Source organism: Vreelandella sp. H-I2 (assembly GCF_052959335.1).
On the sequence record NZ_JBRAMC010000001.1, the window covers coordinates 570,540 to 685,882 of the forward strand.

At 54.3% G+C, this 115,343-nt stretch carries 100 protein-coding genes, 3 tRNA genes and 2 pseudogenes (2 of these 105 cut by a window edge); 33 read left to right on the forward strand and 72 right to left on the reverse strand.

What is annotated here, in order from left to right:
• Both ACUVOF_RS02770 and ACUVOF_RS02775 read left to right on the forward strand, forming a co-directional pair.
• Positions 1-312, forward strand: partial view of an aldo/keto reductase gene (locus ACUVOF_RS02770; RefSeq protein ID WP_447042914.1) — the final stretch only. Its footprint begins 537 nt before the window's first position; the window shows 312 of its 849 coding nt (coding positions 538-849); its start codon lies off the left edge, out of view; the stop codon is at positions 310-312.
• 52 nt (positions 313-364) lie between these two features.
• The gene (locus ACUVOF_RS02775) at positions 365-1,291 is read left to right on the forward strand and encodes a LysR family transcriptional regulator (RefSeq protein WP_447042915.1); all 927 of its coding nucleotides are present in this window, start codon (positions 365-367) and stop codon (positions 1,289-1,291) included.
• Between the two features lie 256 nt (positions 1,292-1,547).
• Here ACUVOF_RS02775 and ACUVOF_RS02780 read toward each other — a convergent pair whose 3' ends face one another.
• The 3 genes from ACUVOF_RS02780 to ACUVOF_RS02790 all read right to left on the reverse strand — a co-directional run bounded on the left by ACUVOF_RS02780 (position 1,548) and on the right by ACUVOF_RS02790 (position 4,155).
• On the reverse strand, positions 1,548-2,231 hold the full coding sequence (locus ACUVOF_RS02780) for an AbiEi antitoxin N-terminal domain-containing protein (protein ID WP_447042916.1): 684 nt from the start codon (positions 2,229-2,231) through the stop codon (positions 1,548-1,550).
• A gap of 365 nt (positions 2,232-2,596) precedes the next feature.
• Positions 2,597-3,547 carry an Rpn family recombination-promoting nuclease/putative transposase gene (locus ACUVOF_RS02785; RefSeq protein WP_447042917.1) on the reverse strand — a complete coding sequence of 317 codons (951 nt, stop codon included), beginning with the start codon at positions 3,545-3,547 and terminating at the stop codon, positions 2,597-2,599.
• 290 nt (positions 3,548-3,837) lie between these two features.
• A complete protein-coding gene (locus tag ACUVOF_RS02790) occupies positions 3,838-4,155 on the reverse strand; it encodes a hypothetical protein (RefSeq protein ID WP_447042918.1) in 318 nt (105 codons plus the stop codon).
• A 180-nt stretch (positions 4,156-4,335) separates the two neighbouring features.
• Between ACUVOF_RS02790 and ACUVOF_RS02795 the strand changes: the two genes are divergently transcribed.
• Positions 4,336-5,256 carry a LysR substrate-binding domain-containing protein gene (locus tag ACUVOF_RS02795; RefSeq protein WP_447042919.1) on the forward strand — a complete coding sequence of 307 codons (921 nt, stop codon included), beginning with the start codon at positions 4,336-4,338 and terminating at the stop codon, positions 5,254-5,256.
• 7 nt (positions 5,257-5,263) lie between these two features.
• Here the strand turns inward: ACUVOF_RS02795 and ACUVOF_RS02800 are convergent, their stop codons facing one another.
• The 3 genes from ACUVOF_RS02800 to ACUVOF_RS02810 form a co-directional block, all read right to left on the reverse strand.
• A complete protein-coding gene (locus ACUVOF_RS02800; protein WP_447042920.1) occupies positions 5,264-6,679 on the reverse strand; it encodes a YfcC family protein in 1,416 nt (471 codons plus the stop codon).
• 54 nt (positions 6,680-6,733) lie between these two features.
• On the reverse strand, positions 6,734-7,915 hold the full coding sequence (locus tag ACUVOF_RS02805; RefSeq protein ID WP_447042921.1) for a M24 family metallopeptidase: 1,182 nt from the start codon (positions 7,913-7,915) through the stop codon (positions 6,734-6,736).
• Between the two features lie 326 nt (positions 7,916-8,241).
• The gene (locus ACUVOF_RS02810; RefSeq protein ID WP_447042922.1) at positions 8,242-9,150 is read right to left on the reverse strand and encodes a LysR substrate-binding domain-containing protein; all 909 of its coding nucleotides are present in this window, start codon (positions 9,148-9,150) and stop codon (positions 8,242-8,244) included.
• Between the two features lie 93 nt (positions 9,151-9,243).
• Between ACUVOF_RS02810 and ACUVOF_RS02815 the strand changes: the two genes are divergently transcribed.
• From ACUVOF_RS02815 to ACUVOF_RS02825, 3 genes and pseudogenes are all read left to right on the forward strand, one after another.
• Positions 9,244-10,164 carry a DMT family transporter gene (locus ACUVOF_RS02815; RefSeq protein ID WP_447042923.1) on the forward strand — a complete coding sequence of 307 codons (921 nt, stop codon included), beginning with the start codon at positions 9,244-9,246 and terminating at the stop codon, positions 10,162-10,164.
• A gap of 284 nt (positions 10,165-10,448) precedes the next feature.
• Positions 10,449-11,569, forward strand: a protein-coding gene (locus ACUVOF_RS02820; RefSeq protein ID WP_447042924.1) for an IS3 family transposase whose coding sequence is annotated in 2 segments (ribosomal slippage) — positions 10,449-10,707 and positions 10,707-11,569 — 1,122 coding nt in all. Because the reading frame shifts where the segments join, the coding sequence is not laid out codon by codon here.
• 17 nt (positions 11,570-11,586) lie between these two features.
• Positions 11,587-11,856: pseudogene (locus tag ACUVOF_RS02825) on the forward strand (integrase core domain-containing protein); the annotation flags it as partial.
• Between the two features lie 120 nt (positions 11,857-11,976).
• On the opposite strand, the gene ACUVOF_RS02830 reads toward ACUVOF_RS02825, so the two are convergent.
• The 5 genes from ACUVOF_RS02830 to guaB form a co-directional block, all read right to left on the reverse strand.
• Positions 11,977-13,104 carry a PcfJ domain-containing protein gene (locus ACUVOF_RS02830; protein ID WP_447042925.1) on the reverse strand — a complete coding sequence of 376 codons (1,128 nt, stop codon included), beginning with the start codon at positions 13,102-13,104 and terminating at the stop codon, positions 11,977-11,979.
• A gap of 4 nt (positions 13,105-13,108) precedes the next feature.
• Complete coding sequence (locus ACUVOF_RS02835; RefSeq protein WP_447042926.1) at positions 13,109-13,444, reverse strand: hypothetical protein; 336 nt, start codon at positions 13,442-13,444, stop codon at positions 13,109-13,111.
• A protein-coding gene (locus ACUVOF_RS02840; RefSeq protein WP_447042927.1) for an IS3 family transposase occupies positions 13,437-14,581 on the reverse strand; the annotation gives its coding sequence in 2 pieces (ribosomal slippage) (positions 13,437-14,344 and positions 14,344-14,581; 1,146 coding nt in all). The genes ACUVOF_RS02835 and ACUVOF_RS02840 overlap by 8 nt, the downstream gene beginning before the upstream one ends.
• A 512-nt stretch (positions 14,582-15,093) precedes the next feature.
• Complete coding sequence (gene guaA, locus ACUVOF_RS02845; protein WP_447042928.1) at positions 15,094-16,671, reverse strand: glutamine-hydrolyzing GMP synthase; 1,578 nt, start codon at positions 16,669-16,671, stop codon at positions 15,094-15,096.
• A gap of 96 nt (positions 16,672-16,767) precedes the next feature.
• Entirely contained in the window at positions 16,768-18,237 is a 1,470-nt protein-coding gene (gene guaB / locus ACUVOF_RS02850; protein ID WP_447042929.1) for an IMP dehydrogenase, read from the reverse strand.
• Positions 18,238-18,407: 170 nt separating this feature from the next.
• Between guaB and ACUVOF_RS02855 the strand changes: the two genes are divergently transcribed.
• The 3 genes and pseudogenes from ACUVOF_RS02855 to ACUVOF_RS02865 form a co-directional block, all read left to right on the forward strand.
• Positions 18,408-18,998 (forward strand): DsbA family oxidoreductase, encoded by a 591-nt coding sequence (locus tag ACUVOF_RS02855; protein ID WP_447042930.1) that lies wholly within the window; start codon positions 18,408-18,410, stop codon positions 18,996-18,998.
• Between the two features lie 4 nt (positions 18,999-19,002).
• Positions 19,003-19,170: a hypothetical protein gene (locus ACUVOF_RS02860; RefSeq protein WP_447043238.1), complete on the forward strand. Its 168-nt coding sequence runs from the start codon at positions 19,003-19,005 to the stop codon at positions 19,168-19,170.
• Positions 19,157-19,413 (forward strand): annotated as a pseudogene (locus ACUVOF_RS02865) (transposase); the annotation flags it as partial. The gene ACUVOF_RS02860 and the pseudogene ACUVOF_RS02865, both read left to right, overlap by 14 nt.
• Positions 19,414-19,415: 2 nt before the next feature.
• Here the strand turns inward: ACUVOF_RS02865 and ACUVOF_RS02870 are convergent.
• The gene (locus ACUVOF_RS02870) at positions 19,416-20,231 is read right to left on the reverse strand and encodes an HNH endonuclease (RefSeq protein WP_447042931.1); all 816 of its coding nucleotides are present in this window, start codon (positions 20,229-20,231) and stop codon (positions 19,416-19,418) included.
• Positions 20,232-20,279: 48 nt separating this feature from the next.
• Positions 20,280-20,804, reverse strand: coding sequence for an opioid growth factor receptor-related protein (locus tag ACUVOF_RS02875; protein ID WP_447042932.1), 525 nt, complete (start codon positions 20,802-20,804; stop codon positions 20,280-20,282).
• 109 nt (positions 20,805-20,913) lie between these two features.
• On the opposite strand from ACUVOF_RS02875, the gene xseA reads away from it, so the two are divergent.
• Complete coding sequence (gene xseA, locus ACUVOF_RS02880; protein WP_447042933.1) at positions 20,914-22,254, forward strand: exodeoxyribonuclease VII large subunit; 1,341 nt, start codon at positions 20,914-20,916, stop codon at positions 22,252-22,254.
• Between the two features lie 20 nt (positions 22,255-22,274).
• On the opposite strand, the gene ACUVOF_RS02885 is transcribed toward xseA, so the two are convergent.
• Entirely contained in the window at positions 22,275-22,847 is a 573-nt protein-coding gene (locus ACUVOF_RS02885) for a carboxymuconolactone decarboxylase family protein (RefSeq protein ID WP_447042934.1), read from the reverse strand.
• Between the two features lie 20 nt (positions 22,848-22,867).
• A complete protein-coding gene (locus ACUVOF_RS02890) occupies positions 22,868-24,193 on the reverse strand; it encodes an aspartate aminotransferase family protein (RefSeq protein WP_447042935.1) in 1,326 nt (441 codons plus the stop codon).
• A 182-nt stretch (positions 24,194-24,375) separates the two neighbouring features.
• On the opposite strand from ACUVOF_RS02890, the gene ACUVOF_RS02895 reads away from it, so the two are divergent.
• Entirely contained in the window at positions 24,376-25,293 is a 918-nt protein-coding gene (locus ACUVOF_RS02895; protein WP_447042936.1) for a MurR/RpiR family transcriptional regulator, read from the forward strand.
• Positions 25,294-25,392: 99 nt separating this feature from the next.
• Positions 25,393-26,391, forward strand: a complete 999-nt coding sequence (locus ACUVOF_RS02900; RefSeq protein WP_447042937.1) for a hypothetical protein — start codon at positions 25,393-25,395, stop codon at positions 26,389-26,391.
• 53 nt (positions 26,392-26,444) lie between these two features.
• On the opposite strand, the gene ACUVOF_RS02905 is transcribed toward ACUVOF_RS02900, so the two are convergent.
• From ACUVOF_RS02905 to ACUVOF_RS02920, 4 genes are all read right to left on the reverse strand, one after another.
• Positions 26,445-26,606, reverse strand: coding sequence for a hypothetical protein (locus ACUVOF_RS02905; RefSeq protein ID WP_447042938.1), 162 nt, complete (start codon positions 26,604-26,606; stop codon positions 26,445-26,447).
• Positions 26,607-26,753: 147 nt separating this feature from the next.
• Positions 26,754-27,941, reverse strand: a complete 1,188-nt coding sequence (locus ACUVOF_RS02910) for a DUF3618 domain-containing protein (protein ID WP_447042939.1) — start codon at positions 27,939-27,941, stop codon at positions 26,754-26,756.
• Positions 27,938-28,378 (reverse strand): phage holin family protein, encoded by a 441-nt coding sequence (locus ACUVOF_RS02915; protein WP_447042940.1) that lies wholly within the window; start codon positions 28,376-28,378, stop codon positions 27,938-27,940. Before ACUVOF_RS02915 ends, ACUVOF_RS02910 begins: the two co-directional genes overlap by 4 nt.
• Before the next feature lie 65 nt (positions 28,379-28,443).
• Positions 28,444-29,043 carry a hypothetical protein gene (locus tag ACUVOF_RS02920; protein WP_447042941.1) on the reverse strand — a complete coding sequence of 200 codons (600 nt, stop codon included), beginning with the start codon at positions 29,041-29,043 and terminating at the stop codon, positions 28,444-28,446.
• A 623-nt stretch (positions 29,044-29,666) separates the two neighbouring features.
• Between ACUVOF_RS02920 and ACUVOF_RS02925 the strand changes: the two genes are divergently transcribed.
• A complete protein-coding gene (locus ACUVOF_RS02925; protein WP_447042942.1) occupies positions 29,667-30,521 on the forward strand; it encodes an SDR family oxidoreductase in 855 nt (284 codons plus the stop codon).
• 217 nt (positions 30,522-30,738) lie between these two features.
• Here ACUVOF_RS02925 and argA read toward each other — a convergent pair whose 3' ends face one another.
• The 3 genes from argA to ACUVOF_RS02940 all read right to left on the reverse strand — a co-directional run bounded on the left by argA (position 30,739) and on the right by ACUVOF_RS02940 (position 34,214).
• On the reverse strand, positions 30,739-32,055 hold the full coding sequence (gene argA, locus ACUVOF_RS02930; protein ID WP_447043224.1) for an amino-acid N-acetyltransferase: 1,317 nt from the start codon (positions 32,053-32,055) through the stop codon (positions 30,739-30,741).
• Positions 32,056-32,256: 201 nt separating this feature from the next.
• Positions 32,257-33,522, reverse strand: a complete 1,266-nt coding sequence (locus tag ACUVOF_RS02935) for an inorganic phosphate transporter (RefSeq protein WP_447042943.1) — start codon at positions 33,520-33,522, stop codon at positions 32,257-32,259.
• 11 nt (positions 33,523-33,533) lie between these two features.
• Positions 33,534-34,214, reverse strand: a complete 681-nt coding sequence (locus tag ACUVOF_RS02940; RefSeq protein ID WP_447042944.1) for a TIGR00153 family protein — start codon at positions 34,212-34,214, stop codon at positions 33,534-33,536.
• A 137-nt stretch (positions 34,215-34,351) separates the two neighbouring features.
• On the opposite strand from ACUVOF_RS02940, the gene ACUVOF_RS02945 reads away from it, so the two are divergent.
• The gene (locus tag ACUVOF_RS02945; protein WP_447042945.1) at positions 34,352-35,266 is read left to right on the forward strand and encodes a CYTH domain-containing protein; all 915 of its coding nucleotides are present in this window, start codon (positions 34,352-34,354) and stop codon (positions 35,264-35,266) included.
• Positions 35,267-35,338: 72 nt separating this feature from the next.
• On the forward strand, positions 35,339-36,217 hold the full coding sequence (locus ACUVOF_RS02950; protein WP_447042946.1) for an ion transporter: 879 nt from the start codon (positions 35,339-35,341) through the stop codon (positions 36,215-36,217).
• A 1-nt stretch (position 36,218) separates the two neighbouring features.
• Here the strand turns inward: ACUVOF_RS02950 and ACUVOF_RS02955 are convergent, their stop codons facing one another.
• Complete coding sequence (locus ACUVOF_RS02955) at positions 36,219-36,842, reverse strand: L-threonylcarbamoyladenylate synthase (protein WP_447042947.1); 624 nt, start codon at positions 36,840-36,842, stop codon at positions 36,219-36,221.
• Between the two features lie 103 nt (positions 36,843-36,945).
• Entirely contained in the window at positions 36,946-37,860 is a 915-nt protein-coding gene (locus ACUVOF_RS02960; protein WP_447042948.1) for a PHP domain-containing protein, read from the reverse strand.
• 151 nt (positions 37,861-38,011) lie between these two features.
• Here ACUVOF_RS02960 and ACUVOF_RS02965 point away from each other — a divergent pair, with 151 nt between their 5' ends.
• Complete coding sequence (locus tag ACUVOF_RS02965; RefSeq protein WP_113268703.1) at positions 38,012-38,311, forward strand: YciI family protein; 300 nt, start codon at positions 38,012-38,014, stop codon at positions 38,309-38,311.
• Positions 38,312-38,468: 157 nt separating this feature from the next.
• Positions 38,469-40,490 (forward strand): bifunctional tRNA (5-methylaminomethyl-2-thiouridine)(34)-methyltransferase MnmD/FAD-dependent 5-carboxymethylaminomethyl-2-thiouridine(34) oxidoreductase MnmC, encoded by a 2,022-nt coding sequence (gene mnmC / locus ACUVOF_RS02970; RefSeq protein WP_447042949.1) that lies wholly within the window; start codon positions 38,469-38,471, stop codon positions 40,488-40,490.
• On the opposite strand, the gene ACUVOF_RS02975 is transcribed toward mnmC, so the two are convergent.
• The 4 genes from ACUVOF_RS02975 to ACUVOF_RS02990 form a co-directional block, all read right to left on the reverse strand.
• Positions 40,484-40,759, reverse strand: a complete 276-nt coding sequence (locus ACUVOF_RS02975; RefSeq protein WP_447042950.1) for a YheU family protein — start codon at positions 40,757-40,759, stop codon at positions 40,484-40,486. The two genes, mnmC and ACUVOF_RS02975, sit on opposite strands and share 7 nt — an antisense overlap.
• The gene (gene ligA, locus ACUVOF_RS02980; RefSeq protein ID WP_447042951.1) at positions 40,756-42,792 is read right to left on the reverse strand and encodes an NAD-dependent DNA ligase LigA; all 2,037 of its coding nucleotides are present in this window, start codon (positions 42,790-42,792) and stop codon (positions 40,756-40,758) included. Before ligA ends, ACUVOF_RS02975 begins: the two co-directional genes overlap by 4 nt.
• A gap of 152 nt (positions 42,793-42,944) precedes the next feature.
• A complete protein-coding gene (gene zipA / locus ACUVOF_RS02985; protein ID WP_447042952.1) occupies positions 42,945-44,744 on the reverse strand; it encodes a cell division protein ZipA in 1,800 nt (599 codons plus the stop codon).
• Between the two features lie 416 nt (positions 44,745-45,160).
• Positions 45,161-46,051, reverse strand: a complete 891-nt coding sequence (locus ACUVOF_RS02990; RefSeq protein WP_447042953.1) for a LysR family transcriptional regulator — start codon at positions 46,049-46,051, stop codon at positions 45,161-45,163.
• A gap of 98 nt (positions 46,052-46,149) precedes the next feature.
• On the opposite strand from ACUVOF_RS02990, the gene ACUVOF_RS02995 reads away from it, so the two are divergent.
• Positions 46,150-47,319 carry a mandelate racemase/muconate lactonizing enzyme family protein gene (locus tag ACUVOF_RS02995; RefSeq protein ID WP_447042954.1) on the forward strand — a complete coding sequence of 390 codons (1,170 nt, stop codon included), beginning with the start codon at positions 46,150-46,152 and terminating at the stop codon, positions 47,317-47,319.
• Positions 47,320-47,370: 51 nt separating this feature from the next.
• Here the strand turns inward: ACUVOF_RS02995 and smc are convergent, their stop codons facing one another.
• The 10 genes from smc to ccmA form a co-directional block, all read right to left on the reverse strand.
• Entirely contained in the window at positions 47,371-50,865 is a 3,495-nt protein-coding gene (gene smc, locus ACUVOF_RS03000; RefSeq protein ID WP_447042955.1) for a chromosome segregation protein SMC, read from the reverse strand.
• A 48-nt stretch (positions 50,866-50,913) separates the two neighbouring features.
• Positions 50,914-52,152 carry a c-type cytochrome biogenesis protein CcmI gene (gene ccmI, locus ACUVOF_RS03005; protein ID WP_447042956.1) on the reverse strand — a complete coding sequence of 413 codons (1,239 nt, stop codon included), beginning with the start codon at positions 52,150-52,152 and terminating at the stop codon, positions 50,914-50,916.
• Positions 52,149-52,619, reverse strand: coding sequence for a cytochrome c-type biogenesis protein (locus ACUVOF_RS03010; RefSeq protein ID WP_113268694.1), 471 nt, complete (start codon positions 52,617-52,619; stop codon positions 52,149-52,151). The genes ccmI and ACUVOF_RS03010 overlap by 4 nt, the downstream gene beginning before the upstream one ends.
• Entirely contained in the window at positions 52,610-53,137 is a 528-nt protein-coding gene (locus ACUVOF_RS03015; protein WP_447042957.1) for a DsbE family thiol:disulfide interchange protein, read from the reverse strand. The genes ACUVOF_RS03010 and ACUVOF_RS03015 overlap by 10 nt, the downstream gene beginning before the upstream one ends.
• Positions 53,134-55,143, reverse strand: a complete 2,010-nt coding sequence (locus ACUVOF_RS03020; protein WP_447042958.1) for a heme lyase CcmF/NrfE family subunit — start codon at positions 55,141-55,143, stop codon at positions 53,134-53,136. The genes ACUVOF_RS03015 and ACUVOF_RS03020 overlap by 4 nt, the downstream gene beginning before the upstream one ends.
• 46 nt (positions 55,144-55,189) lie before the next feature.
• The gene (ccmE, locus tag ACUVOF_RS03025) at positions 55,190-55,699 is read right to left on the reverse strand and encodes a cytochrome c maturation protein CcmE (protein WP_447042959.1); all 510 of its coding nucleotides are present in this window, start codon (positions 55,697-55,699) and stop codon (positions 55,190-55,192) included.
• Positions 55,696-55,887 (reverse strand): heme exporter protein CcmD, encoded by a 192-nt coding sequence (gene ccmD / locus ACUVOF_RS03030; protein WP_447042960.1) that lies wholly within the window; start codon positions 55,885-55,887, stop codon positions 55,696-55,698. The genes ccmE and ccmD overlap by 4 nt, the downstream gene beginning before the upstream one ends.
• Positions 55,887-56,639, reverse strand: a complete 753-nt coding sequence (locus tag ACUVOF_RS03035; RefSeq protein ID WP_447042961.1) for a heme ABC transporter permease — start codon at positions 56,637-56,639, stop codon at positions 55,887-55,889. The genes ccmD and ACUVOF_RS03035 overlap by 1 nt, the downstream gene beginning before the upstream one ends.
• Positions 56,640-56,653: 14 nt before the next feature.
• Positions 56,654-57,352 (reverse strand): heme exporter protein CcmB, encoded by a 699-nt coding sequence (gene ccmB, locus ACUVOF_RS03040; protein ID WP_447043225.1) that lies wholly within the window; start codon positions 57,350-57,352, stop codon positions 56,654-56,656.
• Between the two features lie 108 nt (positions 57,353-57,460).
• Entirely contained in the window at positions 57,461-58,081 is a 621-nt protein-coding gene (gene ccmA, locus ACUVOF_RS03045) for a cytochrome c biogenesis heme-transporting ATPase CcmA (protein ID WP_447042962.1), read from the reverse strand.
• A gap of 211 nt (positions 58,082-58,292) precedes the next feature.
• Between ccmA and ACUVOF_RS03050 the strand changes: the two genes are divergently transcribed.
• Both ACUVOF_RS03050 and ACUVOF_RS03055 read left to right on the forward strand, forming a co-directional pair.
• On the forward strand, positions 58,293-58,697 hold the full coding sequence (locus ACUVOF_RS03050; RefSeq protein ID WP_447042963.1) for a LexA family protein: 405 nt from the start codon (positions 58,293-58,295) through the stop codon (positions 58,695-58,697).
• Entirely contained in the window at positions 58,697-59,314 is a 618-nt protein-coding gene (locus tag ACUVOF_RS03055) for an IMPACT family protein (RefSeq protein ID WP_447042964.1), read from the forward strand. Before ACUVOF_RS03050 ends, ACUVOF_RS03055 begins: the two co-directional genes overlap by 1 nt.
• Before the next feature lie 111 nt (positions 59,315-59,425).
• Here ACUVOF_RS03055 and ACUVOF_RS03060 read toward each other — a convergent pair whose 3' ends face one another.
• The 3 genes from ACUVOF_RS03060 to ACUVOF_RS03070 form a co-directional block, all read right to left on the reverse strand.
• Positions 59,426-60,748: a sodium ion-translocating decarboxylase subunit beta gene (locus tag ACUVOF_RS03060; RefSeq protein WP_447042965.1), complete on the reverse strand. Its 1,323-nt coding sequence runs from the start codon at positions 60,746-60,748 to the stop codon at positions 59,426-59,428.
• Positions 60,749-60,760: 12 nt separating this feature from the next.
• Positions 60,761-62,593: a sodium-extruding oxaloacetate decarboxylase subunit alpha gene (gene oadA / locus ACUVOF_RS03065; RefSeq protein ID WP_447042966.1), complete on the reverse strand. Its 1,833-nt coding sequence runs from the start codon at positions 62,591-62,593 to the stop codon at positions 60,761-60,763.
• Positions 62,594-62,684: 91 nt separating this feature from the next.
• On the reverse strand, positions 62,685-62,942 hold the full coding sequence (locus ACUVOF_RS03070) for an OadG family protein (protein WP_447042967.1): 258 nt from the start codon (positions 62,940-62,942) through the stop codon (positions 62,685-62,687).
• A 187-nt stretch (positions 62,943-63,129) separates the two neighbouring features.
• Between ACUVOF_RS03070 and ACUVOF_RS03075 the strand changes: the two genes are divergently transcribed.
• Positions 63,130-64,125 carry a tRNA dihydrouridine synthase gene (locus ACUVOF_RS03075; RefSeq protein ID WP_447043226.1) on the forward strand — a complete coding sequence of 332 codons (996 nt, stop codon included), beginning with the start codon at positions 63,130-63,132 and terminating at the stop codon, positions 64,123-64,125.
• A gap of 214 nt (positions 64,126-64,339) precedes the next feature.
• On the opposite strand, the gene ACUVOF_RS03080 is transcribed toward ACUVOF_RS03075, so the two are convergent.
• From ACUVOF_RS03080 to ACUVOF_RS03120, 9 genes are all read right to left on the reverse strand, one after another.
• Positions 64,340-64,416, reverse strand: a tRNA-Arg gene (locus tag ACUVOF_RS03080).
• A 99-nt stretch (positions 64,417-64,515) separates the two neighbouring features.
• Positions 64,516-64,592: transfer RNA gene (locus ACUVOF_RS03085), tRNA-Arg, on the reverse strand.
• An 81-nt stretch (positions 64,593-64,673) separates the two neighbouring features.
• Positions 64,674-64,766, reverse strand: a tRNA-Ser gene (locus ACUVOF_RS03090).
• Positions 64,767-64,900: 134 nt separating this feature from the next.
• A complete protein-coding gene (csrA, locus tag ACUVOF_RS03095; RefSeq protein WP_007111501.1) occupies positions 64,901-65,089 on the reverse strand; it encodes a carbon storage regulator CsrA in 189 nt (62 codons plus the stop codon).
• 193 nt (positions 65,090-65,282) lie between these two features.
• Entirely contained in the window at positions 65,283-66,533 is a 1,251-nt protein-coding gene (locus ACUVOF_RS03100; protein WP_447042968.1) for an aspartate kinase, read from the reverse strand.
• A gap of 85 nt (positions 66,534-66,618) precedes the next feature.
• Positions 66,619-69,228 (reverse strand): alanine--tRNA ligase, encoded by a 2,610-nt coding sequence (gene alaS / locus ACUVOF_RS03105; RefSeq protein ID WP_447042969.1) that lies wholly within the window; start codon positions 69,226-69,228, stop codon positions 66,619-66,621.
• Positions 69,229-69,431: 203 nt separating this feature from the next.
• A complete protein-coding gene (locus tag ACUVOF_RS03110; protein WP_447042970.1) occupies positions 69,432-69,896 on the reverse strand; it encodes a regulatory protein RecX in 465 nt (154 codons plus the stop codon).
• A 24-nt stretch (positions 69,897-69,920) separates the two neighbouring features.
• Complete coding sequence (gene recA, locus ACUVOF_RS03115; RefSeq protein WP_447042971.1) at positions 69,921-70,988, reverse strand: recombinase RecA; 1,068 nt, start codon at positions 70,986-70,988, stop codon at positions 69,921-69,923.
• Positions 70,989-71,092: 104 nt separating this feature from the next.
• Complete coding sequence (locus ACUVOF_RS03120; RefSeq protein WP_447043227.1) at positions 71,093-71,623, reverse strand: CinA family protein; 531 nt, start codon at positions 71,621-71,623, stop codon at positions 71,093-71,095.
• 82 nt (positions 71,624-71,705) lie between these two features.
• Here ACUVOF_RS03120 and mutS point away from each other — a divergent pair, with 82 nt between their 5' ends.
• Both mutS and fdxA read left to right on the forward strand, forming a co-directional pair.
• Positions 71,706-74,267 (forward strand): DNA mismatch repair protein MutS, encoded by a 2,562-nt coding sequence (gene mutS / locus ACUVOF_RS03125; RefSeq protein WP_447042972.1) that lies wholly within the window; start codon positions 71,706-71,708, stop codon positions 74,265-74,267.
• A 290-nt stretch (positions 74,268-74,557) separates the two neighbouring features.
• Entirely contained in the window at positions 74,558-74,881 is a 324-nt protein-coding gene (gene fdxA, locus ACUVOF_RS03130) for a ferredoxin FdxA (RefSeq protein ID WP_113268677.1), read from the forward strand.
• A 523-nt stretch (positions 74,882-75,404) separates the two neighbouring features.
• Here fdxA and eno read toward each other — a convergent pair.
• The 12 genes from eno to pilM form a co-directional block, all read right to left on the reverse strand.
• Positions 75,405-76,694: a phosphopyruvate hydratase gene (gene eno, locus ACUVOF_RS03135; RefSeq protein ID WP_447042973.1), complete on the reverse strand. Its 1,290-nt coding sequence runs from the start codon at positions 76,692-76,694 to the stop codon at positions 75,405-75,407.
• Positions 76,695-76,745: 51 nt separating this feature from the next.
• Positions 76,746-77,621: a 3-deoxy-8-phosphooctulonate synthase gene (gene kdsA / locus ACUVOF_RS03140; protein WP_447042974.1), complete on the reverse strand. Its 876-nt coding sequence runs from the start codon at positions 77,619-77,621 to the stop codon at positions 76,746-76,748.
• A gap of 12 nt (positions 77,622-77,633) precedes the next feature.
• On the reverse strand, positions 77,634-79,289 hold the full coding sequence (locus ACUVOF_RS03145) for a CTP synthase (RefSeq protein ID WP_447042975.1): 1,656 nt from the start codon (positions 79,287-79,289) through the stop codon (positions 77,634-77,636).
• Positions 79,290-79,551: 262 nt separating this feature from the next.
• Positions 79,552-80,970: an FAD-dependent oxidoreductase gene (locus ACUVOF_RS03150; RefSeq protein ID WP_447042976.1), complete on the reverse strand. Its 1,419-nt coding sequence runs from the start codon at positions 80,968-80,970 to the stop codon at positions 79,552-79,554.
• Between the two features lie 38 nt (positions 80,971-81,008).
• Positions 81,009-85,451: a glutamate synthase large subunit gene (gene gltB / locus ACUVOF_RS03155; protein ID WP_447042977.1), complete on the reverse strand. Its 4,443-nt coding sequence runs from the start codon at positions 85,449-85,451 to the stop codon at positions 81,009-81,011.
• Positions 85,452-85,943: 492 nt separating this feature from the next.
• Positions 85,944-87,050 carry a 3-dehydroquinate synthase gene (aroB, locus tag ACUVOF_RS03160; RefSeq protein WP_447042978.1) on the reverse strand — a complete coding sequence of 369 codons (1,107 nt, stop codon included), beginning with the start codon at positions 87,048-87,050 and terminating at the stop codon, positions 85,944-85,946.
• Positions 87,047-87,631 (reverse strand): shikimate kinase AroK, encoded by a 585-nt coding sequence (aroK, locus tag ACUVOF_RS03165; protein WP_447042979.1) that lies wholly within the window; start codon positions 87,629-87,631, stop codon positions 87,047-87,049. Before aroK ends, aroB begins: the two co-directional genes overlap by 4 nt.
• Positions 87,631-89,715, reverse strand: coding sequence for a type IV pilus secretin PilQ (gene pilQ, locus ACUVOF_RS03170; RefSeq protein ID WP_447042980.1), 2,085 nt, complete (start codon positions 89,713-89,715; stop codon positions 87,631-87,633). The genes aroK and pilQ overlap by 1 nt, the downstream gene beginning before the upstream one ends.
• A gap of 40 nt (positions 89,716-89,755) precedes the next feature.
• Complete coding sequence (locus ACUVOF_RS03175) at positions 89,756-90,322, reverse strand: pilus assembly protein PilP (RefSeq protein ID WP_447042981.1); 567 nt, start codon at positions 90,320-90,322, stop codon at positions 89,756-89,758.
• Positions 90,319-90,978 carry a type 4a pilus biogenesis protein PilO gene (locus ACUVOF_RS03180; protein WP_447042982.1) on the reverse strand — a complete coding sequence of 220 codons (660 nt, stop codon included), beginning with the start codon at positions 90,976-90,978 and terminating at the stop codon, positions 90,319-90,321. The genes ACUVOF_RS03175 and ACUVOF_RS03180 overlap by 4 nt, the downstream gene beginning before the upstream one ends.
• A complete protein-coding gene (locus ACUVOF_RS03185; RefSeq protein WP_447042983.1) occupies positions 90,975-91,559 on the reverse strand; it encodes a PilN domain-containing protein in 585 nt (194 codons plus the stop codon). The genes ACUVOF_RS03180 and ACUVOF_RS03185 overlap by 4 nt, the downstream gene beginning before the upstream one ends.
• A 52-nt stretch (positions 91,560-91,611) precedes the next feature.
• The gene (gene pilM / locus ACUVOF_RS03190) at positions 91,612-92,673 is read right to left on the reverse strand and encodes a type IV pilus assembly protein PilM (RefSeq protein ID WP_447042984.1); all 1,062 of its coding nucleotides are present in this window, start codon (positions 92,671-92,673) and stop codon (positions 91,612-91,614) included.
• Between the two features lie 202 nt (positions 92,674-92,875).
• Here pilM and ACUVOF_RS03195 point away from each other — a divergent pair, with 202 nt between their 5' ends.
• On the forward strand, positions 92,876-95,404 hold the full coding sequence (locus ACUVOF_RS03195; protein WP_447042985.1) for a penicillin-binding protein 1A: 2,529 nt from the start codon (positions 92,876-92,878) through the stop codon (positions 95,402-95,404).
• 135 nt (positions 95,405-95,539) lie between these two features.
• On the opposite strand, the gene ACUVOF_RS03200 is transcribed toward ACUVOF_RS03195, so the two are convergent.
• From ACUVOF_RS03200 to ACUVOF_RS03210, 3 genes are read right to left on the reverse strand one after another with little or no spacing between them, the layout of a single operon-like run.
• Complete coding sequence (locus ACUVOF_RS03200) at positions 95,540-97,558, reverse strand: TRAP transporter permease (protein WP_447042986.1); 2,019 nt, start codon at positions 97,556-97,558, stop codon at positions 95,540-95,542.
• A 32-nt stretch (positions 97,559-97,590) separates the two neighbouring features.
• Complete coding sequence (locus tag ACUVOF_RS03205; RefSeq protein WP_447042987.1) at positions 97,591-98,103, reverse strand: DUF1850 domain-containing protein; 513 nt, start codon at positions 98,101-98,103, stop codon at positions 97,591-97,593.
• Positions 98,104-98,135: 32 nt separating this feature from the next.
• Positions 98,136-99,107: a TAXI family TRAP transporter solute-binding subunit gene (locus ACUVOF_RS03210; RefSeq protein WP_447042988.1), complete on the reverse strand. Its 972-nt coding sequence runs from the start codon at positions 99,105-99,107 to the stop codon at positions 98,136-98,138.
• Between the two features lie 336 nt (positions 99,108-99,443).
• Between ACUVOF_RS03210 and csiR the strand changes: the two genes are divergently transcribed.
• From csiR to gabT, 5 genes are all read left to right on the forward strand, one after another.
• Positions 99,444-100,148, forward strand: a complete 705-nt coding sequence (csiR, locus tag ACUVOF_RS03215; RefSeq protein WP_447042989.1) for a DNA-binding transcriptional regulator CsiR — start codon at positions 99,444-99,446, stop codon at positions 100,146-100,148.
• 245 nt (positions 100,149-100,393) lie between these two features.
• Entirely contained in the window at positions 100,394-101,572 is a 1,179-nt protein-coding gene (locus ACUVOF_RS03220) for an acyl-CoA dehydrogenase (RefSeq protein WP_035576748.1), read from the forward strand.
• Positions 101,573-101,614: 42 nt separating this feature from the next.
• Positions 101,615-102,829 (forward strand): CaiB/BaiF CoA transferase family protein, encoded by a 1,215-nt coding sequence (locus tag ACUVOF_RS03225; RefSeq protein WP_447043228.1) that lies wholly within the window; start codon positions 101,615-101,617, stop codon positions 102,827-102,829.
• Between the two features lie 190 nt (positions 102,830-103,019).
• Entirely contained in the window at positions 103,020-103,805 is a 786-nt protein-coding gene (locus tag ACUVOF_RS03230) for an EAL domain-containing protein (protein WP_447042990.1), read from the forward strand.
• Between the two features lie 106 nt (positions 103,806-103,911).
• On the forward strand, positions 103,912-105,189 hold the full coding sequence (gene gabT / locus ACUVOF_RS03235) for a 4-aminobutyrate--2-oxoglutarate transaminase (RefSeq protein WP_447042991.1): 1,278 nt from the start codon (positions 103,912-103,914) through the stop codon (positions 105,187-105,189).
• Between the two features lie 176 nt (positions 105,190-105,365).
• Here the strand turns inward: gabT and ACUVOF_RS03240 are convergent, their stop codons facing one another.
• The 4 genes from ACUVOF_RS03240 to ACUVOF_RS03255 form a co-directional block, all read right to left on the reverse strand.
• Positions 105,366-105,614 carry a YkoF family thiamine/hydroxymethylpyrimidine-binding protein gene (locus ACUVOF_RS03240; protein ID WP_447042992.1) on the reverse strand — a complete coding sequence of 83 codons (249 nt, stop codon included), beginning with the start codon at positions 105,612-105,614 and terminating at the stop codon, positions 105,366-105,368.
• 9 nt (positions 105,615-105,623) lie between these two features.
• Positions 105,624-106,451, reverse strand: coding sequence for an alpha/beta fold hydrolase (locus ACUVOF_RS03245; protein WP_447042993.1), 828 nt, complete (start codon positions 106,449-106,451; stop codon positions 105,624-105,626).
• A gap of 126 nt (positions 106,452-106,577) precedes the next feature.
• On the reverse strand, positions 106,578-107,624 hold the full coding sequence (gene dinB, locus ACUVOF_RS03250) for a DNA polymerase IV (protein ID WP_447042994.1): 1,047 nt from the start codon (positions 107,622-107,624) through the stop codon (positions 106,578-106,580).
• A 42-nt stretch (positions 107,625-107,666) separates the two neighbouring features.
• Complete coding sequence (locus ACUVOF_RS03255) at positions 107,667-109,130, reverse strand: protein adenylyltransferase SelO (protein WP_447042995.1); 1,464 nt, start codon at positions 109,128-109,130, stop codon at positions 107,667-107,669.
• A gap of 70 nt (positions 109,131-109,200) precedes the next feature.
• Between ACUVOF_RS03255 and ACUVOF_RS03260 the strand changes: the two genes are divergently transcribed.
• Complete coding sequence (locus ACUVOF_RS03260; RefSeq protein WP_447042996.1) at positions 109,201-109,836, forward strand: DNA-3-methyladenine glycosylase; 636 nt, start codon at positions 109,201-109,203, stop codon at positions 109,834-109,836.
• A 118-nt stretch (positions 109,837-109,954) separates the two neighbouring features.
• Here ACUVOF_RS03260 and ACUVOF_RS03265 read toward each other — a convergent pair whose 3' ends face one another.
• Positions 109,955-110,710, reverse strand: a complete 756-nt coding sequence (locus tag ACUVOF_RS03265; protein WP_447042997.1) for an SDR family NAD(P)-dependent oxidoreductase — start codon at positions 110,708-110,710, stop codon at positions 109,955-109,957.
• Between the two features lie 143 nt (positions 110,711-110,853).
• On the opposite strand from ACUVOF_RS03265, the gene ACUVOF_RS03270 reads away from it, so the two are divergent.
• Positions 110,854-111,747 carry an AraC family transcriptional regulator N-terminal domain-containing protein gene (locus ACUVOF_RS03270; protein WP_447042998.1) on the forward strand — a complete coding sequence of 298 codons (894 nt, stop codon included), beginning with the start codon at positions 110,854-110,856 and terminating at the stop codon, positions 111,745-111,747.
• 68 nt (positions 111,748-111,815) lie between these two features.
• On the opposite strand, the gene ACUVOF_RS03275 is transcribed toward ACUVOF_RS03270, so the two are convergent.
• Positions 111,816-112,673 carry an NAD-dependent protein deacetylase gene (locus ACUVOF_RS03275; protein ID WP_447042999.1) on the reverse strand — a complete coding sequence of 286 codons (858 nt, stop codon included), beginning with the start codon at positions 112,671-112,673 and terminating at the stop codon, positions 111,816-111,818.
• 106 nt (positions 112,674-112,779) lie between these two features.
• Between ACUVOF_RS03275 and ACUVOF_RS03280 the strand changes: the two genes are divergently transcribed.
• Entirely contained in the window at positions 112,780-113,952 is a 1,173-nt protein-coding gene (locus ACUVOF_RS03280) for a UbiH/UbiF/VisC/COQ6 family ubiquinone biosynthesis hydroxylase (RefSeq protein ID WP_447043000.1), read from the forward strand.
• 73 nt (positions 113,953-114,025) lie between these two features.
• Here ACUVOF_RS03280 and ACUVOF_RS03285 read toward each other — a convergent pair whose 3' ends face one another.
• Positions 114,026-114,973 (reverse strand): alpha/beta fold hydrolase, encoded by a 948-nt coding sequence (locus ACUVOF_RS03285; protein WP_447043001.1) that lies wholly within the window; start codon positions 114,971-114,973, stop codon positions 114,026-114,028.
• 92 nt (positions 114,974-115,065) lie between these two features.
• On the opposite strand from ACUVOF_RS03285, the gene ACUVOF_RS03290 reads away from it, so the two are divergent.
• Positions 115,066-115,343, forward strand: partial view of a CGNR zinc finger domain-containing protein gene (locus ACUVOF_RS03290; RefSeq protein WP_447043002.1) — the start only. The gene runs 295 nt beyond the window's last position; the window shows 278 of its 573 coding nt (coding positions 1-278); the start codon lies at positions 115,066-115,068; its stop codon lies off the right edge, out of view.

The following is a 115,343-nucleotide window of genomic DNA, read 5'->3' on the forward strand; positions in this document are numbered from 1 at the left end:
GGCATCATGACCCAGTCCTGGAGCCCATTGGGCTTGTGGCCGCAGAAACCGTATCGTCGCCCATCGCCGCTACAAGCTCCGCAGATACTCGAACTTGCAGAACGGTATGGAAAGACGCCTGCTCAGATCATACTGCGTTGGCATCTCGATAGTGGCCTGGCAGCTATCTCGAAATCCGTGCAGCCTGAGCGTATTGTGGAAAACTTTCAGCTATTCGACTTTGCCCTGACGCCGGAAGAGATGGGGTTGTTAGCCGCGTTGGATCGTCCTGATGGCCGCCTAGGGCCAGACCCAGAGACGGCCAATTTTTGAACAAACGCAGCGTTCGTTATGCCGCCTACTCGGACATTAGAAAGGACACAACATGGATCGACTGCAAGCCATGCAGATATTTGCCCGAGTGGTTGAGATGCACGGCTTCAGTAAAGCCGCAGAGTACCTGTCCATCCCTCCCTCTACGGTTACTCGCGCCATCAAGGAACTGGAGAATTTCCTTGGTGTGAAACTGCTCCAGCGTACCACGCGGCACTTGAACCTGACCCCAGATGGCAGCCTTTACTACGAGCAATGTCGTCGTTTGCTAGCAGAACTGGAAGCTGTCGAAGCCAGTTTCCCTGGTAGGGCCGGACGAGCCAAAGGCAAGCTACGCGTCGGCATGACAGCCTCAATGGCCCGCTTATTCGTATTGCCTGCCATCAAGACGTTTCAGGCTCGTTATCCCGATATAGAATTGACGCTGACGGTGAATGACCGAACGGTGGAGCTGGTTCCGGAGGGTATCGATTGCGTCATTCGCGCCGGAGTACCTCAAGATTCTCCCACCTTGGTAGCGCGTCGTATTGCGAGCTTTGAATGGGTAATATGCGCCTCACCTGAGTACGTGAAAGAGCATGGCGAGCCGCACTCATTGGAAGATTTGAAGCACCACCATGCTGTCGGCTTTCTACCCGAGCATCAAGGGCGATCAATGGATTGGTGCTTCGTGGTCAATGACGAAGAGCGCGTCGTACGGATGGCCGAGAGCCTGATCGTCAACGACACTGACAGCTATATCGCCTGTGGTCTGGAAGGCTTAGGCTTGATACGTGCGGCAAGTTATATGGTGCTCCCGCACCTAAAAAGTGGGCAATTACAACGAGTACTGGGCCACAGCCAAGCACCCGCCGTGCCCATATCGATTATGTATCCACAGAACCGCCATTTATCGCCCACCGTGCGAACATTCGTGGATTGGGTCATTGAACGCATACAACTTGCCGAGCCACAGTGGCAAGTGAGCACCATCAATTAAAGGTTGGCTGTGCTGGTCATAATACATGTGCTCAACCCCTACCCGCTGCAAATAGCGTTTAAGCCAGCGGGTAATACTTTTGCAATACCAGATGCGGATCTCTAAGTGAGGTGGATCAGCGACTGAGAGCGCAGTGCTAATACTATTAAAATTAAGACCCTCAATGTAATTACTTAGGCCAAAGCCGTGTCAACGCTTGTTCTAATTGAAGCCTCTCTGCCCGGCGCTTATTCTCGAAACGCTTGCAGTGTAGCGTTTATCCCAAGTGCTCATCCAAGTCCCTCGGTAACGTGATCTGATAAGTCAGGTGTAGACGACCACCGGGCACCAGAACGCGTTTACCGCTGCCGAGATCCACCCCATCTAACGAGATTCGTTTTAGCCATGCATGCTGGTATCGATCCGCCAAGGCGAGAAACAGTCGCTTAGCCTTGATGCTGCTGCAATGGCGCATCAACGCCGTCACGCACCTTGGGCTCAATGTTGCCAAACTTTGCATAAGCGTATCCGCAGTGAAATCCGGCAACGGGCAGTCAAAGGGAGGCTTGCCGCAGAACTCAAATCGATCAGGCATAGCCAACTGGCTAAGCCAACCAGGCGGCCGAGTAGACCAGTAAAGCGTTACCGTGGCAGCTTCGCCGAGCCGCAAGTAGTGTTCATACCCTTGCATTGCCAACGCGAAGCGCCCGCCAACGTATAACGCCAAGCCCTCCCGCTCCTGCAAGCTCCGTAGTACGCCCTGCCACTTCAGCCGCCCTCCCTTTCTCAGATAGACGCCACGTGCCGGAGACACCAGCCAACCGCTGGAGACATAGCGCGCCACAAGGCTTCTCGAATAGCCATGCGCCTGCAGCCAGCGGCTGGAGACTAAATCAGAGTCTCCCAGGCTGGCTAGCAAGTGGTTTAATTTTGATGGTTTTTGTTCATTCATAGTGAACATAAGACGGTTTTCAAAAACTCTGTCTAGTGAATGCGAAGTTTACCGAAAAGGTTTTTTGATCACTATGAGTGAGCCTATTGGCTATATCCTGAACACGCCTCAAAAGTAGCTTACCCACGAGATTCAGCGAGTGCCGTTTAGGCCCAAAGACAATCAGGTTGTAGTCACACCAGCTTGTTTGCTAAGCGCGCACTACTGATTCACGTCAAACAGCTATTCATTACTAAATATGAACCATTGCATCAGGTTCTTTTATGGCATGGGAAATGTCTGCCATCCTCAGCGCCCAAATACAGAAAGGGCAGTCAATTAGACTGCCCTTTCATGCTATGCGTGAAGCGGGAATACGGAAATGAAAGCAAGGATCAGCGCTTACCCTCAATGCGCAGCTTAGCCACTTCATCTAACGCCAAGCCGGTCGCTTCAGCAATTTGCTCGTCACTAAGTACACCCAGCTTGAGCAGATTACGAGCTGTTTTCTCAATACCTAGCTTCTCACCTTTCTCAATACCCAGCTTTTCGCCTTCCTGGCGTTCTTGCTGTGCCCAATTTTCTAAATTTTCTGCCAACATGTCTTTGTCCTCTACCAAACTGTTGAGCTGATTGAGGTCAACCTCAGCCCCGAGCCGCTGCAGGTGGCGTTTAAGCCAGCGGGTAATAATCTTGTCGATACGCTCTTTGTGAGGATCAGCCTGAATAATTGCCACAATCCGATCCACTGCTTGCTGCAGCCCCTGGCGATTTGTGGAAGCCTTCTCGATACTGAACACCCCGCTTAACGGCGACTGTACCAAGCCTAACTGTTCATCAGTATAGCGCCCTTCATCGACCAAGTAATAACGCATCCGTGGTTGATAGACCTGTAGGAGACCCGGCGGTTCCGGCATGATCATGTCATAGAGATCTAACGATGCCGTCCAGCGATCCGAGCCGTTATAAAGCACCACCGGAAACACCGGCGGCAAGCCCTGGCCGGGCGTGATGACCTTCTTCTTGAGCAACTCACTGTAGAAGCAAGCGGCGTAGTGCATCAGCCGAACCGGCATGGTGCGATCTACCGAGGACTGAAACTCCAACAAGATGTACAGGTACACCTCTTGGGTTGCCCCCTGCCAGTTAACGTTGACTGACCACACCACATCCTCAATTTTTTCTTCGAACAACGGCGTAATATAATGGCCGCCATGGCTTTTCAGAGTAGAAAAGTCCATTAACTGAGCAATCTCAGCGGGGGCAAAGCCTTCGATAAGTTGCTGAACAAACTCAGGGTAACTGAACAGCTCTTTGTAGCCGGTATCGTGGTGATTATTGACCATGGAGACCTCTGACAATCGATCCAAGCCAGAATAGCATGCTCAGCTAGCCGTAAAACATTCACACGATGTGAAGCAGAAGCATGATGAACGCCCTGCCCGCTATCTGGTTAACCGCGGGCGGAGATAAACCGAAAAAAGCGCGGAGGAGTAGTGGCACCAAAACGGGCCTGCTATTTGGATTAGGCGCGGGCTTAGGGGTTGCCTTGCAGCTTCACTTCCTTGGCCAAGTGCCCAACCACGCTGTTTTTTACGGCATAGCACTCTGCATGATCAGCGGCGCCGTATGTTGTTTACCATTTTATCAACACACCCCCAGCACGAAAGCGCTTTCCACTCTTCGCAATAATAGCAGGCGGTATCAGCGCTCTAGGGCTAACGCTGTATGCACTTTCGCAGGAAGGACAGCTTGGCATCGTGATTGTGTTCATGTACTCACTGATACTGGTCGTATTTGGTCCGCTGGTGCGCAGGCAAAGCATCAGCGACACATCTGCCGTGGGAATAGCGCTATCACTTCCGGCACCGATGTTGATTTTGGCGGGGAGTGGTGGCAAAAGGTCCTCACTGACGATATGTATAGCAACATTCAGCATAGGCAATAACGCCATGTTATTGGCTCACATTATGAGTTCTGCAATAAGCCAAAGCTGCATGATTACCTACCCATAGTCATTATCTTTTTACTTCACTATGAGGAGAAAGCATTTCTTAGACTATAATAAAACCTGTACTCAAAGCAGTAAAGTAGCACTTAGTCCTGCATGAAAACTTAAAAATGAAGAGACAGCATGGAATTAAGACATTTAAGATATTACATCGTGGTTGCTGAGCAACTTCACTTTGGCCGGGCCGCTAAATTACTCAATATATCTCAACCGCCATTGAGCAATCAGATTAAACACCTTGAGGAAGAAATAGGCGTTCAGCTGCTCATCCGAAACAATAAAGAAGTCCGAATCACGCCAGCTGGTCAGCATTTTCTGGGAGCAGCCAGAAACTGCATTACGACATTAGATAAGGAAATAGCATTTACACAAAGGATTGCGCAGGGAAAAGAAGGATCTATTTCAATAGGTTTTAGCGGCACTATGTCATTTCACTTAATCCCTTCCATCGTGAAAGATTTCAAAAGAAGTCATCCAGGAATCGATATACGTTTACAACAACTGACCACGCATAACCAAGTTGTTGGGTTAATTCATGGGACTATCGATGTAGGATTTCTCGTTGCCCCCGTGCTAGATAAGCGAATTAACAATATCACGATACTGGAAGAGAATTTTGTAGCTTGTTTGCCTAAGAGCCATCCGTTGGCTACCTGCAGCCAAGTCATTGATGTCAGTAAACTGTGTGATGAAAACTGGGTAATGACTCCTCGCGAAGCAGGCCATGGGTACCATGATGCAATAATGTCACTGTGCACAGAACATGGCTTCATCCCCAATGTCATTCAAACGGCTCAAGAGCAACAGACGCTGGTGGCACTAGTAGCTGCCGAAATGGGCGTTACGCTTCTACCCCATTCCGCTACCTACATAAAGAACGACCATGTGGTATATAAAGAAATCAATTCAGACGTCAAAAAGATTAGTGCCATGGCTTGGAACTCCAACTTACTGACTGATACAGCACGTTTCTTTATTCAGTATATTGAAGAAAAAATTCATGAAGGCACGATCGAGGATCCGACCGTGCCTGACCACCCTTAGCCGACTTTTAGAAAGGGCCCAGATTGATGGCAACCGCAATACTTAGCGCGACTGCCCCAATGGCCATCCAGATTAATAGCAAAGGCATAACAAACTTAAGCCACTTGACCCAAGGCACCCCGCCAATTGCAATGCTGGCCATTAAAATGCCGGAAGTAGGCGTAATAATATTGGTAAAGCCGTCACCAAAATTATAAGCCAGCACGGCCACTTGCCTGGTCAAACCGATGGTATCGGCTAATGGAGCCATCACGGGCACAACAATCGCTGCCTGACCGCTAGCAGAACTGATGATTAGATTGAACGCTAAATTGAAGCCGTACATGCCTAGTGCCGCCAAAACGTTTGGCAGCGGCTGGAGCATCACAGCTATTGAGTTAACGATGGTGTCCAAAACGTAAGCATTTTCGAGTACCACAACGATTGCCCTGGCCAGGCCTACAATTAATGCGGCGTAGAGCATTCCCTGAGCACCTTTGATGAACAGGTTCACATACTGATTTGCCGGAACCTTTTCAATAACTGCCGTTCCCAGGCTTATCACCAGAAACAGCGCGGCCATTTCATGAAGCCCCCAGCCTAAGTTAAAAACTCCCACTACGTAACCGATCATGCAGATTGAGAAGTATCCCAGTATCACCTGGTGCTTACGAGTAAACTCTTCGGGGATTGTATTGGCGTTTTCCACTTTAGTTGGAAAAGGAACCGAGCCCAGTACAGATTTACTTTGATCCTTTGAAATTTTAGAAATGTAATGGCAAAGATATGCAATCGTGGACGCTAAAATACATAGGTAAACAAGAAAGCGGAACCATAAACCACTAAAAATGGGCAGCCCGGCAATCTCTTGGCCAAATCCAGTGGTAATAGGATCCAAGCCGCCAATCGTATAGCCTGCATAAGCCCCAAGATAAATAATCGCGACGCCTGCTACCGCATCCAGCTTAAAGGCTCTAGCGATAATGATGCCAATAGGAATAAATGCAATAACGGCGGTTTGCAATGCCCCAATAAACCCAGCAGCGGAAAAGGCGATAGCAACCACTACTATCAACGCATACTTTTTATTCTGCGTTTTTTTAATCAGCTTCATGATGCCGGCTTGAATGGCCCCCGTATGGTCCAAGATGGCGAACGAACCTCCAATGGTCAACACGAGAAAGATAATGCTGGCAGAATCAATTAAACCAGATTGTATAGAAAGGAAAAAATCGTAGAGCGTTGTCGGGCTAGCAGGCATCAATGTATAGCTGTCTGGTACAACCATTGAAGCGCCGCTTTCTGTTGTACGCTCAAAACTACCTGCCGGAATAAACCACGTCGCAATTGACGCGAAAATCAACATAGCAAATAGAATGACATACGAGTCCGGTATGCCTTTTTTATTTTTAAGCACTGAGGTACTGGGTTCTATTTTTTTCATTTTGACCTCCCTAAAAACTATAAGGGCAAGGCAATGGCCTTACCCTGTTATTTGTTAACCGATAATTAGTGACTCAAAATCTCTTGGGAAATAAGTGATCATCTCCATGCCATTTTCGGTTATCACAATGGTGTCGGAGTGCCGAAAAGCCCCTAGGCCATCCACATACAGCCCAGGCTCAACGGAAAAGACCATGCCGGGTTCTAGAATCGTGTGGTCACCAAGATCGAAGAACGGCGCTTCATGATTCAAAAGTCCTATGTTGTGGCCGGTGTGATGCTTAACGTATGGCGTTAAGTCGTTGTCTTTGAAGTAGCGCTGCACCTCTTCCTCCACTCTGGATGCAGGAATGCCCGGCTTGATATTTCTGAAAGCAACTTCCTGTGCCTCATACATATGCTTGAAGAATATTTCTTGAGTTTTTGATGCTTCTTCAATGAACATCGTGCGTTCAAGTTCACTCTTATAGCCCCACACATCGCAGGCCGCTTGTGAGACAACGTTATAGCCTTTCTTAAACTGAGCATTCTGGTTTTGAGAATGAGGAAAAGCGGAGTGTGGGCCGACTTGTCCGCGATAGAACGCATGCGCTGGAGAGCCGTAGGGTCGGTACCCAGCGCCTAGCGTTTCAAACATCGCTTTGGTCGCTTCTTGGGTAGCACGGCTTTCCGCTTCCATTTCCCGTCCGCCCGCGTGGGTATACTTAGCCAGCAGGTTATGGGCCAAATTCCCCCACCGCGCGGACTCTTTGATCAGCTCGATTTCAGCAGGAGATTTAATATAGCGCTGCACTTCGATAATTCCTTTTATCGACACCTTTTTAGCAAACGAAATAAGGGAAGTAATTGCCGGGCCCGCATAGCCTTTTGCAGAACCATACCCTTCAGCATCAACCCCAACACTCAAAGACCCAAAGTTATGTTCCTGAAGTATCTTTTTGAGATACTTCATCGGATGTGTGATACCTGGATACTCAGGATAATCATACGTACTACTTATAACAGCGTATTCCTGAGCATGCTCAACTTCCATACGAGGTACGAATAAGCTAAAAGTCCCCTGGGCATCGACAATCAATGCAATAGGCCTTTCTGAAGGACGGAAATTAAATCCTGTAAGATAAAAAATATCAGTAACACTGAAAAGTAGCGCTGCATCGCACTGCTTATCTTTTAAGTTAGTTAAAAACTTTTTCTGCCTAGCTTTAATTTCTGAAACAGAAATTTCTAAAATCATGTGGTAAGCTCCTGGTAAGTCACTATAGGAAGCTACCAGCGCCTTTAAGCAGGGGTAAAATACTATATAAATGTTGTTTGATATTTTATAAGTATCATTGTTTCTGTGCCGAATCACGGCTTCCAGCGCGAGCTCACTAGAAAACACAGAACTGACCCAGCAACGGTGGAGTAGCCCAACGGGCATAGCTAGGTTCTCGATGGTTTTAGTTCAGATATGCAGAACACTCCTCAACCATAGTTTCCTTCCCAAAACAATTTTGACTCCTGCTTCACCACTACCATATAGAGTCCTATTCATCGGCAACTAACTTAAGTCGTCTCTAGTCAATCATCACCCAACACCTCACGCAGCCAGCCCAATAACGCTTCGCTGCCTGGGCGTTGAGGGGCGCCCTGGCGTGTGTATAGGGCGATGGCATCGTGCTGGGGCAAGCTCTCTGCCACCGGGCGGATCAGTTCGCTATTTTCAATTAAGCGTTGCGTTGTCCGCCGCCACCCCAGTGCGATACCGTGCCCCGCAACAGCCGCTTGCAGTAGCAGCGGATAGCTGTCGAAAACAGCACTCTCAGCTAATTGGATATCAAAGTGCCCCATGGCTCGAAACCAGTCATCCCACTCCAGCCAATCCGGCGGTTCCGCGTGGTGGTGCAATAGCCGATGGTTAAGTAACGTATTGAGGCTCAGCGGCGTGGCGGCCCCTTTCAGGTAAGCTGGGCTGCAGACGGGAAATATCTCGTCCTCGGCGGTAAACACCAATCGATGGCTGCCGCTGGGTCGTCCGTTGGTTTGCAGTGCAATGTCGAAGCTGCCACTAAATTCGGTAATCGGCCGTGTCGACGTCGCCAGTTGAATCTCAATCTCAGGGTAGCGCCGGTTAAAGTCAGCCAGCTGTGGCATCAGCCAATAGAACGCTTCGCATAACTGGCAGAACAGCACGACGCGATTATCATCCGGGTCGCCACGCAGCCCCTGAGCCCCCGTAGCAATACTTTCCAGCGCCTGGGATACCGTACGGCCAAACTCGCGCCCCTCGCGGGTAAGAAACACACTGCGGTTACGGCGCTCGAAAAGCATCACGCCAAGATCTTCCTCCAGCGCACGGATCTGTCGGCTGATAGCCGCCTGGGTCAGGTGGAGCTCATCCGCCGCGCGCGAAAAACTCTCAAGCCTGGCGGCAGCCTCGAAGGGGCGCAGCGTCGCCAGCGGTGGAAGAGACTTGATGAAGTTATCCATAATCTGAGCTCATGCATCGTAACGCAGAAGTCGTTTGAAGCACTGCTAGCGGCAGCGGCATTCTAGAGCGGAATTCATATCTGGAACGCTGCAATGAAGTCTCCCCCTGAACACGAAGATAATATCCTACAGGGCATAAGCCTTATCGTGGGGGCTGTCTTTCTGCTGGCGTTGACCGATGCTCTGGTTAAGTATCTAAGTGCCAGTATGTCGCTATGGCAACTCTATGTCATCGGGTCATCAGTATCGCTGCCGATACTGTTAGGGTTAATCATTGGCCATTCAGGCCCCCGCCCCAAGGTAAAATCACGCCGCTGGGTGGCGATAAGAAGCCTGCTTCTATTGCTGATGTGGATAGCCTATTACGCAGCTCTACCGTTGATTCCGCTTTCGGTGGCGGCGGTCGCCATTTACACCACGCCGCTGTTTATTGCCGTGCTGGCTGCTTTTGGGGCAGGCGAGCATCTTTCACGCCAGGCGTGGCTGGGCATCCTCTGCGGTTTCCTGGGCGTGGTGGTGGTGTTGCGCCCTGGCGGCGACACCTTCACACCTGCCACACTGCTACCCGTACTTGCCGCTCTCTTTTATGCGCTAGCAATGCTGGTCACTCGCCACCACTGCCAAAGAGAGCACCCCTTACTTCTGACCCTGGCATTAAATCTAGCCTTCCTGGCAGCAGGCACTCTCTTCAGCGTGCTGGTGGCAATCAACAGCACAGCAACACTTTCTGAGCGCGCGCCTTTCCTGTTCGACGGTTGGCAACCGCTAGATGCCACAGCGTTATTGATCGTGGGCGCCTACGCCTTACTGCTGATCATTGTGAATACCGGGGTGGCAAGGGCTTATCAAATTGCCCCTTCGGCGTTGATCGGCACCTTTGATTACGCCTACCTTGTCTTTACCAGCCTTTGGGGCTACCTGCTATTCAGCGAAGTGCCCGATGCCATGACTTGGCTGGGTATGGGCATGATTTTAATGGCGGGGGTGATGGTGTTACGGCAACAGCGTATTTAAACCTGCAAAAAGAATTGCATCGTCAGTCGGTCATTGCATCCACACAGAACTTGATAGGAGCACAGTAGACATACTATTCAGACCCTAAAAATTTGATCATTTTAGTGCCAATTTCGTCCGGTGGTTCCTCTAGAAATTCTATTATTAAAAAATTGACAAAAAACCAATTTAAATTAAATATAAAAAAACCTTGGAGATCATTATATGCCTGATGAGCCGACGTCACCCCCTGATTGAGTAGCGCTACACTTTAGAGTCCGATCCTATGGGTAAGGAGATTGGACATGAAGAAGCGTTTTAGCGAAGAACAGATCATCGGCTTCCTGGGCGAAGCCGAAGCGGGACTGCCCATTAAGGAACTATGCCGTCGGCACGGTTTCTCTGAAGCCAGCTACTATCTATGGCGCAGCAAGTTTGGCGGCATGAGCGTGCCCGATGCCAAGCGACTCAAAGAACTCGAAGCCGAGAATGTACGCTTGAAGAAGCTGCTCGCTGAGTCGCTATTGGAGATGGAGGTCACTCGCGAGGCGCTGAGAAAAAAGTGGTGAGTGCCCCTGCACGCCGAGACGTAGTGCGCTTTATGGTGTCACGTGGCCTGAGTGAGCGCCGAGCGCTCCGCGTCATCCGTATGAGTGCCAGTGCATTGCGCTATCAATCGGCTCCTGACCGCAATGAGGCATTGCGTGAACGCATTGTTGCCTTGGCCCATCGGCATCGTCGCTATGGCGCTGGCATGATCTACCTGAAGCTGCGTCAAGCCGGTGAGCAGGTCAATCATAAACGCGTCGAACGCCTCTACGCGGCGGCTCGTTTGCAGGTAAAACGCCGCAAGCGCAAGAAGGTTCCCACGTCTGAGCGGAAGCCATTGGGTCGCCCTTGTGCCGCCAATCAGGTCTGGTCAATGGATTTTGTGTTTGACCGTACGGCGGAAGGTCGCGTGATAAAGAACCTCACCGTTGTCGACGACGCTACCCATGAAGCGGTGGCTATCGTACCTGAACGTGCCATTGGCGGACTGTCGTTAACACGGATTCTGGATCATCTGGCTTTACAACGTGGCCTACCTAGCGCCATCCGTACGGATAATGGAAAGGAATTTTGTGGGCGCGCCATGCTGTTGTGGGCGCATCTACATGGCGTTGCCCTGTTTTTAATCGAACCTGGAAAACCCAATCAAAACGCCTACATCGAATCGTTCAATGGTCGCTTTCGAGATGAATGTCTGAATGAGCATTGGTTCACCAGCCTTCATCACGCCAAGGTTGTCATCGAAACATGGCGGCGGGAGTACAACGAAGAAAGACCGAAGAAGAGTCTTGGTGGGCTGACTCCTTCAGCCTATGCCGAGCAACTGGTGGTAAAACACGATAAAGTAACTTCAGACTCTAAACCCGGCTGCTACTGAGGATGGGGTGACGTCGTGGCGTTGCCCTGTTTTTAATCGAACCTGGAAAACCCAATCAAAACGCCTACATCGAATCGTTCAATGGTCGCTTTCGAGATGAATGTCTGAATGAGCATTGGTTCACCAGCCTTCATCACGCCAAGGTTGTCATCGAAACATGGCGGCGGGAGTACAACGAAGAAAGACCGAAGAAGAGTCTTGGTGGGCTGACTCCTTCAGCCTATGCCGAGCAACTGGTGGTAAAACACGATAAAGTAACTTCAGACTCTAAACCCGGCTGCTACTGAGGATGGGGTGACGTCGGCCACGTGGGCTCGTTAAGATGTGTCAGTTACTCATGACATCCTCCTGATGACTGCACTATAACCTGTGCACCTCCAAAGGGTGTCACTTCAGATCAGGATATATCAATCAAAACGGCTCACCCATCTTCTAACATAATCAAGCGTTTCTTTGGCAACATCCTTATTACCTCTAGCCTTTATTTCACTTATAGAGTATTTTTTATCAATCTTCTTCAACTCTAAAGTTGCCCTTTCAGGATAAAGGACAGAAAACAAAACTGAAACTCCAGCATTCGCTTTTTCCACATACGTAGCAGCACAGTGCTGCATCAATCGAGCCTCTTTAATCAACTCATTGGCCGATGATATCCATATTATATTATCGTTCTTCGGGAGGTAACATTCAGGGAAAAGCAAATCTGGCTCGTAAAACTCTCTTGACTTATTTAACTTAACAACCCATACATCATGAAGTCTTTTAAGATCAGCTTCTTTCTCACACTTCACAACTAAGCTTTCTGCATTTTTAAAATTTAAAGACTTGCCCAAACTCACAGTATCTTCTGCAAGTTTGTATAAGTCACTTATTGCCCGAAGACTCCGACATAGACCCACCCTATTCCTCTCAAAAAAATCTTTCAAAAACAGGGCCCCAGAAACCAATTCACGCTTATCGCTTACATATATAGCTTGTATAGGGATATTATCCCAGTGCCTGAATCTTCCGATTAGCTCAGGCTTAACCAAAGCACCTTTAACAACATCTAGCTCAAATCTGTCACCGTCAATCAATAATATTTTTCTCAAAAAATTCACAGCTCCAGGAGCAGCTTCGCCTGCGACCAACTTAACTATATTTTGGCGCTTCATGCCCAAAAATCTTACAATATCGCTATTTTTCGTATCAAAATAACAAAGAAAATCAACAAGAAGCCAAAGTAGAACTTTATTGGAAAAAAGCATCTGTAAGGCTCTATGACTGGTCATACATGATTTTATAAGCCCCACCTGCATCACTTTAAAAGCTAACAACTCTCTTTTAACAGCGGACTCTAAAGCAGCAAAATCATTATATAAATTGAAACCAAAACCGCTACTGCCATCCTCATAAAAAACCATAACTCCCGGATCAAAGAAGGAATATTCCTCTCCATGAGATCTTCCTCTAACTAACACATCATTATCAGAAAAATCAATAGAAAAACTAACTTCCAAATGAGGAGAATAATCTACTACTATCTTCCCAGACATATAATCACCTACACCCTTCAATAGCTTCTCTAAGTTTTGATATTAGCTCATTTAACTCTCTTTCTTGATCAACTGTAAAAACAGTTGAAAAATTATCTCTCGTGATTTCTAGCTCTAATAATCTTGACTTAGCCAAAACCATACTAACCTCATTGAGGTTATCAACTGCCTCTCTACCATCTTTAGCAAGTTTTCCTAACTCGATCTCAACAAACCCTAGTTTCGCTTTTCCTGATTCTCCACTAACCAATCTATCAACGATTTTCAAAATCGCCTGCCTCAATAGAAAAACTGAGATAACTACTACAGCAGGCTGAATCGCCCCGGATATTCTAGACACCCATTAGGCTCTTAAAGTAACGCCGTTCAAACTCAACCGGTGACAAGTTATCACTTGTGCCGTGCCGGCGCTTTGGGTTGTAAAACATTTCGATATAATTGAACACGTCGCGTCTAGCCGCTTCCCGTGTCGAATAAATCTGTCGCTTGATCCGCTCTCGCTTGAGGAGTTGAAAAAAACTCTCAGCAACGGCGTTATCATGACAGTTACCACGCCTACTCATGCTGCCCACCAAGTGATTGGCTTTCAGAAAGCTTTGCCAGTCTCCACTGCTAAACTGGCTTCCTTGATCCGAATGCACCATCACCATTCCTTGTGGCTTGCGTCGCCAGACTGCTGATACCAAAGCATCCAGTACCAACTCCGTGGTCATGCGAGACTTCATCGACCAGCCAACCACTTGACGAGAAAACAGGTCAATAACCACCGCTAAGTAAAGCCAGCCTTCGTAAGTGCGGATGTACGTGATGTCCGTCACCCAAGCAACATTTGGCATTGTTACTTCAAACTGACGGTCTAAATGGTTAGGGGATACAACAGCCGGTTTTCCACCGCCAGGGCGTCGTCGATAGCCCGTCTGAGAGCGTAAACCTTCCCTACTCATAAGACGCGCCACACGGTGCTTCCCGCAAGCTTCGCCAGCTTCACGCAAGTCCTGGTAGACCTTGCGATAGCCATAAACACCGCCGCTTTCAAGCCAGGAGTGCTTGATCAATCCCAGCAGGCGCTCATCTTCTCGAGCCCGATTAGAGAGCGCTTTTTTACACCATGCGTAGTAACCGCTGGGATGCACTGCCATCATCTGACACAAGCGACGTACCGAATATTGGCTCGCATAATTTTGAATAAACGCGTACCTCAGTCGGACTCCCTGGCGAAGTACGCGGTGGCCTTTTTTAATATGTCTCGCTCTTCTGATACGCGTTTGAGTTCGGCCTTCAAACGACGGTTTTCAGCTTGGAGATCATCATCTTCTTGCCGTTGTTCTACCGGCTTATCGTAGCGCTTGATCCAGTTGTACAGGCTGTGACCTGACACGCCTAGCCGCTCAGCGACCTCGGCCACGCGATGGCCGCGCTCTACCACCTGTTTGACGGCTTCGATTTTGAATTCTTCAGTGTAGCGGGGATGGCTCATGGTTCCTCCTAGATACCTTTAGTATAAGGCCTGGAGGTGTCTACGAACCCTGGGGCGATTCAGGCCATGAAAATAAAACCTTCAAAACCCTTTCAACAACCTCAAGAAAATCAGAAACCGTCATCATCAAAACTCATATAAAATTATCTTCTAAAACTTAAGCCTAGCCCAACTCAAGCTCACTAATTATAAATCACAAATTGAAAAACCTCACCCCTCCCTTCTTTATGAAAACGCTTTCTTTTAGAACAGTTAGAAACCATGCTTATCAAATTTATTATTCAACTAGAAAGCAACTAAAGCGTAAAAATCCAAAAATCGAGTAGAAAACAAACTTTTCTATTCCCCGATTCACTGACACACCTGCAACCGCTATCTCTCCTAAGAGAGATCAAAATTAACCTTATATAGACAATATTATCAACAAAAAAAGCCTGCCGATGAAGGCAGGCTTCCGTTTGAGACGGGTAATGCGGCTGATCTAGGCAGCTCTCATCCGCTCCCCTTGGCAATCACTCCCACTCAATAGTAGCAGGCGGCTTGCTACTAACATCATAAGTCACCCGAGAGACCCCCGCCAACTCGTTGATAATCCTATTAGAAACCTTCTCAAGCAGCTCATAGGGCAGGTGCGCCCAGCGGGCGGTCATGAAGTCGATGGTTTCTACTGCGCGTAGCGCGATGACCCATTCGTAGCGGCGGCCGTCGCCGACGACGCCTACCGATTTCACCGGCAGGAATACGGCAAATGCTTGACTGGTTTTTTCGTACCATCCCGAGGCGCGTAGTTCTTCGATGAAGATGGCATCGGCTTCACGGAGGATGTCGGCGTACTCTTTCTTCACTTCGCCCAGAATACGCACGCCCAGGCCCGGCCCCGGGAAGGGGTGGCGGTAGACCATGTCGTAGGGCAGGCCGAGTTCCAGGCCGAGTTTGCGCACTTCGTCTTTAAACAGTTCGCGCAGCGGCTCGACCAGCTTGAGCTTCATGGTTTCCGGCAGGCCACCCACGTTGTGGTGGGATTTGATCACGTGTGATTTGCCGGTTTTGGAGGCGGCGGATTCGATCACGTCCGGGTAGATGGTGCCCTGAGCCAGGAACTCGACACCTTCAATCTTGCTGGCTTCTTCATCAAATACGTCGATGAAGGTGTTGCCGATGATTTTGCGCTTAGCTTCCGGGTCGTTCTCGCCTTTCAGCTTGCCCAGGAACAGGTCTTCAGCGTCTACGCGGATTACCTTTACGCCCATGTGCTTGGCGAAGGTTTCCATTACCTGGTCGCCTTCCGCCTTGCGCAGCAGGCCGTTATCGACAAATACGCAGGTCAGCTGGGTGCCAATCGCCTTGTGCAGCAGTGCCGCTACTACCGAGGAATCCACACCGCCGGAGAGGCCGAGCAGTACGTGGCGGTCACCTACCTGCTCGCGCACGCGCTGTACTTGGTCTTCGATGATTTGCGCGGGCGTCCAGAGCTTTTCAGCTTTACAGATATCCAGCACGAAGTGCTCAAGAATGCGCTGGCCCTGCAGGGTATGGGTCACTTCCGGGTGGAACTGAACACCGTAAAACTGCTTCTCTTCCCAGGCCATGGCGGCAATCGGGCAGCTCGGCGTGGAAGCGGTCACGGTGAACTCGGCGGGCGCTTCGGCGACCTTGTCGCCGTGGCTCATCCATACGTCCAGCAGGGTTTTGCCGCTTTTAGCGTCTACGTGGTCCTTGATGTCTTTGAACAGCGCGTTATCTTCGTCGATCTGAATCTGCGCGTAGCCGAATTCACGCTGGTTGGAGCCTTCTACCTTACCGCCCAACTGCTCGGCCATGGTCTGCATGCCGTAGCAGATACCAAACACCGGCAGGCCCATTTCAAACACGCACTGCGGCGCACGCGGGGAGTCCAGTTCCGTCACGGATTCCGGGCCACCGGCCATGATAATGCCGTTGGGGTTGTACTCGCGGATCTCTTCTTCGGTGATATCAAACGCGCGGACTTCGGAATAAACGCCGATCTCACGAACGCGGCGGGCGATCAGTTGGGTGTACTGCGAGCCGAAGTCGAGAATCAAAATCTTGTGGGCGTGAATGTCACTCATGGCGGGGTCTCGGTTAAGCGGTGTGGGTGCCGCTGGTAAGGCCAAAAAGCAAGCGGCGGGGCAATGCCCGCCGCGCCATATTACTCATCTTGCTGGTTAGCTCACCCGGTAGTTGGGGGCTTCCTTGGTGATCTGCACGTCGTGAACGTGGGATTCGTTAAAGCCAGCGCCGGTAATTTGTACAAACTCCGGCTTGGTGCGCATTTCCTGAACATCGCGGCAGCCGGTATAGCCCATGGAAGCGCGCAGGCCGCCCATCAGTTGGTGAACAATGGCGCCCATCATGCCTTTATAGGGTACGCGGCCTTCAATGCCTTCCGGCACCAGTTTCTCGGCCCCTTCGCTCTTATCCTGGAAGTAGCGGTCGGCGCTGCCCTGGTTTTGCGACATGGCGCCCATGGAGCCCATACCACGGTAGGCTTTATAGGTACGGCCCTGGTAAAGCTCGACTTCACCCGGCGCTTCTTCGGTACCGGCCAGCAGGCCACCGACCATCACGGCGCTCGCGCCAGCGGCAATGGCTTTGGCCAAGTCACCGGAGAAGCGAATGCCACCGTCGGCAATTAGCGGAATGTCGAACTCTTTGAGCGCTTCGGCCACGTTGGAAACCGCGGTAATTTGCGGTACGCCCACACCCGCGACGATGCGCGTGGTGCAGATGGAGCCAGGGCCAATGCCGACTTTCACGGCGTCCGCACCCGCTTCGGCCAACGCTTTGGCAGCGGCACCGGTGGCAATGTTGCCGCCAATCACCTGAATGGCCGGGAAGTTCTGTTTGATCCAGCGTACGCGGTCGATAACGCCTTGAGAGTGACCGTGGGCGGTATCGACAATGATCACATCGACGCCGGCTTCGGCCAGTGCCGCTACGCGGTCTGGGGTTTCAGCGCCGGTGCCTACCGCCGCGCCCACCAACAAACGGCCGTCGCTGTCTTTCGCGGCCATCGGGTAGGTGCGGGCTTTTTCGATATCCTGGAAGGTCACCAGGCCGCGCAGGTGGAACTCGTCATCGACGATCAGCATTTTCTCGATGCGGTGTTCGCGCATCTTGGCCTTGCTGGTTTCGAGATCGGTGCCTTCCTTGACGGTAATCAGCCGCTCGCGGGGGGTCATGATGTCCGCAACGCTGTCGCCGTGGTTGGGCTGGAAGCGCATATCACGCTCGGTCACAATGCCGACCAGGGTTTCGCCTTCCACCACAGGGAAGCCGGAGAAGCCATTTTCACGCGCCATGGCAAGCAGGTCTTCGAGCTTGGCTTTAGGGCTAACCGTCACCGGGTCTTTCACAATCACACTTTCGTGCTTTTTGACCTTACGCACCTCAGCGGCCTGCTGAGTCATGGTCATGTTCTTGTGAATGATGCCAATGCCCCCTTCCTGAGCCATCGCAATCGCCAGTCGCGCTTCGGTGACGGTATCCATCGCGGCGGAAACGAGCGGAATGTTAAGAGAGAGATTGCGGGTCAGGCGGGTTTTGAGGCTGACATCCTTGGGGAGAATGTCGGAGAAGCCGGGAACGAGGAGTACGTCATCGAACGTAAGTGCTTCTTGGGCCATACGTAGCATAGCGGCAACACCCTGATTGAGAGGAAGTGGGGCGTGAAAGGTTAATCGCCTATTATAGCGTTTTGAGGGGTGCTCCAGCAATGCAGTCAAGCTGTCGTGCTTATACCAAATGCTAATGACGTATGCTGCTAGGCTGTTAGTGGGTTATTTTTTTATGTAAAGGGGGCCTTTTGTCTCAACAGATTATTGTCTACACCGATTACGTTTGCCCCTTCTGCCTGCTGGCGGAAGAGGCGATTGTTCAAGCGACCGACGGTATGGATGTGGAAATTCGCTGGCGGCCTTTCGAGCTGCGCCCCGCCCCGGTGCCCACGCTAAAGGTGGAAGACCCTTACTTGCCTAAAATATGGCAGGATTCGGTTTACCCCATGGCTAAAAAGCTCGGCGTGCCTATTACGCTGCCCAATATCTCGCCGCAGCCACGTACCGATAAAGCCTTTGAAGTGTTTGCCATGGCTGAAGAACAGGGGTTGGGCCACCCCTACTCTATGGCCGCGCTAAAAGCGTTTTTCCAACAGGAGCGCGACATTAGCGACCCGGAGGTGCTGGCGGATATTGGTGAGTCGGTAGGTCTGGAGCGCCAAGCAGTGCTTGATGCGCTTGCAGAGGGCCGCTACCGCGAGCAGCATCAGGCGGCCCAGCGCCATGCGGTAGAAGAAGCGCTTATTCAGTCAGTGCCCACCTTGGTCATTGATGGCGAAGTGATTCAGGGCGTGCCTGATCCTGAGGCTTTAAAACGCTTTCTATTAGAGCGGGCGTAACGCTATGGCCTCCCCCACTCCCCAGGCGCTTTCCGTCAGCCAGCACAACCAGCGTGCCAAGCAGACTCTTGAGCGCGATGTGGGCGAGGTATGGGTGGAAGGCGAGCGCCTGCTAACGATCACAGCCACTAGAACGCCGAGCATAAGGACTGACTATAGCCATCTCGGCTAAGACCTATTTTTCGCCCTATTCTGTTCATGCCAGAGTGGGGCTAATGAAAACACCAATGGCTGATTCGCTAATACTTCCCGAAAGGGGCGAGCTTTCGAAACGTATCGGACACTGAGCTACATAGCGTCGTCAAGAAGCTAAACGATAGACCAAGAAAGCGGCTGAAAAATCGCCCCCATCCCAGGTGTTTTTAGGAGACTACTCAGGAGAGGTAGCAACGCAGGTGCTTCACTGATTGGTTGAATTCAGGTTCCATTATTAGGAGACAAAACCCTTTTGGCCTCATCCAAAGATAGCGTTTCTCCACCAAAATGAATGACGGCATGGCAGTTCGGACAAACCGGCACCAGATCTTTTTCAAAATTCACTTTATATTTTTTGCCAATTTTGGAAATAGGAACGATGTGATGAACATGAATAAAACCTGAGTACGCATCTCCATACCTCTCACCATAGTCAAATCCACAAAAAAAGCAGCTAGCACCATGTTTTGCGATACATGCAGTTCTTGCCTTTCGACTTCGTTCATACCTGTTGACAAATACTTTTAACCTAGCCCCCTCAGGGAAATCTTCTTCATTTTCTGTTTCTGTGGGGCAATTAACGATATCTTGATAATCTGATGGTAGATAACCGTGACCATTACTTCGTTCCCTAATAACGTCAATAGAATTACTCAAATCCGTTAAGAAAACTTTAAATTCTGCCAGAGCTCCTGGAAAACTACTTAATTTAAATCTTGTTTCATTAATATCGTCCCAGGAACGGCCTACAGCATCTGCAAGCTTCTCCCTATCTTTCTTCGAATCTATCCTTATCCTCACACAAGATGGCTTATTTCTTCTTGGTTTTGTGATTGAAAATAATGGCCGCCCTTTAGGTTTCCCCTTTGATCTTTTTCCCGCACTAATCGCGGCCCCACCTCCTAAAATAGACTGATAGACATCGATCTTAGGGTAGGCTTCACGCAGAGCTCTCACCACCACCTCAAGTCCGGCTCTTTCTTTCGAGGAAAGACGGAAATACAACTCTTTGACTATCTCATCGTCCCAAATTCTCAATATCCCGCTCCCAACAAAAAAGAATAAAAGTAGAAGCGCAATCACGCTTCATACAGTGTGCTTGGCATCCGAGGCTACACGCCAGTAAGCCATCGACTGTGCGGAGACAATACCCTGAGTACTGCCAATCTCGATCACTGCCTGCTGGAACGCTGCCGCCAGTTTAGGTTGGTGACAAAGTGCCAGAGAACGAATCATGCGCGAGATCCGCAGATGATTATGCCCACCGGTTTTGAGCCAAATATGATCGCGGATATTAAGGCTCTGCTGGGCAGTGATAGTGAGCCCATCGCGAGTTAAACCCAAAAAACTCAACATGACATCCAGCGAGACTCGCTGTTGCTCACGTAACTCGCTATCGTCTTGGAATACTTCACGTTCGACATCAGTCAGTAGCGGGGCAAAACCGTTAAAACGGCCAGCTTCAGGGATAGGAAAAAGCCATTGAATATAATCGTGGGTATGCTCTAGCCAGAAGTGAGATAAAGACCAGATGGCATCGATATAGCGCCCCTGATGATCCGTTGCCTGGCCACGGTAGAACGCGATCAGCGGTGTTGGGTGGTGGCCCATAGCATTTCCTCGTGATTCCCTCGGTAATACAATGATACCTTGAAATAACGACACCACTTTACGCGACTAGCCGTAAAGATTCCCGGATTTCCTAAAGCAAGGGATAGTAATGAACGCACCAACGCCCACTGCGCTCTCCGTCAGCCAGCTTAACCAGCGCGCCAAGCAAACACTTGAGCGCGATGTGGGCGAGGTGTGGGTTGAGGGCGAGCTTTCCAACGTCTCGCGCCCGGCTTCGGGGCACGTCTATTTCACGTTGAAAGATGATCGTGCCCAGATTCGCTGCGCGCTGTTTCGTCAGCGGGCGCGGTTTGTGTCGGCGCCCATGCGCGACGGCGATCAGGTCAAGCTGCGCGGGCGGGTGTCGTTGTTTGAGCCGCGTGGCGACTACCAGTTAATTGCCGATGCCGTTCAGGCGGCGGGCCTGGGTGAACTGCTGGCGGCGTTTGAGCGATTAAAAGCACAGCTGGATGCCGAAGGCGTATTTGCCAACGCCCGGCCGCTGCCCTTTCCACCCCGCAAGCTGCTGATTTTAAGCTCCGCTACCGGGGCGGCGATTCGCGATGTGCTGGCGGTGCTGGAAGCTCGCTGGCCACTGGCGGATGTAACGCTGATTCCAGTGCCGGTACAGGGCACGGAAGCAGCACCTGCAATGATATCAGCGCTGGCATTACTCAACCGCCAAGCACGCCTGGACCCAGAGCGTGATGCGATTCTGATTACCCGCGGTGGCGGCAGCCTGGAAGACTTGTGGGCATTCAATAACGAGCACTTGGCGCGGGCGATTTTCCATTCGCGCCTGCCGGTCATGTCGGCGGTGGGCCATGAGGTAGATGTCACACTGGCCGATTTTGCCGCGGATATGCGTGCGCCGACCCCGTCAGCCGCCGCCGAGCGGTTAGTGCCGGATCAAAGCACGTTAAAGCGCCAGCTTGAGCATCAACACAGCCGTTTGCAGCGGGCCATGCAGGCACGGTTAGAGCGCGACAGCCAGCGCCTGGACACCCTGCGCGCCAAACTGCGCCACCCCGGTGAGCAGCTCAACCGCCAACGCCAGCATGTTACTACCCTCAGCCAACGCTTAACGCGTGCCATGCAGCAAACGCTTACCCAGCAAAAAGCGCACGTGGCGCAGTTGAACAGGCGGCTGGCCAGCCAGGACATGGCGCGTCTGCATCGCGTGGAAAGTGAGCGGGTAAATCAGCTGAATCGCCGCTTGAGTAGCGCCATGCAGCGCCAGCTAGAAAGCCGGCAGGCGCGCTTAACCGCTGCAGCCCGCGAATTGAATGCTGTCAGTCCGCTGGCGGTGTTGGGCCGGGGCTACGCCATCGCCCAGGATGAGCAGGGCCAGGTCATCAGGCGCGCGGAAGATACCCAGCCAGGGCAGAAGCTCAAATTGCGGCTGGGGGAAGGCAGGCTCAACGTAGAGGTAAAGCGGCGCTTTAAATAGTGCGGCTCGAAGCTTTCGAGTTACTGCGCTGGCAGCGTTAATGAAAATAGCGCTGGGTTTTCCTGCGCTTCTTGTTGAATAGCATCATCAATCGGTGTGTCGTAGGTCTGGAGTAAATACCCTAGTACCGAATAGAAGCCCACCATCGCGATCAGGTCGATCACGGCGGTGCGTCCAATCGCCTCCGCTAGCGCCGCTTCCTGCCCTTTGCTCAACTTATGCTCGTCTAATAACGCATCAACCGCTTGAACGATCATGCCATCGACGCCCTCGCTGATCGTTGGCACGCCGCGGATAGCGTTAATACGCGCGTCGGAAAACCCCAGCGCCAGCGCGCGGCTAACATGATGTGCCCACTCATAGGCGGAGCCCAGGCGAAACCCAGCACGGAGTATCACTACTTCGGTCAGTTCTGGGCCTAGCGCGTTCTCCTTCACCACATGCTGGCGCAACGGCGCCCAGGCGCTCAGCAGCGCCGGGTGATGCGCCATGGTGCGATAAACGTTAAGTGCGCCAGCAAAGCCATCGCGAAGCTCCGCAATGTCATCGGGCCAGTCGGCATCAGCAATCGGCGGGCAGGGGGATGGTTTCATCGAAGGGATTCCTTATCAGGTCATTCTGCTATCGCGGCGTCAATGGCGTGGGTAATGCGCTCGATCAATAGGTCGATCTCGCTAGGCTCAATGGTATACGGCGGGGCTAGCAACACGTGGTCACCATATACACCATCAATCGTGCCGCCCATGGGGTAGCTGATCAGCCCTCTTGCCATGGCTTGGCGCTTGATCTTGGCGTGAAGTTTTCGGGCGGGGTCAAAGGGCGTCTTTTGCTCTCGATCGGCGACCAGCTCAATGCCCCTGAAAAGCCCCCTGCCACGAATGTCGCCCACGTAAGGGGAAGCACCCAGCGCTTCTTCAAGGCCGCGCTGTAATCGCTCGCCCATGGCATTCACGTTGGCTAGCGTTTCTGGCCGGGCAATAATCTCCACCACTTTATTGGCGGCGGCCGCCGCGACTGGGTGACCCAAATACGTGTGGCCATGTTGGAAAAGGCCGGAACCCTTGGCGAAGCTATTGTAAATGGCCGACGACAGCATCACCGCACCAATCGGCTGATAGCCGCCCCCAAGGCCTTTGGCGATGGTGAGAATATCAGGCGTTATGCCCTCTTGTTCGCAGGCGAACATCGTTCCTGTCCGCCCCATACCGCACATCACTTCGTCGAGAATCAGCAGCACGCCATAGTGGTCGCAAATCTTGCGGATACGTTTGAAGTAATCCGCCTCGGCGGCCACTGCGCCCAGGGTGGCGCCGACCACCGGCTCGGCCACAAACGCCATCACGCTGTCAGGACCCAGTTCACGTATTTTGGCCTCAAGTTCGTCTGCCAGGCGCGCAGCATACGCTTCGGGTGACTCGTCGTTGCCTTTATCACGGTAGGCGTAGCAGGGCGAGACGTGGTGGGTCTCGGGCAGCAGTGGCTGAAATTGCTGGCGGCGCATGGCATTGCCGCCCGTGGCCAAAGCGCCAATTGTGTTGCCGTGATAGCTCTGGCGCCTGGCAATAATGTGGCGTCGCTGAGGCTCCCCCACTTCCACGAAATACTGGCGCGCCATTTTTAAAGCGGCCTCAACGGCTTCTGAGCCGCCCGATACCAGGTAAACGTGGTTTAACGGCTCAGGCGCCAATGCCACTAGCTTCTCGGCGAGTTCTTCGGCGGCATCGGTGGTGAAAAACCCGGTATGCGCGTAGCAGAGATTGTCGATTTGGGCGCGCATGGCCGCCAGCACTTCCGGGTGCGCGTGCCCCACGCTCGTCACAGCCGCACCTCCCGAGCCGTCCAGATACTGGCGCCCGTTTGTATCAGTGATATAAACACCCCGCGCAGAGGCAGCACGCGGCAACGTCTGGCCAATACTGCGATGAAGAAGTCGCGTCATGAAGCCTTCCTTTTAAAATGCCTAGAACCCGATCATCTCGACATACGTTGATCTTGGAATAAGAGTGGCACGACCTGACAAGACAATGCAACAAACAAATCATATATCTTTATATTAAAACAAATGGATCATTGGTATGATTCAGCTTATCCCAGGCCCACAGCGCTGAGAGGCAACGCTCTATGTCACAAAGCCCTAAGTCAAAAAGTCCTATGCCACCGAGCGACCCGCTAAGAGATCAGATCATTGCGCAGTTCGATACCCTGTCAGCACAGCTCCAACAGGCAGCGCGTTATCTACTTGAGCACCCTGAAGAGGTGGCCTTGGTATCTATGCGTGAAGTGGCGAGACATGCGGCGGTGCAACCAGCGACCATGACGCGGCTGGCCAAGGTGCTGGGCTTTCAAGGCTACAACGATATCCGCACGCATTATGCGCAAACGCTGCGCAGAAGAGGCGACGGTTTCGCTGACAAGGTTCGCCTGCAGTCCCCAGCAGCCACTGGCGCCACGGAAAGTGATATCGCCCAACAAATGCTGCAGGGGTTAAGCACTCAGATATCATCGCTGTGCGCGCCTGAAACCCTACAACGCTTAACCGCCATGGCCGATAGGTTAGCGGCGGCTAACAACGTGTATGTGCTCGGCTTACGCTCCAGCCACGTGGTGGCCTGGCATTTTCATTACGTTATGTCGTTGCTGGGCGAGCGCACGGTTCACCTTGATGGTCCAGCGGGCACCGGGGGCGATGCGCTAATGCGCGCCAAACAAGGTGACGTGTTGCTTATCGTCTCCATCCAGCCGTATACCGTGGATTCACTAACGCTGGCACAACTGGCACATGATAAAGGGCTGGCGATTCTGTCGATCACCGATAGCGAAGTCTCGCCGCTTTCCAGCATTTCCGAGCAGGCGATCTATTGTCCTACCCAGAGCCATAGCTTCTTCCATACCCTGACCCCCGCCTTAGCCATTTCGGAAGCACTTTGCGCGTTACTTGCTGAACGCGACCGGCCTGCCACCCTGGAGGCCTTGCAGCACGCCGATGAGCATCACTTACAGCTTAAAACTTACTCGCATGTGCTGCCGCGGCGGGAGTGAACTATAAGACGATGACAGGCTGAGCATGAAGGTTAAGCAACACCTAAAGTTCTGTGCAATGAGGCCGATGATTAATAACAATTAGGAGAGAAAGCCACCATGAAGATTGGATTTTCTACTTTCACGCTGATGAGTCATCGCCAAGACAAACCGCAGTCTTTAACATCTACCCGCATTAGCCAGCAAAAGAGCGAACCTGCCGCCGCGCCTGCTGACGACGACCCGTTCACTAAGCGTCTTAAGAAGCAGCAGGAAGCGCTGGAGCGTTTGGCGTCGCTGCCCAGCCCCAAGGAAGCCTCTCAGCAGCGCGCTGCTGAAAAAGCGGGCTTCTTGCGCCAACGACTTGAAATGCTCAAAGCCATGATGAGTTTAGCCTCTCCTGAACAGCTTAAAAATATGGCCAAGGAGATGAAGAGTATCGCTCGGGAGCTTGCCGGTGCAGCCCGTTTATTGGGTAACGCCGGTGACGGCAGTACCAACATTCCCGCCACCCCTTCAGTATCAGTGACAGCAGCATCAGATGCTGACACCACTGCATCACCACAGGGTAGTGACGCCGTTGTCGACGCTCAGGCTAGCGCCCCCGCTGATGAGCAGGTAGCCCACACCGAAAGCGAGGCCAACCAAGCCGAAGCTAATGCTAAAGAAAGCGCTGAAGAAGCGAAAGAAGAAGCCGTCAAGGAAGAAGCCAAACAAACGGCGGCCTTGTCTAAAAGTGAGCCTGAAAATGATTCTGAAAGTGATGAAACCGCCCCGCTCGGTTTACTGGCAAGCATAACCAGCCCATCGCATGCGGAAAACAGCCGTGCCAATGGCAGCAGTGCCAGTGAAAACAGCCTACGCAACGCGTTGGCTGACGCTAAAAAGACATTAGAAGAGGCGGTTAGCGCGCTCAAAATAAAGCTAACCGAAGAGGATAAAGAAGCGCGCCGTGAATTAATGAAAGCCGAAAAGGATATCGACAAGCTAGATCGGGCACTGGCGGTATCAACGACCGGCGCGCTTTACTCGTCGTTAGGGCAGTTATTGCCGTCCTCCACCAGCAGCGTTACCGGGCTGCAAGGTGCTATTCAAAGCACTATCAATGTGGAAGTTTAACCAATGACCTGCCAGCCAGAAAGCAAAACGGCGCTATCGAAATAGTGCCTTTTTCAACACGCGGGCGTGACACCAAGCGCTTGCTGCTTGTCCTTGCCGTTCTTATCAGATGAATCGGGGTTCACATGATGCGTATCCGGCATTGGGTTAGCATCATCGTGGTGATCGTCGCGCTCTTTTGGCGCTTTTTTGTCGTGCTCGCTGATTTGAGTCATTGCTTCTTCCTTTCGCTGAGGTGCGGAGCTTCATCATTGCCCTGGCTGTCCGGCCAACCGGGCTCGTTGAAAAGCGTCATGGGTACCAAAAAAAGTGGCCGCACTAAGCGGCCACTGGTTATTTTCTGGCGGAACTAACAATCAATATTAAGGCGTGTGGTTAGTTCCCGAGCCTTGAGTATTGCCAGAAGGCGTACTCGATCCTGCCAGACCCGAGCTATGCCGTTCAGAGCTATTAGACGAACCAGTACTTCCCCCAGTGGGGGTGGGCGAGTCTTTTAGCCCCGTCTCTTTGTGCTGCGGCGCATTGACGTTCGCATCGCTGCCTTGATTTGATGTGTTTTTAGCCGCCTCGGCTTTTTCGTGAACAGTTTGCTGAGCCTTATCCGCTTGTTCGTGAATAGTGTGCTGGGCTTTATCCATTTGCTCTCGCCCGCTTTCGGCGGCCTTATGAAGAGTGCGGTCACGGTATTCGCCCATATATTCATCCTCTTTCTTGGTGGCAGGGAAAACAGCACCCAGGGCGGCACCGAGTGCAAACCCTAGCGCGCCTACCACTAGCGGATGTTCTTGAATAAAGTCAGAGGCTTGCCCCTCAGAATGGCGAGCACGCTGCCCCATGTTATGCATTTGGTCATGAGTATTATGATGAAGACGCGATGTGGTATCTCGCATGTTATCCCCCATATGGTGGGCTTTATCACCCCACTGCTGCGCCGTTTGCTTCGCTTTTTGACCTAAGGTTTGGGCTTTGCCCTTGGCACCGTCTTTCATGCTGCTGGCACCTTCTTTTACGCGGCTCATGCGGCCTTTACTATCGCCATGGCTTGCTGAGTTACCGTGCGTTTCTGAACCACTGAGAGTATCTGAACCACCGGCTACGCCAGAAGGCGCACTACTATAGTTAGGTGCTCTACCGTTAGGATGCGTGCCTTCATGAACTGGAATGCCCTGCGGGCTTTGAGGACCGCGAGTCGTCGATGAATACTCATCACCCGTGTAAAAGTGCTCGTCAGTTTCAGAGGCGTACCTATGTTCAGAGGCGTACCTATGCTGGTGTTGCCCTTGATTCGGGTTACGTTGAGCCAGCATTAACCAGCCAATACCCGCACTGGTGAGCAGAAACGGCAGTGGGTTCTGCTTAATCGTCGTACCCAGGTTGGTAACAAATTCGTTAGCTCCACCCTGACGAATATATTCGTAAGATGTATTCAACAGTTGCTGAGGAGAGAAGCGTTCTTCGATTTCATGCAGTGTCGAATCGAGGCGCTCGCGCGACTGATGGATATCCTTTTCAATATCTTCAGGTTTGCGCTGGTTATCCTTATCCGTCATTTCAACTCCTCCTTGACGTTGTGCTGATGCTCTTTCGCAGTCGCTTTGTCACTTTGCAAACTATGCATCGTACGATTCGGCATCAGGTTGCGCGCCTGTAGTTTTTTCTGGCCCGCTTGGAGCATCACAATGCCGATAACCGTTACAACGCCGCCGACAATCAATGCAGATAGCCAAGGCGTGGTGTCGGGCGGAAGCACCTCATTTAGCAGAAACACTACCGCAGCTAACAGCGTTAAAAAGCCGCCTAGGAGTACCGCACCGGCAATAGCAATCTCTGCAATACCACCCATCGCCTGATGGGTCTTTTCAGACATCTCTGTTTTGGCAAGCTCTGCTTCGTTACGCACCAGCGACGTCATTTCTTTCATTAACGTCGATAGCAACGACCCGATCGACGATGAGCCTTGTGACGTGGTTTTATTTTCCGAATCCATTCTTAGCCTCCCTGGCCCTTTGATTAGGGCGATTCATTTCCTCGACCCAACTAAACCCCTTGTTTTTAAACCCCATTATTTTGAGAGGGGCTGCCTGAAAGACTGGATGATTGGCTATACGCAGAAGTCTGTGGAGCCGAACCCGGCGAGGTTGCCGAGGGCTTAGCAGGCACACTTTCTTCCATTGGGAGGCCAGTTGAACGCTCATCTGTCGTATTGGAGTATCCGTCGCTGCCATGCGTGTGCTTACTGGAGCTGCGCAGAAAGCGCGATGCTAGAAAGCCAGCCGCAATAACACCCCCTAAAAACAGAGCGGGTTCACGGCGACTAAAGCTTTTCGCTTCATCGCACACGCTGCGTAAATCTTTATCACGCAATTTTTGCGACATACGCTCAGTGGTATCAGCGAATCTTCTCGCTTGCTTAGAGAAATACGGCTGTTGCTGTTGATCAAACTCGTCAGCCATTTTCTGCAGCACGCTTGTGAATTTTTGGGACTGTTCCGCCGCATTATCGCGCTGTTTGGTAAAATAGCTTTCTGCTTGGTGCTGAGCCGCCTCGCTTACATCATGCGCGGTATCTCGACCTCGCTGCTTGATCGATTCCTTTGTTTCGTGCGCTTGGGCTGTTGCGCCTGGATTAGGCTGCTTTCCTTGATCGTTCATCTGATACTTCCTCCTTGTCGTTTCACTTGTCAGCATCCGTGGTGAAACACAATCAGCGACACTGCAAATCTATTTAGTCTATTTAGTTCAATTAACTAATGCATTTATGCACTAAAAGAAGACCAGCACTTATACGTAGTCAACTTAACATCCTTAATAGATAGCCCACTTTCAAAACATAGTGCTGATTTTATTATTGTCAATTTATGTGCCAAACCATTTCATCATCCAGCCATTTTCATTAACATAAGTTAATAAAATACGCGCTTTATTTAAATTAAATTAACTACTGTTGAAAAAAACAATAGAAAAAGCGGAAATAAGAGAAGCGTGTCATTTCTGCTCATTTGCCTGCTTTTATGTCGATGGTCTATGTTTATGGCTATGTTTATGGCTATGTCGTCTCGGGCAGCGTTTAGGGCTATGCTTGCGCCTAGGCTTGGGTTTAAGTTTAGGTCTGCGCTGATCTTAGATTTATAGAGAACTAAACTTAGATCTATGTAGAACATTGCAGTGAATCCGAGGAGTGGATATCGCTATTTTTGTTAGTTATTGACCATCAGTTTTTGAAATATAAAAAGCTGAACCACACGTACCCTGTGCCAACAATGGAGTGACCGCACATGAGTGATCAAAAGCAACCTCCGCAGCACCAAGATAAGCAGCCGGGTGATGAGTATGCGATGCGCCCCGAACCCGAGTATATCCGTGAGAGCTACCGCGGCACCGATAAACTGCTGGATAAAGTCGCCATTATTACCGGTGGCGACAGCGGCATTGGCCGCTCAGTGGCCGTTCACTATGCCCGGGAAGGCGCAGATTGTGTCATTGCCTATTTAGACGAAGATAAAGATGCTGAAGAGACTAAGCGATTAGTGGAAGCGGAAGGCCGCCGCTGCTTGGTGTTAAAAGGCGATGTAGCGGAACCAGAATTTTGCCGCGATATCGTTAAACGTACCCTTGATCACTTCGGTAAAATTAATATTGTGATCAACAACGCCGCTGAGCAGTACGATTGGGACGACATTACCGAGATCCCCGATGATCAGCTGCTACGTACCTTCCAGACCAATATATTTAGCCATTTCTATCTGACGAAATCTGCCCTACCGCATCTTAGCGAGGGTGACACCATCATTTCTACGTCATCCATCAACGCCTTTAAGGGCAATAATTCGCTGATCGATTACACCGCTACCAAGGGCGCTATTCAGGGATTGGTGCGCTCGCTGGCAATGTCATTGATGGACCGTGGCATCCGCGTTAACGCAGTGGCGCCAGGGCCGGTTTGGACCCCTTTAATTCCGGCCAGCTTTGATGATGAGAAGGTGGCGTCATTCGGCGGTCAGGTACCTATGAACCGCGCTGGGCAGCCCAGTGAAATGGGACCCGCCTATGTTTATTTGGCCAGCGAAGAGTCGTCCTATATGTCCGGTCAAACCATGCACTTAAATGGCGGTGTTATTTTAAACACTTAATAAGCCTCTAATGTGGCTAACTAAACAAAAGGGGCGGCTTCGCCGCCCCTTTTATGGGTGTCTTACTTCACTCGTTATCGCACGCTATCGTTTCTTTATATTAATCTACTTATCACTTTCTACTTACCCTCATATACGCACGTTTGAACGCTCACGCTTTAATTCCCACGCTTTAATTCCCACGCTTTAATTCCCACGTTTTAATACTATCCCCGTTCTACCCCACCAGGGTTTTTACTAATACCTTCGATTTGCGGGCGTGATTATAGGTCTCGCGCTTAAGTGGCGGTAAGTCTTCTAAGCTGGCCGTATGAAAGCCACGCTCTACAAACCAATGTGCCGTGTGAGTGGTAAGGACGAACATGACATTTAAACCGCGCTGACGGGCACGGCGCTCCATGGCTTCCACTAGGCGCTCGCCCCGCTCGTCGCCGCGGTAGCTGTCGTGTACCGCCACGCAGGCGAGTTCAGCAACGCTGGTATCCGGGAATACATGCAACGCAGCGCAGCCAATCACCATGCCGTCGCGCTCGATGACCATATAGTCGTCAATTTCGTGTTCGAGGCGCTCACGAGAACGGGCGACCAGCATGCCCCGCCGCTCTAAAGGTTCAAGGAGCTCCAATAAACCCGCCACATCATTGAGCGTAGCCGGACGCAGCTGTTCGTAACGGTGCTGGGTAATCATGGTGCCCACGCCGTCACGGGTGAATAGCTCTCCCAACAAGGCATCGTGGTTGCGCCAGGAGAGCAAATGTGTGCGTGCCACGCCTTCCCGTGCGGCGGTGCACGCGGCCTGTAAATGGCGGGCTAGCTCGCTACCCGGTACGGCGTTCGTTAAACGTGGCTCGGCCTCCGCTGGCGAGAGCTGGCGCAGCAGCGCGCCGTGATCATCTTCTAGCCCTTCTGACTCGCCCAGCAAAATCAGCTTATCGGCTTTTAACGCTACAGCGGCGTGATGGGCCACTTCAGAAGCATCCAGATCGAACACCTCACCGGTGCTTGAAAAACCCAGCGGCGGCAATAGCACTAGCGAACCTTTTTCCAGCAACCCCTGAATAGCGCTGGCCCGTACCCGGCGCACTTCACCGCTGTGGTCGAAATCGACTCCTTCGCGTACGCCCAACGGCTTGGCGGTAACAAGATTACCGGAGATCACGCTGAGCTCCACGCCGTGCAGCGGCGTGCTGGGCAGCCCCAGAGAAAGCCGCGCCTCCAACCATAACCGCTGATGGGCGGCAACTTGCTCTACATGAGCCATCACTGCGCGGTCGGCCACCCAGCGACCATCAACACGCGTTGGTTCTACGCCAGCGGCGGTTAGTGCTTCGTGTACCTGGGGGCGGATACCGAATACCACTACCAAGCGCACACCCAGGGTATGCAGCAGGGCTAAATCTTGAATCAGTTGCTCCCCTCGGCCAGACGCCATGGCTTCGCCTTCAATTAAGATGACAAAGGTTCGCCCCCGGTGAGCATTAATGTAGGGGGAAGCGTTACGAAACCAATCAACAAAAGGGAAGCGCGTATCCAAGGGCCGCTCTCCGGCAGCAGGTGAAAGAAACATCCGACGTTTACCACATCCAACTGGGTTACTTTACCAGAGCACAAAAAACAGCGGCACCTTCAAATGCAAATCTGCTCAATCTAATGCAGATAAACATGAAGATGCCGCTGTGATGTTACCGCTTAGTTGCTTCTAAACGCGTTCGAGCCTGCGTTTAATCTAACATGTTTAGCCGAACATGCCTTTGAACATAAAGAAGAACAGAATGGCGAGACCTGCGCCTGCTGGCAACGTGATCAGCCATGACATCGCAATCGTGCCAATAACGCGCAAGTTGAGGGCCGCCATACCGCGTGCCAGGCCGACACCTAAAATCGCGCCTACTAGCGTGTGCGTAGTGGAAATCGGCAGGCCAGTGCCTGACGCCAGCACTACCGTCGTGGCTGCCGCCAGTGTGGCGGCAAAGCCGCGGCTAGGCGTAAGTTCGGTAATGCCGGTACCCACGGTCGCAATCACTTTATGGCCGTAGGTAACCAAGCCCACCACTATGCCACCGCCGCCGAGTACCAATACCCACCACGGCACCAGCGCAGAGCCGCCGATTTCACCGCCGGTTTGCACCACGCTAATCACTGCGGCCAGCGGGCCAACCGCATTCGCCACATCATTCGAACCATGGGCAAAGGCCATGGCACAGGCAGTGAAGATCATCAGCACGCCAAATACACGCTCAACGTTGGCGTAGCCAAAGTGGTCCTTCGCATTGTGCTCGAACTTGATACGACGCTGCATCACCAAACCAATAACCATAATCACCAGCCCCAGCAGAATCGAAAGCAGCAGGCTCTGGTTAAAGGTTAAGTCCAGCCCCACATGGGACAGCCCTTTGGTCAGCGTTACCATCGAAACGATAAAGCCGACTAAAAACACATAGCCAGGTACGTATCGTTTCGCAGCAGAAAACGGATTGTCATCTTCAAAGATCAAATAATGCACCGATTTAAACAGCACAAAACCGATCGTACCCGCCAATAAAGGGGACACTACCCAGCTCGCAGCAATCGTGCCCACAGCTCCCCAATCGACTGTTGAGGGGCCTAGCCCTGCGACGGCAAAGCCCACAATCGCGCCGACAATCGAGTGCGTAGTAGAAACCGGCCAACCTTTCATAGACGCTGCTAGTAGCCACGTACCCGCGGCTAGCAACGCTGCCAGCATGCCGTATACCAGCAGTTGTGGGTCGTCCTGCAATAGCTCGGGGTCGATAATGCCTTTGCGGATGGTATTGGTTACCTCACCGCCGGCTAACCAAGCACCCAGGAATTCAAAAACAACAGCAATCAATATGGCTTGTTTGATGGTGATCGCTTTCGACCCCACCGAGGTTCCCATTGCATTGGCGACATCATTTGCACCAACGCCCCAAGCCATAAAGAAGCCAAACAAACAGGCCAAGATAATGAAGATTTCACCGTGCTGGGCAATAATCAGCATGAAAGGTCCCCTTAGCGGGCAGTCAGTATCTGCAGACGGCTTCCCACGCGCTCGGCGCGGTCGGATAGTTCGCCAACCCATTCGATGATCTTGTAGAGAAAGATCACATCCACAGGCGGTAGCTGGCCCTCCAACGAGTACAGTTGGCGGCGAATGGTCACCTGTTGATCATCGGCTTGGTGTTCAAGGGTGTGCAGCTCGCGGATCATTTTCTGCATCACATCGGAGACGTTTTTGCCAAAGCCGGACTCCAGCAGATCCTTGAGTTCTTCCAATGCCTGGCGGGCCTGGGCAACGCAAGCGACACTGGTACGGATGTAATCGCGCATTGGCTCGGCCAGTTCATCCGGCACGCGCATTTTACGTCCCAGCATAATGCCGGTAATGTCGCGCACTTTATTGGCGATTTTGTCCTGCACGCTGATCAGATCGAGCAAATCTGAGCGCGACACCGGCAGAAACATGGTGTTGGGCAGGTTCAACCGAAGCTCTGTTTTCAGCGTATCGGCGTCGTGCTCTAAGCGGGTGACGTTTTCGCGCAATTCAGCTGCTTTGTCCCAGTCATCAGCTAGGGTTGCTTCAAAAAACGGCAACAGTTGATCGGCACATTCATTCGCCTTGACGATATGGGCCAATAACGGCTGGAATGGCGAGCGGCCAAACATCGAAGAAAAAGGATTGGAGGTAACCATAATGCCTTTTAGCCTATTTTCGGGGAGCCTGGAAATGGCGGCGCCAGTATAAAGAGTGCGCCCGCCGGCGTCATGAAAAGTTCACAAATGTAACCAAATATTCATTTAAATGTCACGATAACGAGGTGGCGAGCATCATGAAAAATCCTAGTCCAATAGAAGTAGAACTTAAACTCGCCCTCGCCCCGGAAGGCCCAACTGCGCTGGTCAAACACCCGTTCCTCGCGTCAGAACCAACACTTCAACAAACCTTGGCCAATACCTACTTTGATACGCCTGAAGGCGATTTGGCCAACGAGCGAATTGCGTTGCGTCTGCGTCAGGTGGATGGTCAAGTGCTGCAAACGGTGAAAACCGCTGGTCAGGGCGGCGGCGGGCTTTCTCAACGAGAAGAGTGGGAGTGGCAAGTTTCTGGCTCACAGCTGGATCTGCCCGGGCTGGCCGCACTGCCCCCCTTCCAAGGCGCTCTTGGCGGTGTTCTGGACTCGCTAGCCCCTCAACTGCGTACCGATTTCTTACGACGCAGTTGGCAGCTAACCGATAGTTTAGTAACCCCAGGTTCAACAGGCCAGGGCAGTCATATTGAACTGGTGCTGGATGAGGGCGAGATTATCAGCGGTGCCTACCGCACCCCAATTCGTGAGCTGGAGCTCGAATTAAAGAGTGGCGAGCCAGAAGCGCTATGGACGCTGGCCCTGAGGCTGGCGGAGCAGGTGCCGCTACGCCCGTCAGATAGCAGCAAAGCATCACGTGGAAATGCGCTAGGCAGCCAGTACTGGCCGCTACCGGAAGCGCACTCCCCTGCCGAATGGCTGCACCGCGCCACATTGGCCTTGGATGCCTATCACGACAGCCAGCAAGCAGCCTTTCTCACCCATGCCCACGAGGCCCTAGTGAGGCTTGCCGAGCATACAGCGATAGATGAAACGGCTCGCGCTCATGCCCAAGCGCTGACCAGAGGCTTAAATGCGGCTGGCCAGCCCAGCACAGCATACGGCAAAGCTGCGTTGGCACTCGCCCATCGCTTGGCGTATCAAACCGCGCTACGCTAGCAGTTTAAGTTTAGTGTCCTTTTCAGGACTGTTCTTTCAGGACCGTATAAAGGCTCATTTCAGGATGATGCAATGAATCTACACTTAACCCCTGGCAAAGAAGAGCTACGCGTCCGGCTGTTTCATATTATTTTTGAATCAGACACACCGGGCGCAAAAGCGTTTGATATCGCCTTGATTGTGGCAATTTTGATGAGCGTCGCGGTCATCATGCTGAGCAGTATCGAAATATACGCCGAACGCTACGGGCATATATTTTTCTATCTTGAGTGGGTTTTTACGTTGCTGTTCACTATTGAGTTAGCCCTGCGGATCTACTGCTTGGAAAGGCCTACGCTCTATTTAAAGAGCTTTTATGGCATTGTCGACTTAATTGCCATTTTGCCCATTTGGCTAGTGCTGCTCGTGCCAGGTGCACATGGGCTGGTGATTGTTCGCTTGCTGCGGGTACTACGCATTTTTCGTATTCTGCGCTTGATGGAGTTTGTCGGCGAAGCTCGTTTGCTGATGGACGCGCTCAAACGCAGTTTGCGCCAGATTCTGCTATTTTTTAGTGCTGTTTTAATGGTGATCACGCTGTTTGCGGCGTTGATGTACACCATCGAATCACCCGAGGCGGGCTTCACCAGCATTCCCATGTCGATGTACTGGGCCATCGTGAGCATGACCACCGTTGGCTACGGTGACATCGTGCCCGCCACGTCGCTGGGCAAATCGATTACCGTGGTGTTGATGCTGCTTGGCTACTCGATTATTGCCGTGCCCACCGGGGTATTCTCAGCGCAGGTTCTTCGCTCGATTAGGGAAGAACGTTACTCTGATGAAGCTTGTCCAGGTTGCGGGCACGAACGTCATGAGAAGCGCGCCCGCTATTGTCTGCTCTGTGGCACGTGGTTAGACGAAGATAGCGAAGACCCTCGCAAAGCCAACGACGAGCCGGCTTCTGAATAGCTTAAGCTTGGAAGGGTGTAATATCCCCACGTCCTTCGCGGATAATTGTAGGCGGCAATTCCCGCAAGTCGATGACGCTGGTCGGGTCTAAATGGCAAGCGCCACCGTCAATAATGGCATCTAGGTGGGCGCCAAAACGTTCACGGATCTCTTCCGGGTCGTTCATGGGCAGATCATCACCCACGGGGATTAGCGTCACGCTCATCAGCGGCTCGCCTAACGCCGCCAATAACGCATGCGTAATACGGTGATCCGGCACACGCACACCAATGGAGCGACGCTTGGGGTGCAACAACAGGCGCGGCACCTCAGACGTGGCGTCCAGAATATAGGTATAGGGTCCTGGGGTGTGCGCTTTCAACAACCGGAAAACATCGTTATCCACCTTGGCGTAGGTGCCGATTTCCGAGAGGTCGGAACATACCAGGGTAAAATTGTGCTTGTCGTCCAGCGAGCGTAGCCATTTAATCTTCTCGATGGCTTTCTTCTCACCTAAATGACACCCCAGGGCATAACCTGAGTCGGTGGGATACGCCACGACGCCGCCTTTACGGATAATCATAATGGCCTGATCGATCAGACGCTTTTGCGGGTTTTCCGGATGAATCTGAAAATACTGGCTCATAAAACTGCTCCTTTACATAGCACGCTGTCTTAGCTGTCCCTACAGCATAGCTGACCTCAGCTGGGGATAACTTAAGCGGGTGATAACTTAAGCGGGTATTAACTTAGCCAACCGCTAATAGGCCGGGCGCTGCATCGCGCAGATGCACTAGCCGCGGATGCTGCCATATGGGTGGCGCCGCCGTACGAGGTATCAAGCTCATGCTGCCAGGCGCCGCGTGGCTGCCGGGAAAGTGAAAGTCGCTGCCCATGGACGCATACAAATCGCGCTCTACTAGCTGACGCGCCAAATCACGCGTGCTATCCGGGTTCTGCTGGCCGCTGACCAGCTCAACCGCTTGCCCACCCGCCGTTTGAAAAGTATCCATCAGCAGGCCACGCTTGCGCCGGGTTAAGCCGTAGCGCAATGGGTGGGCAATCACGGCAACGCCGCCCGATTCCACTATCCAGCCCACAACTTCGCTGATTTCAGGCCAATGGGCTTTGACATCGCCTTTCTTTCCGCTGCCCAGATAGCGCTTAAAGGCGCTTGCCCAGTCGGGCACTACGCCTTCAGCCACTAGCGCACGGGCAAAATCCGGGCGACCCAACGGGCGGTCGCTGCCTGCGTGAAGGCGCGCTTTTTCCAGCGCGTTGGGTAGACCTACTTTTTCCAGCCGCTCGGCAATGACCGCAGCGCGTTGAATACGCGCCTCACGCTGCTGAATCAGACCTTCCACCATCGGCCCTTGCAAACCGCCTGGCATCAACGCAACCACATGAATATTCACACCCTGCCAGCGTGTGGATAACTCACAACCCGGGATAAGACATAGCCCTGCTTGCTCAGCGGCACGGCCCGCTTCTTCAATGCCGTCCATGGTATCGTGATCGGTGAGCGACATATGTGTCAGCCCTCGCTCGGCGCACAACGCTACCAGTTCCGTAGGCGTTAGCGCGCCATCGGAAGCAGTGGAGTGCATGTGCAAATCAACCGGGTAGCGCTGATCGGCATCAAAAGTGTAGGGAAGTCGAAGCATAGGTGACGCCGTGTGGTCCGTTTGTCAGAATAAGCTGCTTTTCAGTTGTGAATAAATCGTTCACGACAGTTAAGATATGGTGCGCGTATCTACCCGTGCGGTCAATGAACGGCCCGTTTTCATCCTCGTTTTATCAAGGAGTTATACGTCAATGCTGTATGCCATTATCAGTGAAGATGTGCCCAATAGTTTAGAGCGTCGCTTAGCAGCTCGTCCCGATCACTTAGCTCGTTTGGAAGCGCTACGTGATGAAGGCCGTGTGGTATTAGCGGGGCCTCACCCTGCTATCGACGCTGACAACCCCGGCGATGCTGGTTTCTCTGGCAGTCTGGTGGTAGCGGAATTCGACAGCCTGGAAGAGGCCAACGCATGGGCCGATGCTGACCCTTACATGATTGCAGGGGTCTATGCCAAGGTAATTGTTAAGCCGTTCAAAAAAGTTTTGCCTTGACCCCAATAGGCGAGTCTGGAGGGTCCGCCCGTTTTTTCACAGAGCCTGTGGAAAACTCTGTGCAAACCCGGCGGACGCTTTGCGCTAAGCCAGAGCTAGTGCCAGCGGCATCAAGTTGATCAATTTTTAACCACTTTTTATTTTAATGGATACCTGCGTGACCCAACGTCCAAATGCTTTGCCACCGCTGGCAGCATTAACTACGCCAACCTTGACCTGGAACGAGGGAGCCCCCCACGCAACAGCGTTTGATGACGTCTATTTCACCCGTGGCGATGGGCGCGCAGAGACCGAGCATGTATTCCTGGGTGCCAACCAGCTCCCCGAACGCTTCGCCGCCTGGGAAGCCGCTCGGCCCTTTGTGATTGGTGAAACCGGCTTTGGCACTGGTCTTAATATGCTCTGCGCCTGGGCTTGTTTTGAGCAGCATGCGCCTGCCAATGCACGCTTGCACCTGTTATCCACAGAGAAATTTCCCCTTGCGCTTGAAGCACTTGAACAGGCGTTGAGTGCTTGGCCTTCGTTAGCGAATTATGCACAGGTGCTATGTGCCCAGTGGCCCGCTGCCGTTAGCGGCATTCATCGCCTGCACCTAACCGAGCGTGTGACGCTGGACCTACATTTCGGTGATACCACGGAACGCTTGATGCTGCTGGATGGCCAAGTCGACGCCTGGTTTTTAGACGGTTTTGCGCCTTCCAAAAACCCCGATATGTGGCAACCGGAACTGTTTAATGCCATGGCCGCGCGTTCTCGCCCCGGCGCCACCTTCGCCACGTTTACCTGTGCAGGCGTTGTCAAACGGGGCTTGAAAGCAGCGGGCTTTAGCTGGAAAAAGGTGCCGGGGTACGGCCGCAAGCGTGAAATGCTCGCCGGTAGCATCGAAACGCCACCAGCGGACCAACGCCGCCAGCCCACCCCCTGGTATACGCCGCCGCCTGCCGCGCCGGCTAAGCACGTTGCAGTCATCGGCGCCGGGCTTGCGGGCAGTACGGTTGCGGCAGCGCTGGCGCGGCGCGGCATTCAGGTAACGGTGGTGGAGCGCGAAGCCCCTGGCGCGGGCGGCTCGGGTAACCGTCAAGGGGCGCTGTATGTAAAGCTCGCCGCTGAAACCAACCACCAGAGCCGTGTTTATCTTGCCGGTTTGCTGTATAGCCAGCGCTGGCTTACACAGCAGACCCCCGCCACAGCACCCTCATCCCCTATCCCCTTGTGGCAACCCTGCGGCGTGGTTCAGCTAGCAAGTAGCGATAAAGAGGCGCGGCGTCAGCAGCGCTTTATGGAACAGCACCCGCTGCCCCGCGAAGTAGTGTCTGCAGTAGAAAAATCCGTGTTAACCGATACGGCAGCTATCTCGATAAATGCCCCTCATGGGCTGTTTTACCCGCAGGCGGGGTGGGTGCGGCCTAAGGCGCTATGCGAGCATTTGCTTAACCAGCCAGGCATTACTTTGCAACAGGGTGATGTTACCTCCCTTACCCACAAAGCGACCGGTTGGCGGCTTCAGTTGGCCGATGGCAGTGCGCTCGACGCGGATCAAGTTGTAATCGCCAGCGCCCATCAGGCCAATCGTTTTGCACAAACGGTGGAGCTGCCGCTGCAATCGGTGCGCGGCCAGATTAGCGAGGTAACGTTACCCGATAAGGTAACGGGACCTAGCCGCGTTGTGTGTGCCGGTGGTTATGTCGCCCCTGCGCTGGATGGCGTATTGACCTTTGGTGCTAGCTTTGTGCCCAATAATGCGAGCACCGATGTGACGGATGACGACCACCAGCGCAATATTGATGAGCTGCGCCTAACGCTGCCTGCGTTGGTCGAAGCGTTAGAACAGGCGGGCAACCCACTTAGCCCTGACAACCTTGGAGGACGCGCGGCGGTGCGCGCAGCCAGCCCCGACAAGACGCCTTATGCGGGGCCAGTACCTGTAGCCGAAGCGTGGCGAGCCGACTATTCGCTACTGAGTAAAGATGCCACCCGCGTCCCGAATAAGCGTGGCGAGCACTACTCAGGCCTATGGATATCGACGGCCCATGGTTCGCGGGGGTTGGCGAGCACACCGCTGTGTGCCGAGGTGATTGCATCACGCATGTGTGATGAACCAATGCCACTGGAAGCACCGCTGGCCGATCACCTTCACCCAGGGCGGCGCATTATTAGCGCGATTATTCGCACTCAATAATCGCCTTCTTCCTCGTCATCGGCGATATCACGGCCAAACGAACGCCACTGCGCTATGGTCATGACCTCGGTCATCTCTAGCTCGAGATCATGGGCGATGATCAGCTCATTACGCTCCAACTGCTTTTTCAGCTCGGCTACCCAGCCGTGCATGCCTTCGCCCGTGGTATCAGTGGTGTCGTAACCCTGGCGGGTCACAAACGCCTCTAGCAAGGCATTGAGGGTTTCCGGGGGTAGCATTCTTGCGGGCACTTCAATAAAACGGCTCATCCACGCTGCTCCCACTCTACCAAACGATCAATAAAGGTGGCTTCGTCCACCACTTCCACGCCCATCTGCTCTGCCTTGGAGAGCTTACTGCCAGCGGCTTCGCCTGCCACCAGACACGTGGTCTTTTTCGATACGCTGCCCGCTACCTTCGCCCCCAGTGCCTGCAGCCGCGCCTTGCCTTCATCACGCGTCATACTCTCAAGCGAACCGGTGAGCACCCAGGTTTGGCCTTCCAGCGGCGTGGGGCCTTGGGTGACTGCCGCTTCCTGCCAGGTAATACCAGCTTCTAGCAGGGCAGCGATGGTTTCTTGGTTGTGTGGCTGACGGAAGAAGGTATGCACATGGACAGCGACAACCGGCCCGACATCGTTGACGGCTTCTAGCGCCACTAGCTCAGCTGTTTGAATGGCTTCCAGGGTACCGAAGTGACTGGCCAGATTGGCGGCAGTCGCTTCGCCCACTTCACGGATACCCAGCGCATAAATAAACCGCGCCAGGGTTGTTGATTTAGCTTTTTGTATTGCATTGACCAAATTCGTGGCAGATTTCTCGCCCATGCGCGGCAGGCTTTGTAGCTGCTCTACGCTCAAGTGAAACAAATCAGCCGGGGTTTTCACCCAGTCCAAATCGACCAACTGAAAAATCAGTTTTACCCCTAGCCCGTCAATATCCAGCGCCTTGCGGCTAGCGAAGTGTTTTAGCGCCTCTTTACGCTGTGCCGCACAGTAAAGACCGCCGGAGCAGCGTGCCACCGCTTCGCCGTTGATGCGCTCAATATCCGAACCGCATACCGGGCAGTGCTCGGGAAAAACAATGGCCTTGGCATCCGCTGGCCGCTGCTCCACGTGCACCCTAACGACCTGGGGGATAACATCGCCAGCCCGACGGATCGATACCGTATCACCAATCATCACGTCTAAGCGGGTGATTTCATCGGCATTGTGTAGCGTAGCATTGGACACAGTGACACCTGCCACAGTGACCGGCTCAAGGCGCGCCACAGGGGTAATCGCGCCGGTACGGCCGACCTGGAACTCGACATCGTTAAGGGTAGTGACCTCTTCCTGAGCAGGATACTTAAACGCCACCGCCCAACGCGGCGCACGGGCCACAAAGCCTAGTTCACGCTGGTAACGGAGATCATTGACCTTAATCACCACGCCGTCGATGTCGAATCCTAATGCGTCGCGTTTTTCGCCTAGCTGCTCACAATAATCAGCAACCGCCTCGGGGCCTTTGACGACCTTCAACTCAGCGCTGGCACGAAACCCCAGCGTCGATAATCGCGCCATTAGCTCGCTATGGGTGGTATCGCCAAGCTCAGGTTGCAAACGTGCAACTTGGTAGCTATGGAACTCCAATGGACGCTTCGCGGTGATGCGCGGATCTAGTTGACGCAGACTACCAGCCGCCGCATTGCGCGGGTTGGCAAATACCTTGCTGCCGTCTTCCCGAGCGCGCTCGTTCAGCGCCTCAAAGCCTGCATGGCGCATTATGACCTCGCCACGTACTTCCAACAGTTCAGGTACGTTTTTGCCCATCAGTTTTAACGGCACTGAACGCAGCGTGCGCAGGTTTGAAGTAATGCCTTCGCCGGTACGCCCATCTCCGCGCGTCGCCCCGCTCACCAATAAGCCCTGCTCATAGACCAGCGAGACAGCCGCGCCATCCAGCTTGGGTTCGCAGGTAAACTCCACTTCTTCGGCGGCGCATTCCAGACGCTCGGCCACTCGCTCGGCAAAGGCATGGATGTCTTCGCGGCTAAAGGCATTATCCAACGACAACATAGGGATAGCATGCACCACTGGCGGAAAGCCATCCGCTGGGGCGGCACCTACACGTTGCGTAGGCGAATCACTCGTGACCAGCTCAGGGTGTTGTGTTTCCAACTGCTGTAAGCGCTGCAGCTTACGATCGTAGTCGGCATCCGTCAGCGTGGGGTCATCCAGTACATAGTAACGGTAGTTTGCTTCATCCAGGGCGGCCCGCAGTTGGGTAATCTCTTCCAGAGGTTGAGAATCAGGCTGACTCATTAGACTAGGTTCCAGTACACGGCAGCGAAAACGCAAAACCTGGGAAATATGAAAAGGAGCGAATTACAAAACGTTAGCGTATTGAACAGAAACACCCGCCTTCTGGCAAGAAGGCGGGTGTATAACGGCAGGCATCCCTTACCGGACGACGATTAGCGGGCTTGCATGTGACGCTGTAAACGGTGACGACGTTCAAATTCACGTACACGCTGGCGGGCAAATTCAATCGTTTGTGCGGTCATTACACTGCGGTTTTCATCTTTCAGCTCGCCGCCCATATGACGTACCACCACCATGGCGGTTTCTACCATGGCTTCAAAAGCAACGGAGCTATCAATTGCCCCAGGCAGCGGCATTAACAGGGTGATGCCTGGCGTCATAAACTCACCCATCTTTTCAATGGGGAAAGTGCCAGGCTTAACCACGTTCAACATCGAGAACTGCAGCTCGCTATCATCGCTCTCAGTTTCAAAACGGTGGAAAACACCCATCGCGCTACTGTAACGCAACCCGCACACCATCATTAGATCAAGCAACTTGGTGCCATCGAAACCTTCTGGGTCTCGGGAGAGAACGCTAATCACCACGACTTCTTCGGCATTGCTCAATGTTTCTTTGGCGTGTTCACCGTTCACATCGTGGCGCAAGGCTTTTTCTATGGTCGGGTGTACGCGGACTCGCTCATCAACCTCACGCTCATCGGCAACTTCGCTGTTATAATCGTCAGCTTCAAAGCGTTCTTCAACATTATCTTCAAAACCATCTTCATGGGCTGTATACGCATTACTTTCGTAGCGACGCGCTTCTTCGTCAGCGGCACGCTGCTGAGCCGCTAACCTATCTGCGGCAGCTGCACTGGCCGCGGCTTCTTCACGGGCTTGCGCCTGTTCTTGAGCAAGGCGGACACGCTCTGCCTCAGCAGCTTCTTTTGCTTCGCGGCGCTGTTCAGCTTCTAGCGCTTTACGCTCAGCTTTCTGTTTAGCTAATTCCTTATCTCGCACCGCTTTCTCAGCCTTTTTACGCTGTTTTTCTTTGCGGCGCTCGATCAAACGGCGCTTAAGTGAGCGCCCCATTCCTTCAAAATCAACTAAGCGATATTCATCGACTTCATCATCATCCAGCTCATCGTATTCACCTACCGTATCGGAACGCAATTGGCGTCGTTTAGGTGAATGCTCATTGGCATGTTTGGCAAATACGGCATCTTCAGGCTCGGCACGTAACACAGGCTCTGGTCCTTGCTCATGTTGAGACCATTCCGCTGTTTCAAGCTCTTTATCGCTGGCAGCGATGGAAAGTGAATCAGGCGTCGCTGGCTCATTTGCTTGTACGCCTGGTTCAGTAACCGAGGGATTAGGTGCTGCGGCAGGATAATCTGACGGCTCGCCATCATGCTGAGCACTAGTTGTTGCCCGGGCCTGCGGGATATCAGCATTTGACGCGTTGGACGGCGCGTTAGACATAGAAATACTGGGTTCCCGGCGCTCATGCTCAGTCGGCATAGAGGGAGTAGAAGATGAAGTAGCCGTAGCAACCGGCTGCGGCGTTTTTATCGTATTGGATGGCTGAGGTTTTGCAACTGATGCTGCTTTTTCTACTCTATCCGCTTTACGTTTGGCTGCTTTGGCTGATGCCGAACGCCTAAACTCAGAGAGCACCCTGGAGGGGCCGGGATGCTCTTGACGTTCTAACTTCGGCTTATTGCCTAAGCCACTATAGTCAGCGGGCTTAATAACGCGAGCTCCACCATTGGGAAGTTCCCAATTAATCTCTGCAGCTTTAGCCGCCTCTTCGGGATCTTCGGAACTTTCCAGCGGATTGCCTGAAAGGTCTTTATCCGCTTGGTCTAGACGGGGTACACGACGCTGACGTTGAAGCCTACGCGCACCGTCAATAACGATAAGCGATACCAACGCCAACCCTAAAATGATTAGCCACTCTCTTAATTCCATGTCGAACATTCCATGGTCATCTTGCCGGTTGCTAAGGCACCATGCCTGAATTTGGGTAACTGCTAGTTAATAAGTACTTGTCACCAAGCATAGCGCGATTGCTATGAAAATGGCCAATTTTTGCTGTATTTAACGCAATTTTCACGTCACGGCAAAGTGTTGACACCGTTTAAGGCAAAAAATTTCGATCTTAATTCAATAAAAAGTGCCGCAAACATTTTGTTTAACATTTATAAACAAATTTATAAAGGAATCCTAGTCGAAAGAGAAGCCGTTTTGACAATTTCCCCCTCCCAAACCATAACCTGCTTATAAAATGCTTAGCCATCTCAAGCGCACAATAAGGGGTAATATAGTTAAGTTATAAACTTTAGGGTATTTTTTTACGCTTTCAGCCAACTATTAATCGCTCTTTGTTAACCGCTTGGACGTTGATCCGACACTCGCATCCAAAAGTTTTCGGCGGCAACGCTTAATGGGGCTATTGGCCGTACAAGATGGATTTGCACAGCAATATCCCATTGCTCATCCAGTGCTCGCACTAATCGCCCATCGCTAAACTCCTGCTCTGCAAGGCTTTTCGGCAGCCAGGCAACGCCTTTACCTTCTAGGGCCATCGACATCAGCACGGCGGCCAAGTGGCTACTAAACTGCGGTTTAAGCGCTAACACCTCGCTATTACCGTATAAACGATGAGCTACAATCCGCCCCAACCCCGATGCTTCGGTATAGGCTAAATAGGGTAGTTGATTAGTTGCGTTATGACCGTCTACCGAGCTTCCCATCAATGCGATGAGGGTGTCATTACCGACTTGCTGACTGTCAAAATGCTCCTTGGCCAGTGGCGATGGTACGTCGGGATGGCGATGGCAAAGCAAAAAGGGAACCTCTCCTTGCAACAGCAGCTGCTCGCAGCCAAGCATGCTGTCTGAGTGGAGCTGAATGGCCTCAATCGGCGCTCCGCTTTCAACCTGACGAATCCAACGCGGAAAAAAAGTAAAGGAGAGCGAATGGGTGGCGGCGAATTGCAGGGTTTTCGCTGCTTTACCTGCCACCTCCTGGGCTTCCGCGCGCAGCCGATAAAGGCGGCTTGTCGCTTCGAAGGCACGGGTATGAATATGGGCGCCAGCTTCGGTGAGCGTGGTGCCTTGGGGCGTGCGCACAAACAGGCTGACACCCATCCACTGTTCAAGCGAGCGAATGCGTCGGCTAAACGCAGGCTGGGTAATATGGCGTGCTTCGGCGGCGCGCACAAAGCTGCCGTGTTCTGCCAAAGCGATAAAATCTTCGAGCCAAACAAGCTCCATGGGCAATGCCGTTTCAGCATGGGGTGGCGCAGTAATAGCATTGGTAGCGCCGAATTGTCACGCTTAATGTGGTGCCATCACCCTTTAAGGAGCACAGCATGCGCATCGTTGAAATCCGCGAAAAAACCGTTTCCATCGCCTCGCCCATTGCCAACGCTTATATCGACTTTTCCAAGATGACCTGTTCGGTGGTGGCGGTCATCACCGATGTTATTCGCGACGGTAAGCCTGTGATTGGTTACGGGTTTAACTCCAATGGCCGCTATGGTCAGGGCGCCTTGATGCGTGACCGTTTTCTTGACCGTATCTGCGAGGCCGACCCGGAAAGCCTGATTGATCAGGCCAATGACAACCTGGACCCCTTTGCTATCTGGAAAGCCTTAATGGCCAACGAAAAGCCCGGCGGCCACGGAGAACGCTCCGTGGCGGTAGGCACAATCGACATGGCCATTTGGGACGCAGTCGCCAAAATTGAGGGCAAGCCACTTTATCGGCTGCTGGCTGATCGTTACCGTAACGGGCAGGCAGACGATAACGTTTGGGTCTACGCAGCGGGTGGCTATTACTACCCAGGCAAGGATCACAGCAAACTGCAGGATGAGATGCGAAGCTATCTGGATCGCGGCTATAACGTGGTCAAAATGAAGATTGGCGCCGCACCGCTAGAAGAGGACTTACGCCGCATCGAAGCCGTTATTAAAGTAGTCGGTGATGGCAGCCGGTTAGCCGTGGATGCCAATGGCCGTTTTGACCAAGCCACCGCTATCGCCTACGCCGAAGCGCTCAAGCCTTATAACCTGTTCTGGTACGAAGAGGCTGGCGACCCGCTCGACTACGCCCTGCAGGCGGAGCTTGCCAACCACTATGAGCTGCCCATGGCGACTGGCGAGAACCTATTCTCGCATCAGGATGCACGCAACTTGCTTCGCCATGGCGGTATGCGGCCCGACCGCGACTACGTGCAGTTTGACTGCGCACTCTCCTATGGTTTGGTGGAGTATATGCGAACGCTGCAGGTCATGGATGAGCTTGGCTGGTCTTCGCGCCGTGTGGTTCCCCATGGCGGCCACCAGATGTCGCTGAATATCGCCGCAGGCTTACAGCTAGGCGGCAACGAATCCTACCCGGACGTTTTCCAGCCGTTTGGTGGTTTTGCAGATGGTATTCAGGTGGAGAATGGCTATGTAGGCTTGCCAGACATTCCCGGTGTAGGTTTTGAAGCGAAGTCTAAACTTTATGCCGTCATGCGCGCGCTTGGTGAAAGTTAAGTGTGAATGCTGAACGTGAAAGTTAAGAGTGAGATTTGGGAGCGAAGGCGCTTAATCGACCAGCGCCGCCGCTTCTTCAATACCTACCGAGACTAACCGTGAAACGCCGGGTTCTTGCATGGTGACCCCCATCAGGCGCTCGGCGGCTTCCATGGCGATCTTGTTGTGGGTGATATAGATGAACTGAACGTTCTCGGACATCTCTTTCACCAGCTTGGCGTAACGTCCCACATTGGCGTCGTCTAGCGGGGCATCTACTTCGTCCAACATACAGAACGGCGCGGGATTGAGCTGAAAAATAGCGAATACCAGCGATAGTGCGGTAAGCGCCTTTTCACCGCCCGAAAGCAGATGAATGGTGCTGTTCTTCTTGCCCGGTGGACGGGCCATAATCGCCACGCCGGTTTCCAGCAGATCATCCCCGGTCAACGTTAGCCATGCCGCGCCGCCACCAAACACACGGGGAAACAGCGCTTGCAGCCCAGCATTGACCTGATCAAAGGTTTCGCGGAAGCGCACCCGGGTTTCCTGATCGATACGCTTAATCGCCCGCTCAAGGGTTTCCAGTGCTTCCGTGAGTTCAGCGTGCTGGGCTTCTAAATAGTTGCGCCGTTCGGCCTGTCGGTCGTACTCCTCAATGGCGGCCAGGTTAATCGCCCCCAAGCGGCGAATCTTGTCCGTGGTGCTTTCCAGGCGCTCCTGCCAACGGGTTTCCGTCGCTTCCTGCGGCAATTGTTCGGCGAGGGTCTCGACGTTATGGCCAAGCTCCGTTAGCTGCTCATCCTGGGTGGCTGCTTTAAGTGCCAGCGCCTGCACATCCATACGCCGCTGCTGGAGCTGCTCGCGGCTCTGCTCAAGATTGCGCTCGTGTTGCTGGCGAGCCAGTTCGTCATTACGCAGTTGCTCTGCCAGCGCCTGGGCCTGCTGGCGCGTCGCATTCAAGCGCCCTTCCTGCTGCTCACGCTGGTGGAGTAATTCTTCGAGTTCTTCCCCCGCCAGCTCGTCGGGCTCGACCAGCATTTCCCGCGCTTCTTCCAGTTCAGCAATACGCAGCGAGAGGCGCTCCTCAACGTCACTGGAGCGCGCCTGCTGGGAACGGAGGCTATCGCGCTCGGCACTTAAGCGTTCGCGTTCTAATGCCAACGCCTGCTGCTGAGCTTTGAGTGGGGCGTGCTGTCGCGTCAACTGGTCACGCGCCTCACGCTGTCGGTTACGCTGCTCGGCATTGGTTTCCCGCGCTTGCGCCGCGCTCTCCAGTTGCTCCATGGCCAAATGCCAGCGGGCACGCTGCTCATCAAGAGTAAGCGCTAACTCTGCTTCATCCTCTTGCAGCTGGGCAAGCTCTTCATCCAACTCCGTGGCGCGGCTTTCCAAGTGCTCCAAACGTTGCGCCAGGCTGCGCTCTTTAACCGCTATCTGCTGCAGGCTGGCGGCATGAGTGCGCTCTTGCTCAGCCTGCTGTTCGCGCTCCTGCTCCAGGGTTTCGATGGCTTCGCTAGCGACGTCGCACTGCTCCTCGGCCAGCGCCAACGCTTCTTCTTCACGTTCGCGCTGTGTAGTCAACTCGGCGTAACGGCGGCGTGTCAGCAGTAGCCCGTCGATGCCCTCACCGTTGGCCTGCTGCTGTAGCCAACCGCGCCCCAGCCATACGCCCTCCTGGCTGACCACACTTTCGCCGGGGGCGAGGTGGGCCACCTTTGCCTCCGCTTCTGCTGTCGTTTGTGTGTAGTGAATGCTTGCTAACCACTCGCCCAGTGCACCGGCACCTTTGACGAGGCTATCCAGCCGCTGCCCAGACGCCGAGGCGGCTGGTGGCGTTTTATCAATCAAGCGCCAGTCGGTGGCTAAGGCCTCAGGCAAGACTGCCAACTGTTGGGGGGTGACAAGCCGCGCATTGAGCCAGGGGGCGAGTAGCCAGGAAGTAAGCGCTTCCCAACCGGGCTCGACCTGTAGTACTTCACCGAGTTGCGGTGCTTCTGTCAGTCCGTGCGCTTCAAGTGTCGTGCCGAGCGCTGGGTCGTGGTCTGCCAATGCAGCGTCGATTAGCGCTTGCAGTGAGGCCAACTCCCCTTGACGCTGGCTGAGTTCAGCGCGCTGCTGATCGCGGGACTGGGTAGCCTGCTGGTAGGCCGCTTTGGCGTCGCTATAGCGCTGCTGCCACTGATCGCGCTGGGTTTGAAAGCTTTCCGCCTGCTGCTGGGCAGCGGCTAACTGCTCTTCACACACGCTATGCTCTTCGCGCAGCCCAGTAAGATCGGAGACCTCACTGCGTTGCTGGCGGCGGCGCTGATTTTCCGCCTGCAGGCGCTGGATACGCTGTTCAAGGTCACGCAGTTGATCCTGGGAACGGTCCGCATCGCGGCTGGCATCCCGCCAGCGGGTTTCGGCATCGCTCCACTGCTGCTCGGCGGCTTCTAGCGCCGGGGATGCATCGGCAAGCGCCTGCTCCAGGCTTTCTAGCTGCTCCTCTAACGCTTCGTGCTCGGGGAGCAGGTCGTCAAAGCGCTCATCAATGGCGGCTAAACGTGCCTGATCGCCTTCGCTCACCCGGCGCTGCTCGTCCAGGTCACGCCGGGCGGTGGCGATATCGCTGGCCAACTGCGTTTCACGGCTACGGCGGTGGGCTTGATCCTGCTCTAAGCGGGCAATGCGCGTGGTCGTTTCAAAGAACTGTTGCTGGTGGCGATCCAATACTTCCGAAAGTTCGTCGTGCTGCTCGCGGGCTTGTTCCAAGCGGGTTTCGCACTGGCGCACCCCAAAGACGTCTTTTTCTACCGCTATTTCCAATTCACGAACGCGGCTCTCCTGGTGCGATTGTTCTGCGCGCAGGGTACGGCCGCGCAACAGCGCCAGCTCGCCCTTGAGTCGGTACTCTTGCTCTTTAAGCTCTTGGTAGCGCTTGGCGGCTTCGGCCTGGCGCTTGAGGCGCTCTAGCTGTTTATCCAACTCTTCACGAATATCGTCCAGGCGCTCCAGGTTCTCCTGGGTGCGCCGCATGCGATTTTCGGTTTCCCGGCGGCGCTCTTTATACTTGGAGATACCCGCGGCTTCTTCCAAGGTCGAACGCAGATCGTCAGGGCGGGCTTCGATCAACCGCGAGATCATACCCTGGCCGATAATGGCGTAGGAGCGCGGGCCTAGCCCGGTACCCATAAACAGATCGGCGATGTCCCGGCGGCGGCACTTTTGGCCGTTGAAGAAGTAGTTGGACTGCCCGTCGCGAGTGACTAAACGCCTAACGGCTATTTCGGCATATTGCGCGTAAACACCGCCCATGCCGCCGTCGCGGTTATCGAACTTGAGCTCGATGGAAGCTTGGCTGATGGGTTTCCGGCCGGTGGAACCGTTAAAAATAACGTCGGCCATGGATTCGCCGCGCAGGGTTTTAGCGGAGGACTCCCCCATCACCCAACGCACGGCGTCAATAATATTGGATTTACCGCAGCCGTTGGGCCCCACAATGGCGGTCATATTGCCATCGAAAGGCACCGTCACAGGGTCTACAAATGACTTGAACCCGACTAAGCGTATCGAGGTTAAACGCATATTGGCGTCACGCTTCGCGGCGTCAAAACAGGGCGGTTCAAAACGCGGCTACTCAAAGACACGGTTAATCACCACCTCGGCGGCTTCATCGTCTGAGATTGGCCCTACGCTGACGCTTTCCAGATCGCCAAATAGATCGCCCGGCTGGGGCATGGCTTCACCGGTGGGCGAAACGCGAACCACTAAACGGGCTTCCTGCACCTGGGAAATTTTTGCCTGGGGCGACATCGCTGCGCTGTCATCCAGTACCACAGTCATGGGCAGCTCGGACACCTGGGCCCGAACGACCGCCAGGGGCGGTAATTCGCCTTCGGTATCACGCGCGGTGATAAAGACGCTGGCATCATCGTCTACACGCTCGGCCAGCGCTTCATCCAACGAGACGCGCACCCGAACACCGTTGCCTTCGGCGACGGTCTCTTCAGGTTCAATACCCATGCGCTGTTGAGCCACTTGAATACCATCACGCAGCGAAGACACGGTGTTGGGATCTTCAATGTTGGCGATTGCCCGGCGCCAGTGGTCAATCGCCTGCTCGTAATCGCCGTCATCAAAGGCGTGAATACCTAACAAACCCAGTACAGTGGGCTGGCGAGGATCCTGCTCCAAGGTTTCATCAACCAGCGCCTGCACCTCGTCGGTAAGTTCACGCTCGGCCATGAAGAAGCGAATTTGTGCTAACTGCGCGAGCAGCGGAGGGATACGCCCTTCAATCTCAATCAAACGTTCCAGCGCCGCCGCGGCCTTGGGCATCTGGCCGGTTTCGCGGTAGACCGGAAACAGCGCACTCCATACATTGGGATTATCTGGCTGCCGTTCGGCCTGCTCTTCCATGCGCTCAATATACATGGAAAGCGACCCTTCCGGGTCGTTCTGAACCTCTTGCTGAACTGCCAGCAGCACGAGGTCACCCTCCGCGCCCTGCTGCTGGTACCAAATGACGCTGACCGCGACCATTGCAACCATGACTAATGGCACCACAAGGCGACCGGCGCTGGCTGGCTTCAAAGGGCGCCGTTCGAGCACGGCGGTATCTTCCAGCAGGCTACGTTCAAGCTCTAGGCGGTCTTCTTCAAAGCGCGTGGGATCGATATCACCGCGTTCACGTGCTGCCTCTAGCGACGCCAGACGACGCTTAAAAATCGCTACGTTCTGCTCGGCAGAGGTGTCGTTAGCTTCAAAGGCGTACTGCTGATCGTCCAACGACTTAGCTTTCCTAAGCGGCGACACCAGCAGCCATAGCGCTGGAAGTAGTAAAATAGCAATTGCGACCCAAAGTAGCGTCATGAGGCCCCCTTACGGTTAGTCAGCGCTTCTATACGCTGGCGCTCTTCGGCACTCAGCGCTTTGGCCGAGGCGTTGCGGCGTGCGCGAACCATCAACACGATAATGACCGCGCCTAGCAGTACCAGGGCGATGGGTAACCCCCAGAGCAAATAGGTACGGCTCTCTAAACGGGGGTTATAGAGAATATATTCACCAAACCGTTGCACCATATGATTGATAATCTCGGTATCCGACTGGCCATCTTGCAGTAGCTGGTAAACACGCTCGCGCATATCCCCTGAAATAGGAGCGTCGGAATCGTCAATCGCCTGGTTTTCACACAGCGGGCAGCGCATGGAGGCGGTTAAGTCGTGATAGCGCTTTTCCTTGACCGGGTCATCAAATTCGCGCAGTTCTATCCCGCCCGCCACTGCACCAAACGCTATTAACAGCAACAAGAATGCGGTGATGTTACGTATCAACGCCATTTTTCCACCTCCGGCAGTATCCGTTCGCGCACATCTTCCGGCGAGACATAGCCTTTATGGTGGTAGCGAATCACGCCGTCGGCATCGACCAAAAAGGTTTCGGGGGCCCCATAAACCCCGAGATCAAACCCTAGCTCGCCTTCTGGATCAAAAATATTGACTTCAAACGGGTCGCCAAATTCGCTGAGAAACTGCAGGCCCTTCTCGCGGGTATCACGGTAGTTAACCCCGACCATACGGATATCGCGGTCAGCCAGCTCCAGCAGCTGTGGCATCTCCTGCTTGCACGCGGGGCACCATTCGCCCCAAACGTTCACCAGGGTCACTTCACCTTCTAATAGTGTTTGGTCGACCCGGCGGTTCTCATCGCGCAGTGTGGTGGCTTCAAAGGCGGGGAACTCCCGCGCCATCAACGCTGAGTCGCGCTGGGAGGGATCCAGCGCTAAGCCTTGGTAGAAAAATAGTGCCAAGCCTAAAAAGCTTATCGGCAGCAATAACAGCAGTAGCCGACGCTTCATACGGTGGCCTCCTGGGCAGTATCGCCTCTGCTGGCCACTTTTGGCGCTTCGCGGCTTACCGCAGCACGGCGGTAGCGCTTATCGAGCACTGCCAGCACACCGCCAAACGCCATCAGCAACGCACCCAGCCATAGCCAACGCACAAAGGGTTTGTATTGAACTCGCATTGCCCAGCTGCCATCGCCAAGATCCTCTCCCATGGCCACATAGAGATCGCGAAACAGCCCTGGTCGCAGAGCAACCTGGGTCATCGGCATGCCGGTCGCCAAGTAGAGGCGCTTTTCAGGTCGCATGGTAAAGCTACGGCCCGACTCGCCGCGCTGAACCTGAAGGATCGCCGTATCCGCTAGGAAATTAGGTCCGCGACGTTCGGTCAGTTCGTTCATAGTGAACTGATAACCCGCTACTTCTACCGTCGTACCCGGCGACATGCGCACATTGCGCTCGATATTGTAATTAGACACCACAGTGACGCCGACGATGGTGACAGCCACACCCACATGACCTAGTACCATGCCCCAGTAAGCCAACGAGAGTTTGCGTACGCCGGCGACAAACGAGCTGGCGTGGCGGGTCTTATCGAATACATCACGCACCATCGGCAGCACAATCCATAATGCCAAGACAATGCCTAACGAAACGAACAGGTTCCACTCGCCGCGATACAGCAGCGGCATCAGCACGCCCAGCACTAGGGCGGCACCACCCGCCAGCCATAGCTTACGGACAAGGTCGCGCATCGCCATACCTTTCCAACGGGTGACGGAACCGAGCCCCATAAAGATACACATCACCACGGTGAGCGGCACAAACAAGGCATTAAAATAGGGCGGGCCTACGCTGATTTTTCCCAAACCCAAGGAATCCAGAATCAGTGGGTAGACAGTACCGAGCAGTACGGTGACGGTCATAATCACCAGAAAGATATTATTGACCAGCAGCAGCGCATCGCGGGAGAGCCAGTTAAAGCCAACCTTATGGCTCACCCGTGGGGCGCGCAGCGCAAATACTATGAGCGACAACGTCACCGTAATCGCCAGCAACATCAGAATAAAGAACCCGCGAGCTGGGTCGTTGGCAAACGCATGCACCGAGGTAAGCACGCCCGAGCGGACCAGGAAGGTTCCCATCAGTGATAGCGAAAAGGTCGAAATCGCCAGCAGCACGGTCCAGCTCTTAAACGAGCCACGCTTTTCCGTTACCGCCAGTGAGTGAACCAAAGCGGTGCCCGTTAACCAGGGCAGCAGCGATGCGTTTTCGACCGGATCCCAGAACCACCAGCCGCCCCAACCAAGCTCGTAATAGGCCCACCAGCTGCCCAGCGCGATACCCACGGTTAAAAACGCCCAGGCCAGATTCGTCCAAGGCCTAGCCCAGCGGGTCCAGGCGGCGTCTAAACGTCCTCCCATCAGTGCCGCAATGGCAAATGCAAAAACGATAGAAAAGCCGACGTACCCCATGTAAAGCATTGGCGGATGAACCACCAGCCCAAAGTCCTGCAGCAGCGGATTAAGGTCAGCGCCATCCTGGGGCATATTGGGCAATAGCCGCTCGAAAGGATTGGAGGTGATCAGAATAAACAGTAAAAAGCCTGTGCAGACCAAGCCCATCACACCCATGACTCGGGCGACCATATCCCGCGGCAAATTGCCGGTGAACAGGCTAGCCACAAACCCCCAGCCTGCCAGCATAAAACTCCATAGCAGCACGGAGCCTTCATGGTTGCCCCACACTGCGCTGAATTTGTAGTACCAGGGCAGCAATGAGTTAGAGTTATTGGCCACGTTCGCCACGCTGAAGTCGTCGAGCATATAGCTGGCGGTTAAACAGGCGTAGGCAATGGCTATAAACACAAACTGCCCAACCGCCATCGGCTGGCCGTAAGCCATCCACAAAGGACGGCGGGTCGCTGCGCCCGCCAGCGGCATCACCGCCTGCACCATCGCCATGAGTAGCGCAATAATTAACGCGAAGTGGCCAATTTCAGGGATCAGTTTGATGAACATGTGTACTCCGCATGAGGCTGAGTTGCCAACCCTGGTGTTGCATTAACTAGTATTCGCTTGCCTCGGGGACGCCTTCTTCGTCTAGGCGTTTACCTACTTCGGCAGCTTTGGCCTGATAATCGGCAGGCGAATAACCCGCCTCCTCCAGCGCCTGGGCGACTTCAGGAGGCATATAATTCTCATCGTGGCGCGCAAGGACTTTATCGGCATACAAACGCCCATCGGCCTGAAGCTCACCCACCACTACCACGCCTTGGCCTTCGCGAAACAGGTCCGGCAGAATTCCGCTATAGTAGACCTCCAGGTCATCGACGTAGTCGGTCACGGTAAATTCTACGTCCAGGCTGTCGGGATCTCTTGAAACCGAGCCCTCTTTTACCATGCCGCCTGCACGAATTTGCCTCTCCATCGGCGCATCACCCTGGGCGATCTGTACCGGGCTAAAGAACAGATTAATGTTTGCACGCAGCGCATACAGAGTGAGCCCCACGGCAATCGCCGCCAGCGACACCAGGCCTAGGATGACAAAGAGTTTCTGTTTACGTTTTGGTGTCATTGGGCGCTCCCCCTCGTACCGTTTTGCCGCCTTACACGGCGTTTTAAGCCCTTGAGCAGTTGACGCTGTTCAGCACGTGCATGCCATACGGTGGCGAGCAACAGTAGCGCCGTAACGCCCCACGCAGACCACACATAAGGGGCGTGGCCACCCATAGCGAGAAATTCGGAAAAAGAGCCAAATGCCATTAGTGCGCCTCCTTCGCCCGGGTGCTGACCAGTTCCTGCACCCAGTGTTTGTTAGCCTCGCGACGCAAGATCTCGCTACGTGTACGCATTAGCGTTAACGCGATAAAAAAGCTGTAGAAACCCAGCACCATGATGACCAGGGGCAGCCACATTTCAGTGGGCATCGCCGGGCGCGAGGTCAATGTAAATGAAGCCGGCTGGTGCAGGGTGTACCACCAGTCCACGGAGTATTTGATGATGGGAATATTGATCACCCCCACCATGGCCAGCACTGAGGCCGCCCTCGAAGCACTGTCCCGGCTGTTAAATGCACCACGCAGGGCAATCACCCCTAGATACAAGAAAAGCAGAATTAACATGGAAGTCAGCCGCGCATCCCACATCCACCAGGTTCCCCAGGTCGGCATACCCCACACCGCACCGGAAAACAGCGCGATAAAGGTCATCGCGGCTCCCAGCGGGGCCATGACCGCCGCGGCCATATCGGCGACTTTAATTTTCCAAACCATGAAAACCAAGCCGGACACCGCCATGGCGATAAAGATGGACTGGGCTAAAAAAGCCGCCGGCACATGGACATAAATGATCCGGAAGCTATTGCCCTGTTGGTAATCCGCCGGGGCAAACGCCAGCCCCCACATCGACCCGGTGATAATCAGCAGCCCCGCCGCCGCCCAAAACCAAGGTTGTAGTTTGGCGCTAATACTATAGAACCACTTGGGTGATCCTAGCTTATGAATAAAGGCCCACATAGCGAGTCCTGTCCTTAACCGTTAATACTGATACGCAGCGATGCAGCAATCGCCCACGGCGCTAACATCAGCGCGGCGGCGAGAAGCGCGCCCAAAATAGCCAAGTGCGCTAAAACACCGTCGCCGAAAATAGCCGCTTGCACCGCACCGGCGCCAAAAATCAGTACCGGGATATACAATGGCAATACCAATAACGAAAGCAGCACGCCGCCCCGCGCCAAGCCGACAGTTAATGCCGCGCCAATCGCGCCAATCAAACTCAGGCTGGCCGTGCCCAGCGCCAATGACAGCGCCAACACGGCGTAACTACCCGCCGGCAGTGCCAGCATAATGCCTAACAGGGGGGCCATCAGCGCTAAAGGCAACCCCGTTAGCAGCCAGTGCACGGCCACCTTTGCCAGACTCAGCGCAGCCAACGGCTGCGGCGCCAGCAACAGCTGTTCAAGGCTTCCGTCGTCATAATCGCTGCGAAACAGGCTGTCTAACGACAGCAACGCAGCCAATAAAGCTGCCACCCACAATAATCCCGGCGCAATAACCGCCAATAACTCTGGGTCGGGTGAAATAGCGATCGGAAACAGGGTGATCACCAACGCAAAAAACACCAGCGGATTGAGCACTTCTCCACGGCGCCTTAACAACAACGTTAAGTCACGCACTAACGTAGCCTTCACGGCAACCATCAACCCACCCCTGTGATCGAGCAGGGGCATTGCCGGTACCTGTTGGGCAGTGCTTGGGCCGTGCACAGAAGTAATGGAAGAACCCTGTAACGTTCTATGTGGAGTACCCTGTGAAGAGCTATGCAATCTTGACTCCTTCTACCCCAGCGCTATCCGCCTCAGCAATGGTGAAGCGGTTAACTCGTGGTGTGTCGTTACTAACACGCAGCCACCGGCCTGAGCGTGGGCAACAAGCTGCCTTTCTAGATCAGCGACGCCGTGACGATCTATGGCGGTAAAAGGTTCATCCAGTACCCATAGTGCCCTTGGCGTTAACGTTAAGCGCGCCAGGGCCACACGACGTTGTTGGCCTGCCGAGAGTTGCCCTGCGGGCACATCTTCAAAGCCCGCTAACCCAACACGTTCAAGGGCTTCTAAGCGCTGATCTTCATCACCGTTCTCCCCGCTTAACGCCTGATACCAGGCTAAATTTTCTAACGGGGAAAGCCCTGATTTAATGCCTGGGGCGTGTCCTAAATAGAGCAAATTAGCGAGAAAATGTTCACGCGCCTCGCTCATCAAATTGTCGTTCCAGAAGAGCTCACCCTGATAGTCACTGAGTTGCCCGGAGAGGATTTTGAGCAGAGTGGTTTTACCGCTGCCATTAGGACCTTCAATGCGCACTATTTCTCCGCTGCGAATATCAAGATCCAGCCCATTGAACAGCCAGCGGTCATCACGTTCACAGGCCAGCTGTCGGGCTTGAAGGCACAGGCTCAAGGGACTCTCCAGACACATTGATTTCGCGTCGAACTCTACACGGAAAGCCCCTTTCTCGCTACTCAGTCTATGCGGCGCTGGGTCGCAGCATGATCTCCGTCAATGATCGTTAAGACGAATTAATGCTAGCACTGTATGCAAAAACAGGCTTATACTAAAACCACTGTATGAAAAGACATGTTCTGGCGAGCTCAGCACTGGAGATTTATCAATGACGATATCGATGGCAGTACCCACCGCGACCTTCGGCCATAGACAACCAGCACCGCGGGCTTTCGCCATGGCACCAAGCGTGACTCGACGCAATACCTATGCATTAAAAGTGCGTGGTAACGCACTGTGTGATTGCAACTTATTCGATGGCGATGTCATTATTATCCGGCGTTATCAACATGATGCCCAGACAGAAACCGCCGTTGCTGAAATCAATCAGCAAAAAATAGCCTTGAGGCAGCTCTCTATCAGCCGCTTTGGGGTAGAGTTATGGCCTGAAGATGTTTTGCAGCCCGCGCTATTTTTGCATAACCGTGATATTCAGGTGCTCGGGATGGTGATGGGTGTTGAACCTCACCCAAGCGCTTGCCTGAAAAGTAAGCCTACTATCACGGAGCATTAATGCGCTACCGGGTTCCGGCACTCCCCCCTTCGTCCTGGCATACGACTGACACCGAAGTAGAAAAGAGCCACTTCATAACTTGGGTCTGCCACGCGTCGGACATCAGCGCGTTCACCGTCATGTTGAACGCCGCGAAAACCGCACATCCCAATGCTAGCCACCACTGCACTGCTTATATTGCCGGACCACCCGGCGAACAGAATTTGATTGGCTTCTCTGATGATGGCGAGCCAGGCGGCACCGCCGGACGACCAATGTACCAAGTACTGCAGGGTAGCCAACTGGGACATATTGGCTGTGTGGTGATCCGCTATTTTGGTGGCACGAAATTGGGTACCGGAGGCTTAGCCCGTGCCTATGCCCAAGCGGTTAGCCATGCGCTTGAGACACTGCCTACTCAAGAAGTCATAGAGCGTGACACCTATACCTTACGTCTTAGCTTTGCCAACGAAGCGATTGCCCGCACCTGGTGTGAAGAACACGACATCCCTATTGAACAAGCCGACTACGACGGCGATGGCGTCCGCCTGATTATTGGCTGGCCACGTGACTGCCCGCTTGATCTTTCCCTGCTGGAAAACCGCGTGAAGAACGTGATCGATGCCCACGCTGGCTAGCACCTTCCTGCATAAAAAAACGCGACGTACCGAAAGTGTCAGTATGTCGCGCTCTATAGGTCACTCTTAAAAACTCGTTTTAAAGCCAGTTTTTACATTTGTTTTGAACGGTTAACCCAAGTATTTAATCATTACCCCGGCCGCTACCGCCGAGCCGATAACACCCGCTACGTTGGGCCCCATGGCATGCATCAGCAGGAAGTTGTGCGGGTTCGATTCCAGCCCGACCTTGTTGGCCACTCGGGCGGCCATGGGTACCGCCGATACGCCTGCGGCACCAATGAGGGGGTTAATCGGCATTTTACTGACGAGGTTCATTAGCTTCGCCATTAATACCCCGGCGGCCGTGCCGATTCCAAAGGCGACTATGCCTAAGCCTAGTATCCCCAGCGTTTCAAATGTCAGGAAGCTATCGGCCATTAACTTAGAGCCGACAGACAGCCCCAGAATAATGGTGACAATATTGATCAGGGAATTCTGCGCGGTATCCGATAAGCGCTCGACCACGCCGCATTCGCGCATCAAATTACCGAAACAGAACATGCCGAGTAGCGGGGCGGCATCGGGCAGAAACAGTGCGACCAGAATCAACAGCATCAGCGGGAAAACAACCTTTTCCAGCTTGGAGACTGGCCGCAGCTGCGTCATCTTTATTTGTCGTTCTTTATCGGTGGTCAGCAGACGCATAATTGGCGGCTGAATTAGCGGCACCAATGCCATATAGGCGTAGGCAGCTACGGCAATGGCGCCCAGTAGCTCGGGTGCCAGCACGCTGGAGACGTAGATAGACGTCGGACCATCTGCACCGCCGATAATACCAATGGCGGCCGCCTGATTGAGCGAGAAGTCCATGATACCCATCGATGTAAGCACCACGGCGCCAAACAGCGTGGCAAAAATACCAAACTGGGCGGCAGCGCCTAGGAACAGCGTTCGTGGGTTGGCCAGCAGCGGGCCAAAATCTGTCATCGCGCCCACGCCCATAAAGATAATCAGCGGGGCGATGCCCGAACCGATCGCGACTTTGTAGAAGTTGTACAGCATGCCATCGCTGTAACCAACGCCCACGGCGATATCCCGCGCGGCACGCACCTGATCCGGCGCGGCGCCGCCATGAGCAATCGCATGCAGCGACTCTCGCCAGGCTTCCGCGTTAGCCAGCGGATCGAGGGTGGCGCCCAGCGCTGCCGCCATCTGCTGTAACACGGCGGGCTTTGCCACCTCGATCGCTTGGTCGAGTGCGGAGATAGCCAAGCCAGCCTCGGGGATGTTGGCGAGAATGCCGCCAAAGCCAATCGGCACTAGCAACAGCGGCTCAAACTTTTTATAAATGGCCAGATAGAGCAGTAGCAGCCCTACCAGAATCATGGTCGCCTGGCCAAGCTCAAGGTTATACAGCCCAGAGCCTTCCCATAACGTGACTAATTTATCCATTACCGGATGCCCTTAGAGTTCGATCAGCGTATCGCCTACGGCTACGCTGTCGCCCTCGCTGACGTTAACCTTAGAGACAGTGCCTGCGCTGCTGGCACGCACTTCGGTTTCCATTTTCATCGCTTCCAGAATGATGACGACATCACCCTCAGCGACCTGCTCGCCGGGACGTACATTGACCTTGAAAATATTACCGGCCAAGGGGGCATCAATGCTTTCACCAGTCCCGCCACCGCTCGGTGCCGGAGCGTCGTCTTTGGGTGCATCAGTGGCTGCACCGGAGGGGGTTTGTTCCTGTACGCCGCTGATGTCGCCACCTTCAGCAACCTCCACAACGTAGGCTTTACCGTTGAGTTTTACAGTATAAGTTTCTGGACCGCGGCTAGCGGCGGGCGCTTTGCTCTCGGCTTGTGCCGGTACGCTAACGCTTTCTGCCTCAGCTGCCTGAGGAACAGGCTCGAAGGCATCGGGGTTGTCGCGATTTTTAAGGAATTTCAAGCCAATCTGCGGAAACAGCGCATAGGTTAATACATCGTCGACTTCCCGCTTGCCTTCGGCCAAGCGGATGCCGTCAGCGCTGGCCTTCTCTTTCAGCTCTGCGGCCAGCTTGTCCATCTCCGGTGATAGGTTATCTGCCGGGCGACAGGTGATCGGCTCGCCGCCTTCCAGTACACGCTTTTGCAACTCGGCGTTAAAGGGTGCGGGAGCCGCGCCGTATTCACCTTTGAGAAGCGCCTGAACTTCCTTGGAGATGGACTTATAGCGCTCGCCCATCATTACGTTCATGACCGCTTGAGTGCCGACAATTTGCGAGGTGGGCGTGACCAAGGGGATAAAGCCCAGGTCCTCGCGCACACGGGGAATTTCGCTGAGTACATCATCCAGCTTATCGCCCGCCCCTTGCTCTTTGAGCTGGCCTTCCATGTTGGTCAGCATCCCACCCGGCACCTGAGCAATCAGGATCCGTGAATCAATACCGCGCAGCGAGCCTTCAAAGGCGGCGTACTTTTTGCGCACTTCGCGGAAATAGCCGGCGATATCTTCCAGTAGCTCAAGGTCCAGGCCGGTATCGCGACCGGTGTCTTTGAGCATCGCCACCACGGATTCAGTTGGGCTGTGGCCATAGGTCATCGACATGGAAGAAATCGAGGTGTCGACGTTATCAATGCCCGCCTCGACCGCCTTCAAAATGGTCGAGGTAGAAAGGCCAGTGGTGGCGTGGCAGTGCAGGTGTACCGGAATCGACAGCTCTTTCTTGAGCCGGGTGACCAAATCGAACGCCGTGTAAGGCGTCAGCAGCCCCGCCATATCCTTGATAGCCAATGAATCCGCGCCCAAATCGGCAATGGTCTTGGCGAGGTCGACCCAGCTATCCAGGGTATGTACCGGGCTTACGGTATAGGAAATCGTGCCCTGTGCATGACCTTCAACATTGCGTACCGCCTGGATGGCACGCTCTAAATTACGCGGGTCATTCATGGCATCAAAGACACGGAAGACATCCACGCCATTGGTTTTTGCCCGTTCGACAAATTTATCGACGACGTCATCGGCATAATGGCGATAACCCAACAGGTTCTGGCCCCGCAGGAGCATGGCCTGTGGTGTGTTCGGCATGGCTTCTTTCAGGGCACGGATACGCTCCCAGGGGTCTTCGCCCAAATAACGGATACAGGCGTCATAGGTGGCTCCGCCCCAGGTTTCCAGCGACCAGTAGCCGACACGATCAAGTTTTTCGGCGATCGGCAACATATCGTCCAGCCGCATACGCGTGGCAAACAGCGATTGGTGGGCATCGCGCAGCACGACATCAGTAATGCCTAGTGGGCGTTTAATTTCGTTCATGGTCTTGGCTCGCAGTAGAGAATCACAAGTTTGTAGTAAAAATAACAAAAAAATAGCCAGAAGATGGCTTTAATGAAAAAATTTATGAAAGTTAGCGACGCCGTGTTGAGCGATAACGATGCACTGCAGCACTGATCACTGCCATCACCTCGTCATTTTGAGCCGCGGGAGCATGAGATGGCGGCGATTTCTTAGCGGTCACGGCGGCCACTGGCGCGGGTTGAAAACGCCCGATCAGCTTCGACATGAAAGTGACACTAATCACTAAAAGAGTAAGAAAAACAAAAACGACACCCATTCCAAGCGCCATTAACGCCAAACCATCTTGCAATAGCTCTAGATCCTGCATCAGGCGCTCTCCTAATTTACTAAATACGGTTTATAACGATGATTCATCACTAGGGCTTCTAATTGGTTTCTAAATAGCTCTTGCGCACATCATTAAGCCTATGCTGTGAAAGGCACTTGGCGCAGTGAGGGGAATACACTAACCTGCCACACTCAGAATAGAATGCAATGGCGCTATAGTGGAACTCATGGTTGTTAATTTACTACATAAAGGCAGAATTGGCCTAGCCCCGATGGAAGGGGTGATCGACGCATTGACTCGCGACCTATTGACAAGGCAAGTCGGTTTTGACTGGACAGTGACCGAATTTGTCCGCGTTGTCGATGCTCGCCTGCCACCAAGAGTATTCTACAAGCATTGTCCAGAGCTTGCGCAACCACCTGTGACAACACCAAGCGGCATTCCCGTACATTTACAACTGCTTGGCTCTGATCCTAACGCCCTGGCGGCCAATGCGCGCCAGGCCCTAAAGCTTGGCGCGGTGAGCGTTGATCTCAATTTTGGCTGCCCTGCCAAGCTGGTTAACCGCCATGATGGTGGTGCTTCGCTGCTACGCCAACCGGGTCGCGTTTATCAAGCCGTCAAAGCTGTTTCAGAAGCGCTAGAAGGCGAAATCCCCGTGACGGCCAAGATTCGCCTGGGGTTTGCCAATCGCCGCTTAGCCGTTGCCTGCGCCCAAGCCACTGAAGCGGGCGGTGCAGCGCAGTTAGTCGTGCATGCGAGGACGCGCGACGAAGGCTACCGCCCTCCGGCGCATTGGGAGTGGATCGGCAAAATTCGCCGTCACGTGAGCATTCCGGTGGTCGCCAATGGCGATATCTGGACCCTGGAAGATTACTGGAAAGCTCGCACGTTGTCGGGATGTCGTGACGTAATGCTAGGGCGCAGCGCGCTGGCGGACCCCTGGCTTGCTCCGCGCATCCGTCACTGGCAGCTAACCGGCGAACGACTACCCGAAAGCAGCTGGGCAATGCGGGCCAGCGTGCTAAAAGAGTATGCCGCCCTACAACGGCAACACCTGCCTGACCGTGTCGTGGTTTCGCTGGTAAAACAATGGCTCGCCCAAATGCGCCAAGGCAGTAGCGAAGCACATCAGAACTTTCAGCGGGTTAAACGCCTTACCGAATTAGACCAACTGCTCGGCAGCCTCGTCATTGATGAGCAGTTCGCTGCACTGGCTTAGCCTTACACTCAATGGTCCTGCCCATACCTCTATAAAGCCCAACAGGCAAAAAAAAGCGCCCTACCGCAAAGCGGGGGCGCTACACACGATCGCAAGACCGGAGTGCGAGCTAATCTCTTCCGGTCAGGCTAGAAACAAGTGTTCAGACTAGAAAAATAGCCGGTCAGGCTGGAAGCAGAAAACCCGCTCTCGTTTGAGAGCGGGTTTAGGAATCTGGCGCGCCCGGGAGGATTCGAACCTCCGACCCCCTGATTCGTAGTCAGGTACTCTATCCAGCTGAGCTACGGGCGCGTAATATTTCTGTAAACGTTTATACTTACATTTACCAAGACTAGTGCTGATGCTATTAGAATCAGCGCTGCTGGAATTCAGATTACTAATCTTAGAAGGTGGCGCGCCCGGGAGGATTCGAACCTCCGACCCCCTGATTCGTAGTCAGGTACTCTATCCAGCTGAGCTACGGGCGCATACCTTGTGACCATGTACTTTTTAACAAAACTTTTATTAATAAAAACTCTCATTAACAAAGTACTAGCTGGCCGTGCGGTTGGCGGAGAGAGAGGGATTCGAACCCTCGATAGGGCTATAAACCCTATACTCCCTTAGCAGGGGAGCGCCTTCAGCCACTCGGCCACCTCTCCTTAACGGCACGGCGCGAATATTACCGATTTAGGCTTCTTATGTCTAGTCCCCGACGGATTTTTTTTCGCACCGACCATATCTTACAGATAAGCTTACGTCTTAAGCATCGTGTCATTATGCAAACTCGCAAGTCTCATTCTACTTCGTTTTCACTGTTTCGTTCACGCTGAATGCGCTGGTATATCTCTTCACGATGAACCGCAACATCTTTAGGTGCATTAACACCAATACGCACTTGATTGCCTTTTACACCTAGAACGGTGACGGTGATTTCATCACCGATCATCAGGGTTTCGCCGACTCGGCGAGTTAGGATGAGCATGGCTGATCTCCTTTTCAGACGTTTTATGCAACGGGATATGTCAGCCGGAGGCAACACTACACCATTATGCAGCATAGTGTTGCAGGTCACCAAGGGCTCCGGCTCCATGACACTTAAACCTCCCGTTGAAAGAAAGCTCACCACCACACGGCAGCAAGTACCCCTTCAGCGTAGAAGGTTTAAAGCATTCATGTTATTCAGATTCGATATCTGTCTTATCTAAACCAAACGCTTTATGTAGTGCATTGACGGCAAGTTCCATATGTTTCTCATCAATAACGACTGAGATTTTAATCTCAGAGGTGGAAACCATACGGATATTAACGTTCTCATCGGCTAGAACACGGAACATTTTAGACGCCACACCCGCATGAGAGCGCATGCCCACCCCCACTAAGGATACCTTGGCGATATTATCATCGCCACGCAGCTCACCACCGCCTAAGTCCGGGATCACCGTCTCTTCAAGTAACTTTTTAGTCGCTTTGTAATCGCCCTTGGCGACCGTAAAAGTGAAATCGGTATAGTCACCTGCCGGCGCCACGTTCTGCACGATCATATCCACTTCGATATTGGCATCGGCAATAGGGCCTAAGATACGCGATGCCACACCCGGCACATCCGGTGTATTCAGCAGGGTTAATTTTGCTTCGTTTTTGGTAAAAGCGATACCGGAGATCAGTGGTTCTTCCATAGCGTCCTCGTCTTGGTCTGCTTCTGCAACAATTAGGGTACCGGGGCCGTCTTCAAAGCTCGACAGCACCCGCAGGGGCACGTTGTACTTGCCTGCAAACTCTACCGCGCGGATCTGCAGCACTTTGGAGCCGAGGCTGGCCAGCTCCAACATCTCTTCCACGGTAATGCTCTCTAACCGCTGAGCTCTTGAGCATACGCGTGGGTCAGTGGTGTACACCCCATCGACATCGGTGTAAATCTGACATTCATCGGCACCTAATGCCGCAGCCAGCGCCACCCCAGTGGTATCAGAACCACCGCGCCCCAAGGTAGTGATATTGCCGTCTTCATCAACCCCTTGGAAGCCAGCCACAACCACGACCTGCCCTGCTTCCAGGTCAGCTTTCAGGTCGTCGGTTTCAATCCGCTGAATACGTGCTTTGGTATAGGCGTTATCGGTATGAATTCCTACCTGGGCGCCAGTATGCGACGTGGCCGATACACCAATTTGCTGAAGTGCCATCGCGAGCAAGGAAATAGTTACCTGCTCACCTGTCGATAGCAGCATATCCATTTCGCGCGGCGCAGGATCTTCATTAAGCGCCTGTGCCATATCTGTTAAACGGTTGGTTTCGCCGCTCATAGCGGAGACCACGACTACGACCTGGTGGCCTTGATCGCGGAAGCCCTTAACCTTTTCCGCTACGGCCTTGATACGCTCGACAGAGCCCACCGAAGTGCCGCCGAACTTCTGTACGTATAGTGCCATATGCCGTTTTTCCTATGCGTTCGGGAATTTAGGGTGAAATTGCCACAAATAAGGCCGGCGACAATCATGCCACCGGCCTGGAGGTTTAGCTAAGCACGTTTTCCAACCAGACCGGTACGCTCTTCAACGCATCCGGCAAGGCATCGGGCTGACTACCCCCCGCTTGCGCCATATCGGGGCGGCCGCCGCCCTTCCCTCCCACTTGGGAGGCAACATGGTTAACCAGCTCACCGGCCTTCACTTGACTGGTCAAGTCTTGGGTTACCCCGGCGATCAGGCTTACTTTGCCAGCGGCTTGGTCTGCAACGCCGAGAATAATGACGCCTGAACTGAGCTTGTTTTTAAGCTGATCAAGAATGCCGCGCAGGTCTTTGCCTGAAACGCCCTCCAGCTGAGTTGCCAGGAGTTTAACGCCATTAATCTCTTGCACCTGACTGAGCATATCGCTGCCTGCAGCGCTGGCCAGCTTCGCTTTAAGCTGTTCGAGCTCTTTTTCCAGGCTACGGTTACGCTCAACCAGTGACTCCACACGTGCTTCAACCTGCTCGGGCTTGGTCTTCAAACGTTCGCTCAAGCGCTCAAGACATGCTTCCTGTTCGCGGAAGTAGGTCAGCGCGTTTTCACCGGTAATCGCTTCAATACGACGTACACCGGAAGCAATGCCTACTTCGCTCACCACATGACAGCAGCCAATATCGCCACTGCGCGCCACGTGGGTACCACCACATAACTCAATAGAGAAGTCATCGGCGCCGATAGTCAGTACGCGCACGTTTTCGGCGTACTTAGCCTCAAACAACGCCGCTGCACCTTTGGCTTTGGCTTGATCAAGGCTCATTTGCTCGATCTGAGTCGGTGCGTTGGCCAGAATCTGCTCGTTAACCAGCCGTTCGACTTCCGCTAGTTGCTCAGCGGTCATTGGCTCAAAGTGGCTAAAATCGAAACGCAGGCGCTCTGCATTGACCAGCGAACCTTTCTGCTGAACGTGATCGCCCAACACCATACGTAGCGCTTTATGCAGCAGGTGTGTTGCCGAGTGATTGCGGATGGTTGCCGTTCGCAAACTGGCATCTACTTCGCCACGCACACTGGCGCCAACACTCAGTGAGCCCTCTACCATCATGCCTTGATGAAAGTGATGACCGCGCTGCTTTTGGGTATCGGTGACCTGAAAGCGTCCTCCGTCGACATACAGATAGCCCGTATCACCTACCTGCCCGCCCGACTCACCGTAAAACGGCGTGCGATCCAATACCACGACGCCCTTTTGGCCTGTTTCCAGCGCAGCCAGTGCATTGCCTTCGCTGTCGACCAATGCCGTCACCTTGGCTTGGTCTTCTAAACGGTCATAACCGGTAAAGGCCGTTTCGCCATCCAGTTCAATAGAGGCGCTATAGTCGGCGCCGAATTGGCTGGCCGCCCTAGCGCGGTCGCGCTGAGCCTCCAATGCTTGTTGAAAGCCCTCTTCATCGAGGGTAACGCCGCGCTCACGGCAAACATCGGCGGTAAGGTCAAAAGGGAAACCATAGGTATCGTAAAGCTTAAATACCGTCTCACCCGGCAGTACCTTGCCATCGAGCTCAGCTAGCGCCGCATTCAGCAACCCCATCCCGTGATCCAGCGTGCGCGCAAACTGCTCTTCTTCTTTCAGCAGTACGCGTGCGATTTGAGCACGTGCCTCACGAAGCTCTGGATAGGCATCGCCCATTTCGGCGTCCAGCGCATCGACTAGCTTGTGAAAGAACGGCTCTACTGCGCCCAGCTTATGACCATGACGAATCGCGCGGCGAATGATACGACGCAGCACATAGCCACGCCCTTCGTTGGAAGGCAGCACGCCATCAGCAATCAGGAAAGCACAGGAGCGGATATGGTCTGCAATCACGCGCAGAGAAGGTGTGGCGATATCCGGATGTCCGGTAGCTTTGGCGGCGGCTTGCAGCAAGTTTTGAAACAGATCGATTTCATAGTTTGAGTGCACGCCTTGCATGACAGCGGCCACCCGCTCTAAGCCCATACCGGTATCGATAGACGGCTTAGGCAGCGGATTGAGCGTACCTTGGGCATCGCGATCAAACTGCATGAACACCAAGTTCCAGATTTCGATGTAGCGATCACCATCTTCTTCCGGGCTGCCTGGCGGGCCACCCCAAACCTCGGGGCCATGGTCAAAAAAGATTTCCGAGCTGGGGCCACAGGGGCCGGTGTCACCCATCTGCCAGAAATTATCTTCATCGAGTTTGGAGAAGCGCTCAGGATCAATGCCAATCTCATCTTTCCAGATGTGCTCGGCTTCGTCATCGCTAATGTGCACCGTTACCCAGAGTTTTTCTTTGGGTAGTCCCAGCGTTTCGGTCAGGAACACCCAGGCAAAGCGAATGGCATCACGCTTGAAGTAATCACCAAAGCTAAAATTACCCAGCATTTCAAAGAAGGTATGGTGACGTGCGGTATAGCCGACATTGTCTAAGTCATTATGCTTACCGCCCGCGCGCACGCAGCGCTGCGCAGAGGTGGCGCGCACGTAAGGGCGCGGATCCCGTCCCAGAAATACATCTTTAAACGGCACCATGCCAGCATTGGTAAACAGTAGCGTGGGGTCGTTGCCCGGCACTAAAGGGCCGGTGGGTACAATGGTATGCCCTTGCTCTTCAAAGAAAGAGAGAAAGGCCTGTCTAATCTCTGCGCTTTTCATAGGGTATCCGTAACAAGAAAGCGTGATGTCCCAGGGCGCTGTCGACGCTACCCTCAGGGGTCGCAAAGCAGCCATTATAGCGCAGTTGTCAAACGACTAAAGCCGCACTTAGTGGCAGAGAGGCAAACAGCTAGGTGAACAAGCGTATTAAAGCGCGATTAAAAATGTAAGGAGGGAGGTGTTAACGGGCAGGAGAAGAGAAATTACAAACAGGAGAGCGCGTAGCGAATTTGTTCAAAATCAAAGCCACGGCTGGCCAGAAAGCGCTCGCGCCGAGCACGTTCTTTAGGTGTTTCGCCGGGGCTGTCAAAACGACGCGCAAGCGTATCGCGGGCTAATTCAAACCAATCAACTTGCTCATTCTCTTCCACCGCTTCAAAAGCGGCATTGAGCGTTTCTTGATCAACGCCGCGTTGACGCAACTCGCCTTTAATGCGAATAACGCCTTGGCCACGCAAAATACGCGAGCGCACAAAACTAGCCGCAAAACGAGCGTCTGACTGTAGCGCCTGCTCAGCTAGAGTGTCTAAGCATTCATCAATAGCCGCATCATCGAAGGACTTTTTCTTCAGCCGTTGGGCTAACTCAGCGCGAGAATATTCGCGCCGAGCTAGTAAGCCAATGGCGATGTCACGAGGAGTGGCATCGCGCTGCGAGGTAAATGCCATCAGCTTGCCTTAGCGAAGATCGGCTTACAGCAGATCGTCGTCACCAGCATCCACTTCTGCCGCTGCATCTGCAGATGCCTCTTCCTTCTTCGGATCAGGTTTGGCCAGGAGCTGTTCACGAATCTGCGTTTCGATCTCGAGCATGACTTCCGGGTGCTCTTCCAGGTACAGCGCTGAGTTAGCTTTACCCTGGCCGATTTTAGTACCTTTGTAGCTGTACCATGCACCGGCTTTGTCAACCAGATTGCACTGCACGCCCAGGTCAATCACCTCACCAGCATGGTAAATGCCTTTGCCATAAAGAATCTGGAATTCAGCCTGGCGGAACGGCGGTGCCACCTTATTTTTAACTACTTTTACGCGGGTTTCGTTACCGGTGACTTCATCGCCCACTTTCACCGAGCCTGTGCGGCGAATATCCAAACGCACACTGGCGTAGAACTTGAGTGCATTACCGCCGGTAGTGGTTTCTGGGCTACCAAACATCACACCGATCTTCATGCGGATTTGGTTGATAAAAATCACTAGGCAGTTAGCATTTTTAATATTGCCGGTGATTTTACGCAGTGCTTGAGACATCAAGCGCGCCTGCAGGCCAACGTGGGCATCACCCATTTCACCTTCGATTTCCGCGCGGGGCGTTAGAGCTGCGACCGAGTCGATAACAATCACGTCAACACCGCCGGAGCGAACCAGCATGTCGGTAATTTCCAGCGCCTGCTCGCCGGTGTCCGGCTGGGAAACCAGCAGGTCATCCAGATTAACGCCCAGTTTTTCTGCGTAGCTAGGGTCAAGGGCGTGCTCGGCATCAACGAAGGCACACACTTTGCCCTGCTTCTGCGCCTGAGCAATCACCGAAAGGGTCAGGGTCGTTTTACCCGACGATTCCGGGCCAAATATTTCGCACACACGACCAAACGGCAGGCCGCCGATGCCGAGGGCAATATCCAGACCCAATGAACCGGTGGAAACCGACGGCATGACGACACGCGGCGCGTCGCCCAGACGCATAACAGTGCCCTTGCCGAACTGACGGTCAATTTGGGTGAGTGCAGCGTTTAGCGCTTTAGTGCGGTTGTCATCCTGAGCCATTTAGAGATTCCTCATAACAAGCTGTATAATTAGCCAGTAGTATGCCAAAGATTGCGCCGTAAACAAATCCTTGATCACGCTTTCCCACAACTATTTTCCTACGACTACTTTTTGCTCTCCTTCACGCGGGCATCCAGACGCGCCACTAGCCCTGCCAATGCCTGGCGCACTGCCTGCTCGCGCACCGCCTGGCGGTCACCTGGAAAATGGAAGCACTCCGCCTGCTGGTTGGCGGCATCTCCCCAGGCCAGCCAGACAGTACCTACCGGTTTTTCAGCACTGCCGCCATCCGGCCCGGCCACACCGCTAACAGCAACGCCTAAACCTGCACCACTTTCCTGACAGGCGCCTTGTACCATCGCTTTTACCACCTCTTCACTTACCGCGCCGTGTTCGTTCAGCGTGGCCTCGGGAACCCCTAACAAACGTGTCTTAGCTGCGTTCGCATAGGTGACATACCCCGTTGTGAAATAGGCTGAACTGCCTGCCACCCCCGTAATCACGCTGGCGATACCACCACCCGTGCAAGATTCCGCAGCGGTTATTTCCACCTTTAACTGCTGACAAAGCCGCCCCAAACGCTGTGCGAGCAGGGTTAAGTCAAGATTTTTCAGACTAGATACGCTGGGCACTATGTCGCTCCTTCAAGTGAGTCGTCAGTTCAGCGTAGAATACTGTGTTTAGCTTTCTCAAAGAAATTGCTCAATCAGGACGCCCATGTCACAGGCCATCCCCCCGAACACGCCAATGATCACGCAATATTTAAAGATCAAACGCGAACACCCCGAGGTACTGCTGTTCTACCGCATGGGGGATTTTTACGAGTTATTTTTCGACGACGCCAAACGCGCCGCCGCACTACTGGATATTACCCTTACCCAGCGCGGGCAGTCGGGGGGCAAACCGATCCCGATGGCAGGTGTACCTTATCATAGTGCTGAAGGCTATCTCGCGCGCTTGGTCGCCGGTGGCGAGTCGGTGGCTATTTGCGAACAGATTGGTGACCCCGCTACCAGCAAAGGTCCCGTTGACCGCCAAGTTGTGCGCATCGTCACCCCCGGCACGCTGCATGATGAAGCGCTGCTGGATGCACGCCGCGACAACGTGCTGGTCTCAGTCTCTCCCGGCAAAGATAGTTGGGGCCTGGCCTGGCTGGAGCTCTCCAGCGGCCGCTTCAACGTACTGGAAGTGGAGAGCGAGGCCGAAATGCTCGCCGAGCTAACACGCCTCTCCCCCGCCGAGCTACTGGTACCAGAAAGCCTGACCTTACCCGACACCTGGTCGCAAAAGCGCAGCCTGCGCCGTCAGGGCGAGTGGCTGTTTGACCTGGAGAGCGCCAACCGCAGCCTCTGCGATCAGTTTGAAGTACAGGACTTGCGCGGTTTTGGCTGCGCGCATCTCACCACGGCGCTGATTGCGGCCGGGGTACTGATTGATTACGCCCGTGATACCCAGCGCTCGCGCCTGCCACACGTTACTGCGATTAGCGTTGAGAATCGCGATGATGCCGTGGTGATTGACGCCGCCAGCCGACGCAATCTGGAAATAGACGTCAACCTCGGCGGCAGTGCGGACAATACGCTCGCTAGTGTGCTGGATACTTGCACCACAGCTATGGGCTCACGGCTACTCAAACGTTGGCTCAATCGTCCTTTGCGGCAACGAGAGATCGTCCAGAACCGCCATGCGGGCGTGGCGTTATTAAGTCTGGATGCCTCTTATATGCCTCTACGCGACACGCTAAGCGCGGTGGGCGATGTGGAGCGCATTCTGGCCCGGGTCGCATTGTATAGCGCTCGTCCACGAGATTTGGCGCGTCTGCGTGACGCTTTGGTCACCTTACCTACCCTTGAGGAGCAGTTGGGCGAGGTAGAGAGCGGCAGCGCCCTCGACAGCCTGCGCCCGCATATTCGCCCCTACCCCGAAATAGCCGACACGCTTAGCCGTGCTTTGGTCGAAAATCCACCTGTCGTGATTCGGGACGGCGGCGTGATTGCCGATGGTTTTGATGCCGAGCTCGATGAACACCGCGGCATGGCCGAAAATGCCGGGGACTACCTTGTTAAGCTGGAGATTCGCGAGCGCGAGCGCACCGGGCTTGCCAATCTTAAAGTGGGCTACAACCGGGTACACGGCTACTTTATCGAGCTGCCCCGCTCCCAGGCACAGCAGGCGCCCGCTGACTATATTCGCCGTCAAACGCTTAAAAACGCCGAGCGTTTTATCATTCCCGAACTCAAAGAGTTTGAGGATAAGGCGCTGTCGGCCAAATCCCGCGCATTGACGCGTGAAAAGTGGCTGTATGATCGCCTGCTGGGTGAGCTTAATAACAGCCTCCATGCACTACAAAGCACCTCTCAAGCTCTAGCGGAGCTAGACGTACTGTGCGCCTTCGCCGAGCGTGCCGAAGCGCTGCACTGGGTTCGTCCGACGCTAAGCGAGACCACCGGCATTCGTATTGAGGCAGGCCGGCACCCTGTGGTTGAACAGGTCAGTGAAACGCCTTTTGTTCCCAATGACGTGACGCTCAACCCAGACCAGCATATGCTGATTATTACCGGGCCTAACATGGGCGGTAAATCGACCTATATGCGCCAGACAGCGTTAATCGCTCTACTGGCCCACTGTGGCAGTTTTGTACCCGCTGACGCCGCTGAGGTTGGTCCGCTGGATCGAATATTCACCCGCATTGGCTCCTCAGATGATCTCGCTGGCGGGCGCTCCACTTTTATGGTCGAGATGACCGAAACCGCCAATATCCTTCACAACGCCACCCAGCAAAGCTTAATTTTGATGGATGAAATTGGCCGCGGTACCAGCACATTTGATGGCTTGTCGCTGGCTTGGGCCAGTGCCGAGCATCTGGCAAAGGGCCGTGCGCTAACGCTGTTTGCGACTCACTACTTTGAAATGACCGCATTGCCTGAACATACTGAAGGGGTTGCCAATATTCATTTAACAGCGACCGAGCATGGCGACAGCATCGTGTTTATGCACCGCATTGAGGCAGGCCCCGCCAGCCAAAGCTATGGCTTACAGGTGGCACAGCTAGCGGGCGTTCCCGGCCATGTCATTAAGCGTGCCCGTGAAAAGCTGATGAGCCTGGAGCACCGCGATGTAGATACAACCAGGCAAGCGCCACGCAGCACTCCGCAGCAAAACGACCTGTTCGCCGCTGCGCCACATCCTGTGGTGGAGGCATTGGAAAATGTGGATATGGATGGTTTGACGCCGCGGGAAGCGCTATCACTGTTGTATCAATGGCGAGACCTGATCTAATGGTGCTTATAGGATTAAAGGCAATAAGTGAGATTCAGGTGCCAGGACAGGTTGAAGCGAGGGTTTTTCGACAGTGTTGTCGAAAGTAGCGCCCACGGACGGGTTCACAGCGCCCTCGCGGAAACCTGTACTGGCATTGCTACCAACTGGAATCATATGGCGCTTGCCGCCAGGTATGCGCACCTCTAGAATGTCGCACAAACTTTTAGCTTATAAAAAACGGCTGATTTATAACCATTCACGATTGACCATGGCCGGGAGCAACCCGGCCCTGCAAGAGGGATAGCAAGATGACGTTTGTCGTTACCGAGAACTGCATCCAGTGCAAATACACCGACTGCGTGGAAGTATGCCCGGTCGACTGTTTCTACGAGGGCCCTAACTTCCTGGTCATCCACCCGGATGAGTGCATTGACTGCGCGCTGTGTGAGCCTGAGTGCCCCGCCGAAGCGATATTTTCCGAGGATGAGTTGCCCGATGGGCAGGAGCCATTTATCGAGATAAACGCTGAGATGGCAGAAGTATGGCCAAATATTGCCGAGCGCAAAGATCCGCTGCCTGACGCCGAAGAGTGGGATGGCAAGCCCGGTAAGCTAGAGAAACTAGAGCGCTAGCCGCTAATCAGTACCTTTCTTTAAAACCAGCGCTTATTTTAAATTAGCGCTGGTTTTTTATTGTGTCGCCGAAAGTGATTCGTCAAAAATGGGTTGCCAAATTGCAGGCAAAAAAAAGGCGGCCCTTAGGCCGCCCGCTCCAAGCACTTCCTCTGACCACTCCCTGGATCAACTTCCTCAGATGACTTCCTTGCCGGGACTTACCTCTTTGTATCACCCGGCGCATCTGACCCTCATCCCGCTGCATCCTGTCTGAAGCATCCTTGCCTCCCCTTGTCCTGTGTACATTGTCGCAGATCGTCTCGACTTCTCAACAACGCCCAAATGCAAAAAGGCGAGTCTTAGCGACTCGCCTTATTAAAAATAATATATTAAAAACAGAGGCTTAAACTTAAATTAGTGGAAAATTTCGTATTTAACCCTCTAATCCGAGCAATTCTCGTCGGCATTTGTAAGATATATCTTACAAAATCTTGAGACATCTCTTACAAGCCAAATGAAAAGTACGCTCAGCACTGGCTATCTACTGACCTTTAATTGCTTTTAAACCAGGGTAAGTAACGTTCCCAAGCTCCGCCTCAATCACCAACAAGCGGTTATATTTGGCAACCCGGTCAGAGCGGCAAAGTGAACCCGTCTTGATCTGCCCCGCACAGGTGCCCACCGCCAAATCGGCAATGGTGGTGTCTTCGGTTTCACCCGAGCGGTGAGAAATAACCGCTGTGAAGCCCGCGTCTTGGGCCATTTTGATAGCATCCAGGGTCTCGGAGAGCGAACCGATCTGGTTGAACTTGATCAGGATAGAGTTACCGATCTGCTCATCAATACCGCGCTTGAGGATCTTGGTATTGGTGACGAACAGGTCATCACCCACCAACTGTACTTTATCGCCCAGTTTGTCGGTCAGCGCTTTCCAGCCCGCCCAATCCGATTCATCCATACCATCTTCAATCGATACGATCGGGTAATCAGTGCATAGGCCTGCCAAATAATCAGTAAAGCCCTCGGCATCGTAACTCTTACCTTCGCCAGAAAGGTTGTACTGACCGTCTTTGTAGAATTCGGAAGAAGCACAATCCAGCGCAAGGGTGACGTCTTTACCCAGGGTATAGCCGGCATCTGCAACGGCTTGCTTGATGACTGCCAGTGCGTCGGCATTCGAGGCTAAATCGGGCGCAAAGCCACCTTCATCGCCAACCGAGGTTGAAAGGCCTTTCGCGGAGAGGACTTTCTTCAGCGCGTGGAAAATCTCCGCGCCCATGCGTAGCCCTTCGCGGAAATTAGGCGCGCCCACCGGCTGCACCATAAATTCCTGGATATCGACGTTGTTATCCGCATGCTCGCCGCCATTGATGATGTTCATCATCGGTACCGGCATGCTGTACTGGCCCGGCTGGCCGTAGAGTTCGGCAATGTGTGCATACAGCGGAACGCCTTTGGCATTAGCAGCGGCTTTAGCCGCTGCCAGGGAAACCGCCAGAATCGCGTTGGCGCCCAGGTTCGCCTTGTTCTCTGTACCGTCCAGCGCCAGCATGGCCTCGTCTAGGCCACGCTGATCACGTGCATCCATACCCAATAGCGCATCACGGATTTTGCCATTAACCGCCTCGACTGCTTTCAGTACGCCTTTGCCCAGATAGCGCGATTTATCGCCGTCACGAAGCTCTAGCGCTTCACGCGATCCGGTAGAGGCACCACTGGGCGCACAGGCTTCACCGACAGCACCACTGGCAAGACGCACATGCGCCTGCACGGTCGGGTTACCACGTGAATCCAGCACTTCCAACGCACTGATAGCAACAATTTTGGTCATGGCTATATCCTTTCCTGTTAATTAAATAAAATTATTAATATAACGTCCTGATTAGCGAATCGTTAGCGGCTCAAACCCTTTAACCAGTGCATCCAGCTGAGCAAGCTGCGTTAGGAACGGCTCTAACTGATCGAGCGGTAGCGCACAGGGCCCATCGCACTTGGCGTTGTCAGGATCAGGGTGAGCTTCTAGAAACAGCCCTGCGAGCCCGACAGCCACGCCTGCACGCGCTAATTCCGCCACCTGAGCCCGGCGACCATCTGCGCTGTCAGCACGCCCACCGGGGCGCTGCAACGCATGGGTCACATCGAAAAATACCGGATACCCCGTTTGCTTCATATCGCCAAAGCCCAGCATATCAACAATAAGATTGTTGTAACCGAAGCTTGAGCCGCGCTCGCAGAGCATTAACTGGTCGTTACCCGCTTCCTGGAATTTACTCAAGATATGGCGCATTTCATGGGGCGCCAAAAACTGAGGCTTCTTGATATTGATAACCGCGCCGGTTTTAGCCATAGCGATAACCAGATCGGTTTGCCGGGCCAAAAAAGCAGGCAACTGGATAATATCGGCCACTTCCGCCGCCGCCTCAGCCTGCCAGGGCTCGTGCACATCAGTGATGATCGGCACGTTGTGGCGGGCTTTGATGTCGGCCAATATCTGCAGCCCCTTTTCAATGCCAGGGCCGCGATAGGAGTGGATCGAGCTACGGTTGGCTTTATCAAAACTGGCTTTGAAAACGTACGGCATGCCCAGTTTTTTCGTTACCGTGACGTAGGCTTGAGCGACTTCGTCGGCAAGCTCAGCCGACTCCAGTACGTTCATGCCGCCTAGCAGCATTAGCGGTAACGAATTGCCGGCGGTTAAGCCGGCAACGTTGATATGACGCTCTTGAGATCGTTCTTGAGACCCTTCTTGAGAAGCCATGCTTCTGCCCTCTTATTCCTGAGAATGTGCATGGGCGCGATTACGCGCTGTTTTATGTTCTAGCGCAGCGTTCACAAATCCCGAGAAGAGTGGGTGACCATCACGCGGCGTGGAAGTGAACTCCGGGTGGAACTGACAAGCCACGTACCAGGGGTGGTCGGCCAGTTCAATCACTTCGACCAGCGACTGGTCGACGCTCTTACCCGAAATCACCAGCCCAGTCTTTTCAAGTTCGTCAATAAACTGGTTATTGACTTCGAAGCGATGACGATGGCGCTCGACAATCTCATCAGCCCCGTAGGCGTCGCGTGCTTTGGTGCCAGATGCAAGATGACAAACCTGGCCGCCCAAACGCATGGTCCCGCCTAAATCAGACGCGGCGTCGCGAAGCTCAATCTTGCCTTCCGGGTTCAGCCACTCAGTGATCAACCCCACCACCGGATGCTGGGTATCGTGGGTAAACTCAGTCGAGTTGGCATCGCTCCAACCTGCTACGTTACGCGCAAACTCAATAACGGCCACCTGCATGCCCAGGCAAATACCCAGGTAGGGAACGTTATTTTCACGGGCAAACTGGGCCGTCAGGATCTTGCCTTCCACGCCGCGCTCGCCGAAACCGCCGGGCACCAGAATGGCGTCTTTGCCCGCCAAGCGTTCGGTGCCGTGGCGTTCAATGTCTTCAGAGTCAATATAGTCGACGTTGACCTTGATGCGACCTTGGATACCGGCATGAATCAGCGCTTCATTGAGCGACTTGTAGGCATCCAGCAGCTCCATGTATTTACCTACCATGGCGATGCTAACGGATTTGAGCGGATTGAGTTTAGAGTCCAGCACCTTCACCCACTCAGACAAATCGGCTTCGGGGGCTTCAAGGCGCAGCTTATCGCAAACGATCTCGTCCAGGCCGTGTTCGTGGAGCATCAGCGGAATGCGATAAATGGTATCGGCATCCTGCAGCGGTACCACGGCACGCTCTTCGACGTTGGTGAACAGGGCGATTTTGCGCCGCTCGCTCTCTTCCAGCTCCACTTCACTGCGACAAATCAGAATATCGGGCTGGATACCGATGGAGCGCAGCTCTTTGACGCTGTGTTGGGTCGGCTTGGTTTTGGTTTCACCCGCCGTCTTGATGTAGGGCACCAGCGTGAGGTGCATAAACAGCGCGCGGTTGGCACCCTGCTCACTACGTATCTGGCGGATCGATTCCAGGAACGGCAGTGATTCGATATCGCCGACGGTGCCGCCGATTTCGACCAGCGCCACATCGAACCCTTCGCCGCCCGCGTAAACGCGCTGCTTAATTTCGTCGGTGATGTGCGGGATGACCTGAACGGTGCCACCAAGATAATCGCCACGACGCTCCTTACGCAGTACGTGCTCATAAACGCGGCCAGTGGTGAAGTTGTTGCGCTGGGTCATTTTGGTGCGAATAAAGCGCTCGTAATGCCCGAGATCAAGGTCGGTTTCGGCGCCATCTTCTGTGACGAACACCTCACCGTGCTGGAAGGGGCTCATGGTGCCCGGGTCCACGTTGATGTACGGGTCGAGCTTGAGCATGGTGACCTTAAGGCCGCGGGCCTCTAAAATCGCCGCCAGCGAGGCGGAGGCGATGCCCTTGCCAAGAGAGGACACAACGCCGCCGGTCACGAAGATATATCGTGTCATGGATAACCTGTCGAAACGTGATCAGAAGGCACGGCAGAAAGCCACGCCAGGATGGGTCGACAGACTAGCAGATTACGACCTAAGGCTCAATTTGAACTGAGCAGCCAAAACCTACTCATTAATCACACTTGTGCAACCGCCCCAGCGATAGGTCTCCGCGAGGGCGCTGTGAACCCATCCCTGGGCGCTACTTTTGTCATCCATGACAAAAGACCCTCGCTACGACCTATCCCTGGTGCTGCGCTAAGCGTCAGACGCGCTCTTATACGCCCAGGTAATCCAGAATACCTTCCGCTGCCTGGCGGCCTTCGTAAATCGCCGTGACCACCAAATCAGAGCCGCGCACCATATCGCCACCGGCAAATATTTTTTCGTTGCTGGTTTGGAAAGCGTACTGGCCATGCTCCGGCGCGGTGACGCGGTCGCGCTCGTCGACCTGAATGTTGGCGCTGTCGAACCACGGCGCGGGGCTTGCCTGGAAGCCGAAGGCGATAACCACAGCATCCGCCGCAATGATCTCTTCAGAGCCGGGCACCACCTCAGGGCGCTGACGGCCGTTTTCATCGGGCTCACCCAAGCGTGTGCGAACCACCTTCACGCCTTCGACCTTCTCTTCACCCACTACCGCGACCGGCTGACGATTGAACAGAAACTCCACGCCCTCTTCACGGGCATTGGCCACTTCGCGGCGCGACCCCGGCATGTTGCCTTCGTCACGACGGTACGCACAGGTCACGCTGGTCGCATTCTGGCGAATGGAGGTGCGGTTACAATCCATCGCTGTATCGCCGCCGCCCAACACCACGACACGCTTGCCTTCCATGGAAATATAGTCGTTGGGGTCTTGCTCGAAGCCCAGGCAGCGATTGACGTTGGCAATCAGGAAATCGAGCGCCTTGTAAACGCCCGGCAGCTCTTCACCTGGAAAGCCACCTTCCATGTACTTATAGGTACCCATGCCCAGAAAGACCGCGTCGTACTCCTGCATCAAGGTTTCAAACTCGATATCGGTACCGATTTCGGTATTGAGACGGAACTCGACGCCCATTTCCTCAAAGACCGCACGGCGGCGTTCCATGACGTTCTTTTCCAACTTGAACTCAGGAATACCAAACGTCAGCAGGCCACCAATTTCAGGGTACTTATCAAACACCACCGGCTTCACGCCGTTACGGGCCAGAATGTCGGCACAGCCCAAACCGGCAGGGCCTGCACCAATAATGGCGACTTTTTTGTCGGTCCAGCTAACGTGGGACATATCCGGGCGCCAGCCCATAGCGAATGCCGTATCGGTGATGTACTTCTCCACCGACCCAATGGTCACCGCGCCGAAGCCGTCATTCAGCGTACAGTCGCCTTCGCAGAGGCGGTCCTGTGGGCAAACGCGGCCACATACTTCGGGCAGCGAATTGGTTTTATGTGACAGCTCAGCAGCTTCAATAATGTTGCCTTCCACCACCAGCTGTAGCCAGTTGGGAATATAGTTGTGCACCGGGCACTTCCACTCGCAGTAAGGGTTACCGCAGTGCAGGCAGCGATGCGCTTGGCTTGCCGCATCGGTGGGCTTGAACGGCTCATAAATTTCCGCAAACTCTTTAGCACGGGCGCGAGCGTCTTTCTTTTGTGGGTCCTTACGGCCCACATCGACAAACTGGAAATCGTTATTTAAACGGTTAGCCATGATCTTTTTCTCCTGTCAGCGTGAGGGGCATAAGCGGGCTATTCCGGCTGACGCCGAGACTGATCCAGCAAGCTACCCAGGCTGGCCGCTTTGGGTTTCACCAGCCAGAAGTGGCGCGCGTAATCGCTGAAGTCTTCTAAAATTTCCGCCCCACGCGCTGACCCCGTTGCAGCCACATAGGCTTCGATCATTTCACGCAGGTGACGACGATACGCCTCCATGACCTCTGTGTTGATACGATGAATCTCGACCAGCTCGTGGTTATATTTGTCCACGAAGGTGCGCTCCTCATCTAACACATAGGCAAACCCACCGGTCATGCCTGCGCCGAAGTTAACCCCGGTTTCGCCGAGCACGCAGACCAAACCGCCGGTCATATACTCGCAGCAGTGGTCGCCTGCGCCTTCGATGACGGCTGTCGCGCCAGAGTTACGTACCGCAAAGCGCTCGCCCGCCATACCGGCCGCAAACAGCGTACCGCCCGTAGCACCATACAAGCAGGTGTTACCGACAATAGCGGTCTTATGGCTTTCGAACTGACTGACTTTAGGCGGCACAATTACGATGCTGCCGCCGTTCATGCCTTTACCGACGTAATCGTTGGCATCGCCTTCCAAATAAAGGTTCAAGCCGCGCGCATTCCATACCCCAAAGCTCTGCCCCGCCACCCCAGTAAAGCGGGCGGTGATCGGTGCGTCTTCCAGGCCTTCGTCGCCATAGCGCTTGGCGATCGCGCCGGACGTTAGCGCAGCCACGCTCCGGTCACAGTTAGTAATAGTGAAATCAAATTCGCCGCCCGAGCGGTTTTCGATGGCATCTTTCAACGCCGCCAGCACTTCCTGGTTTTTAGCACCCGGGTCGTGAGGTACGTTACGGCTAACCTTGCAGAACTGCGGCGCATCTTTCGGCACAAAGTCATTCGCCAATAGCGGCGTCAGGTCGAGCTTACGCTGGGACGCTGTGTTGCCTTCAAGCACTTCCAGCAGGTCGGTGCGGCCAATTAGGTCGGTGAGCTTGCGTACACCCAGCATCGCCATTAACTCGCGCACTTCTTCGGCGATAAAGCGGAAGTAGTTTTTGACCATATCCACGGTGCCGCGGAAATGCTCGCCACGCAGAAAATCATCCTGAGTCGCCACACCGGTGGCACAGTTATTGAGGTGACAGATACGCAGGTACTTGCAGCCCAGCGCGACCATGGGCGCGGTACCGAAGCCGAAGCTCTCAGCGCCCAGAATCGCCGCCTTGACCACGTCGAGCCCGGTTTTCAAACCACCATCGGTCTGCAGACGGATCTTATCGCGCAGGCCGTTAATACGCAGCGCCTGGTGCACTTCGGGCAAGCCCAATTCCCAGGGCGAACCGGCGTGCTTGATCGAGGTCAGCGGGCTCGCCGCCGTGCCGCCATCATAGCCCGAGACCGTAATCAAATCGGCGTAGGCCTTGGCAACACCAGTCGCGATCGTACCGATGCCGGGCTCGGAGACCAGCTTGACCGACACTTGTGCGTCTGGATTGACCTGCTTGAGGTCAAAGATCAGCTGCGCTAGGTCTTCGATCGAGTAGATGTCGTGGTGCGGCGGCGGTGAAATCAGCGTAACGCCCGGTACTGCGTGACGCAGTCTGGCAATTAGCTGGTTGACTTTACCGCCGGGCAACTGACCGCCCTCACCGGGCTTAGCGCCCTGGGCGACTTTAATTTGCAGTACTTCTGCATTGACCAAATACGCCGGGGTAACACCAAAGCGACCCGAGGCGATCTGCTTGATCTTCGAACTACGGATAGTGCCGTAACGCGCTGGGTCTTCGCCGCCTTCGCCGGAGTTGGAACGACCACCGGCTTCGTTCATTGCCTGAGCCAGGGCTTCATGAGCTTCCGGGGAAAGCGCACCCAGTGACATGCCCGCGCTGTCAAAACGGGGCAGCAAGTCTTCAATCGGCTCTACTTCCTCCAGCGCAAGCGGCGTTTCAGCAGGTTTGAGCTTGAGCAAATCACGAATAGTAGCGACCGGACGCTCGTTAACCAGTTGCGCAAACTTTTTCCACTTAGTGTAGCTGCCTTCCTGCACGGCGGCCTGCAGTGTCATCACCACGTCGGGGTTATAGGCGTGATACTCGTGGCCGTGGACATACTTGAACATGCCGCCCTGGGAGATTCCTTTGCGGGGAGTCCAGGCATCTTTTGCCAGCAGCGCCTGCTGCATCTGCAACTCGGCAAATCCAGCGCCCTGAATACGCGACGCCATGCCCACAAAGCACAGGTCCATCACTTCATCGGCCAGGCCCACCGCCTCGAACAACATCGAGCCACGGTAGGAGGCCAGCGTCGATATACCCATTTTCGACAGAATCTTGAACAGACCTTTCTGTAGGCCTTTACGATAATTCTCGCGGCCGTCAGCCGGGTTGCCGGTCAGTTCGCCGATGCGGTGCATATCCGCCATGACCTGATAGGCAAGCCAGGGATAAACCGCTGTGGCACCCACACCAAACAGCACCGCCATCTGGTGAGCATCGCGTGCATAGCCGGTTTCGACCACGATATTGGCGTTGGGACGCAATGCCAAACGGCCTAAATGCGAGTGCACAGCCCCCACCGCCAAGGCAGCCTGAATGGGAATCAGCCCTTTCGCCAGCTCGGCGTCGGTAAGTACCAAAATGACCTTACCTGCGCGCACTTGTGCTTCAGCTTCTGCACAGAGCGCCTTGAGCGCCTGGTGCAGGCTCTGCTGCTCGGGGTCGTAACCCAGTGACAGCGTATGGCTGGCAAAGGCCGGGTCATCCTGGCTCACCAGCGCAGTAAACTTGCGCGGCGACAGCACCGGGGTCGTCAAAATCAAGCGATGCGCGTGCTCAGGCGTGGCTTTAAACACGTTCAGTTCGGCGCCACAGCAGGTTTCCAGCGACATGACGATCGCTTCGCGCAGTGGGTCGATCGGCGGGTTGGTGACCTGGGCAAACTTCTGGCGAAAGAAGTCCGTCAACAAGCGAGGCCGACTCGACAGCACCGCCATCGGTGTATCGTCGCCCATAGAGCCAACGGCTTCCTGACCGCTTTCCGCCAGCGGACGCAGCACTTGGTCGCGCTCTTCATTACTTACCTGGAAAAGTTTCTGCTGAACGTTCAGCGAGTCGGTATCCATGGTCTGGAAACGCGCAAGCTCGGTCAGCGCCGACTCCAAGTAGTTGGCTTCCTGCTTTAACCAGCGCTTATAGGGGTAGGCGGATTTCAGGCGCTGATCGATATCAGTAGTGTGCAGCACTTCACCGGTCTGGGTGTCCACGGCGAGCATCTGGCCAGGACCAACACGACCTTTGGCAACCACGTCTTCCGGCTTGTAGCCGTAGGTGCCCGTTTCCGAGGCCAACGTGATATAGCCGTTTTTGGTAATCACCCAGCGCGCCGGGCGCAGGCCGTTTCGGTCAAGCATACAGACCGCTTGGCGGCCATCGGTCATGACCACGCCCGCTGGGCCGTCCCACGGCTCCATGTGCATGGAGTTATATTCGTAGAACGCACGCAGTTCAGCATCCATGGTTTCGACGTTCTGCCACGCTGGTGGCACCATCATGCGCACCGCGCGATGAAGTTCCATTCCACCGGTCAGCAGCACTTCCAGCATGTTGTCCATGCTTGAAGAGTCAGAACCGGTGGTGTTGACGATCTCATCCAGCTCGGCGATATCCGGCAGGCGCTCGTTAACAAAGTTCGCTTTACGCGAGTTCGCCCAGCCGCGGTTGGCTTCAATGGTATTAATTTCGCCATTGTGCGCCAACAGACGGAACGGCTGTGCCAGCGGCCAACGAGGTGCGGTATTGGTCGAGAAGCGTTGGTGGAAAACGCAAATGGCAGTTTCTAGACGCGGGTCGTTCAAGTCCTGATAAAACGCCGGTAGATCCTCCGGCATCACCAAGCCTTTATAGGAGATAACTTCGGATGATAGCGATGCGACATAGAAGTCCTCTTCGTCACGCAACGCCTGTTCAGCGCGGCGACGAGCCATAAACAGGTCAACATCGAAGTGCTCACCCAGGCCAGGCTTTACAAACAGCTGGCGAATACGCGGCAGGCAATCCAGCGCCATGGGGCCACAAACGCTGGGATCCGTAGGCACATCGCGCCAACCCAGCACATTGAGCCCACGCGCTTCGAGTTCATGGGTCAAGGTATCGCGGGCATTCGCTTCACGGGCATCATCGTTGGGTAGAAACACGACGCCCACGGCAAAGCGTTCGCCCAAGTCGGCATCAAACGCCTCTTTGGCCAGCGCCTGCATAAAAGGGGTAGGCATTTTGAGTAGCAGACCACAGCCGTCGCCGGTTTTTCCGTCGGCAGCGATACCGCCCCGGTGGGTCATGCAGGTCAATGATTCGATGGCAGTTTTCAGCAAATCGTGGCTAGCCTGGCCTTCCATATGGGCAATCAGGCCAAAACCACAGTTATCGCGAAATTCGCCAGGCTGGTGAAGACCTCTATTCATGGGCGTGCCTCTACTAGTCAGCGTATTTTTTTAGCAGCTTTTATATGGTATAAAGGACGGTTTTGCTTTTTTTATGGTGTTTATAACCTGCCCAGAATAGGGTATTTCCCACGTAGGCTGCTGCAAGAAAATGGCCGGTAAGCATAGCGATTGGCGCCTACGTTGCGCAATCTCTTGACGCTCACAACGTTAGGGAAACCCTTTTCAAATCCTGCATTTGCAAACCCTCCGAGATGAAAAAAGCATACACTTCAAGCACTTGTAAATGCGTTAAACGATAAATAAACGAAAAGAATTAGATGCCATACTTTAGTCTAATGATGCTAAAAAACCCCATGCCGATAGCGCATAAGGCATGCGGATTATCTAAACCGCAGCCGGCAAACGAATGATTTTAGCTTTTCATCCCCACTTACAAACGACGGCAGGGCAGCCCTATTGTAGGGTTGCCCTGCCGTATGCGTTTTGCTGAAATAGATGTTCTAGAGTGGTTTAACAGCGAGGGTAATCGTCAAGCAGGGTAGCAAGCATTTCAACGGGCGTTGTATCGCTGACACAGGCATCACCCAGCGCATTAAGCAGCACTAGTCGCAGCCGGGTATCGATGTTTTTCTTATCTAGCCGCATGCGCGTTAAAAAGTCATCGCTGGACATGTTGGCGGGTGCCGCCAAGGGTAGCTCGGCGCTGTCAATCACCGCTAGGCTGCGCGCTAGTGCTGCATCATCAATCCACCCCAGCCGGTTTGAAAGCGTTGCCGCCATGGCCATGCCCGCGCCGACCGCTTCACCGTGCAACCAGTTGCCGTAGCCTTGATGCGCTTCAATGGCATGACCAAACGTGTGGCCCAAGTTGAGCAATGCACGCACGCCCTGTTCAGTCTCATCTTCGGCGACAATGTCTGCTTTGATTTGGCAACTGCGCGCAATGGCGTCTACGACTACTTCAGGCTCCACATCAAGCAGTGCGGGCATGTTGGCTTCCAGCCAGCTTAAAAACGCTTCGTCGCGGATCAGTCCGTACTTGATGACTTCGGCCAGCCCGGCGGAGAGTTCGCGTCGCGGCAGACTCCTCAGCGTATCGATATCCACCAGCACGGCTTTAGGCTGCCAGAAAGCACCGATCATGTTTTTCCCCAGTGGGTGATTCACACCGGTCTTGCCACCCACCGACGAATCTACCTGGGAAAGCAGCGTGGTCGGCACTTGGATAAACGCCACGCCGCGCTGATAGGAAGCTGCGGCATAGCCAACCATGTCGCCAATCACCCCACCGCCTAAGGCGATCAGAGTACAGCGACGGTTAAAACCGGATTCCAACAGCGCATCCCAAATACGGCTGACCTGCTCAATGTTTTTGTACTGCTCGCCATCAGGCAACACCAGCGTACGCACATCCAAATGATCGGGCAGGCTGGCACAGAGTTTTTCCAGATATAATGGCGCGATGGTCTCGTTGGTCACCACCATCACCTGTTTTCCGGCCAAGTAAGGTGTCAGCGTATCGGCCCGACCCATTAGCCCGGTACCAATATGAATCGGGTAGCTGCGCTCATCTAACGCAACATGAAGCGTGCGTGGCGCGCTGGCTGTCGAAGTCATGGGGATACCTTATGGTTAAGCGTTCCAGCCGCATGAGACGGCGACGAGGACTTCAGAGGGTCCACCAGCCGATGCACCCGACGCAGAATCTCATTCACTACTGCCCGCGGGCTACGCCGGTCGGTGCGCACCGCAATATCCGACGTCGCCCGATAGAGCGGATCACGTTGGGCAAACATATCCTTCAGCACCTGCTCACGGTTATCGCACTGCAAAAGCGGGCGATTGCGATCTTTTGCCGTTCGCTTGAGCTGCTGGTCGACAGTGGTCAGTAAATACACCACCGTGCCACGCTCGCGCAGTGCACGGCGGTTCTCTTCGCGCAGCACCGCACCACCGCCGGTGGCAACCACCACGGGGGAGAGCCGGGTTAACTCATCAATCATGTGAGCTTCCCGCAGGCGAAAGCCCTGTTCGCCCTCGACATCAAAAATCCAGGGTATATCCGCCCCGCAGCGATCTTGAATGGCGTGGTCACTGTCATAGAATTGGCGCGAAAGCTCGGCCGCCAACAGGCGACCAATAGTGCTTTTGCCAGCCCCCATGGGGCCTATGAGAAATAAGTTGGGTAAATCCTGCATCAGCGAACCGTTAAGCCATCGTCTAGGAGTCGTGGAGTAATAAAGACTAACAACTCTACCTTTTCATTGCTCTCTTCGGTATAGCGAAACAGTCTACCCAGCAAAGGAATATCGCCCAAAAGCGGTGTTTTGGCGATTTGGCGCAGTTCTTCAGTGGTCAAAATACCGCCTAGCACCACCGTTTGGCCGTTATCCACCAGTACCTGGGTCTCAATCTGGTTGGTATCAATTGGCGGCTCGCCGCCAAACTCAGACTCACGGAAGCTGTCATTTTTGATCACCAGATCCATGATAATACGGTTATCGGGGGTAATTTGCGGGGTGACTTCCAATGATAGCTCGGCTTCTTTGAACTCGGTATCCGGGTTGTCATTGCCATCCACACTTTGAAAGGCGCGCTCTTCACCCTGGCTAATTTTGGCGGTACGTTGATTGGCGGTAATAATTCTGGGCTGAGAAATAGTCTGGCTTTTACCCTCGCTTTCCAGTGCGCGCAGCTCTAAATCCAATAAAATATCACCGGATAAATAACCAAAACTAAAACCGGTGCCCGGCCCAGTGGCAGCGCCTAAATCCACGGTCAAGCCCCCTTGCGCCCGGTTAATGCCATTCGGGTTGATATCGCGTCGACTGAACGTGCCATCCTCCCCCTCTTGAAAGCCTCGGGTGCTCGACATGCCCCAGTTAATGCCCAGCTCGCGTGAAGCGGTGTCTCGGGCGATGACAATACGCGCTTCTATTTGCACCTGGCGGACGGCGACATCCAAGCGGTCAATGGTGCGCACGATATCGCGCACCTGATCAGCCGTATCCTGTACTAGCAACGTATTGGTGCGGTTATCAATGCTGACTCGCCCACGCTCGGTGAGCAGTCCAAAACCATCGCCTTCACCGCCGCGCAGCAGCTGGGCCAAATCCTCAGCTCGGGCGTACTTGATCTCGATGAACTCGGTCACCAGTGGCGAAAGGGTTTCAAGTTGATTGCGCGCTTCAAGCTCCTGGCGCTCCAAATCTGCCAGCTCACTGGCAGGTGCCACGACAATCACATTGCCCTGCTCTCGGCTCGACAACCCCTGACTTTGTAGAATTAACGCTAGCGCCTGGTCCCAAGGCACATCGTTTAAGTTAAGCGTTACTCGCCCCGTTACGCTGTCACTAGCCACTAGATTTAACCCAGTGAACTCGGCCAGCGTCGCTAGCACCGAACGCACTTCGATATCCTGAAAGTTAAGACTTAAACGTTCACCAGTGAAGCGCTCGCCTGTTGCCTGGGAGGATTGCGCTTCCTGGCCGGCGGGCTGCACTTCGACCGTCAGCGTCCGGCCACTCTGCGAGGAAATCATTGCATAAGCGCCCTGTGTGGCGATGGCCAACTGGGCATCACCCTGGTTGGTGCGGGGCGTAATCCGCGTGATCGGTGTAGCAAAATCGGTGACATCGTAGACCTGGTTAAGCGAGTCGGGAATGGCCACATCGCGCAAATTAACCAGCACTTGATCAGGGCCGCCTTCGCGGACGTCCGCCTCGACGCCTTCTCGGTCAAAAGTGACCATCAGCCGACCAGCGCCATCTGCGCCACGACGAAAATCAATATTCTCGATCTGCGGCCCTTCGTCAGTTTCAAGCCCCGCGGAAGCAATGCTGGGAGAAGGACGAGGAGAGCGGCTGCTGTCTGCCTCGAAGGTAAGCCGTAGACGGTTATCCTGCACACTAGATGTGAACGCCTGCGGCTCGCTGAGCGTTACCACCAAACGCGTTCGGCCATTGCCCTCCAAGGCAGTAATCTGCTCGATACCGTGGCGGTCCACTTTGATCCGCCGATTAGTGAGGCCACTTTGGGCCTCAGCCAAATCCAAGGCCACACGTGGAGGTGAATCCAAGCGGTAGCTGCGTAGTTCAGGCACACCACCAGTGAAGCTAAGGTCGACATTGACACCACCGTTGTCGGCGGGCTGCACATCAATATCGGTCAGCACCGAGGCAGCCGCCAGAGAAGGCAGTAATAAAAGTACTAATAAAAGTACTAATACAAGTACTGCGGCCATGGCCATAAAGAGAGTGTTTCGCCAAGCTGTAACTGCCATGAGCTATTATCCGCTTACTGGTAAAAAAGTGGCTACGTGATTAGCGCGCAGACCCTGCGTTGATAACGAGCGATGCTTGCCGCTCTTGCCAACCTTCCCGCTGGGTAAACACCCGTTCGATGATACGAACTTCTTGTGCGCTTACCTGGGCAATACGCCCATAATCAGTACCCATATAATTTCCCTCTTTCACGCTGGTCACATTACCATCCGGCGATGCAACCAGCGCCACCTGCCGTCCCGCCATCTGCATCGTACCGACCAATCTGAGTTCCTGCAGTGGAAACTGCTCCAGTGGCTCCGGCGTGCGCTGCTGGTCAGGGGCGAGAGCGCCCTCGTTACGATTAAGGCTGCCCTGGGCAATGGCTTCAGGCGGCAAAAAGGGGCTACGACCATCGCTATATAAGTAGGCTAAATCGCGGCTTTCGGGCATCGCGACAGTCATGCTCGGTGGCTGCCCCCCCGGCGATTGACGTATATCGGCCAAGACGCGTTCTAGCTGGGGCAAGTCTGCGTCCGCACAGCCTGCCAGCATCACTGTTGAGGCCATTAGGGTAATGACGGCGGCTCCCCTCACGACGAGCAGCGCTATTTGTTTTCGCCTCATAGCGCTTGCGCCTCATCACTGGCTGCCTGATCACTTTCCTCAATGTAGCGATAGGTACGGGCCAATAGCGAAAGACGCAGCGTGTCTCCACGCCCTTCAACTGACTCCAACGTAAAATCGTGCTGGGTCACCATCCGCGGTAACGAGGCAATATCGGCACTGAAGCGAGCTAACTGGTGATAACCGCCACGCACCTGTATATCAAGCGGTTGCTCGATATAATGGGCCTGCGTTAGCGTTGGACGCAGCCGAATCGTTTCAATCGTCAGGCGGTTTTCGACGGCGGCATCGCTGATGCTATCGAGCAACGAGGGGATTTCTGCATCGGTGGGAAGCATGGTGCGCAAACGCGCCATCTGCTCTTCCAGGGTAGCCAGCTGTTCACGCATTTCAGGTAAGAAGGCCGCTTCCGAGGCCTGACTGCGATACGCACTCAACAGCCTGACCTCTTCACGCTGGGCCGCGCCGAAAGCCTCGCGCTGTTCGCTCACCACTAACCACATCATGACACTCAATGCCGCCAGCAGTGCCAAACAACAGCACAAACCTTTTAACAGCAACGGCCAGCCACCGGCTTCCTTCACGTCGAGATCCCGCCAGTCGACATCGCGCAGGTTCTGCCATTCGATAGCCCACTGCTCGCGGTTAAGGCTCATGGTGTTCCTCTTTCCACGTCTTGACCCGCTTCTTGCAACTCTGCTGCCAGGGTCTGATTAACGTCAAAACGAAATAGCCGGCCTGTACCATTTTGGTCATTCTCAACCGCTGAGAGAGAGGGCACACCTAAACCAGGCAGCGCTGCAATACGTCGCAGTTGCTCAGAGACCTGCCGCTCACTACCTGCCACCGCCGTTACGCTAACGCTGTTACCGCTTTTCGCCAGCCGTTGATAAATGACGCCGTTAGCCACGCTATTCGCCACGTCATTAAATAGCTGCACGGTATTCGTTTGCTCGGCCTTTAATGCCTGGAACACCGCAATCTGCTCGCCTAAACGCTCAGCATCGCTTGCGTAGCGTGAAACACCGTCGATATCAGCATTAAGCTGCTCAATTTGATCACTCACGTAAGCATTGCGCTGTTCCTGGGCAGCCAGTTTGAGTTGGTAATATTGAGAGATCATCAGGCCAAGGGCTACGCCAAATACCAACATGCCTGCCACGATGGCGTAAAATTTGCGTGTTCGTTGCTCACGCTGCGCTTCACGCCAGGGCAAAAGATTAATAGTGATGCTCATTGGTTAATTCTCACTGGCTAACTCTCACTGGCTAACTCTCATTGACCATGCCTCATTGATTCACTCTCATCGCCAAGCCCCCTGCCGTGAGCATCGCGGGGGCATCATTAGTCAACGCCTGAAGATTTAAGCGCTTATTCACCAGCATGCGCTGGAAGGGGTTGGCAATCGTCACTGACATACCGCTGTCGTCGGCAATCCGCTCGGCAAGCCCTGGAATAACACTCGAACCACCTGCCAGCACAATGTGCTTCACCTCTTGCTGACGCCCGGCGGTATAGTAAAGCTGCAATGAGCGCCCCACTTGCTGCACCACGGTTTCCAAAAAAGGGTTAAGGACGCGCTCGTGATAATCATCAGGTAGCCCTCCACGCTTTTTAGCGAACCCTGCCTCCTCCATGCTCAATTCGTAGCGATCGCGGATCGCATCGGTTAGCTGCCGACCGCCAAACACTGTGTCGCGGGTATAAACGATGTGCCCGCCACGGACGACGTGAAAGGCGTTCATATTGGCGCCAATATCCACTAACCCAACGCAGGCGGTAGGGTCATTCTCAACCTCAAGCTGACGGCGCAGCTCAGCTAGCGAACGCTCCATAGCAAAGGTTTCAACGTCAACGGCGGCAGGCTCTAAGCCAGCTCGCTCTAATGTCTCAGTAAGCTGAGTTATATCCTGCTGCCGACAGGCGACCAGCATTACCTGCTGCTGCTCATCATCAAAGGGCGCGGGACCAAGGCACTGAAAATCAAACGCGACTTCATTGAACGGAAAAGGAATATGGCGGTCGGATTCGGCCACGATGCGCTCTTCAATCTCCTCTTCGTTTAGCCCGGCAGGAAAGCTCAGCGTTTTGGTAATCACTGCGCTCGCAGGAACGGCAACCGCTGCTTTGCGGGTAGAGGGCTTGGCGTGTTCCACGGCACGACTCAGTACACTAGCGACGTCATCAATATCGCGGATACGGCGCTCGACGACGGCGCCTTCGCGTAACGGCCTCACTGCATAGCTTTCAACTTGGTAATTATCGTGGCACTGTTTTAGCTCAAGCAGTTTAACGGTTGCCGATGTAATATCGACACCGATCAATCCCTTACCAGATTTTAGAAAGCGCATATTGGGTCTGGCTCCACCTGCTTGTCGCCCGTTTATCACACGTAGTTTGAGGTTACATGATTTTTAGTTAAGTCACACGCTAACGAACTTACGACATATCAACACTGGTGGTGGCCGCCTCAGCTTCCTATAATGGCAGCCAATTTCATGATACGGCCGTTTAGTTGCCGTACTTTTTATTCTTCCCGGGTGCTCTCTGTTCATGACGTTTCTTCGAACCCTTATTGTGTCGCTCTTTTTCCTGGTTGTATCGCTGGTCGGTGCCACCGCGTTAGCCGTGGTAGGTGCCGCCATTTACTTTGCCCCGGGGCTACCCGACGTTCGCCAACTGCAGGACTTCGAACTGCACACGCCGCTGCGCATTTTTACCCAGGACGGTAAATTGATCGGCGAGTTTGGTGAAGAGCGTCGCATGGCGATCAACTTTGATGAAATCCCCCAGGATATGATCAATGCCTTAATCGCAGCCGAAGATGCCAGCTATTTTGACCACGCAGGCGTCGACCCGCGCGGTTTGGCCAGGGCCGCCGTAGAGCTTGTGCAGAGTGGCGGCACCATCCAATCAGGCGGTTCGACCATCACCATGCAGGTCGCGCGTAACTATATGCTGACGCTAGACCAGACCTTTACACGTAAAATTCGTGAAATCCTGCTGGCGCTGCAAATGGAGCAAGTGCTCAATAAAGAGGAAATTTTTGAGCTTTACGTCAATAAGATATTCCTGGGGAATCGCGCCTACGGTATCGCTGCGGCTGCCGAAACCTATTACGACAAGCCACTCGCCGAGCTTAACCTGGCGCAAACGGCCATGATTGCTGGCCTGCCCAAGGCACCTTCCGCGTTTAATCCACTAGCTAACTCCGAGCGTTCGCTGATTCGTCGCAACTGGATCCTATTCCGCATGCGCGAGCTTGGGCATATCGACGATGAAACTTACCAAGTAGCCGTTCAAGATCCCGTCACCGCCCGCCGCCACTATACCCGAGCAGAAGTCGATGCCGCTTATGTCTCTGAAATGGCGCGCCAGTATGCTGTGGAGCGTTTCGGCGATGACGCTTACACTGGCGGCTATCGTATCTACACCACCATTGATAGCGAGCTGCAGCCCCTTGCCCGCCAAGCATTGGCCAATGGGTTGACTGACTATGACCTGCGCCACGGTTGGCGCGGACCGGAACAGCGTGATATTGCCGCAAGCCTGGTTGAAGCGCAGGAGCAAACGGCTATCCAAGGCCTGGAAGAAGAGCTTTCCGAATCGCCAGAGATCCGTCAGACCGCACGTCAAGCGGCCCAGCGCAGTCAAACGGAAGTCGAGGGGATCGAGGGCGACGTTAGTAACTGGGCTCAGGTGCTTGAACGTACGCCCAATTATGGGCTTCTCCAGCCCGCCATTGTGGTAGAGAGTAGCGGTCGAGAGATGCAGGTGCTTACCCGCCGCGGTGGCCTACAAACCATCGACTGGGAAGGCTTGAGCTGGGCTCGTCCTTACCTAAGCCCTCGGAGCCGCGGTGCCGAGCCCAGTTCGGCGGAAGAGATTGCGGTACGCGGCGATATGATTCGCGTGATTGAGGAGGAAGACGGTTCACTACGCCTCTCTCAGCGCCCGGATGCTGAAGGTTCGCTGGTCGCGCAAGATCCTCAAACAGGCGCTATTTTGGCGCTACAGGGCGGTTTTGACTTTAACGCCAGCAAGTTTAACCGTGCGGTACAGGCGCAGCGCCAGTCGGGCTCGATCTTCAAGCCCTTTATTTACTTAGCGGCCCTTGAAGATGGCGAGATGAATGCCGCCAGCGTCGTGAACGATGCGCCCGTGGTACTTGATGATGGCAGCGACTCCATATGGCGACCGGTCAACTCTAGCCGTGACTTTCAAGGCCCCATGCGCTTACGCCCCGCCCTTGCCCGTTCACGCAATTTGGTAACCATCCGCGTCCTTCAGACCATGGGGTTGGATCATACGATTGAATACCTGGAAGGCTTCGGCTTTGCACCTGGCCGTTTACCGCATGGGTTAGCACTGGCACTGGGTAGTGCAAGCCTGACGCCGATGGAAATGACCAACGCCTATGCCGTGCTTGCCAATGGCGGCTTCCAGGTATCGCCTTGGTTCATCGAGCGCGTCACCCGTGACGACGATAACGAAGTCATCGATGAAGCCACCCCACAGGTAGCCTGCCCAAGCTGTGCCGAAGACCAGGAAACAGTTGAAATTGATGGCCGCGAATATCCGGTAGCTAAACGAGTGGCCGACCCTGCCGCTGTTTACATTCTGCGCGATATGCTGCGTGACGTTATTACGTCGGGCACCGGTCGTGGCGCACTCAGCCTTAATCGTGACGATATCGTCGGTAAGACCGGCACCACTAACAGCCAGCGTGATGCTTGGTTTGCAGGGTTTAACAACAACCTGGTGACCACAGTATGGGTAGGCAAGGACAGCAACGAAACCATTGCCGAGTATGGCGCTAATGCCGCGCTACCTGTCTGGATAGAGTTTATGGGCAATGCCTTGGAGGGTACGCCTAGTGCCGTGCCCGAGCGCCCATCGACAGTGGTGACCGCGCAGGTAGACCCGGAATCAGGCCGACGCTTAGCGGACGGCCAGACGGGGGGTATTACCGAGCTGTTCCACCAGGATCACTTGCCGGACTACCAGCAGCGTCGCATCAGCCGCGAGCTGGAAGAAGCTAGTGGATCCCAGGGTTCAGGTACCGCTGAGTCGATCTTCTAAACCAGCCAATCCCATAGCACACCAAACAAAAGACCCACCAAACAAAAGGCCCGGAGATTAGATCTCCGGGCCTTTTCATTACTTATTATTTTTCACTATTTGTTACTTTTTCACTACTGGTTATACCGCCTTCCACTAACCGCTAACAGGCGTCGCGGTCGCTTCGCGTTTGCTGGCCAGCCAGTTAGCGCCAATGGCAACAATCATTACAACGACACCGGCAACCTCACTGAGCAGGTTGGGATAGAACACCGCAATGATCGCCCCGGTAATTGCGATACGTGGCAACCACGACATGCGGGTAAAGAGATACCCTTCCAACGCTGCCGCAAAAGCGCCCAACGCCAGAATGGCGATCACCCCGTTCCAGACCACCACCGGCACCGGGCCACCCATAATGATCTCTGGATTGAACACCATAAACAGCGGAATCAGGTAAAGTCCTTTGGCGAACTTCCACGCCTGGAAGCTGGTTTCCATCGGCTTACTGCCCGCAATCGCCGCCCCGGCAAAGCCTGCCAAGGCAATCGGCGGCGTTACGTTGGAGTCCTGGGAGTACCAGAACACCACCAGGTGTGCCACCAGTAACGGAATACCAAACTCTTGGGTAAGCGCTGGCCCTACCAGAACAATCAAGACGATATAGCTGGCGGTGACCGGCAGCCCCATCCCCAAAATCAAACTGGCCAACAGCACCATTAATAGCGCCAGTAGGATATTACCGCCCGAGAAGGCCAGCATCATTGAAGAGAACTTCAGCCCCAGGCCGGTTAAACCCACCACCCCAACGATAATCCCGGCGACCGCACAGGCCATGGAAACCGCCACCGCGTTGCGCGCACCTAACTCCAAGCCCTCAATTAGCTTGGCAAAGCCTGCGCGGATGACATCTTTAACGGCCGTCGCCGTCACCGGCTCGCCCTGGCGAGGCGCTACAAAGAAGAACCACAGCGCATAGCGAATGACCGCCACGGCCACCATGGTGACGACGGCGTAGTAGCCTACTCGCATCGGCGACATACTCATCGCCAGCAGCCAAACCAGCACGGCCAGTGGCAGCAGGAAATGCCAGCCCTCTTTCATGACTTGGCGCATCTGCGGCAGTTCTTCTTTGGGTAAGCCCTGCATGCCTTGCTTAAGCGCAATGATATGGACAAACAAATACACCGTCGCAAAATACATAATCGCCGGCAGGATACTGACTTTGACAATATCCAGGTACGGCGTGTTGGTGTATTCCGCAATCAAGAAAGCCCCTGCGCCCATTAGCGGCGGCATAATCTGGCCACCGGTCGAGGCTGCCGCTTCGATACCACCCGCCTGCTTGGGCTTGTAGCCCAGCCGCTTCATTAGCGGAATCGTAAAGGCACCCGTGGTGACGACGTTGGCAATGGCACTACCCGAAATAGAGCCCATACCCGCAGAAGCTAACACCGCCGCTTTGGCTGGCCCGCCACGCTGACGACCCGTGGCTGCATAAGCCATATCAATAAAGAATTTGCCCGCCCCGGTACACTCCAAAAAGGCACCAAACAGTACAAAGATAAAGATATACGTCGCGGCAACACCGAGCGGCAATCCAAAAATCCCCTCTTGCCCCAGGTAAAGCTGGCCGGCCACCCGGTCAATCGTGTAGCCGCGGTGTTCCAAAATACCGGGCATCCACTCGCCCAACCACGGCAGCTCGCCCCGCGGCCCGGCAAAGGCGTACACAATTGCCAACAGGCCAATCACGGTCATCCCAAAACCCACCGCCCGGCGACTGGCTTCCAGTACAGTGACCGTGGCGATGCAGGCAACCAGAATATCGGTGCTGTTCCAAAAACCCGCACGGCTGAAAATCTCATCCAGGTTGAGCACTAAGTAGCCCCCGGTCAGCACCGCACCGGCAAAAAACAGTAGATCAAGGCCCCAGCCCAACACCCCACGTTTACGCGTAGGGCCAAAAGCAGGAAACATTAAAAACGCTAGCATCATGATCAATGCCAGGTGAATACTACGCTGATAAAAAAGCCCTAAGGGCTGAATACCGGCTGAATAAAGCTGAAACAGGGAAAGACCCACCGCCACAATGGTGATTGACCACAGCACCATGCGGGGTTGAATCGCATTACCGCCCGGCATCACACTCGGCGGTTGCTTGGATTCGTTCATGAAGTCCTCGGAAGCGTTAACTAATGTCGTTTTTATCTACGCGGGGAAGCGTGAGGGGCTACCAGTTGAATGGTCACGCGTTGCCCAGCGGCGTACTCACTTAGGCTCACCGCAGGATGCTCACCGTCTGGCCACACCACTCGATGATTGACGGTTGGTGAACCTACTCTTAATACATACCGGTTATTGGCCACCGGCTCGTTAATCGCATTAATCCAGTAACCGCCTTTGCCGTCTGAAACCTGTTCGCCACGGCCAAAGATATGCCCAAGTCCTGCAGCGAAGTCAGGTTGATGGCTACGCTCCAATTGCATAACACCTTCAGCGTTACGATAGCAGTCCAGCACAGTGAAGTGCTCAACGGAGTGCTGCCACTTAATACACCAGCGGCTTCCAGAAGGCATCGCTTCGTCTACCAAGACGTCACCTTGTTCGGTCACCACGGCTAAGCGCATAAGCGCAGTCGCCGAAGCGGGGGAAGCCCCCGCTTCGGCGAGCGGACAACATGCAATGAGTAGCGCCACCAGTCGTTGTTGCCACTGCATGGCAATGTCCTTATGGCAATGTCTTTTAGCTGTTACGGGCGCAGACGATCCGGGATGTCAGCACCGACTTCTTCGAAATAACGCAATGCACCTGGGTGTAACGGCACGGGTGTTGATTCCATGGTGAACTTAACCGTGGTGTCGTTAGCTGCAGGGTGAACCGCAATCAGTTCATCAGTGTTTTCAAACAACAATTGCGTCAGTTGGTAAGCCAGTTCTTCGTCCATATCGGCATTAACGACGAGCACGTTAGGAATACCAATGGTCTGCACGGCTTCGTCCATACCGTCATACATACCGGCGGCAAGCTCGTAGGGGGCGAAAACTTCTTCTTCTGCCTGAGCATTGGCCACTTCTTCATCAGAAAGGCTAATCAGACGAATATCGCGTGTTGCAGCCAGGTTGAGAATGGAACTCGTCGGCGGCCCAACGCTCCAGAAACCAGCGTCGATATCACCGTCACGAATTGCATCGGCGGTTTCGTTGAAGTTAAGACGCTGAGGTGTGAAGTCTTCATAGCTAATGCCATTGGCTTCAAGCAGCGCGCGTGCATTCAGTTCGGTACCGCTACCCGGCGCACCCACGGAAACGCGCTTGCCTGCCAGGTCAGCGATCGACTCGATATCCGACTCGGCCAGGGTTACCAGTTGCACCGCGTTGGGATAAACCGAGGCCAATGCGCGCGTGTTTTCAATCTGGCGACCTTCAAAATCATCCGTGCCGGTGTAGGCTTGATAAACCGTATCGGCCAGTGCCAACGCAAGGTCCGCATCGCCGCGCATGATCAGGCCCATATTTTCAACCGAGGCACCGGTCACTTCAGCAGTCGCTTGAGCACCTTCGATATGGTTGTTGATCATTTCGGCAAAACCACCGCCGATAGGGTAGTAAACGCCACCGGTACCGCCAGTCGCGATTGAGAGTTGTTGAGCGCTTGCGGGAAGCGCGACCGCGAGCATAGAAGCGGCAGCGGCTGTGGTGTATAGAGAGCGTAGAGTTCGCATGAGCGTTTCCTCCGTCCTGTTTGGACTTATAGGTATGGTTGACAATCAAAGGAGGTGTTGAAGCCCCAACTTCTGCTTGATCCATAGGCAACCAGAAGCGGTGGAGGAGAAGTTAGCACGGCTTATGCGTTAGATGCTAATAGAGGTTATCAGCGCAACGGTGCCTTAATCTGCTGTTCAATGACTGCGCTGCAGGCCCGTTCTAAATGGTTATTTGCTCAAGAAAATGACGAATCTCCGCATAAATGCCTTACCCTATGCCAAATTGTTAATATTTTTTGGTAATAGCCGACAATTTTTACCCCTTATTGTCAAACGCCCAGGAGCCACACTGCTATGGAGTCAGGTTTTACGTCGTCAAGCGCGCCTCGCCAAAATCTAGCCATTAGCGCTTATCGCCAACTCAAGCATGACATTATTCGTGGCCGCTACGCTCCTGAACAGAAGCTGCTAATGAGCCATTTGAAAGACCATTACGGCGCCAGCACCGGGCCCTTGCGGGAGGCGCTCTCACAACTAGTCGCTGACCGCCTAGTAGTGGCGATCAGCCAGCGAGGCTACCGCGTAGCCCCGATGTCACTGGCAGAACTCAACGATATTTATGATGCTCGCGCTCAGCTTGAAGGGCTGATACTGCGTTTGGCGATAGAGCGTGGCGACGACGACTGGGAAGCCACGGTGCTGGCCACCGCGCACCGGTTAGCGAAAGTCACCGACGTCAGCACGCCCGATGATCTGCTCGACATCTGGGATCAGCGGCACAAAGCTTTCCATACCGCCATCGCCAGTGGCTGCAACTCCCCTCACCTATTGCAAATGCGCAATACCCTGTTTGATCAGGTGGAGCGTTACCGCCACCTATGGCTTCAAGAAACCGTGATGTCATCTCAAGCGCTAGAGCTTAAGCGGCAGGAACATGCGGCACTGGTAGAGGTTATTTTAGCCAGGAATACAGACCAGGCCGACACGATGATGCGGGACCACTTGATGACCCCGGTGCCGATTATTACGCGCGTGCTCAAAGCACGGGGTATCACCTAGCCACGTGACACCACCTAGTCAGGTCGTATCAATTAAATTCTGCGTTTTAAAAAAATGTAGATATTTTAAAAAAACGGCGATACATTGATTGCAAGCACCTTTGCAACTTCTTACGACCGCCCATTTCATCGCTGTAGGCGCTACGCTCTTTAGTGACCGTCAAGTTAGTGACCGTCAAGTTAGTGACCGTCAAGAAAAGTGACTGCCATAAAAGCGCCTGCCGAACGAATAAAGGAATCCATGCCATGACACATTTTAACTGGGACGACCCGCTGCTCCTGGAACAACAGCTCACTGATGAAGAGCGCCAGATCCGCGATGCGGCCTACGATTATTGCCAGGAAAACCTTCAGCCCCGAGTGCTAACCGCTTTCCGCGAAGAGCGCTTTGACCGCGAAATAATGACTGAGATGGGCGAGCTTGGTCTGCTCGGCGCCACCGTTTCCCCCGAGTACGGCGGCGCAGGCGTTAATCACGTGGCCTACGGTTTGATCGCCCGTGAAGTCGAGCGTGTTGACTCCGGCTATCGTTCCGCCATGAGTGTGCAGTCCTCGCTGGTGATGTACCCCATCGAAACGTACGGCTCTGAAGAGCAGAAGCAGAAATTCCTGCCCAAGCTTGCCAGTGGCGAAATGGTCGGCTGCTTTGGTCTGACCGAGCCTGATCACGGCTCCGACCCCGGCAACATGATTACCCGGGCGGAAAAAGTCGACGGTGGCTATCGCCTGACCGGCGCCAAAATGTGGATCACCAACAGTCCGATCGCCGATATCGCGGTAGTTTGGGCGAAGTCAGCAGCCCACGATAATCAAATTAAAGGCTTTATCGTTGAGCGCGGCACTGAAGGCTTCACCACGCCTAAAATCGAGGGCAAGGTGTCACTGCGTGCATCGATTACCGGTGAGATCGTACTGGATAACGCCTTCGTTCCTGAAGAGAACCTGCTGCCCAACGTCAGCGGCCTGAAAGGCCCGTTCGGCTGCCTGAACAAAGCACGCTACGGCATCGCCTGGGGTGTTATGGGTACCGCGGAGTTCTGCTGGCACGCAGCACGTCAATACACGCTAGACCGCAAGCAGTTTGGCCGCCCGCTGGCTGCCAACCAGTTGATCCAGAAAAAGCTCGCCGATATGCAAACCGAGATAACACTGGGCTTGCAAGCAGCGCTGCAGGTAGGCCGCCTCATGGATAGCGGCAACTGGGCACCGGAAATGGTGTCACTGATCAAACGTAACAACTGCGGCAAAGCGCTGGATATTGCTCGCCAGTCCCGCGATATGCACGGCGGCAACGGCGTTTCTGACGAGTACGGGGTTATTCGTCATATGGTCAACCTGGAATCAGTGAATACCTACGAAGGTACCCACGATGTTCACGCCTTAATTCTTGGCCGCGCGCAGACAGGCATTCAGTCGTTCTTTTAAACGCTATCAGCCAAGGAAACAGCCTTTATGAGCAAGCCCTTTATGAGTGAGCCAACTAAACCACTGGCCGGAATAAAAGTACTCGATATTTCCAGAGTACTGGCCGGACCGTGGTGCGGCCAGATGCTTGCGGATATGGGCGCGGATGTCATTAAGGTGGAACGCCCCGGTAGCGGCGACGACACGCGTCATTGGGGACCTCCTTGGCTGGCCGGCACCGAAGAGTCGGCGTATTACCTGTGCGCTAACCGAGGCAAACGCTCGGTGACCGTCGATATGGCCAAGCCCGAAGGCCAAGCGGTGATCAAGCAGTTGGTCGCTCAATCTGACGTGCTGCTTGAAAACTTTAAAGTCGGCGGCTTAAAGCGCTATGGCTTGGATTACTCTAGTCTTAAAGCGTTGAACCCCAAGCTGATTTACTGCTCGATTACCGGATTCGGCCAGGAGAGCCCCTACGCCCATCGCGCCGGTTACGACTTTATGATTCAAGCCATGGGCGGGATCATGAGCTTAACCGGTAAGCCTGATAATGAGCCTAGCGGCGGGCCAGTGAAGAGCGGTGTTGCGTTCACCGATATCTTTACCGGCTTGTACGCGGCCAATGCAGTGCTGGCGGCGCTTTACCAACGCCGCGATAGCGGCGTTGGCTGCCATATCGATATGGCACTGATGGATGTCCAGGTCGGTGTGCTCGCCAATCAAGCATTAAATTACCTGACCTCCGGCAATGTGCCCCAGCGGTTGGGTAATGCTCACCCTAACATCGTTCCTTACCAGGCCTTCGCCACCCAAGATGGTCATATGATTATGGCCGTCGGCAACGACGAACAGTTCAAGCGTTTCTGTGCGGTGCTTTCGCTACCAGCGTTGGCCGAGGATCCACGCTTTGCCACCAACGGCGCCCGAGTGAATAACCGTGCCCTGCTGGTTCCCCAGCTGGAAGCGGCACTGGCCCAACGCACCACCGATGAATGGCTGGCCGCCTTTGAAGCCGTGGGTGTGCCCTGCGGCCCCATCAATACGCTCGACCGCGTCTTCGATGACCCCCATGTTAAAGCCCGCGGTCTCAAACAGACGCTGCCTCACGATCAAGCAGGCCAAGTGGATCTTGTCGCCAATCCGATCCGGTTTAACGGCACCCAGATGAGTGCCGGCACAGCGCCGCCCCACTTGGGGCAACATACTGAAAGCGTGTTAGAAGAACTGGGGATTAGTGTCGAACAGCGCACTGCGCTTCGCGAAGCGGGGATTATTTAACAGCGCTTGAAAGACAATCACTGTTGTATAAAGCGTCATCAGGACTATATTTAGATATATAAAGCAACGCCAAGCGCCCCTATCCTCGACTGCAGCCTTGCCTATAGTCACAGCGCTTCTTCACACTAAAGTTTTAGCGGCACCAGCCCCTAACGCGCCCCTAACTCGCCACTATCAGGCAGGAGCAGCAATGAGCCAGTGCGCACGCGTTAACGGCAGCTGTCATCGCTGTGAAGGCGAATTACCATTTGAATTCACCATGGCTTTTCAGCCGATTGTGGACTTATCCCTGGCTCGCATCGTTACCTACGAAGCCCTGGCTCGCGGTACGAACGGGGAGTCTGCTAAGAGCATGATTGCAAAAGTCACTGATGATTTGCGCTACCATTTTGACCAAGCCTGCCGAGTGAAAGCAATCGAAATGGCCAGCGCTTTGGGCATGCAAACCAATCTATCGATTAACTTTCTGCCCAACGCCATTCATGAGCCAAAAGCCTGTATCCAGCCAACATTAGCGGCTTCCGAAAGGGTGGGCTGGCCAATTCACCGGCTCATTTTTGAAATCACCGAAACCGAGCGCGTCCACGACCGACAGCACCTGTACAACATTATAAATACCTATCACTCTTTGGGTTTCCAAACGGCGCTCGATGACTTTGGCAATGGTTACGCCAATTTGGACCTACTCACCGACTTAACGCCAGATAAGCTTAAAATCGACCGTGAACTGGTGATACGCTGCGATAGCGATCAACGCCGCCAAGTGCTGTTGAGTGCGATTATATCCCTCGCTAAAAAACTCGATATGACGTTGATTGCCGAAGGCGTAGAGACCCGCGCCGAAGCACGATGGCTGGCACGCGCGGGCATTGTTTGCCAGCAGGGTTTTTACTTTGCCAAACCTCGGGTGAACGCCCTTAGCGTAGATTTAACGGCGCGCCTTCAAAAGCTACGGCATGAGTTTAAAATGGCATAATTGTGCTGTCATCGCATCGTCACTCATGTAAGCAACCTTATTAAGAACTATGCTAAAAGCTACGCACTATGCTGAAAGATCATCCTTCATCAATAGGGAGTAAGCCATGAGCAGCAATGCCGAACTGAACGAGCTAAAACGCAAATACGTCGCCGCTGGCGCCGCTAGTCCTGCGACGGCATTCGCCGACCGTGCTGAAAATGCTGAAATCTGGGACGCTGACGGCAACCGCTTCATCGACTTTGCGGGCGGTATTGGCGTGCTAAACGTGGGCCACCGCCACCCTAAAGTGGTCGCTGCGGTCAAAGCCCAGCTCGATAAGTTGATGCACACCTGCCAAACGGTCATGCCTTATGAAGGCTATGTAAAAGTGGCTGAAAAGCTCAGCCAAATCGTGCCGGTCCGTGGCCATGCCAAAGTCATGCTGGCTAACTCAGGTGCAGAAGCACTTGAAAATGCGGTCAAGATCGCGCGCGCGGCTACCGGCCGTTCCAACGTCATCTGTTTTGACGGCGGCTACCACGGCCGGACCTTCTTCACCATGGCCATGAACGGCAAGGTAGCGCCTTACCAGAGCGACTTTGGCCCCATGCCGGGCACCGTCTTCCGCGCCCCCTTCCCAGTGCCCTACCATGGCGTTAGCGAGGATGAAGCCATCCGCGGCTTGAAGATGACGCTAAAAACCGATGCCAACCCGAAAGATACCGCGGCGATCGTGCTTGAGCCGGTGCTCGGTGAAGGCGGCTTCTACCCAGCGTCTACCAGCTTCCTGACCAAGATCCGTGAGATCTGTGATGAGCACGGCATATTGATGATCATCGACGAAGTGCAATCGGGTTTTGGCCGCACCGGCAAGATGTTTGCCATCGAACACAGCGGCGTTGAGCCGGATATTATGACCATGGCCAAGAGTATGGCCGATGGCATGCCGATCTCCGCGATCGTCGGTACCGACAAAGTAATGGATGCCTCCGGCCCTAACTCCCTGGGCGGCACCTATACCGGTAGCCCCACTGCCTGTGCGGCGGCGTTAGCGGTCATGGACGTATTTGAAGAAGAGAACATTCTGGAGAAGAGCCAAGCCCTGGGCGACAAGCTGGCGAAGCGCTTCAATGAGTGGGCTGGCAAGTTTGACTGCATCGATAACGTGCGCAACATGGGCTCGATGGCCGCGTTTGAGCTGGTCTCAAACAAAGCTGACCACACGCCTAACGCGGAACTGGCGGCTGCGCTGTGCAAGAAAGCCCGCGAAGAGGGCTTGATCCTGCTTTCATGCGGTATGTACGGCAACACTATCCGCTTCTTGATGCCCGTGACTATTCAAGACGACGTGCTCAATGAAGGCTTGGATATCATTGAGTCCTGCTTGGAATCGCTGACCTAACAGCCCAAGTGACTAAAAAGGCCGAAAGCAGCCCGTAGCGGGGGTCTTTTGCCATGGCCGGAAAAGAGTTCCCGACTTTTCCGGCATTTCCGCCGTCCTTGGCGGTCAGATGGCAAAAGTAGCGCCCAGGGAAGGGTTTACAGCGCCCCCGCCAAGGGTTGTTTTGGCCATACTCCCTACCGAGGACGGCGGTCGCCTTCCAGGAAGTTCGCCGTAAACACTGCTTTGCCATGGGTCTCAAACGACCATTTCATTACCTCACTTAACGCCGCCATCACGGCATCGAACTCGCCAAATATCTGAGTGCTCATGCGATTCGGGTGTACTTCCAACCCCGTCGCCTCCAGGCGTTTCACCACCTCTTTAACCACTGGCTTGAAGTCATCGGCCAGCGGGTAATAACTAAGCTGTACGGAAAGATACATAACGCCTCCTTACGCTGTATGGGAAGACTGCCTAACGTTAGCGATGCGCTGCCAGGCAGCCAAAATAGCGGCACGCGTCTCATCCGGGTGTTCCATCGGGAACATGTGCGTACCAGGCACTTCGCTCACCACTAGGCCCTTGCGCTTCAAGCGCTTGATGCGCGACGCCGTCAGCAGGTGCGACTCGTTACCCGCCACCAGTTCTATCGGTACGCCCAGCCGCTTCGGCATCCGCGAAAGGTGATCAGGCAAATGGCGGAAAATTTCAACTTCGATACGCGGATCAAACGTCAACTCCGCACTGCCGTCATCCAATAAACGTGTCCCTGCTTCAATGTAGTCGTTGAGTGCTTCCGAGGTAAAGCGGCGAAACAAGCCCCGGCGACCCAGCGAGTTGGCCATCGCCTCACGGCTTGGCCATACAGTACGCCGCCCCTGGGTTTTACCGGCAGGCGTCACACGATCAATAAAACCAAATCGCTTAGCGGCTTTCATCGCCCACGCATCCGTTCCCAGCATTAACGGTGGGTCCAGCATTATTACGCCGCAAAACCGCTCGGGCTGTTTATCAGCCGCCATGGCCATCAGAGTGCCACCCAGCGAATGCCCAACGCCCAACAACGGCGTATCGCTCTGAGGCAAATAACTCAGCAACTCATCCACCAAGTTGCCCCAGTTGTGATTCACCGGGTAATCCGGGTGGTGGCCCAGGCGGTCCAGCGGATGCAGATCAAAGGTCTCTGCCAGAGGATTCAGCAGGGTGCGGTAACTTAACCCTGGAAAACCGTTGGCATGGGCAAACACTAAGCGGGTACGTGACGTGGCATCAGCAGACATGGCGGGCTCGTTGGAAAAATAACTAAATGGCGATGGTCAAGTTGGCGATGAATAGACCACCTATCATACATCTGTTTTATCGTGCACCTGATTGAGCGTCAATCAGCATAAGGGTTAACAGGCTAATTAAAACAGCGATAGCTGCTGCTCTTGGCTGTTTTCCGCGAGCCGATAACCCACGCCGAGCAGGCGGACGGGGCGCTCGCCCCGGGCCCAGCCGACATTGAGTAAGGTTTCGAATTGTTCAAGGTTGGGGGCGGGGTCGGCGTGTTCTACGGTGGTTTGGGTAAAGTCGCTAAACTTCACCTTCACCATGACGCCACGCACCGCCAACGGTGGGTCAAGCCGTGCGTAGCGCCGCTCTAAATCTTCAATCAGTGCCGGTAGCTCGCGGCGGCAGGCATCGAGGTCGGGTAAGTCCTGGGCATAGGTCTGCTCGGTGCTGACCGACTTACGTTCGCGGTGGGTTTTTACCGGACGTTCATCCCGCCCCCAGCTTAGCTCGTGCAGCCGCCTTCCAAAACGGCCAAAGTGTTCGACCAGTTCGGTCAGCGAGCGGGTACGCAGATCAGCGCAGGTATGAATACCCAGCCCCGCCAACTTTTCTGCCGTGCGGGGGCCAACGCCGTGAATCTTTTTCACTGACAGCAGCTGCACAAAACTATCGACTTTATCGGGGGTGATCACACACAGGCCGTCGGGCTTGTTCCAGTCGCTGGCAATTTTGGCCAGAAACTTATTGGGCGCCACGCCGGCGGAAACGGTAATTCCCACTTCGCGGCTGACCCGCTCGCGGATGGCTTCTGCCATTAGCGTGGCGCTGCCGTGATGCAGCGTGACCTCCGAGACATCCAGAAAAGCCTCATCCAAGGAGAGCGGCTCGATAAGGTCGGTGACCTCGCGGTAAATCGCAAATACCCGGCGGGCCACCGCTTTGTATTTGGCCATCTCACCGCGGATCACGGTGAGATGCGGGCAGCGCTTGAGCGCCTGAGCCATCGGCATGGCCGAGTGAATTCCAAACTCACGGGCGGGATAGTTACAGGTAGCGACCACCCCGCGCTGCTCAACACTGCCACCGATGGCAATGGGAATATCCCGTAGCGCGGGGTTATCACGCATTTCCACCGCCGCAAAAAAACAGTCACAGTCGCAGTGAATAATCTTGCGCACTGGCTACCCTTTTAACTGTAAAAAATCACAGTTTATCACAACCTACGTGCCGCAGAATGTTCTTAGCACCTGCTCATTTTCCGTGGCAGGCGCTGCCAAACGGCGTGCTTCAACGGACTCATCGAACGGCTGGGTGACGACTGCCAGTAGAGTGTGGAAAGGGGCAAAATCACCTTGGTAAGCAGCATCAATAACCTCTTGAATGCGGTGATTGCGGGGAATAATCACCGGGTTGGCACGGCGCATGGCGGCAAAGCGCTGGCTGTCTTGACTCGCCACGGCCACCACTTCCCACGCCTTAAACCACGTTGCCAGTTCCTCGGGGTGGGTCGTTAGCGCCAGCAGCGCCTCGTAATGTTCAGCCATTGGCAAGGCGGCGTAATGAGTGAGCGCATCAAAGGTAGCGGTCATGTCCATTTGCCCCTGATGCATTTGGATTTCCAGCCCCTCCATGAGTGATTTTGCTTGCTCGCTTTCCGCCTCAAGTCCTAATTTATCGGCATGCAAACGGCGTTGTTCAGCGCTGAACAGTGGCTCGAAGTGGCGAATGGCGTCAGTGGCCTGCTCAACCACCGCATCACCTTCTTCACGCATTAGTGGCAGCAGCGTTTCAGCAAAGCGGGCCAGGTTCCACTGGGCAATCGCAGGCTGGTTGGCAAAAGCATAGCGGCGGCCTTGGTCGATAGAGCTATACACCTTTTGCGGGTCGAACTGTTCCATAAAGGCACAGGGGCCGTAATCGATGGTTTCCCCCGCGATGCTACAGTTATCGGTGTTCATCACCCCATGAATAAAGCCGACGCTCATCCAGCGGGCGATCAGCACCGCTTGACGGGCCACCACCGCTTCCAGCAGTGCCATATAGGGGTCTTCTGCGTTGGCGGCTTCAGGGTAGTGGCGATCAATCACATGGTCCGCCAGGGCTTTTAGCAAGGCTTCATCCCGCTGCGCAGCGGCAAATTGAAAGGTGCCTACACGAATATGGCTACTCGCCACGCGGGTAAAGACGGCGCCGGGTTCGGACATCTGCCGCACCACGCGCTCGCCGCTAGTAACGGCCGCCAGCGCGCGGGTGGTGGGAATCCCCATGGCGGCCATAAATTCGCTAACCAGGTATTCACGCAGCACCGGGCCTAACGGCGAACGGCCATCGCCACCACGGGAAAACGGCGTGCGGCCGCTGCCTTTTAGCTGCACATCGCGGCGCACGCCATTTTGGTCGATCACTTCGCCCAGCAGCAGCGCGCGGCCATCGCCCAATTGGGGCACGAAGTTGCCGAACTGATGGCCTGCGTAACCCAGCGCGCCCGATTTAGCCCCCGGTATGGCCTGATTACCGCTAAACCATTGGGCAAGTGTCGTTGGGTCAGGAATCTCTTTAGCGCCCAGTTCATCTGCAAGCGAGGCATTAAAGGCGATGAGTTCAGGCTGGGCCACCGGCGTTGCCTGGGTAGCGACCCAGAGGGGTTTCGGTAACGTGGAATACAAATGTTCAAATGACAGCACGATACACTCCGCTTCAATTGGCTGTGGTTAGCTAATACCCTAGCACTCTACTCAAGTAAACGCCGAGGCGATGATGTTAAAACCGTGCCCAAACATATCTAATGTTAAAGGCAGCGCGCTAACGCCCCTCCCCCGCGACTTTTATAATCGCGACACGCTTAAGGTCGCTAGAGAGTTGCTGGGCTGTTGGCTAGTGCGCGAACAGGACGGCGTGCAGATGGCTGCCAGAATCGTTGAAACCGAAGCGTACTGTGGCGCTGAAGACTCTGCCTGCCATGCCCATAAATGCCGCTCGCCACGGACAGAAGCGATGTTCGGGCCTGCAGGCCACGCCTACGTTTATCTCGTTTACGGCATGCATTGGTTACTGAATGTGGTCACTGAGCCGGAAGATTCGCCCTGTGCGGTGTTGATTCGCGCGGTAGAGCCCACGTTAAACGAAGCCGCCATGCGCGCCACCCGCCAAGCCTTAGGTAAACAGCTCAGCAATGGCCCTGGAAAGCTCACCCGTGCGTTCTCGATTGATAAAGCGCTGTATGGTCACGATATGACCCAGGCTGACAAGCTGTGGATTAGCGCCGCTGCCCACGACGCCTCGATAGCCAGTGGCCCACGTGTGGGCATCGATTACGCGCAGCCCGAGCACCGCGATGCGCCTTGGCGGCTCTGGCTGGAAGACAATCCATGGGTTTCCAAGGTGCGCTAACGACAAGAGATACTTACCTCTTCGTGATACTTACCTCTTCAATGAAGTGAGGCCGCCGCACGGTGGTGCAGCGGCCTCTAGCAAACCTAACTTCAGAGCCTAAGTAACGCGTCCGTAATCAGATGTTCTGACCACCCGATACTTCGATACGCTGCGCAGTCACCCACCGGTTGTCCGCACCAAGCAGGCTGGCGATCGCCGGACCAACATCGTCGGGTACACCTACGCGGCCAAGGGCCGTCATATTAGCGAACGCCTCGTTGTACTCCGGCGTATCACGTACCGCACCGCCCAAAAAGTCTGTCTCAATCGCACCGGGGGCAATCGTGTTGACAGTCACGCCGCGATTGCTCAACTCCTTGGCCATATAGATACTAAGAACCTCGACCGCCCCCTTGGCGGCGGAATAGGCAGAGAACCCAGGGAAGGTGGCGCGGGTGAGGCCCGAAGAGAAATTTACAATGCGTCCGCCGTCGGCAAGCAATGGCAGAAGCGCCTGGGTTAGGAAGAACACGCCTTTGACGTGAACATTGAATAGCAGGTCGAATTGCTCTTCGGTCGTCTCGGCAAAAGGCACCATTTCGCCATGACCCGCGTTATTGATGAGATGCTCAAAGCGGTGCCGATCCCAGTTCGATTTCAACGCCGAACGGACACTGTCGACGAAAGCGGGAATGGTAGAGATATCGCTCACATCAAGCGGTAGCGCGACGGCTTTACGCCCCATGTTTTCGATCTCAGCTACGACTGCATTTGCGCCCTCAGCATTACTGCGATAGGTGAGAATGACATCGCCGCCATGGCGGGCAATGCTGATAGCAGTGTTACGGCCAAGTCCGCGGCTGCCACCGGTAATAATTGAAATAGTCGTCATGGAAAGCTCCTGTGCTGGTGAGCGTTGCGCTCATCAGTACTATCGCCGACCGGCTCCGCTCCTTGTTGCTGGATACTCGGTTCCTCTTGCCTATTACTCCAATAATGTTGCGACACTAATAAGTATCACTTAATGTTTAAACCATGACTGAAAACCTGCTTGAGACAGTGCGCCGCTACGCGGAGGCACACGTTGGTCCGACCAGCGTTACCCAAATGCCTATCCCTGGATTGACGATTATTCATCAGACCATGCCTACCGCATTGCACTTCAATATAGACAAGCCGTTAGTGGCCATGGTGCTTCAAGGCAGCAAACGGGTCATCATGGGAAATCGCACGTTTGATCTCGGCGCAGGAGAATCCCTCTTGATTACCGCCGATGTCCCCACCGTCAGTCAGATCACGCGCGCAAGTATAGGTGCCCCCTATTTTTCGCTCGTTCTTGACCTCAATCCCAGCGTAATTGAGGGTCTTGTCGTTGAAATAGACGCCAATCCACCAGCCACCGATATGCCCGTTCGTGTTCATCCAACGGAGACAGAAGTGGTCGACGCTTCACTGCGCCTGATGCGACTTCTTGAGCGCCCAGGGCCATTGGCTATTCTTCAGACTCAGTTAATTCGGGAGCTGCATTTCTGGCTGATGATGGGCCGCCATGGCGGCGCTATTCGTAGTCTTGGCATTGTTGACAGCCACGCTCAGCGCGTTGCGCGCGCGGTAGCACTCATCCGCACGAACTTCGCTGAGCCACTTCGTGTAGAACAGCTGGCAGAGGCGGCAGGCATGAGTCTATCGTCGTTTTATGAACACTTCAGAGCTATAACGTCTCTGACACCACTTCAATTTCAAAAGCAGCTCCGGCTGATGGAGGCGCGCAGGATGCTGCTTGCGAATGGCGAAATGATCAGCCACGCTGCCTACGCTGTCGGTTATGAGAGTGTCTCGCAGTTTACGCGAGAGTATGGCCGTTTGTTTGGCTTACCCCCAGGCCGTGATATAAAAACCATCAAGGCACGGAAACAGTCAGCTGCGTAACCAAGCTCTCCCGTCGCTTTTTCCAACACTCAGCAAAGCAGAAGGCAAATCCAAATAATACTAAAGCGCTAAGCGCCCCTTAAACAGCGAACGGCCTCTTCAAGTACCGGCGTCAACGGCGCACGCCATTGGTAGCTTAACAGCGCATCCGCCCGAGTAATCCCCAGCGAGAGCGACGCCAGCGGCATTCCGCGTTCATGGGCGGTGCGGCAGAAGCGATAGCCGGAAAACACCATCAACGAGGTGCCCACGGCCAGCACTGCCTCCGACTCAGCCAGCGCTACCTGCGCTGCTAACCTACGCTCGGCAGGCACTACATCACCGTAAAAAACCACATCGGGCTTTAAAATACCGCGACAACGCGGGCAGTCGAAAATGCGAAAGGAGCTGAAGTCGGTTTCCAGATCGGCGTCACCATCCGGGGCGTGCCCCGCCTGCAAACCAGTAAAGCTCGGATTCATGCGCGCCATCTCGGCATGCATGGCGTGGCGCATCATTTGATAGTCGCACACCATGCACTTCACCATATCCGCACGTCCATGCAGGTCGATCACCCGCCGCGAACCAGCCCGCTGATGCAGGCGGTCAACGTTTTGAGTGACCAACTGCAGGATATAGCCCTGAGATTCAAGCGCGGCTAGCGCCCGATGCGCCCCACTTGTCTGGGCTTCGCGCATGGCGCTAAAACCAATCAATGCCCGCGCCCAATAGCGCTGACGAACGTGATGAGAACTCATAAAATCGCCATGCTGGACCGGGGGTGGCCGCTTCCACTGGCCGTCTGTATCGCGATAGTCCAGAATGCCGCTATCGGTACTTACGCCCGCACCGGTAATCACCCACAGTTTGGGGTGCTGCTGAATAAACGCTGCCAGCTCCTCACCTGCCTGGGCGATGCTTTTTTCAATGTCCAAGGCCTGCGTCAATCGTTCACCTCTAGGCAATGTTGCTCAAACTCAACGATACTGTATAGCAACAGCGGGCCATGCAACGTGCCCTTTAACAGTTATTATGCGTCCAGGAGATCCTCTTATGCAGCATGATCATGACATTATTATTGTCGGCGGCGGCATGGTAGGCGCCGCACTGGCGGCGCGCTTGGGCCATACTGGCTTTTCAGTCGGGCTGGTGGAACAGGGCGATGCCCCCACCCCGCCCAGCGGCGATTATGACCTACGCATTTCATCGCTCAATGCCCGCTCATTGACGTTTGTTAAGGCCAGCGGCACGTCTTTACCTAAGGAGCGTTGCTGCCCTTTCCGCCATATCGATGTCTCCAATCAGGACGGCACCGGTCACTCGCTGTTTTCCGCTGAAGATAGCGGCATGAAAGACTTTGGCATCTTTATCGAAAACCGCACGCTGCAGTATGCGCTATGGCAGCGCATAGAACAGCTGCCTAGCGTTACTTGTTACACCCAGTGCGCGCCGTTAAGTACCGTGTCGGCGACGAACAGCCGCCTACTGGAACTGGATAACGGCAAAACGTTAAGTGCCCGTTTGATTGTCGGCGCCGACGGTGCGCACTCTACCCTGCGGACGCTGGCCGGTATTAGCGTCACCCGCCATGACTACCATCAGCGGGCAATGATCATCAACGTGGAAACCGAGCTACCCCAGCAGGATGTTAGCTGGCAGGTGTTTACGCCTACCGGCCCGATCGCCATGCTGCCCCTGCCCGGCCATCGCGCGTCCTTAGTGTGGTACGACAAAGAAGAGACCACCAAAGCCCGCGAACAGTTAGACGATGACGCGCTTAAAGCCGCCATCGAAATGGCTTTCCCAAAACGCCTGGGTAATCTCATCCGCATCGTCGCACGGGCCAGCTTTCCGATTAAACGCCAACACGCCCAGCGCTATATCGGCAAGCGCTTAGCGCTGATTGGTGATGCTGCTCATGTGGTACATCCGCTGGCAGGCCAAGGCTTAAATATCGGCCTTCACGATGCCGACACCCTGGCCGAGATTATCATTCAAGGCCGCGACCCCGGCGACTATGTCAACCTACTCCGCTTTGAGTGCCAGCGTCGCGCAGCTAACCAAGCTATGATCGCCGCTACCGACACGTTTCATCACCTGTTTACCGGCGCCAGACCGCTGCGCCAACTGGGTGATTTAAGCCTGCAGCTCGCCGAGCGCTTCCCGCTCGCCAAGCGCATGATGATGCAACAGGCCAACGGGTTGAATCCGTTTAAGGTGTGGTAGTCGCTGATACAAGCAACGCATTTTAGCAACGAGAAAGCCGAGCCATTAAGCTTGGCTTTCTCAGTACCGCTAGTTACACCTTAATGCGGTTACTCAAGAACTCACGGATCACCGGGATAATGACATCGCCGTGTGTTTCCAATGCAAAATGCCCTGTATCGTAAAAGCGAATGTCCGCCTCAGGAATATCTCGCTTCCAGGCTTCAGCACCTGGTGGAAGAAAGAACGGATCATGCTTTCCCCATACGGCGAGCAACGGCGGCTGATGCTCCCGAAAATAGGCCTGAAATTCGGGATACTTCGCAACGTTGGTGGCGTAGTCCAACAACAAGTCGAGCTGAATATCCGCCATCCCAGGTTGAGAGATATGAGACCCTTCCAGCGTATAGGCATCCGGTGCTACGGCACTTATGTCGCTTACCCCCTCCACGTACTGCCATTTGATGGACGCCGGCGTCGGAAAGTCGTTAAGGGCGTCACGATTCGCTTTTGAAGGGTCGTTCCAATACGCCCGAATAGGCGCCCACCCTTGTGAAAGCCCCTCTTCATACGCATTGCCGTTTTGCGAAATGATGGCGGTGATTCTGGACGGGTGAGCCAGCGCCAAACGCCAGCCCACAGGAGCACCATAGTCGTGAACGGCAATAGCGTAACGGTCAAGCTTCAACTGATCCGTAAATTGATCAATCGTCTTTGTTAGGTTGGCAAAGGTGTATTCATACTGCCCACGCGCTGGTGACTCGGTAAAGCCAAAGCCGGGTAAATCCGGTGCTACGACGTGATACTCGCAGGCAAGCGCCTCAATAACATCACGCCACATATACGACGAGGCAGCGAATCCGTGCAGCAGCAGTACCGTCGGCGCCGTTGGATCACCCGCTTCACGATAAAAGACGTCGACATCGCCCACTTTCTCGAAACGATAGTGAACCTGCCGTGTAGTCGAGCTAGGCGCCTGCCCAGCGCTGGTCGTCAGCGCTTCCTGGGTGCCAGCGGAGGCCGCCATATTTTCAGATGTCATAGAGAAACTCCTTAGTAACCGTTAATAAATACTTTTGAAGGTTAGGCAGAACGATAGTAACCTGTCAAATATAAAATTAAGGGTTACTTAATATGTCATCTAAAATTGCGCCTCCGTTTATTGCAAGCAATCTCGCCATCGATTTCATCAACACGCAATTTGGCGTAGGGGACGAGCGCCAAGAGTGCCTGGATGATGACAGCAGCGTCATTACGTGGCTTCAGCAAGCGGGCGTGTTATCGGAGTATCGAGGCAGCCCTCCGCCAGGAATAGCCCGCCTGGCCAGGCAATTGCGCGCAAACATGAGGGAGCTGCTTATCTCGGCCCAGCAGGGGCGACCCGCAGATCCCACTGTGGTGAATCATGTGCT

Bases quoted from the DNA above. Each gene is read 5' to 3' on its own strand.
- ACUVOF_RS02775 (WP_447042915.1), top strand. From the start codon at position 365: ATGGATCGACTGCAAGCCATGCAGATATTTGCCCGAGTGGTTGAGATG.
- ACUVOF_RS02780 (WP_447042916.1), bottom strand. From the start codon at position 2,231: ATGTTCACTATGAATGAACAAAAACCATCAAAATTAAACCACTTGCTA.
- ACUVOF_RS02785 (WP_447042917.1), bottom strand. From the start codon at position 3,547: ATGGTCAATAATCACCACGATACCGGCTACAAAGAGCTGTTCAGTTAC.
- ACUVOF_RS02790 (WP_447042918.1), bottom strand. From the start codon at position 4,155: ATGGCGTTATTGCCTATGCTGAATGTTGCTATACATATCGTCAGTGAG.
- ACUVOF_RS02795 (WP_447042919.1), top strand. From the start codon at position 4,336: ATGGAATTAAGACATTTAAGATATTACATCGTGGTTGCTGAGCAACTT.
- ACUVOF_RS02800 (WP_447042920.1), bottom strand. From the start codon at position 6,679: ATGAAAAAAATAGAACCCAGTACCTCAGTGCTTAAAAATAAAAAAGGC.
- ACUVOF_RS02805 (WP_447042921.1), bottom strand. From the start codon at position 7,915: ATGATTTTAGAAATTTCTGTTTCAGAAATTAAAGCTAGGCAGAAAAAG.
- ACUVOF_RS02810 (WP_447042922.1), bottom strand. From the start codon at position 9,150: ATGGATAACTTCATCAAGTCTCTTCCACCGCTGGCGACGCTGCGCCCC.
- ACUVOF_RS02815 (WP_447042923.1), top strand. From the start codon at position 9,244: ATGAAGTCTCCCCCTGAACACGAAGATAATATCCTACAGGGCATAAGC.
- ACUVOF_RS02830 (WP_447042925.1), bottom strand. From the start codon at position 13,104: ATGTCTGGGAAGATAGTAGTAGATTATTCTCCTCATTTGGAAGTTAGT.
- guaA (WP_447042928.1), bottom strand. From the start codon at position 16,671: ATGAGTGACATTCACGCCCACAAGATTTTGATTCTCGACTTCGGCTCG.
- guaB (WP_447042929.1), bottom strand. From the start codon at position 18,237: ATGCTACGTATGGCCCAAGAAGCACTTACGTTCGATGACGTACTCCTC.
- ACUVOF_RS02860 (WP_447043238.1), top strand. From the start codon at position 19,003: ATGGCCTCCCCCACTCCCCAGGCGCTTTCCGTCAGCCAGCACAACCAG.
- ACUVOF_RS02875 (WP_447042932.1), bottom strand. From the start codon at position 20,804: ATGGGCCACCACCCAACACCGCTGATCGCGTTCTACCGTGGCCAGGCA.
- xseA (WP_447042933.1), top strand. From the start codon at position 20,914: ATGAACGCACCAACGCCCACTGCGCTCTCCGTCAGCCAGCTTAACCAG.
- ACUVOF_RS02885 (WP_447042934.1), bottom strand. From the start codon at position 22,847: ATGAAACCATCCCCCTGCCCGCCGATTGCTGATGCCGACTGGCCCGAT.
- ACUVOF_RS02890 (WP_447042935.1), bottom strand. From the start codon at position 24,193: ATGACGCGACTTCTTCATCGCAGTATTGGCCAGACGTTGCCGCGTGCT.
- ACUVOF_RS02895 (WP_447042936.1), top strand. From the start codon at position 24,376: ATGTCACAAAGCCCTAAGTCAAAAAGTCCTATGCCACCGAGCGACCCG.
- ACUVOF_RS02900 (WP_447042937.1), top strand. From the start codon at position 25,393: ATGAAGATTGGATTTTCTACTTTCACGCTGATGAGTCATCGCCAAGAC.
- ACUVOF_RS02905 (WP_447042938.1), bottom strand. From the start codon at position 26,606: ATGACTCAAATCAGCGAGCACGACAAAAAAGCGCCAAAAGAGCGCGAC.
- ACUVOF_RS02910 (WP_447042939.1), bottom strand. From the start codon at position 27,941: ATGACGGATAAGGATAACCAGCGCAAACCTGAAGATATTGAAAAGGAT.
- ACUVOF_RS02915 (WP_447042940.1), bottom strand. From the start codon at position 28,378: ATGGATTCGGAAAATAAAACCACGTCACAAGGCTCATCGTCGATCGGG.
- ACUVOF_RS02920 (WP_447042941.1), bottom strand. From the start codon at position 29,043: ATGAACGATCAAGGAAAGCAGCCTAATCCAGGCGCAACAGCCCAAGCG.
- ACUVOF_RS02925 (WP_447042942.1), top strand. From the start codon at position 29,667: ATGAGTGATCAAAAGCAACCTCCGCAGCACCAAGATAAGCAGCCGGGT.
- ACUVOF_RS02935 (WP_447042943.1), bottom strand. From the start codon at position 33,522: ATGCTGATTATTGCCCAGCACGGTGAAATCTTCATTATCTTGGCCTGT.
- ACUVOF_RS02940 (WP_447042944.1), bottom strand. From the start codon at position 34,214: ATGGTTACCTCCAATCCTTTTTCTTCGATGTTTGGCCGCTCGCCATTC.
- ACUVOF_RS02945 (WP_447042945.1), top strand. From the start codon at position 34,352: ATGAAAAATCCTAGTCCAATAGAAGTAGAACTTAAACTCGCCCTCGCC.
- ACUVOF_RS02950 (WP_447042946.1), top strand. From the start codon at position 35,339: ATGAATCTACACTTAACCCCTGGCAAAGAAGAGCTACGCGTCCGGCTG.
- ACUVOF_RS02955 (WP_447042947.1), bottom strand. From the start codon at position 36,842: ATGAGCCAGTATTTTCAGATTCATCCGGAAAACCCGCAAAAGCGTCTG.
- ACUVOF_RS02960 (WP_447042948.1), bottom strand. From the start codon at position 37,860: ATGCTTCGACTTCCCTACACTTTTGATGCCGATCAGCGCTACCCGGTT.
- ACUVOF_RS02965 (WP_113268703.1), top strand. From the start codon at position 38,012: ATGCTGTATGCCATTATCAGTGAAGATGTGCCCAATAGTTTAGAGCGT.
- ACUVOF_RS02975 (WP_447042950.1), bottom strand. From the start codon at position 40,759: ATGAGCCGTTTTATTGAAGTGCCCGCAAGAATGCTACCCCCGGAAACC.
- ligA (WP_447042951.1), bottom strand. From the start codon at position 42,792: ATGAGTCAGCCTGATTCTCAACCTCTGGAAGAGATTACCCAACTGCGG.
- zipA (WP_447042952.1), bottom strand. From the start codon at position 44,744: ATGGAATTAAGAGAGTGGCTAATCATTTTAGGGTTGGCGTTGGTATCG.
- ACUVOF_RS02990 (WP_447042953.1), bottom strand. From the start codon at position 46,051: ATGGAGCTTGTTTGGCTCGAAGATTTTATCGCTTTGGCAGAACACGGC.
- ACUVOF_RS02995 (WP_447042954.1), top strand. From the start codon at position 46,150: ATGCGCATCGTTGAAATCCGCGAAAAAACCGTTTCCATCGCCTCGCCC.
- smc (WP_447042955.1), bottom strand. From the start codon at position 50,865: ATGCGTTTAACCTCGATACGCTTAGTCGGGTTCAAGTCATTTGTAGAC.
- ccmI (WP_447042956.1), bottom strand. From the start codon at position 52,152: ATGACGCTACTTTGGGTCGCAATTGCTATTTTACTACTTCCAGCGCTA.
- ACUVOF_RS03010 (WP_113268694.1), bottom strand. From the start codon at position 52,619: ATGGCGTTGATACGTAACATCACCGCATTCTTGTTGCTGTTAATAGCG.
- ACUVOF_RS03015 (WP_447042957.1), bottom strand. From the start codon at position 53,137: ATGAAGCGTCGGCTACTGCTGTTATTGCTGCCGATAAGCTTTTTAGGC.
- ACUVOF_RS03020 (WP_447042958.1), bottom strand. From the start codon at position 55,143: ATGTTCATCAAACTGATCCCTGAAATTGGCCACTTCGCGTTAATTATT.
- ccmE (WP_447042959.1), bottom strand. From the start codon at position 55,699: ATGACACCAAAACGTAAACAGAAACTCTTTGTCATCCTAGGCCTGGTG.
- ccmD (WP_447042960.1), bottom strand. From the start codon at position 55,887: ATGGCATTTGGCTCTTTTTCCGAATTTCTCGCTATGGGTGGCCACGCC.
- ACUVOF_RS03035 (WP_447042961.1), bottom strand. From the start codon at position 56,639: ATGTGGGCCTTTATTCATAAGCTAGGATCACCCAAGTGGTTCTATAGT.
- ccmB (WP_447043225.1), bottom strand. From the start codon at position 57,352: ATGCCCCTGCTCGATCACAGGGGTGGGTTGATGGTTGCCGTGAAGGCT.
- ACUVOF_RS03050 (WP_447042963.1), top strand. From the start codon at position 58,293: ATGACGATATCGATGGCAGTACCCACCGCGACCTTCGGCCATAGACAA.
- ACUVOF_RS03055 (WP_447042964.1), top strand. From the start codon at position 58,697: ATGCGCTACCGGGTTCCGGCACTCCCCCCTTCGTCCTGGCATACGACT.
- ACUVOF_RS03060 (WP_447042965.1), bottom strand. From the start codon at position 60,748: ATGGATAAATTAGTCACGTTATGGGAAGGCTCTGGGCTGTATAACCTT.
- oadA (WP_447042966.1), bottom strand. From the start codon at position 62,593: ATGAACGAAATTAAACGCCCACTAGGCATTACTGATGTCGTGCTGCGC.
- ACUVOF_RS03070 (WP_447042967.1), bottom strand. From the start codon at position 62,942: ATGCAGGATCTAGAGCTATTGCAAGATGGTTTGGCGTTAATGGCGCTT.
- ACUVOF_RS03075 (WP_447043226.1), top strand. From the start codon at position 63,130: ATGGTTGTTAATTTACTACATAAAGGCAGAATTGGCCTAGCCCCGATG.
- csrA (WP_007111501.1), bottom strand. From the start codon at position 65,089: ATGCTCATCCTAACTCGCCGAGTCGGCGAAACCCTGATGATCGGTGAT.
- ACUVOF_RS03100 (WP_447042968.1), bottom strand. From the start codon at position 66,533: ATGGCACTATACGTACAGAAGTTCGGCGGCACTTCGGTGGGCTCTGTC.
- alaS (WP_447042969.1), bottom strand. From the start codon at position 69,228: ATGAAAAGCGCAGAGATTAGACAGGCCTTTCTCTCTTTCTTTGAAGAG.
- ACUVOF_RS03110 (WP_447042970.1), bottom strand. From the start codon at position 69,896: ATGGCATTTACCTCGCAGCGCGATGCCACTCCTCGTGACATCGCCATT.
- recA (WP_447042971.1), bottom strand. From the start codon at position 70,988: ATGGCTCAGGATGACAACCGCACTAAAGCGCTAAACGCTGCACTCACC.
- mutS (WP_447042972.1), top strand. From the start codon at position 71,706: ATGTCACAGGCCATCCCCCCGAACACGCCAATGATCACGCAATATTTA.
- fdxA (WP_113268677.1), top strand. From the start codon at position 74,558: ATGACGTTTGTCGTTACCGAGAACTGCATCCAGTGCAAATACACCGAC.
- eno (WP_447042973.1), bottom strand. From the start codon at position 76,694: ATGACCAAAATTGTTGCTATCAGTGCGTTGGAAGTGCTGGATTCACGT.
- kdsA (WP_447042974.1), bottom strand. From the start codon at position 77,621: ATGGCTTCTCAAGAAGGGTCTCAAGAACGATCTCAAGAGCGTCATATC.
- ACUVOF_RS03145 (WP_447042975.1), bottom strand. From the start codon at position 79,289: ATGACACGATATATCTTCGTGACCGGCGGCGTTGTGTCCTCTCTTGGC.
- ACUVOF_RS03150 (WP_447042976.1), bottom strand. From the start codon at position 80,970: ATGGCTAACCGTTTAAATAACGATTTCCAGTTTGTCGATGTGGGCCGT.
- gltB (WP_447042977.1), bottom strand. From the start codon at position 85,451: ATGAATAGAGGTCTTCACCAGCCTGGCGAATTTCGCGATAACTGTGGT.
- aroB (WP_447042978.1), bottom strand. From the start codon at position 87,050: ATGACTTCGACAGCCAGCGCGCCACGCACGCTTCATGTTGCGTTAGAT.
- aroK (WP_447042979.1), bottom strand. From the start codon at position 87,631: ATGCAGGATTTACCCAACTTATTTCTCATAGGCCCCATGGGGGCTGGC.
- pilQ (WP_447042980.1), bottom strand. From the start codon at position 89,715: ATGGCAGTTACAGCTTGGCGAAACACTCTCTTTATGGCCATGGCCGCA.
- ACUVOF_RS03175 (WP_447042981.1), bottom strand. From the start codon at position 90,322: ATGAGGCGAAAACAAATAGCGCTGCTCGTCGTGAGGGGAGCCGCCGTC.
- ACUVOF_RS03180 (WP_447042982.1), bottom strand. From the start codon at position 90,978: ATGAGCCTTAACCGCGAGCAGTGGGCTATCGAATGGCAGAACCTGCGC.
- ACUVOF_RS03185 (WP_447042983.1), bottom strand. From the start codon at position 91,559: ATGAGCATCACTATTAATCTTTTGCCCTGGCGTGAAGCGCAGCGTGAG.
- pilM (WP_447042984.1), bottom strand. From the start codon at position 92,673: ATGCGCTTTCTAAAATCTGGTAAGGGATTGATCGGTGTCGATATTACA.
- ACUVOF_RS03195 (WP_447042985.1), top strand. From the start codon at position 92,876: ATGACGTTTCTTCGAACCCTTATTGTGTCGCTCTTTTTCCTGGTTGTA.
- ACUVOF_RS03200 (WP_447042986.1), bottom strand. From the start codon at position 97,558: ATGAACGAATCCAAGCAACCGCCGAGTGTGATGCCGGGCGGTAATGCG.
- ACUVOF_RS03205 (WP_447042987.1), bottom strand. From the start codon at position 98,103: ATGCAGTGGCAACAACGACTGGTGGCGCTACTCATTGCATGTTGTCCG.
- ACUVOF_RS03210 (WP_447042988.1), bottom strand. From the start codon at position 99,107: ATGCGAACTCTACGCTCTCTATACACCACAGCCGCTGCCGCTTCTATG.
- csiR (WP_447042989.1), top strand. From the start codon at position 99,444: ATGGAGTCAGGTTTTACGTCGTCAAGCGCGCCTCGCCAAAATCTAGCC.
- ACUVOF_RS03220 (WP_035576748.1), top strand. From the start codon at position 100,394: ATGACACATTTTAACTGGGACGACCCGCTGCTCCTGGAACAACAGCTC.
- ACUVOF_RS03225 (WP_447043228.1), top strand. From the start codon at position 101,615: ATGAGTGAGCCAACTAAACCACTGGCCGGAATAAAAGTACTCGATATT.
- ACUVOF_RS03230 (WP_447042990.1), top strand. From the start codon at position 103,020: ATGAGCCAGTGCGCACGCGTTAACGGCAGCTGTCATCGCTGTGAAGGC.
- gabT (WP_447042991.1), top strand. From the start codon at position 103,912: ATGAGCAGCAATGCCGAACTGAACGAGCTAAAACGCAAATACGTCGCC.
- ACUVOF_RS03240 (WP_447042992.1), bottom strand. From the start codon at position 105,614: ATGTATCTTTCCGTACAGCTTAGTTATTACCCGCTGGCCGATGACTTC.
- ACUVOF_RS03245 (WP_447042993.1), bottom strand. From the start codon at position 106,451: ATGTCTGCTGATGCCACGTCACGTACCCGCTTAGTGTTTGCCCATGCC.
- ACUVOF_RS03260 (WP_447042996.1), top strand. From the start codon at position 109,201: ATGATGTTAAAACCGTGCCCAAACATATCTAATGTTAAAGGCAGCGCG.
- ACUVOF_RS03265 (WP_447042997.1), bottom strand. From the start codon at position 110,710: ATGACGACTATTTCAATTATTACCGGTGGCAGCCGCGGACTTGGCCGT.
- ACUVOF_RS03270 (WP_447042998.1), top strand. From the start codon at position 110,854: ATGACTGAAAACCTGCTTGAGACAGTGCGCCGCTACGCGGAGGCACAC.
- ACUVOF_RS03280 (WP_447043000.1), top strand. From the start codon at position 112,780: ATGCAGCATGATCATGACATTATTATTGTCGGCGGCGGCATGGTAGGC.
- ACUVOF_RS03285 (WP_447043001.1), bottom strand. From the start codon at position 114,973: ATGACATCTGAAAATATGGCGGCCTCCGCTGGCACCCAGGAAGCGCTG.